The following is a 115,343-nucleotide window of genomic DNA, read 5'->3' as shown; positions in this document are numbered from 1 at the left end:
GCTAAAAAAAATGCAGTATTAAATGGAGTGTCCCAGATTGAATGGATTGAAGCGGATGCACGAGAGTATTTAACAAGAGCAGGGGACTATGATGTAGTTGTTCTTGATCCTCCTAAATTGGTTCCATCCAAGCAGCATGTTGAGCGCGCTAAAAACTATTATCGATTCTTACATCGTGAAGTTTTTAAGTACATGAAACCGGGTTCCTTATTAATGACCTGTAATTGTTCTTCAGCACTTTCATCTCAAGAGTTTAGCTCTTTGGTAAGTGTTCAAGCTGGAGCTGTAGGGAAACAAGCGCGGATTTTAGGGGTTTTTGGGCCAGCAAGTTGTCATCCTACATTAGCGTCATTCCCAGAAGGAAATTATCTAACTGCAGTTTTGTTGGCCGTTGTGTAAATGGCGTAAAAATCAATTCCCTATCCTATTAATGGGAGATGGGTTGAGGTGCGGATTGTTATAGTAAAGACTTTTATCCGCCCTTATGGGCACCTTCTCCCTTTTGGGGAGAAGGGAGCTTGTTTCGCTTAAAGCAGACTTATGGCACGTTCATACTAGACCTATTTCACTGGCTAACCATGATGTTACGTATGAACCGATCTATCTCTATCTCGTAGGCATTGCAATACATCATAAAAACTCAGTTCACATGCTTTTAATAGAACTAATAAGTGAAAAATTAGATCGGCACTCTCATTAACTAATTCTTCGCGGTCGTTATTTACAGCCGCAATCACTGTTTCTACCGCTTCTTCCCCTACCTTTTGTGCGCACCGAGAGATTCCAGAATCTAATAATTTTGCTGTATAGCTGTTTTCATTTTTTGAATCTGCCCGCTCATTAATCAGCTCAATTAACTCATGGATAAATCCAAGATTGGTTTCATGTGCAGGTTGAAAGCAACTTGTGTATCCTAAATGACATGCAGGGCCTTTAGGTAAAACCTGAATTAGAAGGCTGTCATTGTCGCAATCAACACTGATGTGTTGTACAGACATGCTATTACCCGAGGTTTCTCCCTTCCGCCACAAGCGTTTTCGGCTGCGACTGTACAGATTTAATTGGCCGGTAGTGAGTGTGGCGATTAAAGCCTCCTGGTTCATATAACCTAACATTAGGACATTACCATTTTCAGCATTTTGGATGATGGCTGGTAATAAACCATTCATTTTTTTCCAATCTAAAGAATTAATTTCCATATGAATCATAATCGTACCTCAATCTTTTGTTTTTTAAGTGCTAATTTTATTTCGTTTATCGTCAAAATTTTGTCATGAAAAATGCTGGCAGCTAAAGCTCCATCTACTTGCGCTTCAAGGAACACTTCAGTAAAGTCATTTAGTGCACCAGCACCCCCTGAAGCAATCAATGGTACCTGACATAGAGGTCGCATCAATTTTAACTGATGCAAGTCATAGCCTTTGCGTACCCCATCTGATTGCATGCAGTTTAATACAATTTCTCCTGCGCCTCGATCTTGTACTTCCTGGATCCATTCTTTTGTTTTGCGTCTGGAATTAAGTGTTTTTTGTTCGTCTCCAGTGTATTGATAGACATAATAATCATTATCTATCCATTGACTGTCGATTCCTATGACGACGCATTGGCTTCCATAGTTTCGACTTAATTCATTGATTAAGTCAGGGTTCTCTAACGCTGGGCTATTAATTGATATTTTGTCGGCCCCAGAGTTTAATACCGATTTTGCCTGATTAAGAGAACGAATTCCACCCGCTACGGTGAAAGGAATATTGATTGTTCCGGCCACTTGCTTAACCCAATCCGGGCAAACCAAGCGTTGCTCAGAACTTGCAGTAATATCATAGAATACAAGTTCATCCGCACCCGATGCAGAATACTCAGCTGCAAGTTCAAGAATAGTTCCAACAATGCGATGATCGCGAAATTTAACTCCTTTGACGACTTGATTATCGCGTACGTCAAGACATGGAATAATTCGTTTGGTTAACATATTGTACTCACATTCATAATGTAGCCTGGGCCCAGCGTCGCGGACCCTGAGGATACTATTTAACTAACAACCCGGGTTTGGAGATGCTGCACCCAGGCTATACAAACTCTTTACGATAACATTGCTTTCAGGTCCAAAGTGCCTCGGTAGAGACTTAATCCCAGAATCGCTGCGCTGACTCCTAATCCATCCAATCGATAAATATCATCTGCATTACGGATACCTCCTGAGGCTTGCCATTCAATTTGTGGGAAACGTTTTACAGCCTCTTTATATAACTCAAAATTTGGTCCTTGCATCATTCCGTCACAAGCAATATCAGTACAAAGTATTTGTTTTACGTTGAGTTGCAGATAATGAGAAACAACATCCCATAAATTACTATTTGATGTTGTTTGCCAACCATGAATAGCCGGTATAGGTATCTTATTCTGCATTCGAATATCTAAAGCCAGGATAATGTGTTGTGGTTTTATCTCTTTGATAATTTGTGCAGTCAGTCCAGGATTGGTAATGGCAATGCTGCCCAAGACCAGGTTAGATATTCCTGCTGAAAAACATAATGTTGCTTGTTCTAAAGAGCGAATCCCGCCACCGGCTTGCACCAAAATTCCTGTATTTTGCATGGCACAGATTAAAGACAGATGTTGCATCGTTCCTGTTTGTGCACCATCCAAATCAACGATATGCAATCGTTTTGCTCCTAATTGGGCGAAGTAGGTGGCACGGTCTATAGGTAGTGTATCGAATTGTGTTACTTGATCAAATTGTCCTTGCCGTAAACGCACACAACGACCTGCTTGGATATCAATTGCAGGGATAAGGATCATACAGCCTCCATATTTTAAGTTCAGTTAGTTATGGTGTTACCCACTAAGCTTTAGGTTCGCTCAACTTCGGTTATAAAATTATTCTACACTCCCTCGCTTCGTTCACGTGCGCCTTATCTAAACCTGGTGGGTGTAACGCTATAGGATCCGCTTGACGATTCAGTCTAAGCTAATCTGAATAGCTACAAAAATTGTTTAGTAACCTCATTCCGGTTTCTGCAGATTTTTCCGGATGAAATTGCATTCCCCAAATATTATTTTTTTGAATTATTGCGGTGAATGGCTCACTGTATTCACAATAAGCCAAAGCATACATACTCTCACCAAGGGCATAACTATGAACGAAATAAACATAATCTTGTTCCTTTAATCCTTTTTGTAAGAATGTCTCTTTGCACCATTGCAACTGATTCCAACCCATGTGAGGCACAGGGTAATTTTTCTGTCGAGGAAGACGTTGTATTGTTCCGGGAATCATGCCCAGACAACGAATATCATTCTCTTCGCTGTGTTCAAACAATAATTGCATACCGAGACAAATCCCCAACAGAGGTTGCTCAAGTGAGGTAATTACATCGATTAAGTCATACTGGCGCAAAGCATTCATTCCGTAAGCTGCAGTGCCTACCCCTGGTAGAATCACGCGGCTTGCTTTATTAATTACCTTCGCATCGTGCGTTAATTGATAATTAAATCCCAACCTTTTTAATGCATTAACTAAAGAGGTTAGATTTGTGCCACTCACATCAATAATGGCAATCATAATACCCCCTTGGTCGATGGTAGGGCATTGTTTGTCTTCATGCAGGCTTGCCCTAGCGCTCTACCTAATGATTTGAAACAGGCTTCAATCATATGGTGATGATTTTGACCTTTAACTTCGATGTGAATGGTTGCGCCAAGTGCGGTAGCTAATGAATTAAAGAAATGAGGTACCATTTCGGTTGCCATACCTCCAACAAACTCCCGGGTAAATTGACCTTTGAACTCGCAAAAACCTCTTCCACTGATATCGATAGCGACAGATGCTAAAGCCTCATCCATTGGTAAGGTGAAGCCATAACGGTTAATACCCCATTTGTCACCAAGTGCTTTTTTCAGGCCTTCTCCTAAAGCGATGGCGGTATCTTCAATCAAATGATGATCATCAACTTCCACATCACCATTGGCACATAATTCAAGATTAAATCCACCATGCTTGGCTACTTGCTCCAGCATGTGGTTAAAAAATGGCAAAGGTGTGCTTATTACACTGTTTTGATCCATATCCAAAATTAAAGTCAGGTTAATATCAGTCTCTTTTGTTTTCCTTTGAATCACTGCAGTCCTTTTTTGATTGAGTATTGTTTGGGTAACCTGAACCCATCCATGTTGTTGAGAAATTGGTAGAAATTTAATACCCAGACTATCGGCAAATTGTCGATCAGTTTCTCTGTCACCGATAACCCAGGAACATGAGTTATTAATTACTCGTTCTTTTAGAAATTGATCCACCAATCCTGTTTTGGGTTTTCGACACAAACAATTTTCTTCGGGCATGTGAGGACAAATGAAAATTTCCTCAAAAAATATTCCCTGTGAAGAGAACAGATCAAGAGTAAATTCATGACAAATCATAAAATCATCTTCAGGAAAAGAAGGGGTTCCTATTCCATTTTGGTTGCTCACCATAATAAAGCGGAATCCTTCTTTTTGTAATTGCAGTAATGAAGGTATCACATGGGGTGTGAGCTTGATTTTATCCAAAGAATCTACTTGAAAATCAAAGGGTTCTTCAATTAAAGTGCCATCACGATCAATAAATAAGATTTTTTGCATTTTAACATCCTAAAACATTGTTTTGAAAAGAAGATAAAGCGCGCAGCAAAAGCTGATTTTGCGACTCATCACCAACGGTGATCCGTAAATGCTTCTGTAGCAATGAATTAGTTAAAAAGCTTTTGATTGCTATGCCTTGATTGGCAAGCCAGGAAGTTAATTCAATGGCATAGTCGGTTTGAACAAGAATGAAGTTTGTTTCAGTCGGATAGACTTTTCCAATTGCAGGGCAAGCTTGCAACTCCTGCACTAACTTTGCTCGAGATTCTTTAATTGTGCGAATCGTCTGAATAAACCATTCAGGCTTTTCCAATGCGCGTAGCGCCAAATCAATCACTACGCTGGAAAGAGGGAAGGGAGGCATAATTTTATTAAAGGCCTGGATTACATTTGCTTGCGCTAAAATGATTCCTAAACGAAGATTAGCTAGCCCGTAAGCCTTAGAAAGAGTACGTAAAACAATTAAATTATCGAATTGGGGAATGAGAGAAGTAGCACTTTGAGCTTGAGCAAATTCGATATACGCCTCATCAACAACAATAATGGAACGGTTTTTATATTCATCACAAAGAGTCGCAATAAAATCCAGATTGATTAAGTTCGCGGTAGGATTATTAGGATTACACACAAAAATGAGCTTACAATTTTTTTGCCAACTATTTTTAACGTCTAATAATGACGGTTTGAAATGGTTTCGAGGATCTGTAGGGCATTCAATAAGTTGCGCGTGTTGTAAATACGCATAAAATGCATACATGGAAAAGGTAGGAGAGAATTGCATACATGCATCCTGACCAGCGCTTAAAAATAAACGAGTAATTAAATCAATACCATCATCTGATCCTCGAGTTAATACAATTTGATTTGTATCAACTTGATAACGAATTGCCATTTGTTCTTGTAACTGGTCTAGCTGGTTTTTTTCTGGGTAAAAATTTAAATCAATATCCATATTTAATGCAGACCAAGGAAGCTCATTTGCATGTAATCGGTATTTAGGAGCACCATTATGAACATAAGATTGGGTGTTTAACAATTCAGGGCGTATTAAATTAAGTACAGACATTTAATTCTCCAATGAGTTCAACCTAATGGCTACAGCCTGTGCATGCGCATCCAAACCTTCAATTTGTGCCAATGCTATTGCCGCAGGTCCTAATGTTTTAATTCCTTCTTCACTAATCGATTGCACATTAAAGCGAGTTAGGAAATCGAGTGTGCTTAAGCCATTATGATTTTTGGCATAACCGTTTGTTGGTAGCACATGATTCGATCCAGTTACATAATCGCCAAGAGTTTCAGCAGCCCAGGAACCAAGAAATACAGTGCCTACACTATAAATTTTATCGAGCAAATCTTCTGCATCCTCGCGATTTATAATTAAATGTTCAGGCGCATAGATGTTGACCATATTTAATTGTTCCGTTTGATCTGCACATGCAATAATCAAGCTGTTTGCCAGAGATTGTTTGATTATTGGCGCTCTTGATAAGCGACTAAATTGAGCTTTCAGGTATTGATTTACTTGTTCTGCAAACTGAATTGTGTCGCATATCAAAATCACTTGTGAGTCGACTCCATGTTCTGCTTGGGCGAGTAGATCCGCAGCAACAAATGCTGGATTTGCTTGATTGTCTGCAAGGATCATCACTTCGGAAGGTCCTGCAGGCATATCTATAGCTGCACCATATGGATCGGAGGCAACCTGAGTTTTTGCTTCTGTGACATAATTGTTTCCTGGTCCAAAAATCTTATCGACTTTAGTAACCGTTTCAGTTCCATATGCCATAGCAGCAATTGCTTGAGCTCCCCCGAGTGCATAAATGGTGTCTATCCCACATAATCGTGCGGCCACAAGTAAATGTTCATTAATGGAGCCTGATGCATCCGGAGGAGTACATAATATTTTTATGGGGCATCCTGCAACCTCTGCAGGTATGGCTTGCATTAACAATGAAGAAACCAAAGGAGTTTTGTTGCCACCAGGTACATATAAACCGACACGTTGTATGGGTCTATAGGTGCTATAAATATTTACTCCTTGTGCGGTGCATATATTTTTGTTTTCCGGTAAAAGTGCCTGATGGTAAGTGGTTATGGTTTTTATTGCCTCATTAATGGCAGTAAGTGATTGTTTACTGATGCATGCGTTTTCAATTTTGTTCTTTGGGATTTCCAGGCTTTTCAAACAAGCACCATCGAACTGTTCTGTCAATGCAAATAAGGCTTGATCTCCAAGTGTTCGAACTTGTTTGATAATATCGTGTACCCTGTTTTTTACTGATGAGGTTTGCACGGGTCGCGTTAAATAGAGATTTTTTTCAGCTTGAGACAGGGTTTGCCAACTTTTAATCGATAACATCATACTACTCCAACATTTTTTCTATGGGTAAAACCAATATAGAACTGGCACCTAGGCTTTGGATGGTTTCTAGGGTGTTCCAAAATACTCGCTCACTGGAAACAACGTGAACGGCTACTTTATCCATATTTCCTGGCAAAGGTAGAATTGTGGGCGATTCAGCTCCAGGCAGCTTATCAGCAATTGCTTCGAGGGCAGATTTTGGGGCATGAAAAACAATATATTTTCGTTCCTGAGCTTGTTGTACTGCCTGAATTCTTCGCGCAAGCATGTCAAATAAGTCTTGAAACATGTTGGAATACTTTAGATCGGTTTGAATCAATACGGCCTGGCTTAAAAGTACTGTATCGACTTCATTGAGTTTGTTGTCTTCTAAAGTTTGGCCACTTGAGACTAGATCACAAATTGCATCAGCCATGCCCATGCGTGGGGCAACCTCAATTGAGCCGGATAATACAAGACTTTCAGCACATATTTTTTTATCACGTAAATATTGATTCAGTAAATTGGGATAGCTGGTAGCAATTCTTTTTCCATCGAGACTTCCTGGTCCTTGATAATCCATAGATTCAGGAACAGCAATAGATAAGCGACAGGTGCACGTACCTAAGGTTGCGGCTATTTTGTATCTTTTGTGTGGATTGGAAAGAGAGGCCTCTAATAATACGTTTTCACCAACGATACCGCCATCACATAAACCATCAAATACTAAAACAGGGATGTCATCATCGCGTACAAAAAGTAAATCTATGGGAAAGTTATCTACATGCGTGAGCAGACTGTTTGGCTTTATACGAAACTTTAACCCGCAGCGTTGTAAAAGATTCAAAGACTCCTCTGATAACCGCCCCTTTTTTTGTAATGCTAAACGTAAACGATTTTTCACGATAACTCCGTTCTTTTTGCGATTAGTTCATAACCGCCAGTACCAAAACTCAAACAGCGCGCTACACGAGTTATTGTGGTCACACTAACGCCCGTTTGCTCATGAATAGTGCGGTAGGGTATCCCTTCTCTCAATAAAGGAACAACTTGCCACCGGTCTGCCATTGCTTCGAGCTCTGCTGGCGTGCATAAATCGGTAAAAAATTGCAATGCTTCATCTTTGTTCTCAATCATGCTGATAGCATGCATTAAATCAGGCAGTGCAGAATGTTTTACTGTAGTATGTGTTTTCATGTTAATGTATTAGCGTGTTAGAACATTGAAACAATATTAATGACTATTTTTAATCCTGTCAATGGGGAAATGCAGGTAAAGGATTTATATTAAAGTATAAATTTATAGCCTGACTCATAAGTTAAAAAAATCCCCTCTCCACACAATGGAAGAGGGGCGAGTCCTAATGATTAAGAAGTATCTGGGCTATGAGTTGAAAATGTTGCAGATGTGTCGATTAACAACCATATACAGATTGATAATCCTCAAGCTTTTTAACGTATTCGTTTTGATGTGTACTTTTTAAGTAATCGATTAAATCAAATAGGGTGATAATTGAATAGACATCAATTCCTTGTGCTTTGATTTCAGTTAATGCTGATTGCTTAGTTAATCCACGTTCACATCGATCCAGAGCGATAATAACCCCAGTTAATTGGCCGCCATGTTCCTTAATCAAAGCCTGTGATTCTCTAAAAGCAGTACCTGCAGTAATAACATCATCAACAACGATGGTTTTTCCGGACAAGGGGGCACCGATTAATTGACCACCTTCACCATGATCTTTTACTTCTTTACGGTTAAAAGTAACGGTCGTGTCTTTTCCTAATTCAGCCAAAGCTATAGCTGTTGCGGTAGCAAGAGGTAAACCTTTATAAGCAGGCCCAAATAGATGTTCGAATTGAACTTGATGCTCAAGTAGAGTCCTTGCATAAAATTGTCCTAATTTCCGTAATGCGTCTCCTTGATAAAATAATCCCGCATTAAAAAAATAAGGACTGACACGGCCGGACTTTAAAGTAAACTCACCAAATTTTAATACTTGGCAATCAAGTGCTAATTTTATAAAAGCTGATTTCATCTGATTCATTATGTATTTCCAATAGAAAAAAATAAGATAAAGATATTGTTTTTTTTAAAAAATTCTTAACAATCAATAAAAAACTGCTATGCTAATCTATATGTAAGGAAACATTTCTTACGTATAGTGAATGTTTATTATAACTCAGCGTTTTAATAGTAGATATTTTTGCGCTAAAAATAAACATCTGTAATGGTTGGATAGTAAAGCTTAAGACAAAGGGGATAGCTAATGTCGCAAAGAGAAACGGGCCATGTAAAATGGTTCAATGAGAAAAAAGGATTTGGATTTATCATTAATGAAAATGGTGACGATATTTTTGTTCATTATAAAGATATCCAAGGTGTAGGATTTAAAACCCTCCATGAAAATGATCCAGTATCCTTTGTGCTTGATAAAGGACCTAAAGGGTTGAAAGCACAAGACGTTACACTGATTAACGAACAGTAGAGTAACGCATAACATATTCTCAGCTATCGCTGCGTGTTAAGTTTAACCTGGGCTAAGGATTTGCCGTAACCTGGGTTTACTTCTCATGCAATGAACTTTTTGATTATGGCTACAAACTAGGAACTTTTGTTTTGGAAAAAGCATTTTACTGGGCTTGATCCTGCAAATTTAAGGATGTGGCAGTTAGTCAAAGATTTCTATTATCTAAATATCATAAAAAAACCAATCTAGATCTTGAATTCTTCTAAAACATCTTCATATATCCCTATCGTTTGTTTATTTTTTACTTTAAGGGATTTTTATGAAACGTTTGTCCATGTATCAAGTAGATGCATTTGCATCTGCTCTTTTTGAAGGCAATCCTGCAGCAGTTTGTCCGTTAGATGATTGGTTAACTGATAAGGAAATGCAAAATATTGCTTCAGAAAATAATTTATCAGAAACAGCTTTTTTTGTTCCTGAAGGAGATGGATATTACATAAGATGGTTCACGCCAAATGAAGAAGTTGCTTTATGTGGCCATGCAACCCTTGCCAGTGCTCATGTTATTTTTGAACAATTAAATTTTAAAGGATCAGAAATAAAATTTAATTGTAAAAGTGGAGTACTTATTGTTCGTAAAAATGAAAATGGGATGATGATGGACTTCCCAGCGTTGCCCTATCATTCAATTGAGCTGTCACCAGAGTTACAGCAGTTAAATTTAAAAAAACCGCACAAGGTCTTAAAAAGTCAGTTTGATTTAATGTTTGTTTATGAGAATGAAAATGACGTAAAAATGGCAGAACCCGATTTGGATGCCGTTGCTCGTTTGGACTACAGAGGACTTATTTTAACCGCACCAGGAAAAAACTCTGATGTATATTCGCGATGTTTTTATCCAGGATGTAATGTTCCAGAAGATCCTGTGACTGGTTCTGCTCATTGCGTTATTGCACCTTATTGGTGTGAACAATTGAATACATCGCATATTGATGCCATGCAAGGTGGTAACCGCCAGGGTAAATTGACGTGCGAAGTAAAAGAAGGACGAGTCTTTCTTTATGGAACAAGCCATCTTTATATGGAAGGGACAATTTATTTACCATGAATACTCTTGAGACACCAAGACTTTTATTAAGAGCATGGAGTGATGATGATATCGCTCCATTTTTTTCCATGAACCAAGATCCAAAGGTAATGGAGTACATTGCTAATTTTTGGACCATGGATATGGTTACTTCGTTTATTGCGCGAATGAATGCACAGCTTGCTGAGAAAAGTTATACCTTGTGGGCTGTAGAAGAAAAATCGACGCATCAATTTATGGGGTTTATTGGTTTAAACAGTCCGGTCTGGGAAGCACATTTTACACCATGTGTGGAAATCGGTTGGCGTTTGGCATCCTCATTTTGGGGTAAAGGTTATGCAACAGAGGGAGCTCAAGCTGTTTTGAACTATGCATTTAAGACACTAAAACTAAAAGAAGTGGTTGCTTTTACTGTACCGGATAATTTACGTTCTCAACGCGTTATGGAAAAACTCGGAATGATTCGAGATCGAAATGGAGATTTTCTTCATCCTAAAATTGATCCAGTCAATTATTTGGCGAAACATTATCTATTCAGGATAAGGAATAACCCAGATTAATGTTCATCACCTAATAGCATGATTTCATTATTTCCTTTATTTAATTTACTTAATGACATTATTTGCGCTTCTATTTATCATGAGTGGTTTATTTAGAATGTTCGTATCGGAAAAGGAGTATCTATGACAATCTATATGTTTCCTGGACAAGGATCTCAAGCAAAAGGTATGGGGATCGAATTATTTTCGCATTTCCCCGAGCAAATAAAACAGGCTGATGAAATTTTGGGGTATTCCATTAAGGAGTTATGCCTGGATGACCCAAATCAACAACTGGGTAAGACTGAATATACTCAACCTGCATTATATATAATTGAAGCACTTTCTTTTTTAGCAAGAACTGCTGAAGAGCCTGCACCACAATATCTCATAGGGCATAGTTTAGGCGAGTATGCTGCCTTATTTGCTGCTGGTGCATTTGACTTTGTTACAGGCTTAAAACTGGTGCAAAAACGTGGTGAATTGATGGCTCAAGCAAGTGGTGGGGGCATGTTGGCAGTAATTAATTTACCAGAAGATCGCATTAAATTTTTATTGAGAGTCAATGGACTGGATTCTATAGATTTTGCCAATTTTAATTCACCCAAACAAATCGTTCTTTCAGGACTTGCTGAGGACATTGCCAAGGCTAATGAATTGCTTGCCAATGAAGCATTGATGTGCGTTCCATTAAAAGTCAGTGGCGCATTCCATTCTCGTTATATGCAAGCCGCTGCTAATGAATTTGCAAAATTTATTGCACCGTTTGAATTCTCTCCACTTCAGACTCAAGTGATTGCTAATGTTACAGCAGAGCCCTATAGCGATAATATGATTAAAGACAATTTGGTGAAGCAAATTTCTCATCCTGTTCGGTGGACTGAAACGATCCGTTATCTGAAAAATCAAGGTGAAACGGTTTTTATTGAGGTGGGTCCTGGAAATGTATTGACCCGTTTGGTAACGCAAATTTAATTATTCCAAAAGAATGGATATTCCCATAAAAATGAACCATGTTTTATGGGGTATCTAATTAAAATTTAAAATTTTATACCTCGTTATATCCAGAAGAAAAATATCATCTACACTTAATGAGTGATCAATTTACAGAGGATGTGATATGACGATTCGACTAAAACATGAGCATGGAACATTAGAAGCGATAGAGCTTTTTCAGCTACAACATCATTTGGCGCTTCCACATCTTAAAAACTATTTGCAATCAAAAGGTTCAAGACAATGCAAATCAATAAAAAGAATTAGTATTGTGCATTCTACTTTGGATGATAAAGATTATAGTGCACTCCACGACATTCTGAGGCTATCGTCTAAAGTGAGTGAGGTTTCTTTCTATTCGAACCATATTGATACGGAACACCTCACTTATTTATTTGATTCCTTACCTAATAAAAAACTGAATACAATCAGATTTGTAGATAATTGGATAGGGGAAAAAGTTCCCGCTCACTTTTTCTCCTTTCTAAAAAATAAAAAAATAAGTGTTTTGGATTTATCATTAAACTGGTTACGTGATACTGGAGTTCAGTGTTTGTTAGAGGCACTAGAAACGAATACAGACTTAAACGAGTTGGTATTAAGCTGTAATGATTTTAGCTTGGTTGGAATGAATGCATTGCATCATTTTGTGTTGAGACATCCCTCATTAAAAATTTTGGATCTATCATACAATAACTTGAATGAAGAATGCGCCAAAGTGATTGCTTCCATGATTACCAAATCACAATCTTTGACGCATCTTAATATCAAGAGCAACAAAATTGGTGATGCAGGGGCTGAATATATTTCGCAAGCATTAAAATCAAATATTAATTTAAAATATGTAGATTTATCAGATAATAGAATTTCAACGACCGGTCTATCCCTGCTCATTCGCGAGGCAGAGACTCATGATAAGCTTGAAGAGTTGATATTAAAGCATAATCATCTGCTCCCTTCAGCGTTAAAACCAAGCCGATCAGACTTACAAGTTTTTTATTGATATTATATGCAGAATTATTTAACCGTTCAGTGTAGGATCACATTTTAGTGGTACATGAACGGTTATACATATTTATCAATGGAGTTTTGCCCATGGGCACTGGTGCTTTTTACCTTTTAAGAGAACGTAGATTTTTGCCTTTTTTTCTGACTCAATTTTTTGGTGCGTTCAACGATAATGCCTTCAAATTAGCAATGCTTACTTTGATTAGTTATCATTTAACACATGACCAAGCTCAGTCTGAGTTTTACCAGGCAATAGCAGGAGCTTTATTCATAACACCGTTTTTTCTTCTTTCAGCTACTTCCGGGCAATTGGCAGATAAATACGATAAAGCTTTAGTGACCCGAGTTATCAAGGTATTTGAAGTATTTTTAATGATTATCGGTAGCTTTGCTCTATATTGGGGCAATATTTTCCTGATGATGTTCACTTTGACTGGTTTAGGAGTACATTCAACATTTTTTGGACCAATAAAATATGCCATTCTACCGGATCATTTACCCAAAAAGGATTTATTAGGTGCGACAGGTTTAATTGATGCGAGTACTTTTATAGCTATTTTATTGGGAACTACTATGGGTTCTCTATCCATAGGAATGAATAACTCAAAACCGTACATGGCTGTTTTTTTGACGGTACTTGTTGCACTCGCTGGATTAACTTCAAGTCTATTTATACCCAGAGCCCCATCTTCATCTGAAAAGATAAAAATTGATGCTCAGATTTGGCGAGTCACCTATAAGATGTTGAAGCAGGCGACAGAGCATTTCGGTATTTTATTATCTATTTTGATTTTATCCTGGTTTTGGTTATTAGGGACAGTAATCCTAACCAAACTGCCTGATTATACGAATTATGTTTTAGGGGCAAATAATGCTGTTTTCGCATTATTTCTTGCAATATTCTCAGTAGGAATTGCATGTGGTTCAGTGACAGTTAACCTTATTTTTCAAGGTCGAATTAACTTGCCTATGGTCCCTTGGGCTATGTTCGCCTTTACCTGTTTTTCTATGGATTTGTATTGGGCTACTCCTGCAACTGAACAAGGATTACTTTTTTCTTTAAGTAATTTTTTTACTCGTTTAGCCCATTGGCGTATTGCTTTTGATTTATTCATGTTGGCTTTTAGTTCAGGCTTATTTTTAGTTCCTCTGTATACCTATTTACAGGTTGCGAGTCCGCCTAATGGCAGAGCTCGAGTTATTGCCACCAATAATATTTATAATTCTTTGTTTATGGTTGCAGGGACCTTTATGGTTATTGGTTTATTGCATTTTAGTTCTGAAATTCCCCAAATTTTTTTAATTTTGAGTTTATTAAATGCTGTTGTTGCATTGTTAGCCCGGATTTATTTAAAGAGAGTGGTTTTGCCAGTAAAACAATAGGTTAAAGTGTAGCCTGGGTGCGGCGAAGCCGAACCCCAGGTTATTTAGTATCTAGCTACAAACTAATTGTGATGCTAACCAATCACGTGGAGGCAGAAAATCAGTGTAAAGTTTTGCTTCTGCACTATTTGTATCTGGTTGCCAATTATATTCCCAAGTAACTTCGGGAGGTAAGGACATTAAAATTGATTCTGTTCTGCCATTCGATTGTAGGCCGAATAAAGTCCCGCGGTCATAGACTAGATTGAATTCAACATAGCGACCTCTTCGGTAATTTTGGAAGGCTTTTTCTCTTTCACCAAAAGGATGGGATTTGCGACGTGATACGATTGGAGCATAAGCCTCTATATAGTGATCACCTATGCTTTGCATCAGCGCAAAACTATGCTCGAAGCTTATGTCATTATAATCATCAAAAAATAAGCCGCCAATTCCACGCGCCTCATTTCGATGTTTAATGAAAAAATAGTCATCACACCATTGTTTGAATTTAGGGTAAATCGTTTGGCCAAAGGGCTTGCAGGCACGCAAGGCAGTTTGATGCCAATGTTTGCAATCTTCTTCGAATCCGTAATAGGGCGTTAAATCAAATCCACCACCAAACCACCAAACAGGCTCTGCGCCATCTTTTTCTGCAAGAAAAAAGCGGACATTTGCATGCGATGTAGGTACATAGGGATTATCTGGATGAATGACTAATGATACACCGAGCGCATTAAAATTTCTGCCTGCTAATTCGGGGCGATGTGCGGTGGCTGAAGCAGGAAGATGAGCTCCCGATACATGAGAAAAATTGACACCTGCTTTTGCAAAGACCGAACCTTTTGTCAAAACACGAGTAATTCCGCCACCACCTGAGGGGCGTTTCCAGGAGTCTTCAATAAATCGGGCTTGACCATCAAGATCTTCAAGTCGCAAGCAAATTGTATTTTGTAACTGTAATAGATAGTTTTTTACTTGTTCTATAGCGTTTTCAGGAAGAGTATGGTTTTTTGACATGGTTGAGCCTCCCCAGGTTATATCTCGCTTATTTTCTCACTTATTTGAAATTGGCACAATGTTTGCATTTCTGTTGTACTGACTTTAAAAGGAGGATATATGGCGTTAGATTTGGATTCATATTTTGGAATACATGCTAAAGCTTTAGTCGCTCGCGATCATAGAGCCTCGCAGTTGGCGAATAATCTGGCGAATGTAAATACACCCAATTATAAGGCTCAAGATGTCGATTTCAATGAGTTTTTGGCAGCCAGTATGGCTGGCGGTGCGCAAAAGATGGAAGTTACCTCTCCGAATCATATCGATACAAATGCAGATTTTGCAGCAAATTTAAAATATCGGGTTACTTCTCAAATGTCTTTAGATGGAAATACGGTGGATAAAGATTTGGAAACCACCGAATTTGCACGAAATTCGCTAAATTATCAAGCCAGTTTGAGCTTTCTTGATAATAAAATCAAATCCATGATGCTTGCGCTGAAAGGGGAATAGCAATGACATTAAGTGCAATTTTTAATATTGCAGGTTCGGCTTTGACAGCTGAAACAGCTCGTTTGACAACGAGTGCTGAAAATATGAGTAATGCTAACGTAGAAACAGGTAATGCTGACGAGGTGTATAAAGCCAAATATCCTATATTCAAAGCAGTACAGGAACACGCAAATCAATGGATGGGAGAACAAATATCTGGAGGAGTTCAACTTAAAGGGACTTATGAAAGTAATTTAGATCCTATAAAACATTATGCTCCTGATAATCCTCAGGCAGATAAAAATGGATTTGTTTATACACCGAATGTGAATTATGTTGAAGAAATGGCGAATGTGATTTCTGCATCAAGGTCATATCAAATGGATGTTGAATTGCTCAATACAACAAAACAACTTTTACAAAGGACCTTAAGGCTAGGTGAGTAAGGGAGGATAGGGAATGTCAACAAATTCAGTTAATGGAACTAATGCATCCAATGCATCATTTAATCAGATTGACGCTACAGCAAAGAAAAGTTTGGGACAACAGGATTTCTTGCGCTTAATGGTGGCTCAAATTCAAAATCAGGATCCCATGCAACCACAGGTGAATGGTGAGTTTCTCTCACAATTAGCTCAGTTTAGTACTAATGATGGAGTTGCTAAAATGCAAGAATCATTGCAACAAATGGCAACTTCTTTGCAATCAAATCAGGCTCTACAAGCTTCAGCTTTAGTTGGGCGTAAGGTTTTGGTAAATAGTAATGCGCTCCAACTGGGAGTCGAAGGAGATACAAAGGCCGCGGTGGATATACCGCCTGGTCTTAGCAATTTGAATGCGTCTATTTACTCAGAATCCGGTGAACTTATAAAAACGATTCCTTTAGGCCAACCTTCACCCGGATTTTTTCAGTTTAATTGGGATGGTACAGGAAACGACAGTAGTCGAGTTAAAGAAGGAAAATATAAAATTGAGGTACATGCTGTTTATGGAGGTCAGGAAGTATCATTAAAAACCATGACCTCTGCAAATGTTGATAGTGTAAGCCTTGGTCAAAATGGAGAAGGCTTAAAATTGAATGTGGCAGGAATTGGACCTATATCATTGGATCAAGTAAGACAAATTTCAGTTTAAAAAGCAGGAGGCTAAAATGATTTTTGACGCAGCATTAAGTGGACTTCAAGCAGCAACCAGTAACTTGGACGTTATAGGTAATAATATTGCAAACTCTTCAACTATAGGATTTAAAGGGTCTCGCGCTAATTTTGGTGATATTTATGCTTTTGGTGGTTATGGGAGCTTTGGTTCCGGCAGCACTGCCATCGGTGGTGGCGTAATGTTGACTCAAGTTCAGCAATCCTTTGCATCAGGAAATTTAACGAATAGCACAAACAGTTTGGATCTTGCCGTCAATGGTTCAGGATTTTTTATTTTAAACAATCCAGGCGGTGGGGCTGTATATACGCGTGCGGGGCAGTTTAGTTTAGATAACCAAAATTATATTACCAATGCTAATGGGCAATATCTTACTGGACTACTTGCTGATAGCCAAGGAAACATTACTGGCACGTCTGGAAATTTACAGATAAGTACCGAGAATATAAGTCCACAGGCAAGTACTATGGTGACAACTGGTGTTAATTTAAATTCACAAAGTACTCCTCCAGCAATTGATTGGGTTGGTGGTGCTTCACCACTTAGCAGCTCTTATAATAACCCCACTGCATTGACTATTTATGATAGTTTGGGGAATTCGCATGTGCTTAGTATGTTTTTTATCAAAGCAGATTCTGCAGCAGCTGCGGGGCAACCTAATGCTTCAACTCCAGCGGGTACAGAGAATCAATGGTATGTTGCTTTTCAAATTGACAACCAAAATGTTCCAGCGAATGCAGGAACAGATAATACAACAAACTTGTTCGAGGTGAACTTTAATTCGGATGGGTCTTTTGCTGGAGTTGCTAGCCCAGGAGGAGCGCCTATTGCTAACAATCTGATCCCATTATCACTAAACTTGAATAATGGTGCTAATCCTTTAAGTTTAAATGTTGATTTATCAGACAGCACACAGTTTGGCAGTCCATTCTCTGTTCAATCCAGTGCCCCCAATGGATATACAACAGGAAGCTTGGCTAGCCTAAGTATCGATGATTCAGGGCTTATTTTAGGAATTTATACCAATGGTCAGTCTATGGCTATGGGACAAATCCAATTGGCTAATTTTGCTGATCCTACTGGTTTGCAAAATATGGGAAATGTGTGCTGGGGTGAAACTTCAGCTTCAGGACAACCTTTAATTGGTGTTGCTACAACTGGAGGATTAGGCGCCATTAAATCAGCGATGTTGGAGCAATCTAATGTTGACTTAACCAGCGAACTTGTTGATTTGATTAGTGCTCAACGTGATTTCCAGGCTAATGCACAGTCTATTCGTGCTGGTGATACCATAACCCAAACAATTATTAATATGCGTTAGGAGATAACTTATGGATCCTATCTTATATAATGCTGCAGGTGGTGGACGAATCGGTTTTAAACGTCAGGAGATAATCGCCAATAATTTGGCGAATGTGAATACTCCTGGTTTTAAAGCCGATATGTATCAGGCACAAACTTTGTATGCAAATATGAATGGATCTAATAGTGGACCAGCCTTTGCAATACAAAATCCAAGTACAGTTGATTTAAGCCCTGGTGAGATTATGACAACAGGGCGTAATTTAGACATAGCGATTCAAGGCAATGGCTGGTTTGCAGTAGGCAATAGTCAAGGTAAAGAGGCATATACTAAAGCTGGAAACCTACGCTTGGATGTTAATGGTTTATTAACTACGGCGTCTGGGCATCCTGTTTTAGGTAATGGAGGTCCCATTTCTATACCTCCATCTCAATCAATTGATATAGGAGCGGATGGGACGATTACAGTTGTGCCCCTAGGCGGTGATCCTAAAAGTGCAGTCATTCTCGATAGGATTAAGTTAGTTACACTGGATAAAAATAACATTGTTAAAAACTCAGAAGGTTTATTCCAATTAAAGAATGGCGGCGCAGCGACAGCTGCTGATGGGAGTGTCAAAGTTAAAAGCGGGGCGATTGAGGGCTCTAATGTTAATGCCATTGACCAAATGGTAGAAATGATTACTTCTGGGCGTGAGTACGATTCTCATATGAAAGTGATATCTACAGTTGAAGATAATCTCCAGAAATTGGCACAAGTATTGCAGGTATGATTACCATTTTAGTCGATAAATAAGAATAATTGCGGAGGGATCTCCATGGAACCAGCATTATGGGTCAGTAAATCAGGCTTGGAAGCACAAGAAAAGAATATTGCTACGATTGCTAACAATTTAGCAAACGTCAACACCACTGGATTCAAGAAAGATAGGGCAATATTTCAAGATTTACTTTATCAAAACTCAAGTCAAGCTGGGGCCCAATCTTCAGAGAACTCTTTAATTCCAACAGGAATAAATGCAGGTTCCGGGGTTCATTTGGCAGCCACAGAAAAAATATTTGAGCAAGGAATCGTGCAAAATACGCGCAACCCTTATGATTTAATGATCCAAGGGCAAGGTTTCTTTACGATTCTAATGCCAGATGGTACGCAAGCTTATACTCGTGATGGTACTTTTACAGTGGATAGCACGGGGCAGCTTGTCGATATGAATGGATATCCGCTGCAACCAGCGATAAATATTCCTAACCAAACATTGGGAGTAACCATTAGTACTGACGGAGTGGTGAGTGCTACCGTGGTTGGAAGTAATACTCCAACAGTACTTGGAAGCATCCAATTAGCTAATTTTACCAACCCCACCGGACTTCAACCTATAGGACAAAACCTTTTTATAGAAACTGCTTCAAGTGGCGCAGCAACATTGAACAATCCGGGAACATCAGGTGTTGGTACCTTATTGCAAGGCTCTCTGGAAGCATCTAATGTGAATGTAGTTGAAGAGTTAGTCAATATGATTCAAGCCCAAAGAAGCTATGAGATTACTGCAAAGGGTATTCAGACAGTAGATAACATGCTGCAATACTTAAATCAAACTGTTTAAGAAGATTTCATCGATGAAATTATTTAATTTGTTTGTTGTAAGCTCACTTGCCATTCTTTTGAGCGGGTGCGAACTGTTAAATCCACCTCAACGTGGAAAAGACCCTGAGTATGCGCCTACATATCCTACAACTCCTGATCCAAAGGAGTTAAGGAAAGAATCGGGTGCTATATATAGTGCTGAAACAGCGTTACCTCTTTTTGAGACACCAAGGGCGAGACATCCTGGCGATATCATTACGGTATTCTTGGTTGAAAGTACTAATGCATCAAAAAATGCGACATTGCAACAAATGAAAACTGATACGAATGTAATTAAAAATAAACTCTTTTTAGGAAGGCCAATTTCCTTTGGTAATGGCTACAGCATGGACTTTGATCTAAACAATCAGCGACAGTTCAATGGTTCTGCCCAAGCTGTACAGAATAATAAGTTGGCGGGAAGTATTTCTGTTACCGTAGCAGAAGTGTTGGCAAATGGTAATATGGTAGTCCAAGGTGAGAAATGGGTTAAAATCGATCAAGGTGAAGAGTATGTGCGTGTATCCGGAATTATTCGACCTCAGGATGTCCGCGCTGACAATTCCATCACCTCAGATCGCCTGGCCAATGCACGTATTGCGTATGGCGGTACAGGACAAGTAAATAATACTAATGCCCAAGGATGGCTGGCACGAATTATGTGGGGACCATTGTTCCCAACCTAATCTGGTTGATCATCTGAATGATGAAGAAATTCAGAATGAATATATTCAGATGATTAACCTTGTTTTACCCGGTTAGAGTAAAAAAGAAGACAGGATTTGCATTTATAAGAGTGCATAATTTAAGGAATCGTAATGCGGCGATTGCTGATAGTTACATGGATGTTGATAATAAATCTGATATCAAATTACGTTTATGCAGAACGGATTAAAGATATTGCAACCCTTGCTGGTGTTCGCACAAACCAGTTGATTGGTTATGGTTTGATTGTTGGCTTAAATGGTACAGGAGATAAAACCGGGACTCGATATACCGAAGACACTTTTGCCAACATGCTGACCCAATTAGGAGTCAACATACAACCAGGAACCAAACTTAATTCAAAAAATATGGCAGCAGTTATGGTGACCGCTAGCTTGTCTTCTTTTATGAAAAAGGGACAAGCTATGGATGTCAATATTTCGTCGATTGGTGACTCAAAAAGTTTATTAGGGGGAACTTTGTTAATGACCCCATTAAAAGGGGCCGATGGACGAGTTTATGCAGTAGCGCAGGGGAATGTGATTGTATCCGGTGTTAGTGCCGCAGGTAGTGATGGTACAAGCGTTACTGTAAATGTTCCTAGCGGGGGACGAATTCCTAATGGTGCGACAATCGAGGCGGATATCCCTAATCCTTTTTATTTTACAAAAGAATTGACCTTTAATTTACATTCCCCTGATTTTACAACTGCAAAGCGTATGAGCGATGCCATTAATGAAATGATGGGACCAGGGACTGCCAGAGCTTTGGATGCTGCATCAGTCGTGGTTACCGCACCTAAAAAAATGTCGCAGCGAGTAGATTATGTTTCAGTGCTGGAAAATATAGAATTTAAACCTGCAGAGGCAATCGCTAAAATTATTATTAATGCACGTACAGGAACGGTAGTTATTTCGTCTAATGTCATTGTTAAATCTGCCGCAGTTTCACATGGTAATTTGGTGGTTAGTGTGACGGAAACTCCAGTGATAAGCCAACCTAATGCCTTTGCAAATGGACGAACCGTTTCTACCCAACAATCACAAGTATCGATTGAGCAGAAAAATAATCATGCTTTTGTCTTGCCACCAGGCGTGACATTAAAGGATATTGTTAGAGGTATTAATGCTGTAGGCGCAACACCAGCTGATGTGATTGCGATACTTGAAGCACTACAACAAGCCGGTGCGTTAAATGCTACTTTAATTGTGATATAAGAGTGGAACATGTCAGAACTTATGCAAGAGTTTGGTTTGTTCTTAAATCCTGAAGATCAAGAATTTGATCCATCAAGATAAAGGATACATATGACTGTAAAAGGAATTGCAACCAGTGATTTTAATGCATTAAATGAGCTCAAAGTTCAAGCACAAAATAATGCAAAAGAAGCGCTACCTGAGGCGGCAAAGCAATTTGAAGGAATATTTTTACAGTCTATGTTGAAAAGCATGCGTATGGGACAGCACTTTCTTGAAGAGTCCAGTCCATTTAGAGGTAAAGATCGAGAAACCTTTCAGGACATGTTGGATGCTCAATATGCGAGTACTATCGCAAATTCCAAGAGCATTGGTTTGGCAGACATGCTTGCACGACAAATGGAGCATAATATACCTACAACGGAACAACCAGCGAAAATGACACCTGCTAAATCGGAGCCTCCTCCTTCGCCACCTGCTACTCCAGCCAACCAAAAACAGCAAAATACATCAACAACTACAATTGATGACTTCGTCAAATCAATTTGGCCTCAAGCCAAGCAAGCCGCATCGCTTATTGGTTTAGATCCTAAAGTGTTAATGGCACAGGCGGCATTGGAAACAGGATGGGGAAAGTTTGTTACCAGGGATATTGATGGCAGCAGTAGTAACAATTTATTCAACATTAAATCGGGTACTAGTGAGCTTGATTCTGTTAATGTTAAAACCACAGAATATATTGCAGATACTCCTATTAAAGTAAATGCATCATTCAGGAAATATTCATCAACTGAACATAGTTTTAATGATTATATTTCTTTAATCAAAGACAACGAGCGATATCAAAATGCGTTGGCTAGTACCGCAAACCCGGAGCTTTATGTTCAAGAGTTACATAAAGCAGGGTATGCGACTGATCCTAAGTATGGTGAAAAGATTTTATCAATTTATCATGGTGAGGAATTAAATCAGGCGATCCAGCGCTGTGAGTTATCACAGCAAGTTTGAAAAAAACATTGTCGCTTACAAAGATGATGATTAAAGCGATAATCTTAAGAGTACTGTATTAAATAAGAGATGTGTAAGACTTTTGAATATTGGTCAGGGTGCGAGTTAAAGCCATGAAGTTAGTCATTCCCGCGAAGGAGGGAATCTATTCTTAAATTGGCAACGCGCCTTGCTGGAAATGGGTTCCCGCTCGGGAACAACTGTTTTTCCTTAACTTAATAGCAGTGAGGGAGTGAGTAACCATGTCAATACTAAGTATTGCCTATTCAGGAATGAATGCTTTTCAAAACGCATTAAGCGTTACTGGGAATAATATTGCAAATATCAAAACTCGAGGTTATTCAAGACAAAGTATTCAATTTACTCCAACCCCTTCACGGAGCTATGCGGGCTCATTTATAGGTACAGGGGTAGCTGTTAATAACGTTTATCGCAATGTCGATCAATTTGCCAATGCTCAAGTAAGAAGTACATTAAGCGTTAAATCCCAATACGATACATTTTATCAGCAAGCCCTACAAATAAATAAATTGCTTTCTCAGGATGGTAGTAGCCTTTCTTCATCGTTACAGACTTTTTTTGACTCATTAGGACAATTAAATAATGCGCCAGACAGTGTGGCATCACGAAATGTTGTCATGAGCCAAAGTCAATTGTTAGCAAGTCAATTTTTATTCCTGCAACAAAATCTTGATCAATATCAAGAAAATTCTACAGCACAGATCAAGGAAATAGCAGGTAAAATCAATCAACTAACTGCCAATCTTGCTGCAGTAAACGAGCAAATAATGAACTCGCCGAACTCGCCCGAATTGCTGGATCAACGAGATCAATTACTTAAAGATTTGTCTGAATTCTCCGATTTAACTGTAATAGAACAGGATAGCGGGATGGTGAATGTGGGGATTGGCAGTGGTCAAATGTTGGTGATCGGAACGACTCAAAGAGCTTTGTCTGTGAGTTATGACCAACTCACGGCACAAGGGACTCATATTTCGTTGGATTCAGGTGCAGGGCAAACAGATATTACAAATCAATTGGTCAGTGGGACATTAGGTGGCTTATTGAATTATGAACGAAATATTTTGTCTAAGTCCAGTCAAATAATCGGGCAAATGGCGATCGGATTGGCACAGACCTTCAATGCTCAAAATCGCTTGGGTATGGATTTGAATAATCAATTGGGACAGAATATTTTTACGGATTATAACAGCCAGGCTTTGCAATTAAATCGTTCGGTTCCTGCAGCAACAAATGCGGGATCCGGAGTATTGTCAGTGAATATTACTGATATCTCACAAACCAAAATAACTGATTATCAACTAGTTGTCACTGATGCAGCAACAAATCAGCTCGCACTCATTCGTGATTCTGATGGTTCCGCAGTAACTCTAAATTGGAGCAGTAACCCACCATCTCCTCCTGCAGGACAAATTGTTGTCGATGGCATGACCATTACCGTGGATAATATTGCTAATTTGGTAGATAACGATACGTTTACAATTATGCCAACACGTGGGGCTGCTGAGAATTTTTCGCTATTGATGAGTGATCCCCGTCAATTAGCGCTTGCTGCCCCGGTACAAACCAGTGCATCGATAAACAATACAGGACAAGGAAAAATTGATTTAGGCTCTGTTATAAATACTAACGAGGTTACAAAACAATATACCATAGATTTTATTTCCCCAACGCAATTCAATTTAATTAACGTTACAGACGGGATTACGACTGGCCCAATCGCCTTTGTTCCCAATACAGACAATGTGATTCAGATTCCGGATAGCGTCAATCCGTCTTATTCTATTAAATTATCAGGTGCTCCAAATACTGGCGATCAGTTTACTGCTCAGTACAATCAAGGGGGGTATGGTGATAATCGCAACGGTTTACTTTTAGCGGGAGTTCAGCAACAAAATATTTTTTCTAATGGCAACGAAACGATTTTTGATGTTTATTCTGATTTACTTTCTGACACAGGAAGCCAAACCAATGAGGCTAAAAATCGTGCTGATGCGTTTCAAGTTTTATATAAACAATCCGTGGATTATCAAGAAAGTATAAGTGGTGTTAATCTGGATGAAGAGGCGGAAAATTTACTGCAATTCAAACAAGCTTATGAAGCTGCGGGAAAGCTAATGGAAATTGCTAATCAAATGATGGAATTACTTTTTCAAATAATGAGGTGATAAATGCGTATTTCAACGAATCAAATTTATCAGAACAGTTTGAACAGTTTATTGCTTAAACAAGAGCGAGTAGCGAAGCTTCAAGAGCAACTTGAGGAAAATTTTATGAGGGTCCGTTATTCTTCTGATGACCCCATTGCTTTCGCACAGATTGAACTAATGAATCAACAAATAAGTACTACAGAACTTTTGCAAAAAAATCGTGAAAGTGCTGGTAGTGCGCTGAGCATGGAAGAATCCATCTTAAATGACTGTACCATCAGTTTACAAAGGTTGCGAGAAATTCAAGTTAAAGCGGGTAATGCGACATTATCTGAAAAGGATCGTAAGGCATTAGCAATTGAGTCGAATATCATTTTGAAAGAATTGCTTGATTATGCAAATACAAAAGATATTAATGGCGATTATATGTTCAGCGGCGGACAGACTTCTACAGTGCCTTTTTCAATCAATGCTTCGGGACAATATGTATACAATGGTGATAGTACTCAACGCTTTCAGCTTGTTGCAAGCAGCCTGCAAATTGCTATTAATGATCCCGGGGACGATCTTTTTATGCGTATACCCAATGGTAATGGTAGTTTTTCAATAAAACAAACAGGAACACCTAATACGGGAACTGCGTCATTAAATACTGGTTCAGTAACTACTCCTTCAGCTTATATACCTGATAATTACACAATGAGTTTTGCATTGAACTCACAGGGAAATCTGGTCGTCATGGTATCTGGAGCATCAAGCGGTAATGTAATTCCTCCTACAGGCTCACCTGATGATGCCCCTTTATACCAAGAAGGGATGACTGTTAGTTTTAATGGAATGGAAATGGCTATTTCGGGAGTGCCGAATGCTGGCGATGCTTTTTTAATTGCACCATCTCAAAATGAATCAGTTTTTGCTACCATACAAAACATGATTGATAATTTAAATCAACCTTATTCAACTGCCACAGAAAAGGCAGCGGCTATGACTGTGAATAATCAAATATTGGCACAAATAGATAGTGCTTTGGGTGCTATCTTAGATGCCCGAGCAAATCTGGGGGCACGTTTAAACCAGTTAGAACATGCTGAAATAGCAAATTCTGATTTAATTGAGCAAAGTAAAATTACTTTAAAGCGCTTGCAAGAAGTAGAACCTTTAGCTGCTGCAACGGAACTCAAACAGGAATTATATAATTTAGAAATTGCTCAGCAAAGTTTTGTGATGATTCAGGGATTATCTATTTTCAATTTCATTTAACGTATTACAAATTATATGAACTACAGAACATTTTAATGTGGCTTAGGTGCTTGTTCGAAGAGCTGAAACCCGGGTTTCGCTTTGCTTCATCAAGGCTACAAAAATATCTACAAGATGAGTTTGAGTTAGTTATTTACAGGGCAAGGCGTTAAGCCAAAATTGAGCGATATCAATTCGTCTTGCTATCCAAACATCCTGATATTGAGTTACATGATCTAAAAATTGTTTTAGCACAAGACAACGATCTGGTTTTCCACTCAAGCGTGGATGTAATCCTATCGTCATCATCGCCAGGCGTTGTTCCTGATAAAGATAATGAAATGTATTTATTAATCGAGCGTAAAATTGGCTAGCCTCTGAAAAACCGGGTGTTATAGTAAATCTGAAGTCATTGCAATCAAGGGAGTAGGGAATCACTAAATGCTGTTCAATATAATAAGGCAATTCATCGGCATAACTGTCCGAGTCATAGAGAAAACCTCCAAGTTCAAATAATAATTCTCGAGTATTTTCACTTCGCCGACCAGTGTACCATCCTTTAGGCTTGTGCCCAGTTAGTTTTTCTATAGTTTCAATAGTTAAAAGTATATGCTTTTTTTCAATTCTTCTTGGCACATTGGTGTAATTTATCCAGCGCCATCCATGTCCCGCTACTTCATGATTCTGGCTTGCCAGGTAATCGGCAAATAAAGGATTAAGTATCAATGCTTGTCCAGTAACAAAAAAAGTAAGTGGAATTCTATAATGATCAAATAAACGCAGTAGACGCCATATACCTACACGACTACCATATTCATAAAACGATTCCATACTCAGATTTCGTTGTCCTTTGGCTTTGGGCATAAAAGGAAAATCTGCACCACTAATTTCTGCCTGTACATCGCCATTGGCGGGACTTAATTCTGCTCCTTCTTCGTAATTAATTACAAAGTTAATGGCAATTTTTGCTTTATTGGGCCAAGAGAGACTTATTCCTTCAGGGCCATAACCTAATAAATCACGCATGTTTATCCTAGTTCGAACGTGGTAATACCATAAATACCTTCGATAGACAGTTTAGGTGTTCCTTTTAGATACATTCTTGCTGTTGCAAACACTTTGGACATCTTATATTTGTTAACTAAATTAACTGCGAAGGGATTATTCTCGGGAATATCCAAAAAGACAATTTCTCCTTGAGCATACTCGACCAATTGTTCATATAGTTTCTCAGCAATAGCCGGTGTATTTGCGAATAGAGGTCCTATTTTATAACCCTCAAAACATTTTCTGATTACTCCATAACCTTTTAATTGCTTTTCCTGGACAAAACCGAGTGCTAAAGCAGTATTTTGTTTGATCCATGCTGAAAGAAACTTTGGCCTTGGGGCCGGAAAAAAGTGATTGTCATATTGAATCAATTGTTCAAAAGGTACAGTTTTTAGATCAACCAAATTAGGATCATGTTGAGGGGTTAAGCGGGTGTGTTCCAGAGCATAGCGGGCGTTGCTGTGTGCAAACTGATAACCAATATGAGCATAGTTATTGACCATATCAAGCACCCCATCAATACCCGCATTGCGACCATCGACATATGCAAGACGGGCAGATGTTAATTCCATTCCATAGCCCTGAGTTCGGTATTTTTTATCTACGATATAAAGTCCACAAAAAGCAAAATGCTCGTCATAAACTACCGCAGATCCAACAGCAATAATCTGACCATTTAATTTGCCAGCAAAGAACCCTTGTGGGTCGGTTTGATAAAAACATTCTGCATCATTTAATCCTGGGTTCCATCCTTCTTTTCGAGCCCATTCTATAGCAATTGCAACTTCTTCACGTGTCATTCGTTCAATATGATATTGAGGCATGATGTTACCTCTATGAAAGGGGATATATTAAATTAAATATTAAAGTAGTCACTAAATCAAATAGATAGGATTCTATTTTTTTTGAATAAATTATGAATACTAATTCATCGTTTTAATTTTCTCTTTATCAATAAATTAAAGTGATACTAAATACTAAAAATTACTGTATTATAATCCTTTCCAGTCTTTTAGATATGTAAGGAAGCATTATGAATTTCAGTATCAGGAATACCTTAGGCCCCTTATTTCTCATTCTTTCATGTCCCGTTTTTGTAATGCTGATGTGGTTTACCAATACCCAGCTTCAAGGGTCCTTGTCTGCTTTGTGGGATTTAATGATTCAAAATGGTTTGTATCAAACTGTATCTACCGTATGGAAACCTTATTTTTGGGGTTCTTCTATTGCCTGGAAGATTATTTTAATTTTTACAGTATTTGAGCTGGTTTTGATGCGTATTTTGCCAGGAAAAAAATTTGAAGGACCTATTACTCCCAAAGGGAATATCCCTGTTTATAAAGAAAATGGTGTTTTGGCATTTATCGTAACAATGACAAGCTTTTGCATTGCATCGTTTGGTTTGAATTTATTCTCAGCTTCAATTCTTTATGACAATCTCGGAGCTTTGTTTGGCGCATTGAATTTGTTTAGCCTTATCTTATGTGTCTTTTTGTATCTTAAGGGGCGTTTTTTTCCCTCATCTACAGATTCAGGCACAACCAATAATATTCTGTTTGATTACTATTGGGGAACAGAGCTTTATCCTCAAGTCCTTGGATGGAGTATTAAAAAATTTATTACATGTCGTTTTGGTATGATGAGTTGGGGGCTATTCCTTATTTCTTATTGCGCCAAGCAAGCAGAATTAGGTGAATTATCGAATTCAATGTTAATTTCTGTGATATTACAATTCGTTTATTTGAGCAAATTTTATATGTGGGAAAAAGGCTATTTACGCTCTTTAGATATCATGCATGATCGAGCCGGTTTTTATATTTGCTGGGGTTGCATGGTATGGGTTCCTTGCGTTTATACTTCTCCAAGTATGTATCTTGTGCTCCATCCGATTAATTTATCTTTTGTATGGGCAAGCCTCATTTTAGGCTTAGGTTTAGCGAGTATTATTATTAATTATCTTGCCGACAAACAAAGGCTTATTGCGCGAGCTACACAAGGTGAATGTGTCATTTGGGGTAAAAAGCCTGTTACGGTGTTGGCACGTTATGAAACTACAGAAGGCGATAAAAAACAAACTATATTACTTGCTTCGGGATGGTGGGGCATAGCCAGACATTTCCATTATATCCCAGAGCTTGCTGGTACATTTTTTTGGTCTGTACCCGCTTTGTTTGATAATTTTGCACCGTACTTTTATCTTTGCTTTTTAACTATTCTGTTATTTGATAGAGCATTTCGTGATGATAAGCGATGCTCTTCTAAGTATGGCCATGATTGGAAAAAATACTGTGAATTGGTTCCTTATAAAATTGTTCCTCTAGTGATTTAACACGCAAATTAAAATTTCATTTTTTCCAAAACCTCCTGGGTAAAAGCAAAGCGGGTATCCAGGAGTTCCTGTAAAATAGAAAAGATTTAAAAATCTTATCAAATGAATACAATTTAGCTCTGGATGAGGAGTGTTATGCTTTTTTATGTTTTATTTATTATCGGCGTTGGTTTGGTGCTAAAAGTGTATCAACTACACCAAAATGCTACAGCTGCAAGAATTACCTATCCTTCAGCGACCAGTTATCTTTCATTAATAAAAGATCTTACTTTTTTAAGAGCGAATCCTTCTGCAAAAACACAATTACAAACACGTTTTATGACGTTTATAGCAGAACTGGGGGCTCGCTCACTAGATGAGCCAGGATCAGGGATCGCCTACTTTAAATTGCCTGATTTGACTCCCGTATTTATATTGTCAAATAAATCAGCAATTCAACAACTCTACTCGAAAGCGAATGAGACAAAATTTGGACAAAGACCTTTTTTTCAACGGTTGGCCGTGATACTCGGTTCAGGTAATCTCATGTCTTCGATTCTGGGTTCGGATACTCATTCTAGAATTCGCCAATCAATTCTTTCGCGTAATGAGTCAAATAGACCTCATGTGGCAAATATGGTTGCAGATTTTTTTAAAGAATATGAGTTGGAGCAAGGTCAGGATGGGAGAACCCTCAGTGAAGTTATGGATAGACTGTCGAGAAGAGTTTTACTCACAACCTATTTCGGAGCAGCAGTTATTAAACCGTTTGAAAAGTTTTATCATCCAAGTTTAACAAAAGAGTTAATCACTTGTCTTTTTAGTTTGGATCCTATTCAGGATGATGAGAAACAAAACCTTCTTTTTTTAAGAGATAAAACCTTTAAGCTAGGCTGTCAGGTTATTTTCTCATCAGATGAAATTACAAAACAATTAATGGAGCAGCAAAGTTGGCTTAATTATTTACTTAGAGTCCGAGTATTAATGAATTCGGATGTAAATAGTCAATTGGAAGAACTTGGGATAAATTCAGAAGAAGAATTAACGGCAGTACAATGTGAGCTATTAATAAAGTATTCAGTTGAACACGCGGACACTACACTGCTGTCTACCATGGTGAGAGACGTTGTTAATGAAAGTTTATTCATCCCATTATTAGGTTTTGATGCTACAGCTACTGCTTTGATTACCGCATTAAGAATTGCGCTTCAAGATAAGCGTGTCTACAGCATAATAAAACAGGAAATTCAGCAGAAAATTTCAGCAGGGGAGTCTTTTGAATTACATTCTCCTTGGGATGCCCAAATAGAGAAGGGGGTATCTTATGCAGAAGCTGTTCTGTTGGAAGCATTACGATTGGCGCCACCAGCACCCATTGTGCCAGAAATAGTCCACGAAACAATCGATCTTGATATGGAGGGTACCTCAATCACTTTACCTCCAGGAGCACTTGTATTCATTCCTATGCAGGGAGTACATACACACGCACAATATTTTCCAGATATTGTGCTTTCCAGTGAAGGACAACGAATTTTTGGCAAAAAAACAATAAGTGCCAACGATATTTTTCCCGAGCGATGGCATCCAAAAAACGGTAGAGGCGTCCTTTATAATGCCCATTATTTTGCTGAAACTCATTCATCTGATGTGCCAAGGATAATGGAAAAGGAAGGACAATTATTACCATTTAAAACAGGTGCACGACGTTGTCCTGGTCTTCGGATTGCAATGACAGAAATAATGGCATTATTTCGTATGCTTGCCACCTATAAATTTGAACTTACGGCAGAGGAGCATCTGGAATTACGGTTTAATTATGAGACGCCATTACAAAGAAATGGTGGGATGGGGGTGCTAAAAATTAGACCTCGTAAGCATTTAGAGCTACGTGAGGCACCATCACCTTATGCTGAACACAGTGTTCATGGGTTTAACTTTTTTCCTGAACCTCTTGTTGCCAAAGATAGGAAAATAGAACCTACTTCTTTTTCTATATCTAATAGCCGAGTGTAGTTGTGTGCTGGATGAAAAGCATAGCCTGGGATTTATATATCAATTTAAACCCAGGTTATGATTCGTTAGCCTAATTAAAAATTGGGAATTGATGCATAACATGCCAATAAAATACCCCATAGATGAATATAATCACCAATTAATATATTTTTGAGATACCATTTGGGTAAACGTCCATTTCTAATGTCACTCTGTAAGTATTTGATGATCGGAATAAATGCGACAAGAAAAAATATCATGAGCACGTGATAAATAAAAATCAGTTCTTGGGCATTACTGTATAAATAGGTTTTATATTTCATTTGCCAGGGAGTGATATAGATAATGACGAATGTAAACAAAAATACCTTAATGATACTGTTTAAATCAGTCATAAAAGGAAGTTTTTTACGACAGGATACAATTTCTTGTCCAGATGGGGAAAGTGCATTAAATGAAATCAATTCAATAACGGCGCTTACCAAAAAAAATAAGCAATAAATATAAATACTAATTGTCGTTAAGGTAGGCATGCTTAAATACGAATCGAGTCGTCTCAAATAATAAAAATATGTCTATAATTTTATCAGGATAATGGTTGGAAGTCGATCCTCCGTTTCTTAAGATATTTTAAATAGGTTGCAGTGATAGGAATAATTCCCTTAATAGGAGTTTTAATAAGAAGAAAAATAATTTGAGTCAAGACTGTTTTTTTGCTTTTTATTTGTTAACATACCAACGGCTAATTTCTTTTTTTTTCCTAGAAAATTCTTGTGGATATTTATTCAACGTAATATCAATTTAAATTCGAGCAGCTTAATATACTCTTTGGCGCATCAGTCTTCTTTTCATTTTTAAATGCATTTTATTGCGATGAGTTATACACATTTTCTGTGGATAAGTCTGTTTATAGTCTGTAGAGCTCTTTGTATACTTTAAGAAATTCAAAAAAAAGCACTTGCTCCCATAGGTTTTGCCTGCATAATCTTAATGTTCAGACAAGATTAAATCTTATTTGTTCTTGGAATGGATAACCTGCTTTGTGATGCTCGGTTTCTATCCAAGATCTATAAAATATCAATTTGTTGAAAAGAGGCAAGAAAATACAACAAAATTTAAATCACTTCCTGTACATGTAAATAAAACGCCCGTGGGTTCATTTGAGTTTTCCGATAATAATATTTTATGCATTAATTTCATTCCGCCAGCGGAATAACAATTATTTGATAAGCTGCTAAAAACATTACTTATGGTTTTAATTTGACCAGATCGTTCATAAGCTTCTTGGCATTGAGCTGATTGGCCGGTAGGAGGGGATAGTGCTTTTTCCGCGTAGGCATTTTGATAAATTAAGGATGAAACTAGAAATAATCCATGAAGAAATTTCATAAGGGTCGTCCATGTAAGATAATTTCTTTTATTATAGGTTTGAATTTAAAAAAGTGGAAAAATGCAGCTTCTTGAATAATTAATTTTTCTTTAAAGTGGTATCGCTATAGCGAATAGAGCGGCGGCTCGTTATTCGGAGATATTCAAAGCCTAGGAGTATCTAGGGCTTTGAATATCCAACAATTCATATTCTTTAGAGCATATTAGATTATCTGGCTACCCAGATAAATACTTGCAGCAGCTACTCCTGTTGTGACTACTATCTTAGTAAAGAAACCACACCATGATTCAGCGGTTTTCTCTTTCTTTTCTTCATGCTGTTCTACTTCTTTTGGCAGATGAGGATTTTTAACTGCTTGGTGTCTTAATCTGCCACTCAGGAAAGGACATGCTTCTATCGAGGTCTCATCTTTACTGGATTCTATAGGCATTAAAGGATTATTTGATGAATCTGAATGAATTTTGCTGGAAAGTTCGTTATATAGTGAAGGAGCAAGTTTTTGGATCACTACACTTAATCCGCCATTAATTCCTCTGGAGTTTGCTTTCCTCCCAGAAGTTTGTTCAAGTTGCTGTAAGATTTCACCAACATTGAATAATTCTTTAAGAGCGGCTACGGCATTCGGAGCAACATCGATAGGCTCACCGTTTTCTAATTGGTGAATGACCTCAATGAGATGTTTAGTGCCAAGTTTCTCTCTGAGTTGAGCAACGATTTCTTCGCAGTAAGAAAATTGTAACCCTAAAGTTGGCCCAGATTCATTTCCAGGTAAATGGGAGGCCTGCTCTCGAATCTTTAAAAATAGCTTATCATCCTTTAATATTGCTTTGAGCGCTTGCGCGTTGGGATGCTCTTCTCCGTAATGGACCGCATCTCGTAGCAGTTGCTCGATGATCATTTGCTCTGAAACAAGAATAGCAATTGATAATAATGAAGCTGCATTTTTGGGGTTATTCAAATCAGGATTCGTTAGCCGCCCATTAATCCGCACATCAATTAATCCCTCATCTATTGAAATTGGTATTTCCTGATTTAGGTGAAGAGCAGGGCTACCATTTTTTTTCTGTAAATCAAAAGCATAGATTACTGCTTTTAGCGTATTTTGATTTGCTGTATAGGAGTTGGTTAATTGTTTTAATAATCGATGTCTTGCACTTTGAGCTAAAGTCGTTTTTAGTGGTTGAATCATTTCAAAGGCAAGATTAATGGTTAACAGATCGTCAACAATATCTTTTTCTTTTGCATCTTTTTGCATCTGATCAAATACGCGTTTTGTGACGGTTGAGTCCATTAACTTTCCAGGATCAAAGCCATATTCTGTTTCCAGTATTTCAAGAAGAATATCCATTGCGTTGAATGATCGATTTTGGGTATGTAGGATATGTTCATTTCCTTTCATCAAACCTAGCATTAATAATTTTCCCTGATCTTCCGGTAATCGTCGAAAACCACTTTTTGAGATTCGTATCAGACGAATTACATCTTCAGCATATTCAGGTTGAACAAGCTTTTTATTGTCCTCTTTAATAATCCAACCCATTGGTGCTGCGTTATCATTTACATTAATTACAAAGCCATTTTCTTGATATGTTTGAGTGTGTTCAGGATCAAGGTCGATTTTAGTGTTTGATGGGATAGTCGCTGTTTCTATTACCATTCCAGAATGTGTTTTTATAATTTTTTTATCATGGTCTGCGATAATTTCAAATTCACCTTTATCTAATTCCTGAGTAATAAGGTAATATTGTTGCGCATCGACTCCTTTGGGATGACAAAGATATAAAAAACCTTGCTTCGATAAATGACTACTTAAATTGATTCCTGTTTGCCATACTGAGAAATGAATGGTATCCCAAATTGATTCACCACCACGAAGACCTTCTGTATTAGGATATTTGAGTGGCTGACTTCGCTCATTTAATATTTTTCCTTTCCCAACAATATAATGACTGGACTGTTCTAATAATTTAGTATCTTGTAACACTGTTGAGAGTTCTTCTGATAGGCCAAACAAATCAAGTTGATTTTTCCCTTCGGCAGTATGCTCAGTTGAGTTTTCTTTATAGTTTTCTTCACAAACTGGCTCAATTAAAGCAGCAAACTGAGCTAAACTTAATTGCAAACGAATCGCTAAGGCGCCCATTTCGGAAAAATTCTTTCTTAATGCTTCCATTCCATGAACGGAAGTATCATCATATTTAAATCGGGTACCTGTATATTTAAGGGTAAAACCTTGTATCGTAGAGTCATTTTTTTTAAACATTTCTTTCCTGCATTTTAAATCAACAAAAAGATTTAAAATTATACAGATTCATCCTTAGCAAATTATTAAGTATACAAATCTCATCATTTAAATATTTTGATTGTTGTTTTATTTGACAAACATGTACTGTTTCCCTTTCAAGTATTCAAGGGATTAGCCAATAAGTTGAGATAAGTGTCTGTTGGTAATTAAAAGGTCAGCAGGAACGTATTTACTGTCGGAGAATTTTGGCTCTTGCACTATTATTGAATCATTCATGAGTTCTTCATTTTGTGGAGTAGGCGTTGCGGCTGTTGCAGCTGATTCAAGGATAGGGCGTAATGCTGTTGAGTAACTGCCTTGGCAGATATCTGATAGTTCATGAGCATAATGATCTAATGCTTCCTCCAGGATTATTTCTTCATTTTCTTTTGTACGGTTCTCTAAGATTTGTTCGTCTACATTCTTTGCGTGCACTTCGACTCCCCACTTAATTAATCCAAATAGTGCAAGTCCAATACTAAATCCAAGCAAAATGGAGCCCCAAAGAGGCGGTATCGTAGCTGTACCTATAAGAATTATTAGACCAATTGTTGATAAAATAACACCTGTTCCACCTAGAACAAAATTTGTATAGGATTTTACTATGGTCTTATTAGCTAAAAGATTGCTTTCTTCTAGCTGGGACAATGGTTCTGTTATATTTGCAATATCTTTATCAATTTTAGCAATTTGGTGTTGAATATCGCTCACCTGTTCTATCAGTAATGTATTAGCCTCAAGCTCTTTTTGTTCATCAATTAATTTTGTGATTTGCGCCAGCTGCGCCAAGCGCTCTTTACGATCCTCATATAATAGTGTAAGTTTGAATACAAGGATGTTATCTAAAAACAAGTCAGTCGGTCCGATTTTACTGAGCATCTCACGAATAAACTGTACCTGTTTTGCTTGTTGTGTAGACAAATTGCTTAGGTGTTCTAGTTCCACAGCGTGGATTTCAAGTTGTTTTCTGTATTTGTCATTATTTAATGAACTATCAAATGTCTCCAGCAAATCCATAAACAGTTTTTTATCTCTATAGGCCTTACTTGTTTTGTATTTATTAATAAGTCCGCCTAAAAATGATATTCCCTCAATAAGAGTAGTTAGAGAGGCAAAAGCCAATCCAATTCCCGCAGCTACTATTCCTCCGAAAACGAAGGCAGCAATGCCTAAACCTGATGTAGCTAAAAGAACAATTATAGAAAAAGTTTTAATGGCAGCGGAGCTTTCTTTGTTAGTTAAAGTTGTAATCGCATTGGGAATAATAGAAAGCATCTGGAGGACGAATCCAAATATACGTAATTCTTTGACGGATGTTATGATGGAGCTTATTAAGCCAAATATTTTTTGTATACCCTCAAGTATGTATTTTGATAACTTGCCCTTTTTATGGATAATTTCAATAAATGACTTCTGGTTTTCCTTCGATAAGTTTATTCTTGTTTTTAATTTATCCATTTTTTCTGGTAGAACAACATGTTTTTTATGTGGATAAGTCATAGTTACTTTTCCAAAATGGTTTATGTTAAACACGATGAGCGCTTTATTATCCATACTGCGCATCTAAAATACAATCAAAATTGGTATAAAATCCTGTGAATTGCGAAAAAATTGATTTGCATAATATAAAATTTTATTGATACTCATTGATTAAATGGTTTTTTTAGAGCAGGGTGAGGGGGGGCTTGTGTCTGTAACTGCGCATATCGTTTTGTAGTGAGCCGTTGCATTTACTATTTATTGTCACCAACAAGGCTATGGATTGCCCTGATATCAGAAAATCATTTACTTTATTTTATTTTCAATGCGCTTATCTGGAATGAACCAAATTATTGCAACAAGTACATAAATCATTTGAGAAATCCACGTAGAAACATATGCTAGAGGGATTGCAAAAGCATATAATACGATGGACATATTTCCTTTAAAGTCATTTCCAATAGCCGTTGCTATCAGAGATTCTGCGCCTTCATGTGATATAAGCGCATGCACAAGTATCGAGTAGGAAATTGCAGCCAGTAAAAGTACTATTCCATAAACAGAAGTTGGTGTGGCTGTAAAATGATTTTCTCCCATCCAGCCTGTTGCAAAAGGAAAGAGTGAAATCCAAAACAAAAGATTCAGATTGGCCCAAAGGACTTTGCCTGAAATACTCTTGGCGGCGGTGAATAAATGGTGATGGTTATTCCAATAAATACCAATATAAATAAAACTAAGCATATAGCTTAAGAAAACTGGGCCAAGAGGTGTAAGACTGGTGAGGGTATCACCATGTGGAATTTTAATTTCCAACACCATAATGGTAATAATGATAGCAAGCACTCCATCGCTAAACGCCTCTAATCGTGTCGTTTTCATCCATTTTTCCCATATAACGTAACAATAACTTCATATTTATTATGGATATAAATCAATTGTAGAACAGTTTTTAATTTATCTTGTGAAGTATTCTGCAATATAAAAGACTGATTATTTAAGTAAGTTATTTTATGTTTATCTGGTAGTTAAACTGATTAAATAAATACATGATATTAAAGAATTTGTTTCAAGAAGGATCACTTACGTCCCTGTTTTTTGTTTTCGATTTGCACTTAAGAGACAATAAACATCCACCTCTTGTTTTATATAATAAAATTGAATATAAACAATAATTTATTTATTTATTAGAGAGATATATTTCTCATTTTTTTTGAAAAATTGGGGTTATCTATGTCTTTTTAACCACATTTTATATTGGAGCTATTGACGCTGACTGAAAAATATGCAAAATTGATATTTTGTTCTCACTTATTATAAAATGTGTATCTTTCTAAGGTAATTTATTATGGGTTCAAGTTGTAAGCATGCCAAAATTTCTTTATTTAGTGCAACTGCATTGTCTGCTACCGCGATGGTTGGTTCAGGATGGCTCTTTAGCGCGCAATTAAATGCTAAAATTGCCGGAAATTACTCTTTTCTTGCATGGGTTCTGGCTGCTTTGTTGGTAATGGCCGTGGGATTATGCCTTGCACAAGTCGCATCAATTTACCCCGTTCGTGGGGCAACTGCTCGCTCAAGTGCATTATCACATAATGGTATTTTTGGTATGCCATTTGCCTTTGCCAACTGGTTTGGATTAATGGTAACGATTGGTACCGAAGCTCAAGCAACGACACAATATTTAGCTGCTGCAATTAAAAGTGATTTTTTAATCGCAGATAATGTCCTGACCTTTTATGGTAAATTATTTGCATTGAGTATCTTAGTCATATATTTGTTTATTAATTATTTTGGTATTAAGTTATTAGCTAAAATTAATAATACAGTCACTGTAATAAAAATTCTTAGTCCGATTTTTACGATTGTTATTTTCTTGATTATGCGTTTTGATACCAGCAATTTCAGCTTGCCTACAAATACCCAATATGGAGTTGGATCAGCAATTACAGCAATCATTTCAGCTGGATTAATCTATTCTTACAATGGTTTTCAATTGGCAGTGGCTTTTGCCAGTGAAATAGAGAATCCAAAACGGAATATCCCTCTATCAATCGTTCTTTCAATTGTAATTGTGATGTTTGTTTATATGTTATTGCAATTATCCTTTATGGGCGCTGTACCTCATGACATGCTGGCAAGTGGTTGGAGTAGCCTCAATTTCCATTCGCCTTTAATTAATTTAGCAATGTTGCTTGGAGTGAATTTTTTAGCAATGATCTTGATTGCTGACAGTGTTGTGAGCCCATCAGGCACAGGATACTCTTATTTGGGTGGGGCTTCCCGGATGTTCTATGCTATGGCTAAAGAAGGTCAAATGCCAAGGAAAACGATTGGCAAATTACATCCTGAATATAATTTGTGTCGTCGTTCTTTACTCATTAATTTTACTCTAACTGCAATATTCCTTTGGAATTCAGATAGTTGGGCCTCATTAATGGTGATTGTGACTGGATATCATTTAATTGGATATATGGCCGCTCCAATTAGTATGGGGGCGATTAAACCAAATACCAGACTTTTTGGGTTAATCATCTTTTGTATCCTTGGGGTAATGATGAGCACTTTACCTGCTAGTGACTTTTTAAAGATGAATTTGTCGATTTCAATTTTGATGATAATCTATGGATCAATACAAATTGCCAGACGCATGAAAGTAACAACATTATTAGTATTATCAACACCTTTTCTGACTTATCTGTGGTTAATTTATTTTTATCAAAATATTTATTACATCATATTCCTGTCCGCTCTTTTTTATGCATTGATTACTCATAAAGAATACGTCAAATTATGTAAAGATACTCAATTAATTAGTGACGATGCTGCTGATATTACAGCAAACGCTGAAGCGCAACGAGCATAATATATGTCGCCTGTATCAGTGGAGCATGATACAGGCGACATTTGCTAGCATTTTTCGGCTACAACAAAGTAGGCAACGTCCCTAACTTTTTTTTATAGGATTTTCCAAACTGAATCTGAGCACGGAGTTTTCAGGTTCGTTCGATTTGCCCCCTCTCCCGCGCTAGGAATTTGAGTAGTATGATGATGCCTTTTCGCGGGACGAGGGTTGGGAGAGGGAATGGAACAATCTGTGTTAAGACAACGAGCTCGTGATTTAAGGAAAAACAGTACTGATGCTGAGAGGCATCTATGGTATTACCCTCGAGCGAATAGACTTGGATTTAAATTCAAGAGGCAAGTACCAATAGGTGAATTCATCGATGATTTTGTCTGTCTTGAAAAACGACTGATTATCGAGCTTGATGGCGGTCAACATGCGGACAATCAAATGTACGATGTAAAGCGTACAGATTGGCTAATGACACGCCAAAAAAAAACACAATGTTCATGAGCCCAAACATCATAAACCAGCGATCATCCTTACCATGACGTCCTTTTGGCTTTGGAAGCAACTTTTCTAAACGAAACCACCCCTCATCGTCAATAACCATCCGTGACATTCCCTCTCCCCAACCCTCGTCCCGCGAAAAGGCATCATCATACTACTCAAATTCCTAGCGCGGGAGAGGGGGCAAATCGAACGAACCTGAAAACTCTGTGCTCAGATTCAGTTTGGAAAATCCTATAAAAAAACTTTAGGGACGTTGCCTAATAACCTGGATAATGTCTCGAGTTGTAAAAAAATTCGTTATCTTAAGTCTGTTGGCCGCTTCATTATTCTTCGAGCCTCTTGTTTTAGATTACCTGGGTTTTGGGTGTGTTGTATTGCATTGAACAACTCTTCAAAGAATAGGGTCTAATTGTCCCTAGCAAAGATTATGTAGTTTTGTAATATGTTTATATAGTGTCGCAAGACCGCTATTGAGGCAAGCTTGGATTACGTTTTTTTGATTTAAATAAACGGGGTCTAAACTTTGTGAGACCCCATTGATCTATCCATTAAGTGATTTTAAACTGGATTTATCGCCTCAGAGCAGACTTTTTCCAGTTATTGGTTGAGTGTATACGCCGCTTTTATATTCTTGCCAATTATCGGCAGGTTTGATGGCACATTTTTTTGAAACCATATGCCATCCTGGTTGGTGTTGGTGGCATGCCGCATGAATTGGTCCGGCTGCAAGCATAGTAGTGGCGAGTATGAATCCTGCTGCTTTGATCTTCATATAGATCTCCTTGTACATGGTTACATAGATCGAACAAAAAAACATCAATATGATTATATATTACGCTTGCTCGATGTGCAAATTTGTACCTAAATAAAAAGCACTGCTTTAAAAATATGGTAGGTATTTTCTTCATTTCTCAAACAGTTATCAAGCAGTAGACTTTTCAATAACTTCCAAAATTTCGCCCATATACAACTCATCTTAATAAAACCTTAATATTAATAGAATAAAATATGTGCTTACTATTCTATTATTGAACATCATTTCAGTTAACGAAACTAAGGATACAACGTGAATAAAATTATGACTTTATCTCTTTTTATCATCTTTGGATTATTCTGTTCACAATCAAACGCCCAAAAAACGATTAAACTTAGCCCTAATGAAACAAAATTACTGGCAAATAATACACTTTGGACGCTCAATGCAAGATGTGTTGTTCAGTGTACCCATCAAAATAACGGTAAAATTAAAATTAATGTAATAAAAAATAGCGGTGTGATCAATGGAAGAAAACTGTCTACTGGTCAAGGAACTTTAATCCGGGTCAAAAACAACAGCAGTGTATCTGTGAGTGCAGAATCGGGTACTCAAATCAATCTTATCAATTTAGGATCAGATGAATTACAAGCAGTGTGTTCTATTTAAGATTGAAGTAGCAAAGTTTAAAAAACAGATTCTGAGATTATGAAAAATTTTCATCGGCTCCGGGGCAGATCAGCGGAGGCAGAAGATTTTTATCAAAAACTTGCAGCTCTTGATCCCAAAGATACAAATAAAATTGAAAAATTTAAGGATACTATGGGAGAAATTCTTCCTCCTAAGACTGAGGAAACCAGAGGCTATGGATGTTGGTAGTTCATTTACTCGTAGAAACTCAATAATGGATTTTCGCCTTCGCGTAAATGACAAAACAGGTAGGATAATGAAAAACAGAAATGGATATGACAAATCAGTGAACATATATCTAAGTATTGTTTAATTCAATTAATATGACGTTGCGCTGTGGTAGTGATTGATTTCTTGATGAGCTTTATGCTACGGTTATCAAATGTACAAATATCGTTCGCTAATCCTCTTTTTACTTATGAGTGCCATTTTTCTTGCGCCACTTAAAGTACCAACATGTCCAAAACAAAGCGTAAATATACCCGCTGCAGTTTCTTTTGCAGTAACCCCTTGTTCGGTGCAGCAAGTGATGAATAGTAGTTGTTTTTCAGCTTCTTATTGGCTCCAAAATGAGTTTCTAAGCTCCTCATGGATAGTGCGAAACCTCATAGGTTTATTAGGTTTTTTACTGATTTTCTCAAAATATAATTCTCCATTGGATACAATTTATCGTCCTCCTATTTGATTTCTTGTTTATTTTTAAATTCAAAAATAATTATTAAGGAATCAAAATGAAAAAACTAATTTTGTCATTATCGATGGCATTTATCCCATTTTCTGTTTTTGCAACAGGGATTAGCAGTGCGAATCCTGCCGATGCGATGCTGTTTATCCAAAGTCATGGCCCCGCCTTTTATTTGACTGCGTTCTTTTTTCTTGGTGTTTTATTGGCCTTTACACCTTGCGTTCTCCCTATGGTGCCCATTTTATCCAGCATCATTACAGGACAAGGAGCCAATACTGGACGCCAGGCTTTTAAGTTATCTTTGGGCTATGTTTTGGGAATGGCAATAACTTATGCCATCGCTGGGATGTTGGCAGCCTGGTTCGGGTCGACTGTACAAACACTAATGCAACAACCTCTGATTATTGGAAGTTTCAGTCTTATATTTACATTCATGGCATTATGGTTGTTGGGTGTATTTGAATTACGAATACCGGTTTTTGCCCGATTCACTCCAAAGCGTAAACGGCAGCATGGTATTTTGTCAGCAACCTTGATGGGCTCTTTATCAACTTTAGTTGTATCACCTTGTGTTACAGCGCCTTTAATTGGCATTTTAACCTATATTGCTCAGAGCCACCGGGTAGCTGAAGGGGGCTTATTGCTTTTTGTTTTGGCATTGGGAATGGGACTTCCTTTATTAATTGTTGGTGCAGGATATGGACGTTTCTTACCAAGTTCTGGCCCCTGGATGGTTCGGTTAAAACATCTATTTGCCCTCATGATGTTTGCCATGGCCGTCTGGTTATTAAGTCGTGTTGTTCCTCAATTCTGGATTGATTTGGCGTGGGTTAGTGTTTTACTCATTAGTGCATGGGTTTTTGGAGCTTTTCGTCAGGAGCATCGCTGGGGCGGACGGTTACTGCAAGGATTGGCTTTGTTATCTATGATGGGAGCGGGGGCTTTGGCGTATCAAGCATTTATACCCACTCCTATTACCCAGTCAGGAACTCAAGCTCCATTTATTAGGGTGCATACTCTTAAAGAAGTAAATGTCAAATTAGCTGAAGCAAAGGCAAATCATAAACGTGTTTTTATCGAATTTTTTGCCGGGTGGTGTAGTGACTGTCAGGCTATGGATAAACATGTCTTTAATCAAGAAGCTGTTATAGAGGCCATGCAAGGTTCAGTAAATCTTCGTGTGGATATCAGTGAAAAAACAAATGAGGTAGTTAAAATCCGACAGGCGTTTCATATTTATGGAATTCCAACGATGCTTTTTTATGATAAGCAGGGGCAACTACTGACTGATTTAGGTTCTGTAGGACAGTTATCTAAAGAAAAAACCCTACAGTTATTAGCAGAATTTGGGAAGTAGGGTCCTGTAAATCTGCGACCCACAAGTTTATTTTTATGATTGATGAATATAAGTTATTTGTTTATCAAGTCAGCTTGTGGGTTGTCTCCATCATCTTTTTTTCAAAAACATAAACACACAACTGCTTAAATAATAATCTAACTGTCTTAAATGTAATGCGCTTATTATCGTTATCGCGTATAATATTCAACCATGATTTGCTTAAAAAAAACAAAATTATCTGTTCGTGAATTGACAAAATCACGCATATTTTTTACGGGAATATAGATGAATGGCTACTAGAACGATAAATGAACTAACTACAGAAATTATTGCTTTGAAAAAAAAGGGGGGAATTGGTCTTGATATGTCAGGATGTAATCTTGGCCAAAAAACTGACTTAGAGTTGTTGCCCTTATTTGACGTTTTGAAAGGCTCCGGAGTAAAAATTCTTGGTTTGGGGAATAATTTTCTTTGGGAAAAAACAGCTACTGAGCTGACGGCAATGTTAAGTCTTATAAAAGATGCAGGAGTTATAGATCTTGATTTGTATGGGAATGATCTTTGGCAAAAATCAGCAATTGAGCTTGTAACTATGTTAGGTGCTTTAAAACAGTCAGGGGTGAGGAAGTTTTGTTTGGGTGGAAATAATCTTTGGAAAAAATCAGGGGATGAATTAGCAATCATTCTGGGTGCCTTACAGGGTTCTGGAATTGATCAGCTTAATTTATCTGACAACCATCTTGGAGAAAAAACTGGTGTTGAGCTCGCAACGATGATGAATGCTCTAAAACATTCTGAAGTATGCCACCTTAATTTGAGTAACAATAAACTAGGTCAGAAAACAGATACAGAGCTGGCTCTTATGTTTACTGCCTTAGAAGGTTCTGGGGTAGAGCATCTGGTTTTAAGAGGTAATAATTTGGCTCAAAGAACGGGTGCTGAGTTGGCTAATATTTTAAAAGCTTTGAAAAACTCTGGCGTTAAGTATCTTGATTTAAGCTGGAATTATCTTGGACAAAAAACAGGTTCCGAGCTAGCGACTATGTTAGACGCATTAAAAGATTCTGGAATAACTCATCTTGATTTACGTGAGAACCGCTTGGGACAAAAATCGGGTGCTGAGTTGGCTTTAATGTTAGGTGCTTTAAAAGACTCTGGAATAACTCATCTTGATTTACGTGAGAACCGCTTAGGACAAAAAACAGGTGTTGAGTTAGCTTCGATGTTAGGTGCTTTAAAAGGTTCGGGGGTTAAGTATCTTGATTTGAGTTGGAATGATCTCGGGCAAAAAACAGGGATTGAACTAGCGATGATGTTAGAGGCTTTAAGAGAATCAGGGATAACACATCTTAGTTTGGCTTGGAATGAACTAGTTGAAAAAACTGGAGCTGAGTTAATTGCTCTGCTCAGTGCTCTAAACAAATCAGGGGTGACGCATCTTGATTTGTCAGCGAATCAATTGGGTTGCAAAAAAGCCTCTGAGCTTGCTGCAATGTTACGTGTTTTAAAAGGCTCCGGAGTAACACATCTTGATTTGTCGGGTAATAATCTGGATGAAAAATCGGGAGCTGAACTTGCTCTTATTTTTGCTGAGCTTGAGGGTTCAGGAATAACTCATATTAATTTGAGTTGGAATGATTGGAATAATAAATCAATCATTGAGCTTGAAACATTAATTGCTGCTATTCCTAAGAGTGTTGTATCGATTAGCTTAATGTGTTCGGAACTTAACAAAATGGATGAAGCAAGAGTCAAGGTGATTAAAAATCGGTTTCCAAATCCTGAAAATCTTATCCTGATTGATAAAGAGAATAGACAATTAGATACATCTCTAAGAAAGGCTGATGCAAATGCTTATAGGAAGCTAGGCTATCAGACTACTATCCCGTCGCTTTTAAACCATTACGCCTTGTTTATAGCCCAAAATAAACAACTATTTAAAAAGCGATATCAAGAACTCCCTACAGACTTAATTGATTATGTTAATGAACTCAAAGTCTAGATAAAATTTAAATCAATCTAAAATTATTGGCCTAATTCATAAAATAGATTGTAAATTCTGTAGCCTCAGATTTTGATAAAGATTAGTTTATCGCGCCGAATCTGAGGCTGTAAAAATCATTTTCAAATGTACTTATTTTAATGTCGTGATAATGAATGATAATGATTTAGTATGGGGTTGTTCTTTGAAATCAAATTCCAAAAAGATTCATTGTCGATTTCCACAATATTAGAAGCCATGAAATCTAAATTGATAAATAGAGTATTAATCATTTCTATAGCCTCTTCGTCACGAGCAAGAAGATGTTCGAGTATTTCTTTCAAACCGATTTGATTTTCTTGAAACCCCCAATATTCGGGATTACTCACTACAAAGGCATCCAGAGCGAATCCAGATTTTAGATTCAGGGTTACTGAAACAAACGCATCAGTAATCATAACTGATTCGCGAGAGAGATCTTCAGGAAGCTTGTCGAGGTCAATTTTGGTTGAGATCAATGCAGTTAAACCGGTGTAATTTCCATCGGCATCTTTGGTTGTTGAAGTAACTACGCCCTTGATAAAAATCGCATCACCGTATTCTTCGGTATAGCTTTTTACAAGTTCTTGCAAAAATTCAATGGCACTGGGAATTATTTGATTGCTCTCTTGGGGGGTTAAAAACTTGGTGAGATCCAGGCCGACAGATCCTTTGAGAACAGTGGTTGGAGATGTACCATTACCATAGTCATAACTTAGATTGTCAACTTTTACTTCGAAGTTGTTTTTTGAGCCGACTTTATTGTAGAGGCTATTTAAAGCGACTTTGGATGCCCGTTCTTTATCAATTTCTACAGCGTCAAATTTAAGTTTTGCAACAGTAGCTTGATTTTGGAAGGGTGAAAGAATATTTGCAATTTCCAAGTTTAATAGGTCAAGTGTATTATCAACAGCAAATGCTCCGGAAATAAGACCAAAGCTTAACCCGAGCGAACAAAGCAGTTTTTTCATGGTAACATCCTGTTTTATCTGATTTATTTTTTATTTATCAGGTTTATATTTTTATTACAAAATGAAGTCAGAAAACCTCAACATGTCGTATAAGCACTGATGGCGTGTATTATGACATTCTTTAGCTGCAAGTCTATTATTTGGTGATTTAAATTGTGAGAAAGAGTTTTGGTATATGCTAAATAGTATCTTATTTCATTATTTCAAAGATTATAGATACAGTTCAAAAAAAGAGACGTCAGGACATCTGCAAAAGTTAGTACATTTGCCATACAGCTTATTTTAAATTTCGACCCTGTTACCAAGCCTTCTTTATTAAATCTGGAAAAAATACGTTTAACTATTGCAAATGAGAATTATTATCGTTTATATTGCAAATGATAATTATTCTCATTTTGTTGTTCTGATCGATGTGGATATCAGCAATTAGAATGTTGTTTTCAAGAATAAGAACTGCAACCGAAAGACAATAAAGAGGGTGGGTACATATGATTTTATCGAATTCTCATGTAAATGAACTAAATTATCAATTACGTTCATTATTAACGAATAATGATTTTCCTATTTCATCCAAACAAATGGGGCATTGTATCGTTGCATCTTATCAGCAGTGTTTTAATCGTTTACGAAGGTCTGCAATTTCAGAAGGATTAATAGATAAAAAAGTATCGAGTCAATCCATTACTGCTTATCTTGATCTGCTGAAGGTTTATTCTCAAAAGCAAAAAACTCACTTTAAATATTGGCATTCATTACATGAAGAATTAAATGAAAGTATTGTAAATCAAGCCTTAGCCCTTGCTTATCAATATCAGTGGCATAAAAAGATTAGGCAGCAGGCAAAAGGATATGCGAGTTTATGGTCTTGGTTAATCGAACATTGCGGCCAACAGCAAATACTTAATTTCTTAGAGCAATGGGGCTGTATGGGGCATCCATCGCACCCCAATTTTCGTGCCAAAATCGGTTTTAACCGGAACGAAGTTGTGCAATATTCCCCTGAATTTAATTCTGAAGTAACGATCGGTTGGGCTGCAATTCACCATTCACTCGCATTTATTTCTACTTCCAAGTCCGCATTCAATTGGCTATTTAGTAATCATTTTCCCAAGGAATACAGTTTGTGGAGTGATGCCTTACAATTAAAGAAATTGAGGCCTGAAGATTATTACCCATTTCCTATTCATCCTTGGCAATGGACTAATAAATTACAAACATTAGCAAAATCTTTATTCAAAGAACATCAGTTTATAGTCAATCCAGTACATCAACGAACCAAACCATCGATGTCCTTTCGAACCATGATGCCTCTTGAAAAGCATGGGCCTCATCTTAAATTGGCGGTTGGTGTCCATACTACCTCATCCTTACGTACGGTTTCTCCAGCTTCGGTAAGTAATTCCTCTGAGCTTTCCCAGTGGATAAATGAGCTACTTACCCGAACTCAATATTATAAGGGACAATTATTTTTAGCTCGTGATTTAGCTGGTATCAACGTATTAAACTCATCTGTCCCCAATGACGAAATGAAGCATTTTGGCCTTATTGTGCGGGAAAATCCGTTACAATGGATCCGGGTAAATCAAAAACTTGTTCCGCTTGCGTCACTCTTTAAACGTTCACCTCTGAGTCAAAGATCATTATTAAGCGAACTCATTGAGCTTAGCGAAAGTTGTCCCGTAGCTTATTTTATGGAGTACTGCCGTTGTGTTTTGGCAGGTCAGCTGCATTTCTTATTATCTTATGGGATTGCTTTAGAAGCACACCAACAAAATACTTTGGTTATTTTTCAGGCCAATCGTCCTTCAGGCCTTGTGCTGCGTGATTTGGGCGGCATAAAAATTTGTACTCATGCCTTTTATGATAAGGTTGCCAAACCATCACTACATCCTGATTCAACAATAACCTGCGCTGGTTTAAGTGAACTGATTAATAAATTCATACACGGTAATTTACTGAGTAATTTAGCCTATGGGATTGATTGCTTAAGTATGGATTATAAGATTTCTAAGTCGATGCTCTGGCGCAAGGTACGACAAATTTTAGATCATCTGTTAGAGGAGTTACGGACTGAAATTGAGCCCCGAATACATCAGTGGTATCGACGCCAATTGCTTGTTGAACCTTGGCAACAAAAAAGTTTGATTGCCATGCGGCTTCATGAAAATCAAAACCAGGATCTTTTTTCTATAATTCGTAATCCTTTGAGCAGAAATTATGGCTAAATCAATACAGTCGCTTCTTTTAATAAGTCAATTTTTTATGATTTTGGCTTTAGAAATGACGAACCCTTTTTTATCCTTGTTGATAGCATCCCAAAGCGATATATCCACACAGGATGCTATATTTTATAGCATGCTCAGTTTTGTATTTCCTATGTTTGCCAATATCATTATGACCCCAATCTGGGGGCTTGCTGCAGATCGCTATGGATCTAAGCCCATGCTGATGCGTGCCGCTTGGGCTTTAGTATTCACTCAATTAACTATGATTTTTGTGAACTCTCTAAATTGGATTTTAATTATTCGTATTTTTCAGGGCGCTTTTGCCGGGTTTATTGTATCAATGCAAACTTATTCGTTAAGTGTTTGTGAATGGCATAATAAAAGCCGACAGTTGTCACGCTTACAATCAGCCAAGGCGATTGCTACAACTTTAGCTGGTTTTACCGGAGGGCTAATCTTAACCACTACCAGTTACAAGGGATTATATGTAATAGCAACGGTAATTTGTCTCACGATTACACTTGTTATGCAATATTACTTGCCAACCTCCCCCAAAAAAGCAGGTAAAGCTCTAGATCAAAAATCCGATAAGCTGATCTTTGACTCACAACCTGTTTACGCGTTATGTTTTTTAATCACCTTAACCCAAATCATTAAATTTTTACCTGACCCAGGATTATCTTTATTTATTAATGATTTGTTTTCTCAAAATTTCATTCTTATTGGTCTAATATATTCACTTCCTGCAGCTGGCATGTTGTTGAGTTCCGAATGGTGTGGGCGTCAGTTTGATCGATGCAGGTCTGATCCGTTTTTAGTCCGAAGTTATTTAATTCGTTACAGTGTGTTAGGTTTTATTCTTATGCTATGTCAAGCAAGCATGAGCAACCTCATTTTTTTTGCATGTATCCGAATGTTATGGGGAGTCGTGTTAGCTGCTTTACTACCCGCATTATTTGCGCTTTTAAGTGATCGTTATCCTTTACCGGGATATGCACTTGGTCTAGCTAATTCTTTTGCCAAACTAGGGAATCTCATTGGTTTGTTACTAGGAGGTGTACTAATTAATTGGCTGTCCTATTCAACACTTTTTGTGATTATTGCAGGCCTTTATAGTTTATTTGCTTTGTTTGTGCCGTGGCTACCCGGATTTTTGATCAATCCACTGCCTCATATTTCCAATAATTATTCTGATAAAACATTATGACCAATAAAGTACTACTAGTTATATTATTTACCTGGTTTTTTGGAAATCTGGATATACATTTTCTGACCCCAGCTTTACCTGAGTTAGCTGCGTTTTTCTTAGTAAAACCCCAAATCGCTCAATTAACGATTAGTCTTTTTCTATTGGGTAAGGCATTGAGTATGATTTTATGGGGAATTCTTTCCGAGTGTTATGGTAGAAAGCCTATATTTATTGGCGGTTTATTATTGTATACACTCTCTAATTTTCTTGCAGCGTGGAGTCCTTCTATTGGTGCTTTATTGTTTTGCCGATTTATTCAAGGATTGGCTGTTGGAGCGACTTTGCTTATGGGAAGAGCAATGATTAACGATACCTATGATGAACAGCATGCGACTCAATACTTTGCCTGGCTTTTCACTTTGGGAGGTTTTTTTATATGTTTTTTACCTACTTTGGGAGGTTTAATTAATAGCCATTGGAGTTGGCAAACAGCATCCATAATCATTGCGTTGTACGCTTTTCTTCTCGTTCCTTTGAGTATCGGGATGCGGGAAACCAAATCTAATTATTCAATTAGTTTGAATTTTCAAGAAACAATAACTACCGTTTTCCGGCATCCTATTTTTGTGGGATATTTATTTATTTCGGGGTTAATGATGGCTGGAGAATCTGCTTTTAATACGTCGGCATCGTTTATTTTAATTAAAGGATCTCAATGGACATCTACCCAATATGGTCTTGCGAAAACAGCTATGGCAATAATGCATTTATTAGGAACAGCGTGTTGCGGTTTTTTGGTAAAATATTATACCAGTAGACAACTTACGGCATTTGGAGTTTATTTGTTCTCATCTTCAGCTGTTTTAATGTGGGTATTTAGTATATTTTCAGACATCATTTATCTTACCTTTGTTATACCGATGATGATCTATTATTTTGGTACGGGTTTTATTGTTGCGAGTGCGACTTCTGCAGTCGTGCGTCCTTTTCCGAAACAAATGGCATTGGCTTTGGCTTTAACTCTATTCTGTCAATTTAATTGCTCTGCTTTATTCAGTTTTATCGCGAGTATTGTCGGTATAACAGATTCTTACTCTTTTATGTTTTTGCTGTGCTTGATTGCCTTGTTGAGTTTAATTACTTTAAATCGACTTAAATTGTCCGAAAAAAAATTATCGAAACAAAGTCTAATTGCCCAATAAACAGTTTGTAATTTGGACAGTTGAAGAGATCATATATCGAGATGGCCTCTTCACTTTTTTAACTAACTTATATATCTATCTTCAATTCATCATGGCGAACCAAAGATGGCTCTTGATTTATTAAAAGCGCTTTTAGTTGCTCAATCTGTTTTATCTTCATTTGTAAGCGGTCGGCAGAATTTGAAAATAAAAAATGGAGAGACGTTTTATCTAAAGAAATTTTATCCAACTCAGTATCGAGCTTTTTACGTGCTATTTCGAGCACCTCATAAAGATGACCGCACATTTCTTTTTTATCAAGAAAAGAGGCATAGTTAATGGATGGGGTGATCTCAAAAAAACCATTCTCCCTGACCCAGGTACAGCGCTCACAGACTGTTTTTAGAAGTTCTGTCTTTTCTTCTAAAGGCATTTCAATTTTGGTTAATTTTAATAAATATTTTGCGTCGGTTAGTAATGCTTGAACAACGGCTTGATTTTGTTGCCAACTTTCTCTTTTATATTGTGATGTTGAAACTTCATAGCTTCTGCAAATTTTTCTTAGATCACCTAAAATACGTTCATCATTAAATGGTTTCTTTTTATTTAAACCGCCAATGGACCAAAATAAAAGAAAATAATAGGCGTCAGTTCCTTCCAGGGCATCTGCATGAGATAACTTCTGATGTAATCGAGGTTTTCTCAAATTCAGCAGTGTTTGGCTATAAAACTCATCATGCATTCCTACTTGCTCAGCAGTGAACAGATAGAGATGTCGCATACACGTTGAGAATTCAATTGGATTTATTGTATTGCGAAACAATTCGAGAGGGCATTGTTCTCCTTTAGGTTTTTGATAGTCATAAACATGTAAGATTCTTAACAAGCTAAAGTCAATATGCATATATTTATTCTCTATTTTTAATTCACGCAAAAAATAAAATGCAGAAAATATCAAAAATTGATAATCATGAATTTAAATATTACAGATAGCCGCTCATGAAAGCAACTATTTGAATTATGAGAATAAATGGAGCCATGTTGCCTCATATGTTTATGCATTCCTTTGCGCTTAGTTTAATAGCGATAATCTATTACTCTTAAATTAGCTTGCCCTTCCAGTTTGTTTTCTTTCTAATAACCAGTCCCGAAGCATATAAAACAACACCGGTAAGAATCAGAGATAATGTACGAATAATTGTAGGCGCTGATGATGCATCATAAAGTAATGCTTTACCTGCTGCAAAAAATAATACAATCAGTACGGATTTTGCTATAAGCACATCATTTCTCAGCGTTGAAATGCGCAATATGATAAGTACGTATGCAAGCCAGGAAGCAGATACAGCTAATGTACTGTATTCGATGGTCAGCTGGTAAAGACTCATAATTGCAAGGAGATGTGAGGCAGCCAGTAGAACATAGCAATATTCTTCTTTTTGAGCTAACTCCTTGTAATTTTGGATTAATAAAAACCAAATACTCGCAAAAGACACTCCAGCTACTAAAGGCCAGGATAGCTCATTGCTACTAATTAAGTGACTTAATATACTAAGGTATTCAATCCCTAAGATAGCTGAAAGCGCCACAAATGGAATTAAAAAGGGAATACTCCATTGAATCAGTTTAATTTTTTCATGTAAAAGAGCATACCCAAAAACGATTACAGCAAAAAGCCATGGCTTTAAACTTAAGGGCAAAAGGCCAAGATAAATCGAATGAAAACAAACAAGTGTTACAAAGGTTAGCAATACATTCCGACTATTAAAACGACGCTCAGGGAACCAACGTTTAGCGGAGCAATAAAGCCCGACTAAAAGAGCTGCTGAAGCTAATGAAACGCATGAAGCCAAAGTAGGGTCAATACGAATGAGATAATAATATTCCATTGCATAGAAAATTAATAATACAGGGAATAGACTCCAGGATTCTCTCTCTGTGAGATGCTTTTTAGTCAACTGCGTATGAAATAGGGTGCCTATTGAATAGATAAGAAAATTAATAACCAGTACTGTAGCAATTAACACATCTTGATGGAGTTTTAGTCCCACTACTGCGGTAATTGATATTGCTAAATAAGCTGAAATCATGGTTAAGGTGCGCGACTCCACCCAAATAGCAAGTGTGGCAAAATTCAACGAACAAATTGTGAAATAATACAAAGAAAATATAGCGTTATTTTCAACTCCAGCAACAAGAGGGGCGATGTATGCGCCTAAGGCAGCAACGATCGCATAAATATCATGTTTAAATCGTAAATAAAACCAGATTGAGACTCCGGAGATAATCGTTGATATGGCGATGACCGTTTGAAATGAAATGAGTAAATAATATTGATATGCAGCAAAACAAGTTAAATAAAGTACAGTTGCTCCTGCTGCTGGTAAAAAGCAGGCATATATTCTATCTGCACTAGAAATAATAATCCCACCCGTAAATAGGGCCATTCCAAGTAATGTAGCTACTCCAAGTTGCTTTTCATGGGTCAGCCATCCAGATTCAATTGATAATTTAACAATAAAGCAAGCTGCTAGAATAAAACAAACAGAAGCTACAAGCCCCAACCAATTACCTGACATGGGCTTCGGTGTTGATTTGTTTGTACTTCTTTTGCTTTTAATCGATTTAGATTGTTTTGACGTGGTCGAAGTAATGCCATTAATTTTTTCAACTATTGACACACGCGCTTCTAATGCGTGTAAGCATTTTTCAATATCAATTGGTTCCAAAGAAGTATATCCTATATATTAAAACTTGCTCAATTTTACATCATTGTGCCCATTTGTTTCGAGTATTATTTTAAAATTAATGTAAAATTTTTTTATTTAATAGATTTAGACAATTCAAAATAGTATCTGGAGATCGAGTAAAACGCAGGGTAATCTGGTAAATCGATACACAAACTGGGCTCCGCTGTGTTTCACCCAGGCTAATGTAGCGATTATTCCTACGCCAGCGTCGAATGATTGTTTAATCAGCCATATGATACACTATTACCTATAGACCCTCTAAAATCGTGCTGAGGAATAACTGTGAGATTACAAATTAAAGAAATTATTTATCTTTTATCCGCTATGAAAGATGTTGCTACGGCTCATGGGAAACAGACATTAACACCACTGCAACAATCTTCCCTTAGAGCAGTATATTCTCAGGTATTTGGACATAAAGATGAACTGCAATTAACACATCTAATTGACACGCCGCTTTCTAGTTTTAGCCAAGTTATTCCGGATGCGATAAAGGCAGAATATGTATTGCGTTTTTTAGTAATCACAGCCTTGATGGATAAAACAATTGATCGTGAAAAAATTTTAACTGTATTAGATTATGCAAAAGCCGCCAATATATATCCCCATTATCTAAACCAATTAAATAAAACTTTAGAAGGCGATATTCAGTGGCTTATTAAAGATATTATGCGTAAAAATCTTGAAAGTTTTGATATTTTTCCAAATATTCAGGATGAAAAAGATATTGAAAATTGGCTTTTTCCTTATCGCGGTGACAAAAAAAATCCACAACTTTCAGAACGATATGAGAGTCTTCGTTACTTACCCGAAGAAAGCTTTGGACATCATATTTGGATGCAATTTAAAACGAATAATTACAAATTTCCTGGCGAGGAAGAGGGAGCTAATTACGAATTTATCATGCCCCATGACTCAATTCATGTTTTAAGCGAATATGATACAAGTCCCTATGGTGAACTCTTGGTTTCTGTTTTTACCTCAACAATGCTGGAAAAAAATTCGATTGATGGTCATGTTATTCCTGTTATGTATTCTTTTTACTTGGGTATCAAGCTTAATGAACTTGCAGGTTCTGCTCAGGTAGAGATTGATCCTTTTGAGTTTTGGGATGCATGGTATCGTGGTTCGCAAATGCAAATTAACTTATATTCAAAAGGATGGAATATTTGGGATGTCGCTGAAATACCGCTTACTGATCTAAGAGCGCTTTATCATGTTTTACCTAAATCCCTAGGAAACAAGAAAAATTAGCTGAATTGAAAAAATCGATTTTTGCACGTAAGGCTTGCATTTAGTTTGGTGCTAAAGGGGCGAAACACCCCTTTGGAGACTTTACTTTTTTATTCCTGCAATGATTACTTCCTCATCATCATTATCGTCATGTGCTTTTGCAATTTTTTTGGCAAGTTTCTGGTAAAACATACTGCACGGCATTTCTTCGACGCCTCCCTTTTTATTGACATCAAAACGAGAACATTGAGTATCATCAATTTTTTCCACATAAATTTGGTGTCTGTCCCTTTCTCCATCTTTACGGACTGTAGGATAAGTGATTAATACTTGATCGTAATCTTTGAGTAAATCTTTTACTTTTTCCCCACTTTCACTTTCACTAGCTTTAACCTGTTTGGTTTTATATGGAATATTATGATCTACAAATACCGCATGCAAACCGTCTTTTCCCTGATGTATAAGATCAACCTGGTGTAGTTTTTCTTTTATAGCCTCTTCGTAAATATGTTCAGCACTTCCTCTCATAAAACTGTCATCTCGAAGGCCTAATTTTTTCTCAAAATATAAGTTGACTACTGGAGAGCAAATGCCATTCTCATCAGCGGATACACCTACTTCATCTAGGATTTCATCTTGGGTTGTAAATGTTTTTTCAGAGGAGGACGTTTCGGGGCTTGCAAGAGATGCCATGATTATTTTTGATGAACTCGAGTCATTTGATTCGTGACTGTCCTCTGCGAGAGAATGATTTATATCCAAACGATTTGAAACGGCATTTTTCAAAGCTGTGAATTGAGTTGCAGCAAAATTGACAACGAAATTTATTGGTGAAAACAATGAATTTGAACTTGTTCGAGGCTCTACTTTATTCATTTCATTACGGCTTATATTTGATGAGCGCTCATCATCGCCGTTGTTTGTTTCATAAATACTGGGCAAACCTTCATACGCCTCATGGAGCTCTTTCTCTAGGTCATTATCTGTATCTAAATAATCACTCACAGGAATTCCTGATTGATTATCAGACTCTAATGGCAAAGGGGGGGTAGCAACTGAGAGAGAGTTGTGAGCATCACTTACCAAATTTGGATCGCCAAATGCGTCTTCCATAGTCAATTCCTCCTATACTATTTACATCCATAGCATGTCACTATGTTAACACAGTGAAAAATTTATTACCACAAAGTCGCTTTATTCCAATTCGTTGATGGCGTGCATTCTAATAAGTTATTTACTCTAATAAAGATGCAATTTCTCGCTGTAGTTTTATGTTTAGAGAAATCTAATGAAGGCTTAAGATACCTTCATTAGATAATTATGATGCTAAACTTTCTTTACAGATGAAAGATCGCTCGAACTTTCATCAATATTTTCACTAGTAGTTGTGCTAGCAGTTGTATTAACATCCTTTTTAATTGCCTTATCAGAGCGTTCCTTGATTTTGCTTATTAAATAGGCGGTACTAGGAGATTCAATCACAAAACCAGGTTGTGAGGTGACACCACCATTAATTGGTTCTAAATCAAGAGCAAGTATTTCAGCAACACCTTTTCCTGTATGAATTATTTTGCCTGCCTGGTCATAAACATCATCGCCTTTTCCAAATTCATGAGCAACATCAAATTCTTTTCTCGCATGAGAAACTGCTTCGCTAGGTGGATGTATTTCCGAATTATACTCTTTAGAAGATTGTTGCTTCGCATTTGCATGTTCCTTCAATGATTTGCGAGCTCCAGGCAATAATGGTTTCCCATTTTTATCGAGAAAGACATTGACACCCACCATTTCAGTATTCTCTGCACCACCTGTTTTCTTATGAAGCTTTTCTCTGTCTTTATATCGAAATTGGTGGTTTTCGCATTCTTTGATATCTGTTGTTGCGGCGCCATGAATCGTATCAACGACTGCTACTAAAATTTTATTTGTTGAACCTACATTTTTTTGATGTTCCTGATAGTCTGCAGAATCAAAATTATTCTCAATTGGTGGTTCAGGAGTAATCTCATCTGGTGAAGATTGCTGCTCAGTACTAGAGGCTGTATTATTCCTTCCAGTGAAGGGAGATGCAATAATATTGGCAATATACGCGATAGGAGTTAATAGAAGTTTAGCTCCTGACCAAGATTCACCGCTTTTCTCGGGAAGACTGCTTGTATTTGATGATGGACTATTGTCACTTTCATAAGAACTGGATGATTCATATTGACTTTGCGAATCTTGCTCTTTTTTATCATAATCTGCATCGAATTTATTATAATCTGTATCGAAATACTCTTCTATGGGTATTCCGCTGACTTCTGGGCTCACTGAGGTGGTAGTTGTGGTGGTGTTGTTGTTTTCTACCGGAGGCTCACTAATAACCGGGCCAGACTCTTCTTTATTAACTTCTTGGATATCGTCGGAGTCAATTGAAAAATCAAACCCCATATCACCTTCATATCTTGATTGCATAATTCTACCTCTTAACTGGATTTTTACGGATGTAATTGATATTTTAACTGACCATCATTAAGGCATTATTAATATTTATTGCGCATCAATGGATTGTGGTAAATTTCACCATCATGCCCATGCTAAGGATGACGAGGGGAGGTTACATGGTGTTAATGTTTAGATGACGCTTTTATTCATGAGAGGTGTATTTCTAGATACATTAAACAATATTTTGAAAAGTAGAAATTCTGACAGGATTAGGACTCTGCTCTAAGAACAATACATATACGCATTTGATTTAGAATGGAAACAAAAATTACAAAAGATATAGTGATAATTTTTGTACTTAAATAGTAATCTAAATGAAATAATATAGCGTGTAATCTTATATTTTTTTACTAAAACTTCTAAAGAATAGTCCAGGTAATGATGCCACTTGTGTAGTAAGAAATATCACTTTGATTACCATACCAATACTGGGAAATAGGTAAAGAAATGCCAACCTGTACAATTAGTTTTGGTGTGGAAAACCAGAGCGAAGGGGTCGCATAAATAATATTTCCTCCTGTATCAGGAACAACATTCGATGCGAATTTGGTTTTATCGCTATACTCACCGTTAAATTCAAGTAATCCTGAAAGTATGTATTTCCTTTCTACACTTTTGATATTACGTCCTATTCCCAAATTATAATAATATTGAGTTCCTTCTTGAATTGAATCCTGCTTACTGAAAAATAAAGCTCCTGGAGCAATAAAGCTATACCAATCAATTAGAGTACGAGAATAAGTGGCTCCAATGAAATATGTCATTGCATTGAAACTGCTTGGAGAATTTTTTTTCGAAAATCCTGACACGCGCTTATCTGGATTCAGGCTTTTAGAAAATGCATTTAAATTGTTGATAGGAAACGTAGGAGAGAAAATAATAGTGGCTTGGTCAGAATATTTTGAGCTATTGTGATTATAAAAAGCATATTCTAAATCCAGCGAAAAATCGCTTATACCAGATAGATTTTGATTGTCATTTTTATAACTTAAAGCAACAGGTAACGTGAGTAACAAAGAAGCTGAGTCTGTTATTCCATAAAGCAGGGAGGGTGTAACATCTAGAATCTGCTGAGTTTGACTGTATAAGTAATTGGGATTAAATGAAACAATCAATTGATTTTTATCAATTATATTTTGACCAAAAGAAAAAAATGGGCCTGGCTGTTGTGACGTTGCCAAAGAAAAATTACCTACTGTTGGAGGCTGATTCGCTAAACTAGGGTAAATAGCTACTGATTCAGTTGTATAACTTAAGAATAATAAAAATAGCAATCTTCTGCACGAGCTTTGAAGATTGGTTCGTTCCTGCATCCCGCGCTCCCTAATTAAATTCCACTCGGCTTCTCTTTTGTTATATTTCTCCTAGCATAATCCTATGCTAGGTATAGAGCAAATAGTAGCCTATAGATACTAATACAGGCCTGTTAATGGGAAATAACTATCTATCTAGCATGCCTAATTTTATGAGATAGCAAATCACTGCCTCTCACTGTTGATATTTTACTCTGGTGGTTATAAAATGAACATATCGTTGAGCAAGATATGTACATTGACACTATATGAAAATTTATTTAGTGGGGGGCGCAGTACGTGACAAATTACTTGGTTTGATCCCCAAAGATAACGATTGGGTTGTCGTAGGTGCAACTCCAAATGATATGCTGACATTAGGTTATAAGCAAGTACCTAATGGCCAACTAACAAGCGGTTTTCCTGTATTTTTACATCCCGAGACTAAAGATGAGTATGCTCTTGCTCGTTGCGAAAAGCGAATAGGTCATGGGCATGGAGGTTTTGAGTTTGATATCTCACCTAATATCACTTTAATAGAAGATTTAAAGCGTCGAGACTTGACCATAAACGCCATGGCCATGTCATTTGAGCAAGGAAAACTGGGGGAATTGATTGATCCTTATAGTGGTCAATCCGATTTAGAGAAAAAAATATTACGGCATGTATCACCCGCATTTGTTGACGATCCTCTTCGATTATTAAGGACTGCGCGCCTTGCCGCTTGCTTAGGTTTTCAAGTAGCAAAAGAAACGATGATGCTTATGGAACAGATGGTTGCCGAAGGCAAAATCAGCGAATTAAGCACTGACCGAATCTGGAGTGAGCTAGAGCGAGCTCTTATGGGAGAGCATCCGGAAAATTTCTTTGAGGTGATTAAGAAATGTGGTGCAGATGGTATTTTATTTCCTTTTATGAATATATCAGATGCTAGCATTAAAGCCCTGCAACGAGCAGCAGAGCATAAAGATTCTGCTCATATACGTTTTGCTGTATTGATGCATAATCTGACCCAAAAAGAGATAATCAAGTTTTGCAAACAATTCAACGTACCGGGTCAATATCGTGATCTAGCCTTATTAACAAACCTTCATTTGGCACGGTTCCGACAGATTCATGAGCTGGATGCTAAAGAGCTATTTGACTTATTAACAAACATTGGTGCGTTCCAAAATAAAGAACGTTTTAGCGATTGCTTACATGTGTTTGAGCGATGCACGCAAAACTCGACCTATGTAGAACAAGCACGGTATGCTTTTCAAGCTGCCCAAACAATTGATACTAAAGCGCTCGCTGCAAAATATTTGGGAAGTGAAATTTCTAGAAAAATAAAGATAAGTCGTATTGAAGCAATCCAACAATGTCTCAATAATTCAGAATTAAACCTGCGTCCTTAAATAAAAAAATATCTTTTCCAACAAACTGCTCTATGAGTTGTTCTATAATATTTTGTAACCGCATAAGGATGCTAAAGACTGATACAACCCATGCTCTAAGTTTTGGAACTATTCTTATTCGCGCCCTTTATGAATCTTTTTTTACCTGGTTTGGTGGATGTTGAGGTTGCTTTCTTTTTGCTTACAAGAACATGTTTTTTGGGTTTTGGACAACTATTGGTTTGGGGAACAGTGTGATTGGGTTCAAAATCCTCGATTTCAATACGGTTTAATTTGCGTTGAATTAGTTTTTCTATAGCGTGTAATTGATTGACTTCATCAGCACTGACTAAAGAGACTGCTAATCCTGAGGCTCCGGCGCGACCAGTTCGACCGATACGGTGGACGTAGTCTTCAGCAACTTGAGGCAAATCAAAATTAACTACACAGGGTAATTGATCAATATCAATACCTCGAGCCGCAATATCTGTAGCAACCAAAATATGTAAATCACCAGATTTAAATTCTGCTAAAGCTTTAGTGCGCTGGGATTGTGATTTATTGCCATGGATGGCGGCAGCATGAATTTGTGCCTCAGCCAATTGCTTTACTAATTTATTTGCACCATGCTTGGTCTTGGAGAATACCAAAGTTTGACCCCATTTGTTTTTATGGATCAAATGGCTCAGTAAAGCGGCTTTTCGGCTTTTATCAACCGGGTGTACTGTCTGTTTAATTTTAACTACCGTTGTATTTCGTGGCGTAACATCAATTTCTACAGGATGGTTTAGAATAGTTTTGACAAGATTACGAATTTCATCGGTAAACGTTGCCGAGAACATAAGATTTTGTCGGTTTCTTGGTAAGTGTTGAATAATTCGTTTCATATCGTGAATAAATCCCATATCCAGCATTCTATCGGCTTCATCCAGAACTAAAGTATCCACCTCATCAAATTGTATGGCCCGTTGTTGATGTAAGTCCAGCAACCGTCCGGGGGTGGCGACTAAAAGCTCAACGCCAGAGCGTAACTTCATCATTTGAGGATTAATTTTTACGCCACCAAAGACGACTGCTGAGCGAAGTGATAGATGCCGTCCATATTGAAGGATGCTTTCATGGACTTGACTGGCTAGTTCACGAGTTGGAGTGAGAATGAGAACTCGGGTTCTATTGCTTTTTGCTCTAGGTTTTGAACTGAGCTTTTGTAAGATTGGCAATACGAAACTTGCAGTTTTACCCGTTCCTGTTTGTGCTGAAGCAAGAACATCTTTACCTGATAATACGCTGGGAATGGCTTGAGTTTGAATAGGGGATGGTTCCTTGTAGTTTAATTCGTTAAGGGCTTGAAGTAATGGTTCAATTAAACCTAACGATTTAAAACTCATGCTGTTTTCCTTTGTTTATTTGGTATCAGTAAGGGAGAGATAATATTGCTTACATTGTTCAAAATGTTTATTTGGAGGGCAATTATATCACAAATTTCAGAGAGTACGTTAGAATGTGCTTTAAATCAATAACAAATTGCAGCAATAAGGCTGTATCTAAGCTGGGTGTTATCAATATTCGGTCCCTTTTCTAAAATCAAAAGAAACTAAATTACTATCTGGGTTTGACTTCATAGGTTATTGATTTGACTTGAGATAAATCCTCTTTATCTGATTTCTCTTTTTCTTCAGTTTGATCAACCACGCGACTAACCATCTTCTCAATCTCTTTTTCCATCTCATCGTTATCAATGCTGCTCTTCGAATTATCGAAAAACAAAGGTACATTTTTGTTCTTATATTCGCTTGCATAAGCAGATACTTTAATGCCAGCAATAAATCGGCGATCTATAGTGTCAACATGTAATACATAGTTATAACCTTTCACAAAGACAGACCTATCTAATTTTGCGGCCTTTACCATATCAATTATACTTTTTAGCAAGCTCTCTTTAAGTTTAGGATACTCTGATTCATCTATCTTGATGTTATTAAAAAAACAGTAGAATTGCTTATTCGTTTTATATTCAGGATTTTTCTTACTGTATTTTTGACTCGCAAAAAAAATCTTATGAAATGCTCCAAACTCATTTTTATCCATTAACCTGGCTCCCTTGCCATCTCTTCTTAAATATCTATCAGAAGTATTCTCTTTAGGATTAGGGAACGGTATTTTTTTCCCATTTGGATAGAGTGTCTTATGAAGTTTGCCGACTTGATCATCTGATAATTTCAGCTGGAATCGATTTGTGATGCCATTTTCATTTTTGAGATATATAAGTGAATGTTCCTCAGCCTCCTTGACCCAAATAAAGGCATGATCACAATTCATCTCTTTTAATAAGGCGTTACATTTTACATCATCGGGCGTAGAGGACATTAATACCAATCCACAGGAGGGTAGTGATACCTTTGAGGTTCTATCAACCAACCTTTGGTTTATTATTTTTTCAGCTTCGAGTACTGAAGATTTTGCTGAGTTGCATGTTAAAAGGGTTATCCGATTTATGTTAGGGTAAGATTTTAAAAGTTCAACAATCTCTTTTTGATAAAGCCCTCCTATTTTCCTTTCGCCATCAAAATATGGATCATGTGCCAACAAAACCAAATTAATGGAGGGATTTTTCTTCATTCTGTCCAAGCAAGATCGAATACTATTGGAATCAACATGTATCGTTTTATTTAAACGTTTCTCGGAATTTGCGTATACAAGATAAGAATCTCGTATTTCCCCATCTGTCGCGAATGCTTCTGGTTTAGTTACTACTACGTGCTCACAACTGTCCAAGATTTGGTCGATAATACTGTGGTAAGCATTCGTTTCTGGAAAAAATGCAGCCGCTCTAAAATCTGCAGATAGAATTTTTTCTGGTGTGACTGCCTCAATGACTTTTTCCTTGAGCTTACCAGGAATATTTGCAAGAGCCATACTATCGTTGCGAACCCACTCAATGCAGACTTCCAGGAGAAATTGGTTAGGCACTTGCCTTATAAGAGCAGGGTTTTTCTTTACTGCGGCGAGACAAATTTGAGGGGTACACATCTCCCTAGGGAGTTTCATGAATAGACTCCCATCTAATCCTATCCCTAATAGCCATAATTCCTGACTATCAAATTGCTTCGGAAAAGATTTTAACCCCAATGCATGCCATTTATCTTTTAAAATTGCGAGTATATCTTCATCATGCTGTTGCGCTTCTGGTAGGTAAAAAAATGCACGCCAATCCTTTTGAACCCCCTCAAGGTAAACCGCTTTATAGCTTGGAGCGTTAGGAACCATGTCAATATTTTGCCATCTTTTTTTTACGGCGCTTAGGCAAACTTCCGGTGTTCGTAAATAGCGAGGAATATATTCTAATTCATCAACTTTATCCTTAACGGCCATCATTATTTTAGGGGTCATTTTTTCTGGACTTACCTCATTGACATAATCAAACGATTTATCCAGGCATGCAATTATAATGTCGTCATTCAATAGCTCATCGGGGACTTTGTAAATCGTTGACCAATTAATTTGCACTGCTATCAGGCATAACTGCTGTTTCTGTTCCTGACTAAAGCGATCTTGATCTATAAATACATCTAATTCATTGGGATTTTTTCTTATCAACGCCTCTACGGCCTCATAACTCATATTTAAATATTCTTGGGGTGCTCTCATATTCGCCTCGAGAAAATGTTGTTGAGATTTGTCATTCTGACAGCAATAAGAACGCAATGATCAAATATTAATTCTCATTAGGTAAGTATAGACAGAAGAGAGATATCGTGAAAAAAATGAGAGTCGTCTGATGAAAAATATGAAGATTGAATATTAGGGCGTGTTGACATTTGGTGTCACGGCCAAAAACCAAGCTAATTTGCGCAAACTTCAGCATGCATTCGTTAAATAGAGCTGGCTATTCGCCTCACTCAATTTAAAATTTGCACTAAATCATCCCGATTTTTGACTCGCACCCCCAAATGTCAACACGCCCTAAGATAGGCTCATTTGGCTATAGAGCACGAAATTAATGCGGTGAAGAAAATTGATTGTTTGCTTCAAAAAAGTTAAAAAATAAATATAATGGCCTGATTAGCTATGGGTTAAACAGGATGAACAGTGATGAGGGGGCTTGATGACTAGTGATAATTATTTTGAAAATCCATTTAAAGGTGTTCCTCTGGATCAACAAGTCACCAATCCTAACATTATTGTAGGTCGCTATAGTTATTATTCTGGCTATTACCACGGTCATTCATTTGATGATTGTGCGCGATATTTATCGCCAGATCTGAATGACGTGGACCAACTTATTATCGGCAGTTTTTGTTCGATTGGTACAGGCGTATCTTTTGTGATGGCGGGTAATCAAGGGCATCGTATGGATTGGATTAGTACCTTTCCCTTTTATTATACAGGTGCGCCAGAGTTTGCTGATGCTCTTGATGGTTATCAGCCTGCCGGTGATACGGTTATTGGGCATGATGTTTGGATTGGCGCAGAGGTCATGATTATGCCTGGTGTTACAATTGGTTCGGGTTCTGTTATTGGCTCTCGTTCGGTGGTGACTAAAGACATTGAGCCGTACTCCATTGTCACAGGCGTTCCTGCTAAGATAATTCGTAAACGTTTTAGTGAAGATGAGATTGCTCTACTGGAAGAAATGGCTTGGTGGGATTGGTCAGTTGAGCGCTTATCTCAAGCACAAAGAATACTATGCTCCAATGATATTCAAAAACTATATGATTATTGGTTAAGTTGGAAGTCGTGTTAATGGAGCAACATACTGGTATTATTGATTGGAAAACTCTCTATCTGAGTTCTAAGGGGGATTCGTAACTTTTGGCGTCCCGGAGAGGATTTGAACCTCCGACCTGCCCCTTAGGAGGCGCGTGCATATTTATCTTAATGAATCCACTATTATCCAGAAAACAATTGAATACAATAAGTTATTATTATTGATTTGTCCATTTGAATCCAATAGAATTCACCTAAAACCAGCAAATTGGTTATCCCCATGGTTAACCCTTTAATAAGAGTTTAGCTTGAAGAACAAATTAACAAAATACGAAGTTGACAATGCTCAGCCCAAGAACAAAGAGTACAATCTTTCTGATGGAGATGGTCTTTTTTTACGAGTTAGACCAAGCGGTGCAAAAAGTTGGGTATACTTTTTTCGTTTAGGAGATGATCGACGATTACATCGAATAACGTTGGGTTCATTAGATGATCTTTCAATGAAAGATGCACGCGAAGAATTAAAGTCTATTCGTAAATTGGTGAGTAAGGGTATTGATCCAAGAACGGCACGTGCCGCAGCCAAAGCAGAAAATTCACAAGCTATCACTATGCAAACACTATTTGATGCTTGGATTATTTATGTTAAAGCAACAGACCAAATGAGTGAACTTTGGGCGAAGCGCCACGAAGATCGCTGGGCTCTTCACCTTAAAAAGGCTCTTGGTAATCTTTTAGTAAAAGACGTTAATAGATATCACTTATCAGCTGTCTTGGAAAAAATGACACTTAGTGGGATTAAAGAAGAAACGCGTAAAGCTCTTACGACCCTTAATTTAATGCTTGATTATGGTTTGAAACACCGACATCTAACTGAAAATCCTGCTCGTTTGTTAAAACCCAAAGATTTTAATGTGACTGCTAATATTCCTCGTGACAGAGCTCTTTCTCTGGATGAACTAAGTAAGCTATGGATTGCATTAGACAAGGCAACTACGTCTTATAATTCCACTTCCATAATTACAGTGAGTGCTATTAAATTGTTAATCTTAACTGGTGCTCGGAGAGGGGAAGTGGCGAAAATGTCATGGAAAGAACTAGATTTGCAAAATGGTATTTGGTCTCTTCCGAAAGAGCGTACAAAAAATAGCCGAGCTCATATTATTTACCTTTCTGATCTTGCAATCAGCATTATTAGAAATCTTCAGCCAATTACTGGACAATCACCTTATGTTTTTGATACGTCTCGTAATGCAAAAGAAAGTCATATCCGAGAAGATACCTTAACACGCTATATAGCTAGATTAAGACAAACTCCCAAAAGTAATCGTCAAACACCGTCTCATGAAGATTTTTCTTTGGTTAATATGGAACCATTTACTGTGCACGATCTTAGAAGGTCTGCTGCCACGGCATGGGCCGAACATTTAAAAATTCCCCCTCACATTGTTGAAAAAATGCTAAATCACCAGCCACTTAATAAATTAGTGATTACTTACCAACGCGCAACGTACAGTGAGCAGCAAAAAAAAGCATGGCTAGCTTGGGATATTATGGTAAGGGATAAGATGGCGAGCTATGCCACAAATACATCAAAAGATTAATTACTTGATCGAGATATATGGATTTAAAAATGAAAATACCCCCAAGCCAAAGGCAAGAAAAAATTGCAGTAATAGATGATATCTCTAAAAAATGTACTTTAGATCAATTAAAGAGAATGTATGGAAACAACTGGAAATTTCCCTCATCAGGAGAGCGTATAAAAAGATTAAACATACTAACTGATCATGAGTTGGACTGTATTCTTGCAAGAACTGGGGAGTATAGAGATTACTATCAACAAGAAACTGAAAAAAGACGATTTTTTAATCAGCCGGATTGTAATGCTGATTTTGCATACTGGAGTAAACAAATTGTTTGGAGTATTGATGAGGGAGTTGCTTTAATATTAGGCAAAGATCCAAGAAAAGTTTATTGGGAAAATATTAAAGAATTTGTAGCCTATTCTCCTTTTGTGAAAAATTTTGAAGAAATTAGAACAACTGCAAAAGGATATGTAAAGTTCCAACAGTTATTCGATCCTGTAACTCCATCAGCTTTTCTAACATGGGTTCAGCGAATGAATTTCACTGATGTTACTATTCCTTCCGAACTTATCGAATCTGTTGAGGCTTTAGGAATTCAACTTACTGATTGGCATGATCTTTATACAAAAATGGAAAGTAGCCGCGATAAATTAAAAGAACAATACAGTGAAGCTATAAGCCTTATTGATCGTCAAAGTAAGCTCATCCAGATATTAAAAAAAGAAATAAATGAATTGGCTATTTCTCCTAAATCTGAAAGAACTCATCTAAATATAATTGGTGCATTAGTGATAACTATGTTTATGGAGACACAAGGAGGAAACCATATTTCCATCTTTGAAAGTCAGAGTGCTTTAATTAATTTTTTAATACAAAATTTTCCTGATGTATCGGGTATAGCAAAATCTACGCTTGAAGAGAAATTTTCCAAGGCTAAAAAGTTACTGGAAAAAAATAAATAACCCCAGCTGGGGTTTTGAAAAATTAGCTGCTACCCCAGACGGGGTGTGGGCGCATTGAGGCAGATAATTGCCTATTCTATCATGGCTCCTGAATTTATTTGGACAGGAGCAAATTCTAATGTACGAACTACCTCAAACTGGTTTTCTAAGAATCGATCAAATTCTTGGCAGCCCTAAACACCGTCTCTCTCCATTAATTCCAGTGGGAAAATCCACTTGGTGGGAAGGAGTTAAAACGGGACGCTTTCCAAAGCCTGTAAAGCTAGGCCCAAAGATCACTGCCTGGCGAGTTGAAGATATTAAACAACTTATAGAACAGGATTTTCCAGAATATAAACCTAGAAGGGGGCGATTATGCAAGACAAAAGACTTGAATTAATTCTTTCCTTGTTTTTGATAAGGATTTCAGGAACTAGTCAAAAGTATGGGATGGGGCAGGCTTATATCCAAGGTCAACTAGAAGAAGCATGCCACCAATTAACGCTATATTGCAAAAGGAACAATAAGGATTTGCATCATGGATTTTAATCAAATTATTAATCAATTCCAAGCAGAGTTCTTAGCAAACGGGATTACTCCTCCAGACGAGATCATTGCTGATGGGAAGCTGCATCGCTTCCACATTGAAGGAGATAAATTTAGATCTAAAAATGGATGGTATGTACTTTATCTTAATGGTGTGCCGTGTGGAGTATTTGGGAGTTGGAAAAAAGGAGTTTATTTTAAATGGAGTGCTAAAAATCAAGGCTGCATGACAAAAGCTGAACTCCGTAATCAAATGGAACGCATAAAAGAAGCCAGTAAAATGCGTAATGCTATGAAAGACAAGGAACAACAGGGCGCGGCTTGTCTAGCTGAGAACCTCTGGGAAGGTTATCCAAAAGCAAATCCACATCATCTATACCTGAAAAAGAAACACATATCGCCATACTATGCTCGTCAATTTTACCAAGAAATAGTTTTACCTGTGATTGATTTTGATGGAAAAGTATGGAGTCTGCAGTATATCAACGAACTTGGTGAAAAAAGGTTTTTGTTAAACGGGGCAATTAAAGAACATTTTATGCCTGTTCAGCATCAACCACATCATAATCAAAAGATACTAATTTGTGAGGGTTTTGCTACAGGAGCAACATTGGCTGAAAATTATCCTACATATTGTGTGATTGCAGCTTGCAATGCAGGAAATTTAAAACCAGTTGCTCTCCATATTCGTAAAAATATGCCTTGTGCAGAAATTACCATCTGCGCAGATGATGATAGGATGAGATCCGATAACCCTGGGGTAATAAAAGGACGTGAGGCAGCAATCGCATCTGGGGCATTATTTTGCAAACCCAAATGGCCCGAAGGTTCACCAGAGTCATTGAAAGATTTTAATGACTTGTATTGTTGGCTAGCTGACGCAGAGGTGTAGCATGCCTAACATAGATTTAGAAATTTATGAAGAGACAAAGGGAGCAGAGGGAACCGAGAGAACCATTAGTGATTACGTGCTATTTAATGGTTCCCCTAAAGATTTAGTTGAGGGAACCATAGATACTGATGATGTAGAAAATCTCCTAGATTTAAAGTTGGAGATAATCTCACCTAATCATGTTCCGCCAGAAAACCTCAATGAACCTGAAATCAAACGACCTGGATACATGGTTTATGACGATTGGTTTTCAATTGGTGGCCAATCTAAGCCACCAGGGTTGTATTGGCATGGGTTTACAAATGGTCAAGATCCTAAACCAATCGATACATGGGTGTCTTCACCTATTCATGCAAACGCAATTACAGCGGATGAGCGTAATGAGTCGTTTGGCCTATTATTGCGATTTATTCAACCCTTTGGGGGATGGCGTGAATGGTCAATGCCTATGCATCTTCTAAAAGGAAATGGCGACGAAATGCGTGGTGAATTACTAAATCTAGGGGTCAGAATAAATCTTGATGCTAAAAAGCATTTAAATACCTGGTTAATGCTTCAAAAGCCGCAATCCAGAACAATAGCCGCAACACGTACAGGATGGCATTCTAATGGGATGGCTTTTGTAATGCCTAATAAAACAATTGGTGACGATAATGTTCGCTTTCAATCAGAATATGCAGCACATGATGATTTTATTCAGCAAGGCGATATTCAAAAATGGCGTGAACACATTGCTACACGTTGTAGTGGGAACCCAATTTTATTGTTATCAGTGTCTGCAGCCTTTGCCGCACCGCTGTTATTAAAAGCAAAACAACAATCTGCAGGTGGTGGGGGTATTCATTTAATCGGCAAGTCTAGTAATGGTAAAACCACGGCATTACAAGTAGCTGCAAGTGTGTGGGGCGGTCCAGGTTATGTGCGTGCTTGGCGTGCTACTGCCAATGGTTTAGAGGCTACAGCAGCGGCATTAAATGATAGTTTATTAGTTTTAGATGAAATCAGTGAGTGTGATCCCCGTGAAATTGGTTCCATAATTTATGCATTAGCAAATGGACAAGGAAAACAGCGGGCAAAGCGTAATGGTGGAGCACGCGATTCATTCAGATGGCGGACGATAGTCCTATCTAGCGGAGAGCGTACTTTATCGGCTCATATGCAAGAGGCTGGGCAGAACATTAAGGCAGGTCAAGAAGCAAGACTGCTGAATATCCCTGCGACTGATCGAGCGTATGGTGCGTTTGATACTCTTCATGGATTAACCGATGGACGCGCTTTTGCTGATTCTATGAAGCAATCTACAAGTTTAAATTTTGGGGTTGCTGGTCCAGAATTTGTAAAAAAACTTTTGGAAGATAAGGACAATCTATCAGAGCTATATGCCAGATTTTGTAAATTAAGCGGTTTTTGTTCTTCAGATGGTATAGAAAGTCGCGCGTCCTGTTTATTTGCATTAATTGCTCTCGCTGGTGAAAAAGCAACTGAATATGGTTTAACTGGATGGCAAGATGGTGAAGCATTAGAAGCTGCTATTGAATTATTCAATAAATGGCGTGATTTTCGAGGTCAGGGACAAACAGAAATGCGCCAGATACTTCAAGGGATACGCCATTTCATTGATAGACATGGAGATAGTCGCTTTTCCAGAATTGATCAAAAAGCGATCGTATACGAAGGAGATAACATTGATCAAAGACCTGTAGTTCGAGACCGAGCTGGTTATTGGAAAGATACTAATGGAGGACGTGTTTTCTTGTTTAATTCGTCAGCATTGCAAGAAGCAGCAACAGGATTTGATTTAAAAATTATTTTACAGACATTGAATGATGCTCAGTGGATTATCGAAAAAGATCATGGGAAAAATTCTAAAAAAGTAAAAGTTGAAGGACGGACTCTTTCATTGTACTGGATTTTAGTCAAAGAGGAGGCTTAACTATGAGCGTGCTTAACTTATTAGCCAGTATGGAGTTAATATCAAGCTCTCCAGTTCCCCCTAAAGCAACGCCCGAGGTAACCCTGGAAATGCAGGTGGAACAAGAAAGTTCCCCTGATTCCCTGAGTTCCATCGATAATAATCAAGAAGAATATAGTTTTGTTGCTGGGGATACTCAATCAACGATAGTTTGCAAATGCGGTTATCGACAACCATTTTGTTCATGTGGTTTTTATAAATTTTCAGGCTAACTCAAGGAGAAGGATAATGGCTAGAAAGACCAAAGCTCAAATAATGTTAGAGCAAGATGAAAAGAAAAAAGCCGACGAAAAAAAGAACGCAGCAACTACAGAGTTGTACTTACATTGCCGTGGCCATGCAACTATGGCACTTAGTAAATTACATGGCAATGGATTTGATGGGGAAGCCGCACTTGAGCGATTGTCCAGGAGTGTGGATCGTATTCACAACAATGATACTAATGAAATTGAAGCCATGCTTATGACACAAGCTAAAAGTCTTGAATATCTATTCTATGATGCACTAGGTAAGTTACCTAGTTCAAATATGGAACACGCGGAGGTTTTTGCGAGTATTGCCCTAAAGGCTCAATCTGGCTGCAGAAAAACGCTAATGGCATTGGCAGAGCTAAAATACCCTCGGACAACGACTATAATAAAACAACAAAATAATGTTATTACTCAGCAAGTAAACAATAATGTAAAATCTGAAGCATATGAAATTGAAAATAATAAAAAAATTGCAAACGAACTGAATGCTAAGGTCGCTTATGAAGCAAAGAATATGGACATCGGAACAACGATTACAACAGGCACAGCGAATACGCCAGCAGAAGCCGTGGAAGTATTCAACGGGTCCTAGGACCATAGAAGGGAAAGCCATCGCTCAAAAAAATAGCTTTAAGCATGGTGCAAGATCTAAAGAGATCAGGGATATGCAGCATGAATTTGCTGAATGGAAACGAGAGCTAAAAGAGCTAATCAGTTATGTTTAAATGCTTTAATTATTTCTGCCAATTCATCTTCTTCAGCGTAAAAAAAAGCTGTTGGTAAAAGTAATACTTCAGCAAGTTTTTTTAAGGTTAGAAAGTCAGGAGTATGTTTTCAAGTTTCATATTGGTTTATTCTTGGACTGGCGGAAAAGCGATCAATTCCCGCGGCAATACCCAACTTTTTTTGCGAAAGTTTTGCTGCAACTCTTGCTTCTTTTAGCTTCTTGGGTCATGTGGAAATAAACATGTCTACTCAGTTTGCTCGAATATTTAAGCGCCAAAGTAAGATAATCTTAATTTTTTATTGACAGGATACTAAGCATTCCTTAGTATTCGCACCTCTGGTGCTTAATACATAATCACAAACATTAAAATTAATGCAAATACTTTATTGTTGGCAATTTGTTGTTTGTTTGTATTTCTAGTGTCTATAAGCTACGCATACCGTAGCTCACCTTACACATACAAATCCCAAAGTTATAATCTAGGCTATGGAAGAACACACTTTGTCAGACCCTACTTTTAAAAAAAGGGGTAGGTGAAATTGATTCAAATAACGGCGAGCAGGATGTAAGTGGTGAACTTACTGATGATGTGAGACTGCAGAGTTTGAAGATATTTGGGTGGGTAAAGGATTAATCACTTGTGAGATGGATGGAGATTTTACAATTGACTTAGAGGTAGATGAATAAATGAAAAAAGTAATAGCAGTTTCAATGTTAGCAATGGCCATGAATTGTCATGCCTTTAACTTAATTTCAGACGCAGATGCAAATAGATTTAAAAATATGTCTAGTAGTGAAATTAAGCCAGAGCTATACAATAAATTATTAGCATTTTGCGATAAAACTGCCCCAAATATTGATTCATGCCTGGAAAAACTAAAGGCTCAATCATCGGACAAGAAAGCAATTCAATCTAATATGAACTATAGCAATTGTTGCTGGAATGTATCTAATCAATATGGTGATTATCTCTATTATCAGGGCAAATCTTATTGTATTCCTGATTGCCACTAATATAAATATGAACAGGGCGGCCAATAAAGTCGCCTTTATATTGAGAGAGCAAAAATTATAAATAAAATAGCAACAATAGCATTATTAGCAATAAAATTTAATCAAGACTTACAAACAACTCTTAATAAATAAAACAACAGCGAAGTATTAGTGTTCTTTTTGATCAGGAAAAACTAAATGATTTGAATGCTCGGAAATATTAGAGGCATTGAGTTTCAGGTCTGATTGCAACATTTATGTTGCTCCAGCACATAGCTTTGTATCATTTCGTATATTTAGGATTTGAAAAAAGCATTATATCTCAGTTGCAGTGGCTTTATCTTACTTTATTTGGTGGAACCATAGCAGAAACTATATTTTATAGCGAGGTTGATTGTAAAATGTTTGTTTGCAGAGACTCCATATAAATCACATTCTGACTGAGAAAATAATGTCCTCTCTTTAGTTTGGTACAAAGAATAGTAATTTTTATTAAAAAAATATGTAGCAAAAGTTTTGGTTAACCCCTTGGTTATCCCTGAAAAACATATCATTCAAAAAAATAAAATTGTAAGCGCGTAACCCATTGATTTTAATGGCGTCCCGGAGAGGATTTGAACCTCCGACCTGCCCCTTAGGAGGGGGCTGCGCTATCCAGCTGTGCCACCGGGACTTTAACTAACGTCGTAAGTCTACCGTTATCATTAAAAAATCTCAACTTCCGTTGTGGCAAAAGAATTCTTCATTTTGAATTTAATCATTAAGAATGAGTTAATTATGAGCATTTTGTAGGCTCAATGTGGTATAATCATCAACCTTTTATTTTGAGCATGCATGATGGACACTTCAGATTTAAAATATCCATTTCATTCAGCCTGGAATTTTTTGTGGCAGGTCATTAAGCCTTATCGTTGGTGGTATGTGTTAATGTTTCAGGCGCCTGTGCTCACTGCGGTTTATATTTTTGCTAATAACTATTCGTTTAAGCTTCTGGTGGACGCGTTTTCCAGCGAGACGATTGCTTCATATCATCAACTGGTGTTTCCTATCACACTATTTATCACTGCACAAATTGTACTGGATGTTGTTTGGCGAATTAGTGATTATGCGGAGTGGAAAGCTGAGCCTTTTGCACGGCAAAGGTTATTGTCATCCGCTTATGATTATGTTCAACATCATTCCTATAATTATTTTCAAAATACGCCTAGTGGCACGGTAATTAGTAAGCTAAAAGGTCTTTTAGATGGATACGATAGTGTTTTTGCAAATCTCCATCATATCGTTGGAAAACATTTTTGTGTGGTTGCCGTTTCTGTTTTTGTTTTATTGGCAGTCAATTTTAGTGTATTTTGTTTTATGCTGACCTGGTGTGTATTAGTTATGGCAATTATGCTGCCTATGGCGCTTAAACTGAACCAGCTTTCTAATAATATGGCTGAGAGCAAACATCAGGTTATAGGTGCTTTCTCAGATAATATTACTAATATTTTCTCTTTGTTTTATTTCGCGAAACGACGAGCTGAGCATCGACGTGTTAATGAGTTGATGTCGGCTGATTTTGTGCCACGGCAAATTGAACTTTATCAGTATGATTTTAAATTCAACATAGTCGGATCCGTATTGTATTGGTTCATGCTGATTGCTGTTTTTATATTTATGATTTATCTGCGTATTCATGGCGAGATTTCTACTGGAGATTTTCTATTTGTTATGCTCACTGCCATTACCATTTCTTTCGATTTATGGTCGCTCATGAGTAGTCTTTGTACCTTTTTAAAAGAAATAGGAGATTTAAAATCGTCGTTTGGTATTTTGGCTATGCCCCATGATGAAGTAGATGCTCCTCATGCACAGCCATATCAGATAAATCAAGGAAAAATTGAGTTTAGACAACTTTCCTTTGCATATCGCGAGGGGGCTTCTTGTGTATTTAAAAATCTTAATTTACTCATCAAACCCGGCGAGAAGATTGGTTTGGTCGGACACTCTGGTGCAGGTAAATCGACATTAATTTCGTTATTGTTAAAAAACTTCAGTCCTACTGCAGGACAAATTTTAATTGATGATAAGCCGATTTCAGATATAACTTCAGATTCTTTGCGCCAACAAGTTGCTCTTATACCCCAAGATATAATGCTTTTTCACCGTTCTATTGGTGAAAATATTGGTTATGCAAAAGAGAATGCAACACACGCAGAGATTAAACGAGCAGCTGAAATGGCTAATATTGATGATTTTATTGAATCACTACCTGAGAAATATAATACTTTGGTTGGTGAACGAGGGGTAAAACTTTCAGGAGGCCAGCGGCAACGCATTGCGATTGCACGAGCATTTCTAAAAAATGCATCCATTGTTGTACTTGATGAGGCGACCTCAAGTCTGGATACGCTCTCAGAACAAGAAATTCAACAATCGATTGATGCCATGCTGGAGCAAAATAATGCTACGGTCATAGCGATCGCTCATCGTCTTTCTACTATTCGTCACATGGATCGAATCGTAGTGATGGAAGGGGGAATTATTATTGAGGAAGGTACATTTATCGAATTGATAAATAATGAAAAGAGTTACTTCAAAATGCTTTGGGATAGTCAAGTTAATGGGATGGTTTTATAAAATGAAAAAATGTATTGTTTTTTTTATTGCTTTTCTTGCGGTTAATTCAATGGCTTTTTCTAATAATAACTGTTTTATAGCAAAAGAGAACAACGTCACGCTAAAGCAAGAAGGGCGGTGTACTGAGCGACATTCGCCTTGCTCCACTTTTAAAATTGCGATTAGTTTAATGGGGTTTGATAAGGGGATATTAATCGATAAAACTCATCCTGAATGGCCTTTCCAGCAAGGATACAATGATTGGCTGGATGTTTGGAAACAACCACATAATCCAACCACTTGGATACAACACAGTTGCGTTTGGTACAGTCAGCTTATTACGCAAAAATTAGGAATGGAGCAATTTAAGCATTACATGCAAGTTCTTAATTATGGAAATCAGGATGTTTCTGGCGATAAGGGTATGAATAATGGCTTGGTTCGCGCTTGGCTTTCAAGTTCATTGCAAATTTCACCTCAGGAACAAGTTGAATTTTTAGAGGCCTTAACTCAAAACAAGCTGCCTGTGACTCGATTTTCGATGCAAATGACTCGTGATCTTCTATTTATTGAGAATTTGCCAGGCGGCTGGAAGCTGTATGGTAAAACGGGATCAGGGAATCCGTTCAAGAAAGATGGCTCACGTAATGTGGACAGGCAGCTTGGATGGTTTGTTGGTTGGATAGAGAAGGATTCACGTACTATTTTGTTTGCTCAATATATTGAAGGTGATGCTACGCCTGATTATTCAACGGGAAAACGTGCAAAAGAAATGGCGAAACAAAAACTATTATCATTGACTAAAGCAAATTGAGATTCTGAGTAACTTATAGCCTGTGTGCAGCGAAGCGGAACTCTGGGAAATTCGCGGGACCATTTCATTGAGCCCAGGCTACGATATGAGTAAGCGTGATTTTGCGTTTACTCTGCATCACAATATCTATCACTTCCACTTGGAATCCCAGCAGGTAAAATAATTGCATTGATGCTAACAACCTCTATTTTTTCTTTTAAGCATCGATATCCAGGATAAGTATAATAAAATGCTGTTTGTATTATTTCATTTTGCATCTCTACTTACTTATTGATCCATCTAAGATACATTTTTATGCATAAATATATCTAATTAATTACGTTTCAAATTGAGTGTAAAACTTGTGATTGAGGTTTCATATAAAATAAATAAAAAAATTGATTGGGTTAATTTTTTTAATCTTCCCCCAAAAATGAGGGAAAGACTGATTAAAAATGTTTATGTACGTGACTATCACCATGTCCGTGGACATGACTGCCACTATGTCCGTGCATATGGCTGTCACTATGCCCATGAACTGTTCCGCTAGTGGTATGCCCATGTGAGTGATTGCTACTTGCATATACCGTGCTGGTACCGTTATCAGAATAAGAAAAGCCGTTATAAACAGAAGAAGGAGGGTAAAAACTATAAATTCCATTGTATCCAGGAGTAGTCGTTCTTACTGTAGTATAAGTATTATTGTTACAACCAAATAAAAAAGGAACCACGAGCATAAGTCCAATTGCAAAAAGAGCAATGGGTAATACTGGTGCAAAAATAAAAGCTGATGCGAGTAATGTTTTCGCTGCGATTGCAGTTGTTGCTACTGCTGCTGATTTTAATGATACTGCAGCAATAATTCCTGCTGTGGCTATTGCAGCTGCAGAGAGCGCCGCCATGCATTTGAGTAAAAAGCTATAATTGGTATCATCTTCCTGTTGGTTATTCTTTTTAGTCATTTATTCACCTCATGTGTTGTACCAAATTAAAATAAATTTGAATTGAAATGTATTTTTTGAGTAATTGTCGAAATTGAATTTCCGACTGATTTAAGATTCTACTCTAGAGAAGAAAAATGTCATCTTTATTTTTTTTATTGAAAAGAATAAGTGATTTGTTCAGTTATTAATTGAGGAAGAAATTTAAAAGGAAAAGTTAGCTAGATGGAATTCATATGGTTTATCGCCTGGTAAGGGTTTTACCCCTTACACAGATTTATGAGATTACTAAACTAAATGGAGCTTGATTTTGAATTGAGAATTAACTCTATTCATCATCCCAGCTTAGTGTGCCGCCCGCTTGATATTCAATAACACGAGTTTCGAAGAAATTCTTCTCTTTTTTCAAGTCCATCATTTCACTCATCCAAGGGAATGGATTTGTAGCTCCAGGATATTGCTCTGGCAAGCCAATTTGGTTTAGACGACGGTTCGCAATGAAGTGTAAGTACTCTTCAAACATTTCGGCGTTCATTCCCAAGATGCCTTGAGGCATAGTGTCCTTAGCATATTGATATTCCAATGCGACACCTTGGCGGATTAGTTGAATCATTTCTTCTTTAAATTCAGGTGTCCACAAATGTGGGTTTTCAATCTTAATTTGGTTGATGACATCAATACCAAAATTCATGTGCATGGACTCATCACGTAGAATGTATTGGAATTGCTCTGAAGTTCCAACCATTTTATTACGACGACCCATGGATAGAATTTGTGTAAAACCAACATAGAAAAAGATTCCTTCAAAGATTACATAGAAGGCAATTAAGTCGCGTAACAAACGTTGATCGTTTTCTACAGTACCAGTGTGGAATGTTTCATCACCCAAGCTTTGAGTAAAGGGTAGTGCCCAAGCTGCTTTAGTCGCTACAGATGGAATTTCGCGGTACATATTAAACACTTCCGCTTCATCAAGGCCTAAGCTTTCAATAACGTATTGATACGCATGAGTGTGCAGTGCTTCTTCGAAGGCCTGGCGTAACAAGTATTGCCTGCATTCAGGATTCGTAATATGTCTGTAAACAGCGAGCACCAGATTATTGGCAACTAACGAGTCTGCTGTTGAGAAAAAACCTAAGTTACGCTTGATTATCAAACGTTCTGCTTCTGTAAGGCCGTTAGGATCTTTCCAGAGCGCTACGTCAGCGCTCATATTGATTTCATTAGGCATCCAATGGTTAGCACAAGCAGTTAAATACTTGTCCCAGGCCCATTTATATTTAAACGGAACGAGCTGATTTAAGTCCGCACGGCAGTTAATGATGCGTTTATCATCAACATGAATGCGCGCGGCCCCCATTTCGAGTGGTTCGTATCCAGTTGCACCAGTATGAATTGTATCTTGGTGTTGTATTATGTTTTCTGACATTTAAATTCTCCTGATTATTGGCACGCTTCACAGTCTGGATCGAGTATGGAACATACTTTAGGTTCCTCAGTTATTATTTTAACCGCATTGAGTGCACCATCAGTTACAGTAGATTTTTCAGCATTGGATGCGCCTAAACTGCGTAAGTAATATGTGGTTTTTAATCCACGTGTCCATGCATGCATATAGAGCTGATCCAATTTTTTACCCGATGGCTGAGCCATGTAGATATTCAGTGATTGTGCTTGATCGATCCATTTTTGCCGACGAGAAGCCGCATCAACTAACCAAATCGGGTCAATTTCAAAGGAAGTCGCATAACGCTTTTTCAATTCAGCAGGAATACGGCTGATTGGTTGGACGCTACCATTAAAATATTTCAAATCATTGACCATCACTTCATCCCAAAGATTCAATGCTTTCAAATCAGCAATCAAATAAGGATTAACTACAGTGAACTCACCTGACAAATTGGATTTTACATATAAGTTCTGGTATGTAGGCTCGATGGATTGTGATACACCACAAATATTTGAAATAGTTGCTGTAGGTGCGATCGCCATCACATTGGAGTTGCGCATTCCTTGAGTACGAACTTTAATGCGTAAGTTTTCCCAGTCCAGACGTTGTGAACGATCTTGCTCCAAGTATTTATTGCGAGCTTGTTGCAATAGATTAATTGAATCAATTGGCAATATACCTTTACTCCATAAAGAACCTTCGTAGCTCGAATAACTACCTCGTTCTTTAGCCAAATCACAAGATGCTTCAATTGCATAGTAGCTGATTAACTCCATAGATGAATCAGCAAACTCCACCGCTTCTTGAGATGCATAATCAATTTTCAATTCATATAGTGCATCTTGGAAGCCCATTAGGCCTAAACCAATAGGTCTGTGCTTCAAGTTCGAGTTACGTGCTTGAGGTACGGAATAATAGTTAATATCAATCACGTTATCCAGCATACGGATTGCAGTTGTAATGGTACGTTTTAATTTTTCTGCATCCAGTTTGCCATTGTTGATGTGTGCGGGAAGATTAATACTACCCAGATTACATACGGCAATTTCTTCTTCTGAAGTGTTGAGTGTAATTTCAGTACACAGGTTAGAACTATGCACTACACCAGCATGTTGCTGTGGCGAGCGTAAGTTACAAGGATCTTTAAAGGTCATCCATGGGTGGCCGGTTTCAAACAGCATGGACAACATCTTACGCCACAGTTTGACTGCGGATAGTGTTTTTGTGTTTTTGATGAGACCTTGGCGCGCTTTTTCTTCATAATCGCAATAGAGTGTTTCAAAAGCTTTACCATACTGATCATGCAAATTAGGTACTTCATCAGGTGAGAATAAAGTCCAATCCCCATTTTCACGTACACGCATCATAAATAAATCGGGTATCCATAATGCAGTATTCATATCGTGTGTACGACGTCGATCGTCTCCAGTATTTTTTCTTAATTCGAGGAATTCTTCTACGTCTTTATGCCAACATTCCAGATAAGCACAAACAGCCCCTTTGCGTTTACCGCCCTGGTTTACTGCGACTGCGGTAGCATCAGCAACATTTAAGAAGGGTACTACACCTTGAGATTTTCCATTGGTGCCTTTGATATGTGAACCCATCGCTCGTACTGGGGTCCAGTCATTACCCAAACCTCCAGCATATTTTGAAAGCAAGGCATTATCTTTGATTGCACTGTAAATTCCATCCAAATGATCGGGAACAGTGGTCAAATAGCAACTGGATAATTGAGGTCTCATGGTACCTGAATTAAACAGGGTAGGTGTAGATGACATGTAATCAAATGAAGACAGTAATTGATAAAACTCAATGGCTTTTTCATTTTTATCTTGTTCACGTAACGCCAGCCCCATCGCAACACGCATGAAGAATGCTTGAGGAAGTTCATAACGTATCCCGTGATCATGAATGAAATAACGATCGTATAGGGTCTGCAAGCTTAAATAACTAAACTTCATATCACGCTCAGGTAATAGCGCCTTGCCGAGTTTTTCCAAGTCAAAGTCGGCCATTTTTACATCTAAAATTCCTTGGTTGATGCCATGAGCGATATATTCTTTGAAGTAAGCAGGATAAAGTTTGCTCATTTCATCAAAAGTAGCGTCTGATTGAATTTCCAATTTACCCAAGGCTTCCATACGCAAACTGTCTAATAACAAGCGAGCGCTAACATAAGTGTAGTTTGGCTCCTTTTCGACCAATGTGCGTGCCGCCATGATCAGCGCTTTGTGTACGTCTTCAAATTTTGCTTGATTGTACAGATTGCGCATCGCATCTTTAATAACAGGTTCTGCTTGAACATGTTCTAAATCACGGCATGCTTCGGCAACAATTGTATTCATTCGTTCTGTGTCTAATGGTTTTAATTCACCATCGGGCATAGTAATTAATAATACTTTGCTATCAATAGCCTGTTGTTTTAATTCATTTTCACGCGCTTTGCGATGTTCTTCTCGATACAATACGTAAGCGCGAGCAACTTTGTAGTGGCCACTGCGCATCAGCGCTAATTCGACTTGGTCTTGAATATCTTCAATATGAACTGCACCGCCACTGGGTAACCGGCGTTTGAATACTTGGGTTATTTGGCGGGTAAGTTCTTCAATCTGTTGATGAATACGATCTGAGGTGGAGGCTGTGCCGCCTTCATCAGCAATGAATGCTTTAGTAATTGCGACTTTAATTTTAGTATCATCATAATTTACTACTTTACCATTGCGCTTAATGGTTTTTAATAAACCAGGGGCATTAACGGTCAATTCCAGTTGACTGGTTTGCGGTACATCATTTACCGGATCAAGAATTGCGGACATTTTTCCTCCACGCAGTTTTTATTGTTATGAACAGTCGAGTTAAATTTATTCACTATTGATTAGATTATAGCAGAAAACCCAACATATAGGGTCTTGTGTGGCTACTAATAACAAGATAATGTGTTTTTGGATGATGGTCAAGAGAATAATATGGGAGTATTTTGTGGATAACTTGTGTGTTTGTTCACAAATGGCTATTAGCTTGGGGGCAGAGCTCTGAATTTCTATTTTTTATGAAGCCGATAATCCTGGGTCCGCTACACAGTGTTCAGATTATTATTTTACATGGTATCCGTTTTATCTTTTTTTCACGATAACAGCATCACTGACATTGGAAAATCCATGGACATTTAATAGAAACGAACCAATATGTGCATACAATTGACTCGAGCTTCCTCCATCCAAATTGATTGCATCGATGCAGGACAAAGGTGGTGATCTGAGTAATTGCGCAAGCTTGCTGGTAGTCATTGCTGCATTGGTTGAAACAAGGATAATGACTTTCCCATCACCCGTAATTCCCAGAGCAGAACGCTCAGCAATACCAGGTTTCAGAGAAGGAATTTTTCGTTTAATTAATAATCGAGGACCACTTTGAATAGCAAAATCAATATCACTATCAAGGTTAAAATTTTTCAGACTTGAAATATAGGCTTTATTATTTTTTATGTAAAAAATTCCCCACCAACTAATTCGCTTTAAGGGGTTGATCAATTTTTTGTTATTAATTCTCAGTCCGAGTGAATTAAATTCATGATCAAAAAAGCCTCCATTAATACTTAAAAGTGCTTTGCTGTGTTCGGCAAATTGATCCGCAGAGGCATTTTTTAGAGATAATTTTTTTGCATGAACTAACGCCAGTTTATTTTTATTGAGATCGATACGAAATGCATAAATATGTGCCCAGGGCGAAAGTATTCCCCCAGCAAGATCCTGATATTCAATACCGGCGCTTAATTTACGCCAATACCCCTCAGCATAGGAATGAATTGGGGCGAATATGAAGCAAAGAACAAATAATAAATGGGACAAATATGATTTGTTTGCAGGATAAACATTGGTTTGTGAAGACATGTTATTGTATCCTTATGTACATCATTCAACACCACGGAATCTCTTATGCAAATTAGAACGCAACATAACAATAGTGAAGTACATAAGTCAACAACAGATTTAACTCGTTTGATGAATGATGTGCTTGAACTTGCAAAAAAAGAAGGTGCAACCGATGCGATGGTTGCAGTGAATAATGATAAAGGATTCTCAGTTGATGTGCGCATGGGAGAGGTTGAAACCGTAGCATTTAGTGAGGATAAAGGCGTTGGCTTGACTGTTTATATCGGTCAACGTAAAGGTGGAGCAAGTAGTACAGATACGTCACCAGCTGCTTTGGAGGCGATGGTTAAAGCGGCCTGTGATATAGCAAGAGTAAGTGCAGAAGATCGATGCTTCGGATTGGCAGATAAGGAGTTGATGACTAAAAATCATCCCGAGCTTGATTTATTTCATCCTTGGGATATAAGTCCGCAACAAGCCATTGATATGGCTTTAAAGTGTGAGAATTATGCTTTATCACTGGATAAGCGAATAGCCAATTCTGATGGAGTGAATGTATCCTCTTATGAATCGCACCATGGTTTTGCTAATACATACGGTGGGTCTGGATTTATTCACAGTACACGTCATAGTTTAAGTTGCTCTTTAATTGCGAAGGATGGGGAGGAAATGCAACGTGATTACGACTATACAACGGTCCGTAATCCTCACGATTTGATTGATTTTCATGTCATTGCTAAAAATGCTGTTGACCGTGCTGTGAATCGTTTAGGGGCGCAACAGATTGAAACCCAAGCAACGCCGGTTATTTTTTCATCACGAATTTCCAGTGGCTTATTTTCAAGTTTTATTAATGCAATTAGCGGTTCAAATCTGTACAGAAAAAATACCTTTTTGTTGGATTCGCTAGGACAACAAATTTTTCCTGAGTTTATTCGTATTTATGAGCAGCCACATTTGCCAGGTGCTTTAGGAAGTTCAGCATTTGACAGCGAAGGGGTTCCAACGCGTCCTAATCTAATTGTTGAAAAAGGTCGTGTGATGCAATATGTATTGGGAAGTTATTCCGCACGTAGGATGGGATTAAAAACAACAGCCAATTCAGATGGAGTTCATAATTTAACAATTGATCCGACAGCAGGTGATCTTGCCAACTTGTTGAAAATAATGGGTAAAGGATTATTGGTCACTGAATTGATGGGACAAGGAATAAATCTTGTAACAGGTGATTATTCACGGGGTGCAGGAGGATTTTGGGTTGAGAATGGTGAAATCCAATATCCTGTTGATGAAATTACGATTGCAGGAAATTTAAAGGATATGTTTAAATCGATTCTTGCTGTAGGTAATGATATTAATCCAAATATTGCGACACGTTGTGGCTCAGTACTTCTTGAAAAAATGATGGTTGCCGGGAAATAAAAAATGAATCCCTGCCTCGCGCAGGGATCTAATTTTTTAAGATTAAATCTCATCGTCTAAAATACCTGCTGACTCCATACGGAAATAGAGTCAGCATCCTATTATCTCCGATATGGTATAAGCCAAAATATGGAACAATTTAACTGCATATGGTGTATTTTTCGATTTTTTAGATAATATTCAGAGAACATACTGTTTTTAATTTATTCATCGCACTTGCTTTGTTGATTCTTTATTCTACTCTTTAGATAAGAGGATTGAATTGGAGTCGGCATGCGCAGGGTGATTTTAGCAGCATTGCTGGTAATGAATACTGCTTTCGCAGACGAAATTGTTGGTTTCGCTGCATATGAAAATGGAGATTATACTACTGCTTACCCTTATTTAATGCAATCTGCCCGGGATGGGAATGTTGAGGCAATGTATTTGCTTGGTCGTATGTTCCAATACGGAGAAGGTGTTGCTAAAGATTACACTCAAGCAATAAGCTGGTACCAAAAATCAGCAGATAAAAATAATCCTTTAGCACAACTAAGCTTGGGTTTTATGTATGATTTGGGGCAAGGGGTAAAGCAAAATTTTCCTGAAGCCTTTAAGTGGTATATGAAATCCGCAAAACAAGGTAATGCGATTGCTCAAAGAAATGTCGGTTTAATGTATGTGTCTGGTGATGGTGTTCAAGCTAATAAAAAAACTGCATTTGAATGGTTTGAAAAATCTGCAAAACAAGGATACAGCAAGGCACAAGTGAATCTCGCCTTTGATTACATTATGGGAGAAGGAACAAAGAAAGATGTTAATAAGGCGTTTTATTGGTATCAACAGGCAGCAGATCAGGGTGATGTGAGGGCTGAATATAGTTTAGGTCTTTTATATACCGGACAACAACAAGGTATTGCTCAAGATGATAAATTAGCGTTTTATTGGTTTTCGCAAGCTGCGAATCAAGGTCATGTTAAAGCACAAACCTATTTGGCATATTACTACCTTAAAGGATATGGCGTTGAGGCAAATCCAGAAAAGGCAGCTTATTGGTATCAAGCTGCTGCACAAAGCGGCCAGCCTGAGGCGCAAGCTGAAATCGGACAGTTACTTCTTACAGGAACCGGTATACCGCGAGATTATGAACAAGCGGTATATTGGTTTACTAAATCTGCAGTTCAAGGAAACCCTGTTGGACAAGCCAAATTGGGTTATATGTATCTTGCCGGATTGGGTGTGGATAAAGATTGGATTAAGGCATATGCCATGTTTAAGATTGCTGCGAAAAATAAAAATGAAGAAGCGATTAGAGAACTTAAACTACTAAAGAATAAGCTATCTGAGTCGGATATTAAAGCAGGTAACGAGTTAGCGGACGAAATACTCCATCAAAACACCATTCAACCAACGAAAAAAGAAGAGTAACTCAGCGATGTTTGAGATTAGAAAACATTGATGCTTTCTCTAAGGACATTGACAGAAATTTTTCCATTTTTATCACGGTTTCGTTTAAATAAGGTATATACAGTTAAATTGAGTTTATCACTCGTTGCCGAAGCGACACTGAGAAAATAATTACTCTCCAGGGATATTTGATCGTTCGCTATATTAAGTTTTTTGAGTATTTCAGAGATTTTGTTTAAGTCACTAATTCCATGTTCTTTTCTCGCTTTAATTAATTCATTAAATTGTGTTTCGCTGGTTGTACTGCTTAGCGATTTGAGTACTTGTATCGGTGCTGTGTTAATATTAATTGGAGTGGATTCAGGTAAAGCCGTAATTAATGGTTCTAGAACCAAATAAAGAGATGCGCTTACATCCTTGACTAGACGTAGTTCTGATTTACTGCTCATGAGTTGATGGCTAGGATAATAGGGTGGTTTTTGGCTCATATAATAAGATAGGTAATTATCTTTACCGCGCGCCAAATCATAAGAGGAAAGCCAATCAGTAATTGCAAGAGTCAACTTTACTTTTTCAGCTTCTGCATTTTGTGGTACAGCTGTACTCATGAGGTTAACGAATCCTAACATTGATTTTCTGTTTTCCAAATTATTAATATTATATCGAGCTTGCAAATCATAAAGTGCACCCTTTAAGGTAACTGTGCTGTCAATATGTTCCATATTAGGCGGGAAAAAACTTACCACTCCTTGCGCATTAGCTTTAGTGAATTTATTTTTTTTATTACTTAATTCCCCTAGGGCCCAGAAAGCAACTGCTTGTGAGGCGAGATAGATTTTATCGTGAGTGATTATAAGTCGTGTACGATAAATATCTAATTGAACTTTGGTGCTCATGGCTGTGGCTACAATCGCGACCAGCGTCATAATAAAAAGCGCGGTCAGTAAGGCACTTCCCTTCAGGGTTTTAACTTGAAACATAAAGTGCACCCGGTAGAATAAAAAGTAAATTTATTTCGCCCAGATCCTGAAGAGTCATATTAATTTGCACTGCTTTAGGAAAAGGCTCCTTACGTTGATTTAAGCTTACTGCTTGCTCCCTCCATTCAGGAAGTATTTGTAAGTTTTGATTTAAATAACCAAAATGACAGTTAGCAAGCTGATTTAGCAAGGGTTTATCTTCATAGTTTTTGTGATCAATTACGTCGAGACTATTCCAGGTTCTACGGATCAGCGTTCCATGTTGACAGAGATAAGCAACTCGCTTTAGGGTACTGCGTTTTTCAATGCTGCCAGGATTTACATTACCATCGCGAGTGAATTCAAGATAATTTGTTTGTCCTATAAATGCAGGTAATAATCGCATCTCGTTACTGCGAATAGGGCGCTCTACAGTTTGACTGGCATCTTGTTGAATGAGACTTATTGCAAGCTGTAACGCATTTAGACGTTCACTTTGTTCATTAACACGCGCGCGTGTGGTAAATGCGTTGTATAATACGGAAGAGGTGATCGATGCTAAAATGGCAAATACTGCAAGTGCAATTAAAATTTCAATCAGAGTGAAACCATTTATTTTTTTTGAAGTTATCATTTTTTTCATGGCACGAACCTGAATGCTTGCAGTTCCTCTCTAAATGGTCCTGTTTTTGCAGTGCTGACTGAAATAACAATTTTTTGAATGCTTTTTTGTGATGTCGAGCTTACTTTTGCTCTCCAGTACCAATGCTCATTCAACATCATTGTATCTTGGGTTGTTTCCTGATTTTGATTAATCTGTAATAAATTAAGCTGAATCATGGTCACACCTTGCATAGCAACCCAATGACTTACTGATTTCTCTTTTACACGGCGTGTTGTTTCGACATTTTGTGATATTGCCTTAAGCAACGCAGTTAAAGCAATAGCTATTATGGAAAGTGCTAATAATACCTCAATTAGAGTGAATCCTGTTTTATTATAATTAGGACTCATTTAGTGTGCACCACATTAAATTTTAAGTCTCCATTGCGTTTGCCAACAAGCAACGCTAAATTATGGTCCTGTTTGCTGCCAAAATTTAATGTAAAAGGCGTTAGCTCTCCAGAGGAAGAAATAATAATGGCAGGAGCTCCCACTGAAGTTGGATTAATTGTTTTTAAGGTAATACGTGTGTCTTGGGGAAAGTAAGTCATTTTGAACACTCCTTTATCGGAAATGGGCTTCCATTGAGCGTTGTTATTCAGTTGAACTACTTGATAGCCTAATTTGTCAATACGCAACCCAAGCGTGCTGGTTTCTAAAATAGCTTGCTGCTGGGCCAAACGAAGCGTATTCACGAGTTGTTCTGCTGAAAACAAGATACGCCGGCTCTCACCAAAGTCACCAAAAGCAATTAAGGCAAAACCAAAGGTAATGCCTATAATCACCAAAACAATCAAGATCTCAATTAGAGTAAAACCTTGGTTAGACCTCTTGGAAGCTTCTACTGCAGAGGGGAAATGTTTCATTAATCCAGTTCCATATCCTTGCCTGTATACCTTAGTTCTGTGCTCAGTCTCTCTTTGCACTTCACATTCTGTAGCGAATTTCCAAAGAAGTTTATTATTTGGGCTCATCCCAGTTACCAATTTCGGCATTAATACCTGTACCTCCAGGTTGTCCTTCAGCACCGTAGGTAAATACATCTATATCGCCATGTTGTCCAGGATTTAAATAAAGGTAATCTCTACCCCATGGATCTTTAGGGAGTGACTTGAGGTATTGTTTCCAATTATTTGGTAGTGGATTTGATGTGGGTTTTTCAACAAGGGCCATCAAACCTTGATCTGTAGTTGGATAATTACCATTATCCAATTTATATAAATCCAGCGCATTTTGTATGGCAAGCACGTCTTGTTTGGCTTTCACTCTACGTGCCTCATCAGGGCGCCCCATAATTTTAGGTACTACTATGGAAGCGAGAATGCCTAAGATAACAACAACTACCATAATTTCAATTAATGAGAATCCTTTTTGTCTATTCATTTTTACTCCGACTTAAACGTAGATTAGATGAGTGAAGTGTACAAGTTCAGCTTCACCAGACTACTGGTTTTAAAATTTAAGTAATTAACTGCTCCATTGAAAAAATAGGTAATAAGGTGGCTAAAACAATAAATAAAACGATCGCACCCATCAAAAGAATCACCATTGGCTCCAATAACGTTAATGATGTATCTATTAACCGTTTGACTTCATTATCAAGATGAACTGCTGCGCGCTCCATCATATTTGACAATTGGCCACTTTTTTCACCGCTAGCAATTAAATGGATTGCCATGGGACTAATATAACTCGTTTCTTTTAACGCTTCGTTAATACCACATCCTTCTCTAACTTTTACAGTAGCAGTGTCAAAGGCCTGTCGCATAACGACATTGGTTACTAGACTTGATGCAACACGCATTGTTTCCAGGACACTCACTCCTGCTGCGAAAAGTATACCAAAAGTATGTATATAACGCGAAACATTAACTGTTTTTACCAAATACGACACTATTGGCAGCTTCAACAATAGTCGATGCCAGGATGTTTTGATTTTTTCATTAGCGAGACTTTTTTTAAAGACAATGAATAAAAGAATAAGAGCAATTAAAGTGTAAAGACCATAATCTCTAATGAAGTGACTTATGTTAATTAATAATAGGGTCATTTCAGGCAGGGTTTGTCCACCGCTGGTGAATACTTCAATGATTTTTGGTACTACAAAACTAAGCAAAAAACAAATAATTGCAATGGAAACGATGATCATAATCAACGGATAAATCAGTGCTTGCTGAACTTTTTGTTTTGTTAGTTGTTGATTTTCAGTGTAGTCCGCTAATTTTTCTAAAACTACATCAAGGTGGCCCGTTTGCTCGCCTGAACCCACTGTAGCGCGATATAACTCAGGAAAGGCATGAGGGAACTGGGCCATCGCCTGTGCTAGTCCATAACCTTCAAGCACTTTTGCACGCACACCTATAATCAGTTCCCTGACTTTATCTTTTTCTGTTTGCTCACTCACTCCACGTAATGATTCTTCAACTGGGATACCGGCAGCAAGCAATGTAGCCAACTGACGTGTAAACAGGGCGAGATCCGCTGCTGAAATTTTGCTTTTAGTTTGATTTCCTGAGCGTTGCTGAGTCAACACACGAATTTGAGTTGGAATTAATCCTTGATCACGCAACAGCTGACGTGCATGACGTTCAGAGTCCGCTTCTAGGACGCCTTTTGCTGTGTTGCCATTTTTTTGAAGCGCCTGATATTGGTAAGCACCCATAGTTTTTTATGGTTTATGTTAAAACATAGAGTTTAATCTATTGGGTTTAATAAGTCACTTAAGGTACACTATACAACCAGACTATCCTGGAGAGCAATAATGAGCAAAAATACAGTACTAGAGGCGATAAAGGAACATGATGCCAAATTAATAGACCTGCGATTTACGGACATTCGTGGTAAAGAGCAGCATATAACAATGCCAGTTTCGGCAGTTGATAATGATTTTGTTGAAAATGGAAAAATGATTGATGGGTCTTCCTTTAAAGGTTGGCAAAAAATCCACCAATCCGATTTGGCTTTGATGCCTGATCTGCAAACAATCAAGCCGGATCCTTTCTTCCAAGACAACACTTTATTTATTCGTTGCAATGTAGTTGATCCCAAAACAATGATGGGATATGAACGTTGCCCCAGATCATTGGCTTTACGTGCTGAAGCTTATTTGCAATCTACTGGTATTGCAGACACAGCTCTTTTTGGACCTGAGCCCGAATTTTTCGTCTTTGACAGCGTACAATGGGAAACAACCATTGGTGGCTCTTTTTATAAAATCGACTCGGAAGAAGCACAATGGTTTTCAGGAAAAGAGTTAGAAGGGGGGAATACAGGCCATCGTCCATCGATAAAAGGGGGATATTTCCCGGTTCCACCAGTGGACTCCTCCCACGATATGCGTTCTGCAATGAGTCTAACTCTTGAATCATTAGGAATAGTTGTTGAAGCACATCATCATGAAGTGGCTACAGCGAACCAATGTGAAATTGCTACTCGATTTAATACATTAACTAAGAAAGCAGATGAATTACAGATTTTAAAATATGTAGTCCACAACATAGCTCATAATTATGGAAAAACAGCTACTTTCATGCCTAAACCATTGGTTGGGGATAACGGAAGTGGTATGCATTGCCATCAATCATTAGTCAAAGATGGCGTGAACCTGTTTTCTGGCGATCAATATGGTGGTCTTTCAGAAACAGCGCTTTACTATATAGGTGGAATAATCAAGCATGCACGTGCTTTGAATGCCTTTACTAACCCATCAACAAACAGTTACAAACGATTGGTTCCAGGTTTTGAGGCTCCAGTTCTATTGGCTTATTCAGCAAGAAACCGCTCTGCTGCGATTCGTATTCCTCATGTAAATAATCCTAAAGCACGTCGTATCGAAGTACGTTTCCCTGATCCTACAGCAAATCCATATTTGGCATTTGCCGCAATGATGATGGCTGGGTTGGATGGTATCCAAAGAAAAATTCATCCAGGTCAGGCTATGGATAAAGATCTCTATGATTTACCACCAGAAGAACTTGTTGATGTTCCTACAGTTTGCGCTTCATTGGAACAATCCATGGAACATCTACAAATGGATCATGATTTCTTATTACAAGGTGATGTATTTAGTCAGGATTTCATTAATAACTACATCAGTATGAAGGAAGAAGAAATAAGTAAGATAAGAAGCCTGACCCATCCTTATGAGTTTGAGTTATATTACAGCCTCTAGGAATGAATGGTGATGAATAAATTTTTCGTTTCTCTGTCATTGATGATGGTAATTTGCGCATCTTACGCTGCGCAAATTTACAGATGGACTGACAGCCAGGGTAATGTTCATTTCAGTGATACTCCTCATGAGGGAGCTGAAATTGTGACTATTCCTGATTCTCAAAGTTTTTCATCACCAGCCCCATCAAACTCTCAAACATCAACGCAAGAACCGGAGCAGACTGATCATAATGATACTGTGAAGTTAAAGCATTCTTACACCACTATAGCAATTGCTGAACCTGCAAATGGGGCAACAGTTCGTAATAATCAAGGCTTTGTCATGGTTACTGCTCAAATAGAGCCTGATTTGCATCCTGGAGATAAGTTACAACTACTTTATGATGATGTTGCTCTTGGTGAACCGCAAACAAATATAACCTTTGAAATAAACGGGATGTACAGGGGCTCTCATTCTTTGGCAGTACAAGTATTGGATGCAGAGGGGAATGTGATTGACAAGAGCGAAGCTATAACGATTTATGTTTTTAGACCACGGGTAGGTATGGTTCCTGGTACTGCACCACGTTAAGTTTCTATGGACTGATTATGCTAATTTTATTATCACCAGCTAAAAAATTATTAAATAGTTCGAAGCCATATTTTGGAACGACATCCAATCCTATGTTTGTTGATAAAACCAATACTCTAGTTAAACTGATGAAATCTAAATCAGTGGCTGACATAGCTGCTTTGATGGATTTGTCCAATGATTTGGCAGAATTAAATTATAAACGTTACCAAGACTTTTGTTTGGACGATAAAGAATCGTCACATGCATATCCTGCATTACTTCTATTTCAGGGAGATGTTTACCAAGGTTTAAAAGCTGCAAGTTGGGAACAATCGACAATTGACTATTCGCAAAATCATTTGCGCATCTTGTCTGGGCTTTATGGTGTGTTAAAACCTCTTGATAATATCCAACCTTACCGGCTTGAAATGGGGGTTCATTTACAGAATCCCGCAGGGAAGAATTTGTACGATTTTTGGCAAAAAACAATAACGGATGCACTGAATCAAGAGTTAGCCGCTCAAAAAAATTCAGTATTGATTAATTTAGCGTCTAATGAATACTTCAAGGCTGTAGATGCAAAAGGATTAAATTATCCGATTATTACGATCAATTTTTATGAAAAAAAGAATGATCAGCTAAAAATGATTGGTATCTATGCTAAAAAAGCACGGGGAACAATGGCTAAGTTTCTCATGCAAAATCAATTTGATGATCTGGAGCGGCTTAAACAATTTAATGAGTTGGGTTATACATTTCATGAGTCAACTTCAACTGATAATCATCTTGATTTTGTAAGAGATACTCATTGATGTGACAAAATGATTTATAGCCTGGGTGGAGCGCAGCAAAACCTGGGAAAGTAAGTTTTTATATATAAACCTGGGTTCTGCTGCGCTCTACCCAGGTTGCAAAATTTATTAATCTATGTGGAATTTATCCAGTCGAGTACATTGTTTAAATCAATTTCCTGATGAAAAGGTGAGTTGTTATGTTAAAAGAGATGATGAATTAGGCTGTGGAATTAGTGGTTCAAAATTACGTAAATATGCCAGCCTTTTTCCTTTTTTAATGGCGCAGGGGATTAAGCACTTAATTATTATTGCCGGACATCAATCCAATAATTTACTTGCCGCTTTGCAGTTAGCCCGAGAATTCAAGCTGAAAGTGACTGCGTTTTTGATTAAGCCGTGGAAGTTGGAACTGCAAGGAAATTATAAATTAAGCCGGTTATTTCTTGAGGAACAGGAAATTGTCTGGATTGCTCGTAACGATTGGCCTAAAGTTAATGAACTGGCCTCTGATTATTTACAGACACTAAATGAACCTGGATTTGTTTTGCAAGAAGGAGCGAGTGTTCCGCAAGCAATGAATGGCGCATCAACTCTTGCTGATGATATTAGGATAAATGAGCATATTTTAGGGTTAGCGTTTCAACATGTTTTTATTGATGCCGGAACAGGTTTTTCTGCCGCGGCCCTCATTCAAGGGATGGCTCGATTAAATCACTCAGCACAGATTTATGTATTGCTATTAGCCGATGATGAGGCAACATTTCGGAATAAATTAAAACAATGGCTTGAATTAATTCCCCAAAATTTTCTTTGCTTTTATCCTACTACAGCTAAAGCTTTTGGCTCCGTGAATCAAACCATTAAAAATGAAGTAAAACGTTTAGCGCGAGAAGAGGGTATTTTGGCTGATCCCATCTATGCGGCCAAATTATTTTACGAGTCTAGAAACTACATTAAAAACGAGCAATTGGAAGGTAATGTATTAATTATTCACTCCGGAGGGACCTTAACGATGCCCGGATTTGATTATAAATAATTTGTGGCATTAATTTCATTCAACTACCCCCTTGAAATTTACCGACTGAAACCCTATATGACAATAAATCATAAGAAATGTGTTAGTCATAGGAGAGTAGGTAAATGTCGAGTAAGCAACAAACCATGGGCTTTCAAACCGAAGTAAAGCAAATGTTGCATTTGGTAGTGCATTCGCTTTATAGCAACAAGGAGATCTTTTTACGCGAGTTAATTTCTAATGCTTCGGATGCATTAGATAAGTTAAGATTTTTGGCTTTATCAAATGGTTCACTTTATGAAAGCGATTCTGATTTAAAAATAACTATTGATGTTAATGAAAAGTTAAAAACTATAACTATCAAAGATAATGGTATTGGTTTAAGTTGGGATGAGGCTGTTGAAAATTTAGGTACAATAGCGAAATCAGGTACTAAAGAATTTATGAGTCATTTAACTGGCGAAAGTGCGAAAGACTCTCAGTTAATTGGGCAGTTTGGTGTGGGATTTTATTCAGCATTTATTGTTGCAGATAAAGTAACTGTCAAAAGTCGACGTGCGGGTTTGAAACCTGAAGAAGGAATTATTTGGGAATCTGCTGGAGAAGGGGAGTTTACCATTGATTCTGAGAATAAAGTAACTCGAGGTACTGAAATCACGTTACATATTAAAGATGATAATGATGAGTTCCTGAGTAATTGGCGTATACGCAGCGTTATCAGCAAATACTCAGATCATATTTGCTGGCCCATCGTTATGAAAAAAATATCTGAGGATGATAAAGAGTCGAAAGAATATGAAACGGTAAATAAGGCAACTGCTTTATGGACCATGCAAAAATCAGATATTACTGATGAAGAGTACAAGCAACTCTATAAACACATTTCACATGACTTCCAAGATCCATTGACTTGGTCACATAACCACGTTGAAGGAAAGAATGATTATGTTTCTTTGCTTTATATTCCAGCTCATGCACCATTTGATTTATGGCAACAGGAAACGAAACATGGCTTAAAGCTATATGTTAAACGTGTTTTCATTATGGATGATGCGACCCAATTTTTACCACGCTACTTACGCTTTGTAAAAGGTATTGTTGATGCAAGTGATTTACCACTCAATGTGTCGCGAGAAATTTTACAAGATAACAAACAAGTAGAGAGCATCCGTTCTGCATGTACAAAGCGTGTTTTATCCATGCTTGAAAAAATGAGTACCCAGGATAAAGAAACCTATCAAAAATTTTGGAATGAATTTGGGTTGGTCTTAAAAGAGGGGCCGATTGAAGATTTTAACAATAAAGAGACAATTGCTAAATTGTTGCGTTTTGCAACCACTGCAACTGCCTCTGAGAAGCAAGAAGCAACATTGGATGAGTACATCAGTCGCATGAAAGAAGGATAGGATAAGATTTATTATATCACTGCGTCCACTTATAACGCGGCCAAAAATAGTCCTCATTTGGAAATTTTTAGGAAAAAAGGAATTGAAGTATTACTCCTTAGCGACAAAGTCGATGAATGGTTAGTTGGCTATCTCAGTGAATATGCAGGAAAGAAACTCCAATCTATTTCCAAGGGTAAAGTGGAGTTAGGGGATGAGTCACCTGAACAAATTAAAGAACAGGAAAAAGCACTGGAACCTTTGTTAAACCACATTAAGAAGGTTTTAGATACACGAGTTAAGGATGTTCTGGTGACGAATAGGCTTACAGATTCTCCTGCTTGCGTTGTTGCTGATGAGCAAGATATGGGATTAGAAATGCAGCGTATTTTGCAGGCTGCCGGTCAACAGGTGCCAATGAGTAAACCCGTATTTGAAATCAACCCTGATCATCAAATCATTAAACGGCTACATGATGTCCAAGATGATGATTTATTTGAATTATGGGTCACTATGTTGTTTGAACAAGCTGTTTTAGCTGAGGGTGGTCAATTAGATAATCCAGCAGATTTTGTAAATCGAGTAAACAGATTATTGGTTTCATCTGCGGTTTAGAGATTAGTTTTATTTCTCGTCGTGTCCTGCCTATATCCTGCGTCTTATTCGTGGGATATAGGCTAAATTAAGTGCCATTCACTTGATCAAATTAATCCAAGGCTTCACTTGCGTATTATTAGTTATAGGTAAAAGCTTGCCCAGTTGGATCATCCATTTCTGGAGCTGTTGGTTGTATCAAAAATTGATATGCACCGTTGTTTGTCAATTGCGGAGTCAGTTCATTAGTGAATAGCTGAGTGCTTGGATAGGTAACCGTTACTTTTCTTGCCTGCTCCCATTGTAATTGTGCTTTTTGCTGTAAACTCAAATACTCCCTAGTTACTTTACTTATTTCTTGCTCCGCAATATTGAGTTTACTTTTTAAATCCGGAATTACCGTTTGTTCTAATGAAATCATTTCACTTGTTTGTTGAGTAATCTGTTCATGATTCGCTTCAATAGTTACTTTGTTCTTATTTAATTGATTGCTATCGATACTTGTTTTGATTGCATAGATCAATGCTGCAATGAAAATGCTAAGGGTAATAGCAGCAAGTACTGCAGCAGGGGCAAGAACTAAAGAAGTGATAGCGACTACCCCTCCTTCGATAGCGAGTCCAGTTGCTGCTGCCCCTCCTGTAAAGAGAAGAAAAAGGAGTCCTACTTTAGCAAGTTTATTTCTATAGTTTCGAGAATTCTCGGTCGAGGTTTCTAATTGTTTATTTGTCGCTGCTAAATTTAAATTTGTAGATGCCAACTGCGGATTTGAGGATTTAAATTGTTCGACCTTTTTTTCACTATCGCGAATTTGTTGTACTAATCGACTTTTATAACGCTGCTCTTCTTCTTGGACGGCTTTTCTATTGTTTTCCTCCGCTTTTGTTGCAACATATGCTTTCATGCATTGAATGATTTGTTTTAGCGCTTGATATTCCGGGTAATTCAGCTTGACTACGGAGGATAATAGAACCTCAAGCTTTTTGAGGTAAATTTGATAGCTTATCTCATTGGCTTCCTGCAGTAATTGTGCTTTTTTTTGAGTTAGCTTTTCATGTGCTAACTTAATGGCTTCTGTCACTGAAGTACGGTTTATTTGCGAAAGTTGTAGTAAGTTAGGATCATCCTTCGAACGAGCATCTTGTCTTACCTCTCGTGCACGAGCACGCTCTTGTCTTTGTTCCTTTTTTTTGGAAAGTTCGGCAAGCTCTTCGATTATTCTTTTGTACTGCTCAACCTGTTTTTTTAATTTTAATTGTTGGAGTCTTAGCAGGTTAATTTCGAGTGACTTTATTTGTTGAATAAGTTCATTTTTTTGAAGCTGAAGATCTTCTTGTATTGAATTTGGATGGCTATGAGTTGTTTCCAAATGAGGAACATTTTTTGGGTGAGTATGAGTAGTTGTTACGTGTTGTTGTGATGCTTCAGGATGTGAGTGCTCGTGTTTATCATGCTGTGTTTCTGGGTGAGTATGGTTATGAGGAGATGTTTCTGTTGCTGGATGGGCGTGATGCCGAGTTGTTTCTTCATTCTTTTGATTATTTATATTAATTTGTTCTTCAATCCGTTTTAAATGGAGTTGAAGACTTTGAATATGCTTTTGATCTTTGTTTATCTCACGTTCTTCTTCTCTTAGTTCCTCTTCAATGCGTTGCAAATTACTTTTTAATTGAGTTGATAGACGCCAATCATCTCGTTCTTGCTGCTCGTCAGCCTTTTCCTCCATTAAATCGTGTTGTTGTTGATTTTTACATGCATCTGAAATTAGTTGAGATGTTGATTCTTGTTTAGCAGTCGAAAGTATTTCAGAGAGTTCTATATTAACTTCATCAATTACAGCCGAAACAGGCGATGGGAGAATACATGGATTGCGTAGGTCAGAGTAGTCTCTATTATGACGATGAATGTAGTCCGACGTCTTTTCTTCAACTAACAGTTCAATATTTAATTTTGATAGCGACATACTCAATTATCCTTGTAAGTTTTTTTACACATTTTATAGAAGTACATTAAAGAGTCAACAAGTGTTATTTTTAATTGAGTAATCCTGAAAATAATATTTATAATTTCCAGGATTATTAAGAGCGAATATGTGGCGTTTTAAGCGTATGGAAGTACTAATACAGTTGTTCCTACATCAATAAAATTCTCGTTTAACCATTTAGCCGCACCAGGAAGGACACGGATACAGCCATGACTGCTATTGGATTTAGGTACTTCATAAGCAGCATGAATCGCATAGCCATCATGGAAATGCATACAATAAGGCATTTTAGCACCACCAACTACATGACCATCGCGGGCAATAGGGTATTCATTGGATTTGCAGTCAGCCCCCTTTTTATTGAACACATGATAGGTTCCTGTAACTGTGCGACACGTTTCATGAATATCATCACAATAATCCATTCCACCAGAAGCGCTACCTGTCATGACTCTGTTTCCCTGGGCATCATATGCAGCCCATGCATAGGCTTTAGGGTCAAAAACAAAGAGTTTCTTACCATGCACGTCTTTCTTAATGGGAAAAACATCGCGACCTCTTGTATCATCTTGATAGGGAGTTGTGTAATGTAATTGACCTGCATCATCTGCAATCACATCAGGCTTGTCAGTCACACAGGAGGCAATTAGAAGGCTAAGTAAAGGTGGGAGATACATTATTTTTTTCATTACATATAATCCTTAAAAACAATGAAATACTTACTGCAAAAAAAAGGCTCGAATATCGAGCCCTTTTTGAGAGACATAAGAAAACTCTAATTTAAAATTGATTATTCGTCAGTTAAACGAAAATATTTCGTTCCAAAATATCTTTGAAGTTTCTTTCTGATTGTGCCGCGGCTTATGCCTAGCATCTTAGCAGCTTGCAGTTGATTGCCACGACGTTTTTCCATTACTGCTTGCAGTAGTGGAGGCTCAACTTCAGATAATATCATATCGTAAAGATCGTCAATGTTTTTGCTTTTGTTTTCAGTGAGAAAACGAGAGACTAAATTGTAGACTAGATCTTGGAGACCTTGGTCTTGTTTAGTTATGCTTAAAGTAGCTTCAGGTGTTTCAATGACAGTCATCTTAACTTCCTTATTATTAATTAAATCACACATTCCAATTGCTAACATTTAAAATGAAAGCAAAATTAATTGTACATGAAGCATAATTGATATTCTATATTTTTAAGAGAAAACTATGCATTTTTTTCGAGCAATTCATCCACCACAAGATTAAATAATGTGCGATCGGATTTTTCTGAAGACAATGATTCTTTTACCTTATTTAAATTGGAAATCATTTTTGTCGGTTGGTTTGGATCTCTATAAAATTGATCAACATAGCGGGTTAATTCATGAGCATTACAATCATATTGCAAAAACTCGGGGACGATCATTTTGTTTGCTAAAAGGTTGCACAAACCAAAGAATTTAACTTTAATAAATCTCATAGCTAATACATAGGAAAGGAACGAAGACCTATAAATAATACACATAGGTTTTTCTAGTAAAGCACACTCAAGAGATGCAGTACCTGAAGCAACAATAATGAAATCTGCAGCAGCCATGCAGTTTAGTGCTTTCCCTTGTACAAAGCTAATAGGTAAATTCACATTGGAAAAATACTGTTTGATTTTTTCTGGGTTAATTGTGTCTGCAATAGGAATTACAAAATGTAAATTTGGATAACGCTGCTGCAAAATTTGGGCTGTATCACGTAGAACTGGCATATGGTACTTAATTTCGTTAGCTCGACTACCTGGAAGAAGAGCAAAAATGTTTGCCTCTTGAGGAAGACCTAATGCAGTACGTTGAGATTGACTTTCATCAACAGATGCTATTTTTTCTACTAGAGGATGGCCTACAAAATTGACTGGAACCTGAGCCTTTTCATATAAAATTTTTTCAAAAGGCAAAATAACCGCCATTCGGTCAATGCATTTCTTTATAAGGTGAATGCGATTGGCTTTCCACGCCCAAATTTGGGGACTGATATAATACAGGATCTTAATACCTAATTTTAGCTTTGCATATTTTGCCAGTCTCAAATTAAAACCTGGATAATCAACTAGAATCAGTAGATCTGGTTTTTGTTGAATTAAATGCTTTTTAATTGCCAGAAATGCCTTGCGAATCACATGAAGATTACGTATAACTGCTGTAAGTCCTGTCACACCAAGATGAGCCAAATCTGAAATCAAATGTGCTCCAGCTTCTTGCATGTGTCGACCGCCAATTCCACTAATTTCGAGATTGGGGTAGGCGGCTTTTAATTGGCGGATTAAAACTGATGCGTGAACATCTCCGGACTCTTCACCAGCAACAATAACAATGCGTTTAAATTTTTGCATGACGTTCAATTAAGTTATTGTGTATAAGCGAGGTAATTGTTTCTGCAACCTCCAGTGCCTGTAGTCCATCTTCACCAGTCACAAGTGGCGTGCTATCTTCTTGTATGCATTTAATGAATGATTTTATTTCTTCAAATAACGCATCTCCTTGTTCGTACTCTGTTTCTTCGCGAACAATATCAGGGATTCCAGGAAACATTTCGCCTGTTCCTTTTTTGAATACAGCCAGTTTTTTGTTTTGATAATCAATTGAGAGATAGGAGTTTTTTTGGAATATTCTTGTCTTACGTTCCGATTTAAAACTTACACGACTGGCTGTAAGATTAGCCACGCACTGATTGGCAAATGTAATGCGGGCATTTGCTATGTCAATTGCTTTGGTCAGTATGGGTGTACCTTGAGCCAGGATTGATACTATAGGACTTTTAACTATATTTTGAATTAAATCAATGTCATGAATCATCACATCAAGAATCACATTAACATCTGCCCCACGGGGTTTAAACGGAGCTAACCGTTCCGATTCAATAAATAAAGGTGTTTCTAAATATTCATCTAAAGCCAATCGCGCGGAGTTAAAACGCTCAAGATGCCCAACTTGAAGTTTTACTTGGTGCTTTTTAGCAAGTTGAATTAATTCATCCGCTTGGACAACAGTTTCAGTAATAGGTTTTTCAATTAAAACATGTATGCCATGCTCCAAAAAAGCTTTCGCGATTTCAAAATGCTTGTTCGTCGTTGCAGCAATACTTACCGCATCAACTTTGTCAAATAAGTCGTTATAATTATTATAACCAGCAACATTCAGTTCTTGTGATACAGTTTCTACCGCTTTTGGGTTTAGATCACAAACCCCAATTAGTTCTGCATTTGGAAGAAGTTGATATTTTTGTGCATGAAACCTACCTAGATAACCTACACCAATCACAGCACAACGAGTCTTATTCATTTATAATTCAGATATGTTAATTATTTGTGCGAATGATCGCATTTCCTGGATGATAAATCAATTTTAAAAGAGTATTATTGGTCAACATTAATGACTATGAATACACTGATTTTGGATACAGGAAATAAAAATATTATGCTTATAGCTGGAGTTGATGAAGTAGGGCGTGGTCCTTTGGCCGGTGCAGTTGTAACAGCAGCAGTTATTTTAAAAGAACCGATAGAGGGTCTTGCAGACTCAAAAAAATTAAGCGCAAAAAAGCGCGAATTATTAGCTTTGAAAATAAAGGAACAGGCCCTTGCTTATGCTTATGGCAGGGCAGAAGTAGATGAAATCGATACATTGAATATTCACCATGCAACTTTGCTGGCTATGCAGCGAGCAGTTGAAGCGTTACCAATTAAACCGGATGAAGTATTGGTTGACGGCATACATATACCCAAGTTAAGTATTCCTTGTAAGGCAATTGTTCAAGGAGATGATTTGATCCCAGAAATCAGTGCCGCTTCAATTCTTGCCAAGGTGCTCCGAGATGCGGAAATGGTAGCGCTTGATGCAATTTATCCTGGATACGGATTTTCAGAACATAAAGGATATGGGACAGTTGCTCATCGGGAAGCATTAAATCGACTCGGTCCTTGCATGATTCATCGTCGAAGCTACGCACAAGTAGCCGCATTGCTTTAATGTAATCGTCCACGCTCTATAATAACACTTCAGAAGCCTCATATACTGATGTATGTTTAGGTTTTCTATGTGTCATTATTTGAGTAACACGCGCTCAAATCCAACCGTTCCCTCTGATTCAAGCGTGCTTCTAGGCTACCTACTCATTTACAATCAATTTAAACTATTAAATAAAATTTTATGTGAGCTGATCGACATTAATATGCCAAAGCTTGCTAAAAAGGTAACCATTGCCGTTCCTCCATAGCTGACTAGAGGCAAGGGAATGCCTACAACAGGAATAATCCCCATAACCATTCCAATATTAACAAATCCAGACATAAAGAAAGACATTGCAAGACTCGCGGCTAAGAGACGTGTATATGTCGTTTGTGCATTCGATGCGATATTCAGGCTTCTCAGTGAAATTAATACAATGAGTGCAATAATAGCGAATCCTCCTGCAAAGCCAAATTCTTCACTTGTCACTGCAAAGATGAAATCGGTAGCATGTTCAGGCAAGAAATTAAGATGGGACTGGCTGCCTTGTAACCAACCTTTACCAGCAAGTCCACCTGAGCCGATGGCAATTTTGGACTGGATAATGTGATAGCCTGCTCCAAGTGGATCTTGTTCTGGATCGAGAAGGGTATAAACTCGTTGTTTTTGATAATCATGCATTACATGCCAGGCTACTGGAATAGCAGAACCTACGAGGATTATTAGTAACAAAATAACTTTAAACCGAATTCCGGCTAAAAACACAACACAAAGCCCTGCTGCTGCAACCATAATTGCAGTACCTAAATCAGGTTGTTTTGCAATAAGTAGTGCTGGGACACAGATAATCAGTCCTGCGATAGCAAGAGATTTAAAGCTACTGGGCCGAGCCTGTCGATCAAAGTACCATGCAGCCATCATAGGGACAGCGAGTTTCATGATTTCGGAAGGTTGAAAGCGAAATAAACCTAATTCAAGCCAACGCTGAGCTCCTTTTCCAATTTTCCCCATAAGCATCACAGCAATTAATAAGGTTAATCCGATACTATATATCCATGGAGTCCATATCTTATATTTATGCGGGGGGATAAAGCCGAGCACAACCATAATGAGTGATGCAAAAATAAGTCTCATGGATTGTCGTAAAATCATTCCTGAATTGGCATTGGATGCACTATACAAAATTAAAAGACCGAAGCTGATTAATAGAAGCAATAGTCCCAATAAAGGAAAATCCAAATGGAGTGATTTTGCTGTGAAGCGATAAACGGGTTTACTGTGTCGTCTGTTCATGAGTTTTCATCGGATAAAGGTGATAGTAAGCATCGAGTACTTTGCGTGCAACCATTGAGGCAGCAACATCATTCTCTACAACCACTGCAAGTGCAATTTCAGGATTTTCAACCGGAGTAAATGCAATAAACAAAGAATTATCGCGTAATGCTTCCGGAATATCCTCATATTTTGCTTTTTCATATTGTCTGCCGCTAAAGACCTGGGCTGTCCCGGTTTTTCCAGCAACCGGATAAGGTGGGTTGCGTCCAAATCGATAACCTGTACCTTCATTGCTGATTAAAACGTTGTGCATAGCATCGGCAACGATATCCCAATTTGCTTCATCTTTAAGGTAAATTGGATATTCTTCGACAGGTTTATATCGCTCTGTCTCGCCACTGTCACTATTTACAGTTTTTGTTAATAAATGAGGTCTGAATCGTTGTCCGTGTTGGCTCAACGAAGCGGTTGCATTAGCCATTTGTAGTGGTGTAGCGAGCATAAAGCCTTGGCCAATTGAAGTAATTAAGGTATCTCCGGGATACCAAGGGACTCCTTTGGTTTGTTTTTTCCATCGTAGGCTTGGAACGATACCTGAGGCTTCTTCATAAAGATCAATATGACTTAAATGTCCCAGGCCAAATTTTACAAGCATATCTTCAATATTAGAAATGCCCATTTTATTGCCTAGTTGATAAAAATATGTGTCGCAGGAAACGGTGATCGCTCTTTTAAAATTAATCATTCCATGTCCTGTTTTTTTCCAGTCCCTATAAATATGACTTGCCGTAGGGAGTTTATATTTACCTGGATCATAAATTGTTGTCGCCGTAGTAATAAATCCTTTATCCAAGCCTGCCAAACCGACAAATGGTTTAATGGTTGAAGCGGGTGGATATACTCCCCGTACAGCTCTATTAAATAAAGGTCTTTGCAACGTATTTGACAGTTTTTTGTATTCTTTAGAACTTACGCCTCCAACAAAAATATTAGGATCAAAGCTTGGTGAGCTCACCATGGCTAGAACTTCGCCATTTTTAGAATTTATCATGACCACAGCACCTCTCTTATCTTTGAGTGCCTCGTAAGCCGCTTGTTGAAGTCTGACATCAATACTTAAGTAGAGTTTTGAGCCTGAATGAGGATTAATTTTGTTAACAACTCTTAATGTGCGCCCACTTACGTCAGTCTCAACCATTTGGTATCCTACCTTACCATGGAGTACATCTTCGTAATATTTCTCAACACCTGCTTTACCAATAAAGTTTGTAGCACGATAATTAGTTGGATCAACGGATCTTAATTCTTCAACATTGATTCTACCAACATAACCCAAAACATGGGCCGTAACTTCGCCTAAGGGGTAGTGGCGCATCAGACGGGCTTTAATACTTACGCCTGGAAAATGATATTGATTGATAGCAAAAATTGCTACTTCTTCTTGAGTTAATTTTAATTTAACAGGTATTGGGACAAAAGAACGGTTTTGCTTTCGGATTCGTTTGAAATTTTGTATGTCTTCTTCTGTGATTGAAGGAATCAATTTTTGTAATTCAGCTAATGTTTGTTCCATGTTTTTAACATGTTCGGGAATTATCTCCAGAACATAAACAGGAATGTTTTCAGCAAGCAAGACTCCATTTCTATCAAGTATTACTCCTCTTGGTGGTGCAATGGGAATAATACTCATTTGATTTTTCAGAGACAAGGTTTGATATTTTTTGAATTCAGAAATTTGTAAAAACGCCAGCCTTAGAACAAGGATTAAAGATAAAATAATAAGAAAAGCAACCAGCAAATTAATTCTAAAAAGTTGATGCTGGGATTCCATCCTATAATTTTTAAAAGATTGATTTCGACTCATTGACGCACAGTCAGTTAAGCTGGACTTAAAGACGTGCATAGTAACTTAAAATTGAATTGTTTACTATAGCTTTCTGATGCGTGTAGCCTGAATGAAATGCGGTGAAATCAGGGCTTCTGGTCTTCGGACTAATACTTTGGTCACAGTGACTACAATGTGATAAATGCTATTTATGATAAGGATGATTATTAATTATAGACCAAGCTCTATATAAGGCTTCCAGCAAAATAATACGCACTAAGGGATGGGGAAGTGTGAGTTTTGATAAAGACCAGCGTTCATCGCATAATTTAAGTATTTCTTGAGAGAGACCCTCGGGACCACCGATTATAAAGCAAAGATGGCTACTTATTTGTTGCAATTGAGATATCTTACATGCCAACTCTTCACTGCTAAATGACTTGCCTTCAATTTCTAGGGCAATGATTCGTGCATTATTGGGTAGGGCTTCTTTAATCAGCACAGATTCTTTTTCTAATACTCGTGATAGGTCTGATGATTTACTGCGGCGTATTAAAGGTATTTCAGTTATTTTAAGTTGAACACCATCATTTAATCGTTTGGCATACTCATTTGAACCTTGGGTAACCCAGTCTGGCATTTTATTGCCTAAAGTAATGATGGTGATTTTTAACATAACGATTTAATATATTAATTAATTTTCGGGAAGTTCTTCCCATAGACCTTCTAAATTATAGTATTGCCTGTATTCAGGTTGCATGACATGAATGATAAAGTCATTAAAGTCAATAAGTACCCAATCACCGGTTTCTAAACCAGTGCAATTCATCGCTGGCGAACCTGAAGCTTTCATATCTTCCATGATTTTTTGTGCAATTGCTTTAACATGTCGAGAGGATCGTCCTGAGGCAATAATCATATAATCTGTAATGGATGTTTGTTTTTTAACATCAATTACTTTAACGTCGATGGCCTGATTATCATCAAGCAGCTGTAAGAGTTTCGTTAATATTGGGTTTTTATCTGACATAAATAAGCTAACAATTATAAAAGGCGCTGAATCATAACAGTATTTTGCCTATATAAAAAGAGCTATAGTGAATACACTCAATTCATTTAAAGGCAAAATCCTGATTTAATTAAAAATATAAAATAAAATTAATAACTTATATTTTCATCGGTTTGCTGTATAGGGAGCATGGGATCCAAGACTGAGTCTGAATAATCATTTAAAGGAACATGAGTTAATAAAAATTTAATCACTGCAAATAAAACCAGACAGCAAAAAGCTGCAATAAATAGTATTCCTAATTGTTGAATAAATGCCGCAGCATAAAGTGTTTTTAATACAGCTATATTGGTTTCTCCTGAAGGAATCGCTGTTAATGAAGCCAATTTGCCTGATAAAAATCCGCCGATTCCAAGAGAAACAAAAAAGATCCCCATTAAGGTGCTTACTTTGTTTTTATCTGCAAGAAGCGTAATTGCAGATAATCCAACTGGAGATAAAAGCAGCTCAGCTAATGAAAACATTAAATAAGCTGGAATGATTAAAAGGGGCGAGAGCAGGGTACTTTTATCAGTGAAATTACTGACAAACGCAATAACAGCATAAGCTGCAGTGGTAATAAATATTGCGAGTAGAAATTTTTTCCCAATACTTAATCCGCGCTCAACTATGTTAAGTTTTGGATTTTTCTTTGCCAGAAAGTAACCGATAAGTAGCATGCCTACGCTTTGAATAGTTACATAATAAGGTGCTGGAAATTGAATACCGCAAAATGTTGGTTCAACAACGCGTGAAATAAACAGGGTTAGTGACATAAACATTTGAAAGTAAAAAGACCAAAATACTACTGAAATGATACACAACAAGCCAATTACCAGAGTTTTTCGCGATTGATTGGCATTTTCTCCGTTGACAGAGTATAAAATGTATCCAGCTGAAAACAATACAACAAGTCCAAATATCAGATTAGCTAATTGAGGGGAATTTAAAATATAGAACGATAAGGACCATAAAAATATCATTAGGAAAACAGCGGCAAAAATCTTTTTGTATTGAAAAACAAAAGGATTATAGTCTTTAATATTGTATTTTTTGATGCCATATAAAAAGACGAAAAAGGCGACGATCATGCCAATTGCAGCACTTGTGAATGAGGCAATCCAACCCAGGTGCTCATTCAAAATACTAGGTAGGGTGGTTCCTAAAATAATACCTGTAGTAATTCCCATATAAAAAATTGTAAAGCCACTTTCACGACGTGCGGACCCCATAAGATATTCATTTCCTAAAAGAGATGAGATATTTGGCTTTAATAGTCCTGTTCCTACGGCAATTGCCGCAAGAGCAGCCGTAAGAGCGGTTGTGTTATCTACTAGTGATAGAACACAGTAGCTTGCAAAGAGCACAACTGCACCGAGTAAAACAGCTCGCTTTTGACCTATTAATTTATCTGCAATCCATCCTCCCACTACAGGAGATAGATAAGTTAATGCAGTGAATGACCCAACCAAAGCATAAACTTGTTTGTCTGGCCATTTGAAATGTAATGCTAAATAAAGTGCTAAAAGTGATTGAACTACATAAAAACCATATCGTTCCCACATTTCAGTTGCGAAAAAAATACGGAGTGACTTTGGGTGTTTTTCAGAGTTAGTATGCACTTTATTTAAATCGATAAGTAAACATGGTGCAATTATAACATAGTAATATAATCCAGCATAGACAAAGTGTATGCTTTTAGCTCATGTTGAGCTGATATTGGTTTATTTGAGAGCAAGCCGCGCGATTATTATAAAATATTCATCCTTGAGTGAATAGGATATAGTGTAAAATTCAGTTATTAAAATTGGTATCTATGCTCTGAAATAGCTCTGGTGTATGATGCTTTTATTTTAGTTCGCTATGGAGTACTCTTAATGGAAGAATTTAAGACAAAGCGTATAATTAGAGCAAGTAAAGGCAGCGAGAAACAAGCTAAAAGTTGGCTTACTGAAGCAGCACTTCGTATGTTGTGTAATAATCTTGATCCCGATGTGGCAGAAGATCCAGATTCCCTGATTGTTTATGGTGGTTTGGGAAAGGCTGCCCGCAATTGGGAATGCTTTAATAAAATTGTAGAAGTACTAAAAACATTAAATGATCAACAGACACTCTTAATTCAATCAGGGAAACCGGTAGGGGTTTTTACCACTCATGAGGATGCTCCTCGTGTCCTTATTGCCAATTCGAATCTCGTTCCGCGATGGGCTACTTGGGAGCATTTTAATGAATTAGATAAAAAAGGCTTGATGATGTATGGGCAGATGACTGCCGGAAGCTGGATTTATATTGGTTCGCAAGGCATTGTGCAAGGGACTTATGAAACTTTTGTTGCTGCAGCTCAGAAACATTATGCTGGAAGTTTGGAAGGGCGTTGGATATTAACTGGTGGCTTAGGAGGAATGGGAGGAGCGCAAACTTTAGCGGGTACGATGGCAGGAGCTAGTGTTTTAGCCGTTGAATGTGATATGTCACGAATAGAAAAACGCATTAAAACAAAATACTTGGATCGTTATACAACAGATTTAGATGAAGCTTTAGCCTGGATAAATGAATCTTGTCTAAAGAAAAGTCCTCTGTCAGTCGCTGTTTTAGGAAATGCTGCTGAAATTTTTCCACAGCTGATTCAACGAGGAGCCTCCCCAGCTTTAGTCACCGACCAAACCAGTGCCCATGATCCTTTAAACGGATATCTTCCTGCTGGGTGGACGTTAGAACAAGCAGTAAACATGCGTAAAACTGCGCCTGAAGAGGTTGTTGCTGCAGCGAAAAACTCCATGGCACTACAGGTTCATGCAATGCTTGAATTTCAAAAAAAAGGAATACCTGTTTTTGATTATGGGAATAATATAAGGCAAATGGCTTTTGAAGCAGGAGAAAAAGACGCTTTTAAATTTGAAGGGTTTGTTCCTGCATACATTCGCCCCTTATTTTGTGAAGGAATCGGACCGTTTAGGTGGGTTGCTTTATCAGGAGACCCTGAAGATATTTATGCCACTGATGAAATGGTAAAAAAATTAATCCCAGACAATAAGCATCTGCATAATTGGCTGGATATGGCGAAGAAGAAAATTGCGTTTCAAGGTTTACCTGCTCGGATATGTTGGGTTGGACTAAAAGACCGAGCCCGTTTAGCATTAGCTTTCAATGAAATGGTTCGCAATGGTGACGTCAAAGCTCCAATTGTAATCGGTCGTGATCATTTAGACTCAGGTTCAGTAGCAAGCCCTAATCGTGAAACCGAAGGGATGATGGATGGTAGTGATGCTGTTTCTGACTGGCCATTACTTAATGCGTTATTAAATTGTGCAAGCGGTGCTACTTGGGTTAGCATCCACCATGGCGGTGGAGTAGGTATGGGATTTTCACAACATGCAGGTGTTGTGATTGTCGCTGATGGTTCAGAAAAAGCCGCACAACGTCTGGCAAGAGTACTCCATAACGATCCTGCAACCGGAGTAATGCGGCATGCAGATGCCGGGTATGAGCTTGCAAAAAAATGCGCTAAGGAAAACTCACTTTGGTTACCTATGGAATCCTAGAATAGATTCGTAGTTGGGTTTTTGTCCCAATAAAAGTTCTTAGTTTGAGTTGTGTACTCAGGATGGGGCAAAGGCCCAACCTATTTTTAAGGAGGTAAATTAATGCAAGAGTCTTTTATTCTTCATCCAGGTGAATTGAACTTGCATTCAATCAAAGAAATTTTAGCAAAACAATTAGATTGTGTTCTTGCTAGAGAAGCATTTGAGCGGATTCATGCATCACATCAAACAGTTAAAAAAGTAATTCTCGACAAAAAAACGGTTTATGGCATCAATACTGGTTTTGGGTCTTTAGCAAATCAGACAATTTCAGAAGAAAATCTGAAACAATTACAACGAAATATCGTACTTTCTCATGCCTGTGGTACAGGCGAACTATTATCTGATGAAATTGTTGCTTTAATTTTATTGCTTAAAATAAATAATTTAGCCCAAGGATATTCCGGAGTTCGTTTAGAGTTAATCGAAGCATTAATCTCCTTATTCAATCATAAAGTATATCCTTGCATTCCAGCGAAAGGATCAGTAGGGGCTTCTGGCGATTTGGCTCCTTTAGCCCATTTATCTTTGCCTTTACTGGGTGTGGGAGATGTGCGACATCAGGGAAAAGTGATCAGCGCACGTGAGGGATTAAAGATTGCGGGGTTAAAACCAATTGAATTAGAGGCTAAAGAGGGGCTTGCTTTGCTCAATGGCCTGCAAGCCTCTACTGCAATTGCTTTAAATGCTTTATTTACCACGGAAAAGTTATTTGAAACAGCACTTATTGCTGGAGCTTTATCCGTTGATGCAGCTAATGGTAGTGATGTGCCATTTGACGATCGAATCCAAAAAGTACGAGGACATAATGCACAGAGAAATGTAGCATCCTATTATAGGGAGTTATTAGCTGGAAGCGAGATTCGTGAAGCCCATCGCCATTGTTCTCGTGTTCAGGATCCTTATTCGTTAAGATGCCAACCCCAAATTATGGGAGCAATACTGCATCAAATACGATTTGTCAGAGAGACGTTACAGGTTGAAGTCAATGCGATTTCTGATAATCCACTTGTGTTTAGTGAGCAAGAGCAAATAATTTCAGGAGGTAATTTCCATGGGGAAATAATTGCCATGGCGGCTGATAATCTTGCTTTGGCTATAGCTGAGATTGGAGCGAGTGCCGAACGACGCATTGCATTACTAATTGATAAAAATTTCAGCAAGTTACCTGCATTTTTAATTAAAGAAAGTGGTTTGAACTCCGGATTTATGATTGCGCATGTTACAGCAGCTGCCTGTGCAAGTGAGAATAAGGCGTTAGCTCACCCACACTCAGTAGATAGTCTTCCAACTTCTGCGAATCAAGAAGATCATGTATCTATGGCAACCAGTGCTGCACGTCGTTTACATGAAATGAATGATAATACTGCAACTATATTAGCTATTGAACTATTAGCAGCGGGACAGGGACTTGAATTTCATAAACCATTAAAATCATCGGTGTTATTAGATGAGATTTATCAGCAGATTCGCTCCCATGTACCAGCTTATGATACCGATCGGTATTTTGCACCAGACATTGAGATAATCAAGCAGCAAATCTTGAATGATAAATTTATTACTCCATTTTTCCATTTATGGGATAAAGATTAGGAATAAAAGTGACTATTGAAATTTATACCGATGGAGCGTGTAAAGGAAACCCAGGTCCTGGTGGCTGGGGTGTTTTGCTTCGTTATAAAGGACAAGAAAAAACCTTGTATGGTGCGGAAGCGCATACTACGAATAATCGCATGGAGCTCATGGCCGCAATTAAAGGCTTAGAAGCCTTAAAGCGTCCTTGTTCAGTTGATCTGTATACCGATTCTCAGTATCTAAGACAAGGAATGACCGAGTGGCTAGCTAACTGGAAAATAAAAGGTTGGCGTAACTCCAAAAAGGAGCCGGTCAAGAATGCAGATCTTTGGAAAATATTAGATGAATTAGCTTCTCGTCATCAAATAAACTGGCATTGGGTAAAAGGGCATTCTGGTCATGTAGAAAATGACTTGGTAGATGCTTTGGCAAATCAGGCGATTGAAGAATTAAGCGAGTAAAATGATGCGTCAGATTATTTTAGATACAGAAACTACGGGTATAGGGCCGGAAAACGGACATCGTGTCATCGAAATTGGCTGTGTGGAATTAGTAGAAAGAAAATTAACCGGGAAACATTTCCATGTATATCTCAATCCTCAGCGTCAAGTTGATGAAGGTGCTTTTCGTGTTCATGGAATAAGTGATGAGTTTTTGCAAGACAAACCACTATTTGAAGAAAAAGCTGAAGAATTTTGGCAGTTTATTGTTGGAGCTGAATTAATTATTCATAATGCCCCTTTCGATGTTGGATTTTTAAATTCAGAGCTCAAGTTGATTCAATGGAACAAAAAACTTGAGGACTATTGTAATATTGTTGATACATTAGTTTTGGCACGTGAAAAATATCCTGGGCAGCGAAATAGCTTAGATGCGTTATGCAAACGATTCGGCATAGATCACTTTAACCGTGAACTTCATGGTGCTTTGCTGGATGCTGAGATCCTGGCATATGTTTATCTGGCAATGACTGGCGGTCAAACCAGTTTATTTTCAGAAGTTGAAGAAACTTCTATTCATGCCAAAGTCAAAACTCAAGAAATTGTTCAACTTCAATTAGAAAATCCTATTGTTTTGCCTGCAGAACGTCAGGAACTTGAATTACATCAAGCTTTTGTCGAGTTTCTCAGTAAGAAATCGGGAGTTAATCATTGGGATGAAAACTGAAGTTTTGGAGCAAACTAATAATTTTTTCTGATTTCTATAATATACAGCTGACAGATACTAGATCCAATTAGGACCTGGTATCCATCATGATTCACTAATTTTAATTTCTATTGACTTTTGGGAATTAGGTATTTCATCGCAAAATCTTTACCAATACATTCTCCAAGCGCCTTTCCCCAAATACCTGCGTTCTCACTATTGATTTTATCAGGAATATTGGCATAAAGTTCTTGCTGACATTTACTGACACTGTCTGGAATCTTGGTAGCACATTGTTCATAAGTCATTTTAATTTCATCAAGTCGCTTTTTTAACTGGGGATCATTTTCAAATCCTTTGCAGATGAGATCAGGCAATAATGGGGTAACTGATTTTAGCCAACTGTCTTTCGATATATCAACTGGGTTATTAGAAGTAGCATTAGAAGAAGCATTATTATTTGAAGAAACACCGCTCGAACTGATACCTCCGGATGTATCTTCAGCATTTATTGTGAAAGAAATAAATGTACTACCTAACAAAATGTACAATCCTGTAAGCAAATGTTTAGTCATGATTGAATACCTTTTAATATCCTTCCATTAAATAGTAGGACAAATATTTTCATTTTGCTTAAAAACAACTGATGATGATCAAAAAATGAACTAGAATTAAGGTGAAGATGGATAAATCACTAGGAAATATTATGGAAAAACAAAGTTCTATTTCATTATCATTAGTTTATATTTTATTTATTCCTCTATTGGTTTTTCTTTTTTGTTCTTCCACTGCTTTAGCTAACACCTTTGTTTTCAATCCCAATACCTTGACTTGGAAGGCTATAGATTCTAATGGCAAAGTTGTGCGAACAGGAAGAGGATCTGGTGGTAGAAAATATTGCCCAGACATCCATAGGGGATGTAAAACACCAATTGGTGTTTTTACTATATGGAGTAAGGGTGGACCTGGATGTGTTTCCAGTCGTTATCCTGTAGGGCGTGGCGGTTCACCGATGCCATATTGCATGTTCTTTACCAAATATTATGCAGTTCATGGTTCTTACGAAGTCCCAAATTATAATGCGAGCCATGGTTGTATTAGAGTGCATCCAGGTGATGCTAAATGGCTAAGTAAAAATTTTATTAAAATAGGCACTAAGGTTGTTGTTAAACCCTATTGATCCTGCATGGTCAAGTAACGAGGCAAAACATATTTTGCTTCGTTACTCTAAAATTATACTGAGCATTATTATCAATAATCATCTTCATCATCAATACTAAATGACGAACCGCATCCGCAAGTAGTTTTCGCGTTTGGATTACGAATTACAAACTGTTCACCTTGTATGCCTTGGACATAATCAATTTCAGCATCGTGTAAATACTGATAACTCATTGAGTCAACTAGAAGTTTTACTGAAGAGACACCATCTGAACATTGCTGAATAACTACAGTATCATCTTCGTTGATTTCTTCATCAAAACTAAATCCATACTGGAACCCAGAACAGCCTCCACCTGTAATTGAGACACGTAGATTCAAGTTTAAATTATCTTCTTCTTTTATTAGCTCTGCCACTTTATCTGCTGCACTGACAGAAAAGTGGATGTCGCTGGCAGTAGGGGATATATCAATAGCAGCCATTTTAACTCCCGTTGTATTATATAAATTATAATGCAATTATCGAATAATTTGTTCAATTGTAGCACCACCCAGACATTGGTTTTTATCATAAAAAACTATATATTGTCCTGGGGTAACTGCTCTTTGTGGATTTGAAAACATCACATAATGCTGATTCTCATTCAGAGGTGAAATGATGCAGCCTTGTTCTGCTTGTCTGTATCGTGTTTTGGCATAACAGGTAAGTGGCAAATTATCCTTACAATCGGCTAACCAATGAATTGGGCTACAAATCAGTCCTTGTGCATAGAGCCTGGGATGTTGACTACCTTGAGCCACGTATAAAGTATTAGTAGATACTTCTTTATCGACAACATACCAAGGATCGTCGGTTGAATTTTGTAATCCACCGATGCCTAGTCCCTGGCGTTGACCTAAAGTGTAAAACATTAATCCATCATGATTACCCAGAACTTTGCCATCGGTGCTTTTGATTTCACCGGGTCTAGCTAAAATGAACTCTTTTAGAAAAGATTTAAAACGTTTTTCACCAATAAAACAAATACCAGTCGAATCCTTTTTTGCTTGAGTGACTAAACCCAATTTTTTAGCGAACTCTCTAATTTCTGGTTTAGTATAATCGCCAATTGGAAACAGAGTTTTTGCTAGCGCTTTAGGATCTACTGCATGAAGGAAATAGGTTTGGTCTTTATCCCGATCTTTCGCTTTGTATAAAAATCCAACTTCTCCTACAATTTTATTTTTAGCATAATGGCCTGTTGCAATATAGTCAGCTCCAAGTGTTAATGCATGATTTAAAAAAGCATTAAACTTGATTTCTTTATTGCACAATACGTCAGGATTAGGTGTTCTTCCTTTTTCATATTCACTTAAAAAATGGGTGAACACTCTTTGCCAATATTCTTCAGAAAAATTAACGGTATGGAGCGGAATATTTAATTGATTACATACGGCCTGAGCATCAGCCAGGTCTTGTGCTGCAGGGCAGAATCCGTCTCTATCGTCTTGTTCCCAGTTCTTCATGAACAAGCCTTCAACTTGATAACCTGCTTCTTGTAATAGCCATGCTGCAACAGATGAGTCAACGCCGCCAGACATTCCAACAATAACTTTAGCTTTCATAAAATTAAGATACCGCTTAATATTCTAAGTTTCAAAATCGTAACCTGGATTTCGCTGTGCTGCACCTGGGCTTCGATTGTGATGACAATATTCAAAAATATAACTCTTTAGGATACGACAAAAATGCTGCACTTACAAGAAATGGTTAAACAAGGCCAACAAACTAAAATGGTGACACTGAGTGAGCGCTTACCTAATTTTATTACCTCTTCCTGTCAATTGGATGTTACTTATCAAGTTGAAGCTAAAGAAGATTTTTATTTAATTCATCTACATGTTAAGGGGCAGTTACCCATACAATGTCAGCGTTGTCTGGACGAATTCAATTTTCCATATGATAATATAACTGTAATTGCTGTATGTCGAAATGATGAAAGGGCAGAACAGATATTAGAACATTACGAATGTATTGTTTCTGAAAATTTGCAGGTGAGTTTGGAAGATATACTAATTGATGAGTTACATCTCTACGCGCCACAATTTCATCCAAAAATTGATGATTGCAGCAATGAAGTAGATCAATTTTTAGTGGGAAAAAATGAATTTTATTGAAATTTTATCTAATTAACACTAATATTCCCGCTTTA

105 protein-coding genes, 1 tRNA gene and 1 pseudogene (1 of these 107 only partly in view) are annotated in these 115,343 nt (G+C 37.5%); 55 read left to right on the top strand and 52 right to left on the bottom strand.

Translation table 11 applies throughout. The annotated features are described in order from the left end of the window. On the top strand, positions 1 to 399 hold the end of the coding sequence (locus tag BW930_RS03505; protein WP_058469175.1) for a class I SAM-dependent rRNA methyltransferase. 774 nt of this gene lie to the left of the window's left edge; only the last 399 of its 1,173 coding nucleotides appear in the window; its start codon lies off the left edge, out of view; it ends in the stop codon at positions 397 to 399. Positions 400 to 584: 185 nt separating this feature from the next. Here BW930_RS03505 and hisIE read toward each other — a convergent pair whose 3' ends face one another. The 10 genes from hisIE to pyrE form a co-directional block, all read right to left on the bottom strand. Next, positions 585 to 1,208: a bifunctional phosphoribosyl-AMP cyclohydrolase/phosphoribosyl-ATP diphosphatase HisIE gene (gene hisIE / locus BW930_RS03500; protein WP_058469174.1), complete on the bottom strand. Its 624-nt coding sequence runs from the start codon at positions 1,206 to 1,208 to the stop codon at positions 585 to 587. After that, the gene (gene hisF, locus BW930_RS03495; protein WP_058469173.1) at positions 1,205 to 1,972 is read right to left on the bottom strand and encodes an imidazole glycerol phosphate synthase subunit HisF; all 768 of its coding nucleotides are present in this window, start codon (positions 1,970 to 1,972) and stop codon (positions 1,205 to 1,207) included. Before hisF ends, hisIE begins: the two co-directional genes overlap by 4 nt. Positions 1,973 to 2,082: 110 nt before the next feature. After that, entirely contained in the window at positions 2,083 to 2,802 is a 720-nt protein-coding gene (locus tag BW930_RS03490; RefSeq protein ID WP_058469172.1) for a 1-(5-phosphoribosyl)-5-[(5-phosphoribosylamino)methylideneamino] imidazole-4-carboxamide isomerase, read from the bottom strand. A 169-nt stretch (positions 2,803 to 2,971) separates the two neighbouring features. After that, positions 2,972 to 3,565 carry an imidazole glycerol phosphate synthase subunit HisH gene (hisH, locus tag BW930_RS03485; protein WP_058469171.1) on the bottom strand — a complete coding sequence of 198 codons (594 nt, stop codon included), beginning with the start codon at positions 3,563 to 3,565 and terminating at the stop codon, positions 2,972 to 2,974. Further along, complete coding sequence (gene hisB, locus BW930_RS03480) at positions 3,562 to 4,620, bottom strand: bifunctional histidinol-phosphatase/imidazoleglycerol-phosphate dehydratase HisB (protein ID WP_058469170.1); 1,059 nt, start codon at positions 4,618 to 4,620, stop codon at positions 3,562 to 3,564. The genes hisH and hisB overlap by 4 nt, the downstream gene beginning before the upstream one ends. Position 4,621: 1 nt before the next feature. Beyond that, positions 4,622 to 5,686 carry a histidinol-phosphate transaminase gene (hisC, locus tag BW930_RS03475; protein WP_058469169.1) on the bottom strand — a complete coding sequence of 355 codons (1,065 nt, stop codon included), beginning with the start codon at positions 5,684 to 5,686 and terminating at the stop codon, positions 4,622 to 4,624. Beyond that, positions 5,687 to 6,982 carry a histidinol dehydrogenase gene (gene hisD / locus BW930_RS03470; RefSeq protein ID WP_058469206.1) on the bottom strand — a complete coding sequence of 432 codons (1,296 nt, stop codon included), beginning with the start codon at positions 6,980 to 6,982 and terminating at the stop codon, positions 5,687 to 5,689. It lies immediately after the preceding gene. 4 nt (positions 6,983 to 6,986) lie between these two features. Further along, positions 6,987 to 7,868 (bottom strand): ATP phosphoribosyltransferase, encoded by an 882-nt coding sequence (gene hisG / locus BW930_RS03465; RefSeq protein ID WP_058469168.1) that lies wholly within the window; start codon positions 7,866 to 7,868, stop codon positions 6,987 to 6,989. Further along, positions 7,865 to 8,161: a YerC/YecD family TrpR-related protein gene (locus BW930_RS03460; protein ID WP_058469167.1), complete on the bottom strand. Its 297-nt coding sequence runs from the start codon at positions 8,159 to 8,161 to the stop codon at positions 7,865 to 7,867. The genes hisG and BW930_RS03460 overlap by 4 nt, the downstream gene beginning before the upstream one ends. A gap of 217 nt (positions 8,162 to 8,378) precedes the next feature. After that, a complete protein-coding gene (gene pyrE, locus BW930_RS03455) occupies positions 8,379 to 9,011 on the bottom strand; it encodes an orotate phosphoribosyltransferase (RefSeq protein WP_058469166.1) in 633 nt (210 codons plus the stop codon). A gap of 222 nt (positions 9,012 to 9,233) precedes the next feature. On the opposite strand from pyrE, the gene BW930_RS03450 reads away from it, so the two are divergent. From BW930_RS03450 to BW930_RS03425, 6 genes are all read left to right on the top strand, one after another. Then, positions 9,234 to 9,452, top strand: a complete 219-nt coding sequence (locus tag BW930_RS03450; protein ID WP_058469165.1) for a cold-shock protein — start codon at positions 9,234 to 9,236, stop codon at positions 9,450 to 9,452. A 301-nt stretch (positions 9,453 to 9,753) separates the two neighbouring features. Beyond that, positions 9,754 to 10,542: a PhzF family phenazine biosynthesis protein gene (locus BW930_RS03445; protein WP_058469164.1), complete on the top strand. Its 789-nt coding sequence runs from the start codon at positions 9,754 to 9,756 to the stop codon at positions 10,540 to 10,542. Further along, positions 10,539 to 11,081, top strand: a complete 543-nt coding sequence (locus BW930_RS03440; protein ID WP_076547473.1) for a GNAT family N-acetyltransferase — start codon at positions 10,539 to 10,541, stop codon at positions 11,079 to 11,081. The genes BW930_RS03445 and BW930_RS03440 overlap by 4 nt, the downstream gene beginning before the upstream one ends. A gap of 123 nt (positions 11,082 to 11,204) precedes the next feature. Beyond that, complete coding sequence (gene fabD, locus BW930_RS03435) at positions 11,205 to 12,035, top strand: ACP S-malonyltransferase (RefSeq protein WP_058469163.1); 831 nt, start codon at positions 11,205 to 11,207, stop codon at positions 12,033 to 12,035. A gap of 145 nt (positions 12,036 to 12,180) precedes the next feature. Continuing rightward, positions 12,181 to 13,059, top strand: a complete 879-nt coding sequence (locus tag BW930_RS03430) for a leucine-rich repeat domain-containing protein (RefSeq protein ID WP_058469162.1) — start codon at positions 12,181 to 12,183, stop codon at positions 13,057 to 13,059. Positions 13,060 to 13,151: 92 nt separating this feature from the next. After that, complete coding sequence (locus BW930_RS03425; protein ID WP_058469161.1) at positions 13,152 to 14,447, top strand: MFS transporter; 1,296 nt, start codon at positions 13,152 to 13,154, stop codon at positions 14,445 to 14,447. Positions 14,448 to 14,498: 51 nt separating this feature from the next. On the opposite strand, the gene hemF is transcribed toward BW930_RS03425, so the two are convergent. Then, positions 14,499 to 15,446 (bottom strand): oxygen-dependent coproporphyrinogen oxidase, encoded by a 948-nt coding sequence (gene hemF / locus BW930_RS03420; RefSeq protein WP_058469160.1) that lies wholly within the window; start codon positions 15,444 to 15,446, stop codon positions 14,499 to 14,501. 99 nt (positions 15,447 to 15,545) lie between these two features. On the opposite strand from hemF, the gene flgB reads away from it, so the two are divergent. The 11 genes from flgB (at position 15,546) to flgL (ending at position 26,338) form a co-directional block, all read left to right on the top strand. Next, positions 15,546 to 15,938, top strand: a complete 393-nt coding sequence (gene flgB / locus BW930_RS03415; RefSeq protein WP_058469159.1) for a flagellar basal body rod protein FlgB — start codon at positions 15,546 to 15,548, stop codon at positions 15,936 to 15,938. Positions 15,939 to 15,940: 2 nt separating this feature from the next. Then, on the top strand, positions 15,941 to 16,363 hold the full coding sequence (gene flgC / locus BW930_RS03410) for a flagellar basal body rod protein FlgC (RefSeq protein ID WP_058469158.1): 423 nt from the start codon (positions 15,941 to 15,943) through the stop codon (positions 16,361 to 16,363). 13 nt (positions 16,364 to 16,376) lie between these two features. After that, on the top strand, positions 16,377 to 17,051 hold the full coding sequence (locus BW930_RS03405) for a flagellar hook assembly protein FlgD (RefSeq protein ID WP_058469157.1): 675 nt from the start codon (positions 16,377 to 16,379) through the stop codon (positions 17,049 to 17,051). A gap of 16 nt (positions 17,052 to 17,067) precedes the next feature. Next, a complete protein-coding gene (gene flgE / locus BW930_RS03400; protein WP_058469156.1) occupies positions 17,068 to 18,393 on the top strand; it encodes a flagellar hook protein FlgE in 1,326 nt (441 codons plus the stop codon). Positions 18,394 to 18,403: 10 nt separating this feature from the next. Continuing rightward, on the top strand, positions 18,404 to 19,147 hold the full coding sequence (gene flgF, locus BW930_RS03395) for a flagellar basal-body rod protein FlgF (protein WP_058469155.1): 744 nt from the start codon (positions 18,404 to 18,406) through the stop codon (positions 19,145 to 19,147). Positions 19,148 to 19,192: 45 nt separating this feature from the next. Next, positions 19,193 to 19,978, top strand: coding sequence for a flagellar basal-body rod protein FlgG (gene flgG, locus BW930_RS03390; protein ID WP_058469154.1), 786 nt, complete (start codon positions 19,193 to 19,195; stop codon positions 19,976 to 19,978). A 13-nt stretch (positions 19,979 to 19,991) separates the two neighbouring features. Continuing rightward, the gene (locus BW930_RS03385) at positions 19,992 to 20,684 is read left to right on the top strand and encodes a flagellar basal body L-ring protein FlgH (protein WP_058469153.1); all 693 of its coding nucleotides are present in this window, start codon (positions 19,992 to 19,994) and stop codon (positions 20,682 to 20,684) included. A gap of 132 nt (positions 20,685 to 20,816) precedes the next feature. Further along, positions 20,817 to 21,920, top strand: a complete 1,104-nt coding sequence (locus tag BW930_RS03380; RefSeq protein WP_058469152.1) for a flagellar basal body P-ring protein FlgI — start codon at positions 20,817 to 20,819, stop codon at positions 21,918 to 21,920. A gap of 90 nt (positions 21,921 to 22,010) precedes the next feature. After that, positions 22,011 to 22,907 carry a flagellar assembly peptidoglycan hydrolase FlgJ gene (gene flgJ / locus BW930_RS03375; RefSeq protein WP_058469151.1) on the top strand — a complete coding sequence of 299 codons (897 nt, stop codon included), beginning with the start codon at positions 22,011 to 22,013 and terminating at the stop codon, positions 22,905 to 22,907. A 242-nt stretch (positions 22,908 to 23,149) separates the two neighbouring features. Then, complete coding sequence (gene flgK, locus BW930_RS03370) at positions 23,150 to 25,096, top strand: flagellar hook-associated protein FlgK (RefSeq protein ID WP_058469150.1); 1,947 nt, start codon at positions 23,150 to 23,152, stop codon at positions 25,094 to 25,096. A 3-nt stretch (positions 25,097 to 25,099) separates the two neighbouring features. Further along, positions 25,100 to 26,338 carry a flagellar hook-associated protein FlgL gene (gene flgL / locus BW930_RS03365; RefSeq protein WP_058469149.1) on the top strand — a complete coding sequence of 413 codons (1,239 nt, stop codon included), beginning with the start codon at positions 25,100 to 25,102 and terminating at the stop codon, positions 26,336 to 26,338. Positions 26,339 to 26,467: 129 nt separating this feature from the next. Here flgL and BW930_RS03360 read toward each other — a convergent pair whose 3' ends face one another. Continuing rightward, positions 26,468 to 27,343, bottom strand: coding sequence for a polysaccharide deacetylase family protein (locus tag BW930_RS03360; protein WP_058469148.1), 876 nt, complete (start codon positions 27,341 to 27,343; stop codon positions 26,468 to 26,470). A 2-nt stretch (positions 27,344 to 27,345) separates the two neighbouring features. Continuing rightward, on the bottom strand, positions 27,346 to 28,191 hold the full coding sequence (locus tag BW930_RS03355) for a GNAT family N-acetyltransferase (RefSeq protein ID WP_058469147.1): 846 nt from the start codon (positions 28,189 to 28,191) through the stop codon (positions 27,346 to 27,348). A 209-nt stretch (positions 28,192 to 28,400) separates the two neighbouring features. Between BW930_RS03355 and BW930_RS03350 the strand changes: the two genes are divergently transcribed. Both BW930_RS03350 and BW930_RS03345 read left to right on the top strand, forming a co-directional pair. Then, positions 28,401 to 29,696 carry a phosphatidylethanolamine N-methyltransferase family domain-containing protein gene (locus BW930_RS03350; RefSeq protein ID WP_058469146.1) on the top strand — a complete coding sequence of 432 codons (1,296 nt, stop codon included), beginning with the start codon at positions 28,401 to 28,403 and terminating at the stop codon, positions 29,694 to 29,696. Positions 29,697 to 29,831: 135 nt separating this feature from the next. After that, positions 29,832 to 31,688: a cytochrome P450 gene (locus BW930_RS03345; protein WP_058469145.1), complete on the top strand. Its 1,857-nt coding sequence runs from the start codon at positions 29,832 to 29,834 to the stop codon at positions 31,686 to 31,688. Positions 31,689 to 31,762: 74 nt separating this feature from the next. Here BW930_RS03345 and BW930_RS03340 read toward each other — a convergent pair whose 3' ends face one another. The 5 genes from BW930_RS03340 to BW930_RS03320 all read right to left on the bottom strand — a co-directional run bounded on the left by BW930_RS03340 (position 31,763) and on the right by BW930_RS03320 (position 37,699). Further along, entirely contained in the window at positions 31,763 to 32,200 is a 438-nt protein-coding gene (locus BW930_RS03340; protein ID WP_058469144.1) for a hypothetical protein, read from the bottom strand. 544 nt (positions 32,201 to 32,744) lie between these two features. Next, complete coding sequence (locus BW930_RS03335) at positions 32,745 to 33,056, bottom strand: hypothetical protein (protein WP_058469143.1); 312 nt, start codon at positions 33,054 to 33,056, stop codon at positions 32,745 to 32,747. A gap of 203 nt (positions 33,057 to 33,259) precedes the next feature. Continuing rightward, positions 33,260 to 35,320 (bottom strand): Dot/Icm T4SS effector Ceg17, encoded by a 2,061-nt coding sequence (ceg17, locus tag BW930_RS03330; protein WP_058469142.1) that lies wholly within the window; start codon positions 35,318 to 35,320, stop codon positions 33,260 to 33,262. Positions 35,321 to 35,473: 153 nt separating this feature from the next. After that, positions 35,474 to 36,895, bottom strand: coding sequence for a T4SS effector SidA family protein (locus tag BW930_RS03325; RefSeq protein WP_131756801.1), 1,422 nt, complete (start codon positions 36,893 to 36,895; stop codon positions 35,474 to 35,476). 231 nt (positions 36,896 to 37,126) lie between these two features. Next, on the bottom strand, positions 37,127 to 37,699 hold the full coding sequence (locus BW930_RS03320; protein ID WP_058469140.1) for a TMEM175 family protein: 573 nt from the start codon (positions 37,697 to 37,699) through the stop codon (positions 37,127 to 37,129). Positions 37,700 to 38,165: 466 nt separating this feature from the next. On the opposite strand from BW930_RS03320, the gene BW930_RS03315 reads away from it, so the two are divergent. Continuing rightward, entirely contained in the window at positions 38,166 to 39,683 is a 1,518-nt protein-coding gene (locus BW930_RS03315) for an APC family permease (protein WP_058469139.1), read from the top strand. 219 nt (positions 39,684 to 39,902) lie between these two features. Next, positions 39,903 to 40,175 (top strand): endonuclease domain-containing protein, encoded by a 273-nt coding sequence (locus BW930_RS03310; protein WP_083687412.1) that lies wholly within the window; start codon positions 39,903 to 39,905, stop codon positions 40,173 to 40,175. Between the two features lie 577 nt (positions 40,176 to 40,752). On the opposite strand, the gene BW930_RS03305 is transcribed toward BW930_RS03310, so the two are convergent. Further along, a complete protein-coding gene (locus BW930_RS03305; protein WP_058469113.1) occupies positions 40,753 to 40,947 on the bottom strand; it encodes a hypothetical protein in 195 nt (64 codons plus the stop codon). A gap of 294 nt (positions 40,948 to 41,241) precedes the next feature. Here BW930_RS03305 and BW930_RS03300 point away from each other — a divergent pair, with 294 nt between their 5' ends. From BW930_RS03300 to BW930_RS03285, 3 genes are all read left to right on the top strand, one after another. After that, positions 41,242 to 41,598: a hypothetical protein gene (locus BW930_RS03300; RefSeq protein ID WP_058469112.1), complete on the top strand. Its 357-nt coding sequence runs from the start codon at positions 41,242 to 41,244 to the stop codon at positions 41,596 to 41,598. Positions 41,599 to 42,350: 752 nt separating this feature from the next. Next, positions 42,351 to 43,661: a protein-disulfide reductase DsbD family protein gene (locus tag BW930_RS03290; protein WP_058469110.1), complete on the top strand. Its 1,311-nt coding sequence runs from the start codon at positions 42,351 to 42,353 to the stop codon at positions 43,659 to 43,661. 271 nt (positions 43,662 to 43,932) lie between these two features. Then, positions 43,933 to 45,645 carry a leucine-rich repeat domain-containing protein gene (locus BW930_RS03285; protein ID WP_058469109.1) on the top strand — a complete coding sequence of 571 codons (1,713 nt, stop codon included), beginning with the start codon at positions 43,933 to 43,935 and terminating at the stop codon, positions 45,643 to 45,645. A 137-nt stretch (positions 45,646 to 45,782) separates the two neighbouring features. On the opposite strand, the gene BW930_RS03280 is transcribed toward BW930_RS03285, so the two are convergent. Further along, positions 45,783 to 46,634, bottom strand: coding sequence for a hypothetical protein (locus BW930_RS03280; protein WP_058469108.1), 852 nt, complete (start codon positions 46,632 to 46,634; stop codon positions 45,783 to 45,785). 488 nt (positions 46,635 to 47,122) lie between these two features. Between BW930_RS03280 and BW930_RS03275 the strand changes: the two genes are divergently transcribed. From BW930_RS03275 to BW930_RS03265, 3 genes are read left to right on the top strand one after another with little or no spacing between them, the layout of a single operon-like run. Beyond that, the gene (locus BW930_RS03275; RefSeq protein ID WP_058469107.1) at positions 47,123 to 48,859 is read left to right on the top strand and encodes an IucA/IucC family protein; all 1,737 of its coding nucleotides are present in this window, start codon (positions 47,123 to 47,125) and stop codon (positions 48,857 to 48,859) included. Beyond that, entirely contained in the window at positions 48,852 to 50,066 is a 1,215-nt protein-coding gene (locus BW930_RS03270) for an MFS transporter (protein ID WP_064276552.1), read from the top strand. Before BW930_RS03275 ends, BW930_RS03270 begins: the two co-directional genes overlap by 8 nt. Further along, positions 50,063 to 51,250: an MFS transporter gene (locus BW930_RS03265; protein ID WP_058469106.1), complete on the top strand. Its 1,188-nt coding sequence runs from the start codon at positions 50,063 to 50,065 to the stop codon at positions 51,248 to 51,250. Before BW930_RS03270 ends, BW930_RS03265 begins: the two co-directional genes overlap by 4 nt. A 67-nt stretch (positions 51,251 to 51,317) precedes the next feature. On the opposite strand, the gene BW930_RS03260 is transcribed toward BW930_RS03265, so the two are convergent. Further along, positions 51,318 to 52,133 (bottom strand): hypothetical protein, encoded by an 816-nt coding sequence (locus BW930_RS03260; RefSeq protein WP_064276554.1) that lies wholly within the window; start codon positions 52,131 to 52,133, stop codon positions 51,318 to 51,320. 196 nt (positions 52,134 to 52,329) lie between these two features. Next, positions 52,330 to 53,958 (bottom strand): DUF2339 domain-containing protein, encoded by a 1,629-nt coding sequence (locus BW930_RS03255; protein WP_058469104.1) that lies wholly within the window; start codon positions 53,956 to 53,958, stop codon positions 52,330 to 52,332. 303 nt (positions 53,959 to 54,261) lie between these two features. Here BW930_RS03255 and BW930_RS03250 point away from each other — a divergent pair, with 303 nt between their 5' ends. Further along, entirely contained in the window at positions 54,262 to 55,233 is a 972-nt protein-coding gene (locus BW930_RS03250; RefSeq protein ID WP_058469103.1) for a hypothetical protein, read from the top strand. A gap of 81 nt (positions 55,234 to 55,314) precedes the next feature. Here BW930_RS03250 and BW930_RS03245 read toward each other — a convergent pair whose 3' ends face one another. The 3 genes from BW930_RS03245 to BW930_RS03235 form a co-directional block, all read right to left on the bottom strand. Next, positions 55,315 to 56,325, bottom strand: a complete 1,011-nt coding sequence (locus BW930_RS03245; RefSeq protein WP_058469102.1) for a hypothetical protein — start codon at positions 56,323 to 56,325, stop codon at positions 55,315 to 55,317. A gap of 213 nt (positions 56,326 to 56,538) precedes the next feature. After that, on the bottom strand, positions 56,539 to 57,666 hold the full coding sequence (locus tag BW930_RS03240; protein WP_058469101.1) for a hypothetical protein: 1,128 nt from the start codon (positions 57,664 to 57,666) through the stop codon (positions 56,539 to 56,541). Positions 57,667 to 58,055: 389 nt separating this feature from the next. Then, the gene (locus tag BW930_RS03235) at positions 58,056 to 59,009 is read right to left on the bottom strand and encodes a hypothetical protein (RefSeq protein WP_058469100.1); all 954 of its coding nucleotides are present in this window, start codon (positions 59,007 to 59,009) and stop codon (positions 58,056 to 58,058) included. A gap of 248 nt (positions 59,010 to 59,257) precedes the next feature. Here BW930_RS03235 and BW930_RS03230 point away from each other — a divergent pair, with 248 nt between their 5' ends. Further along, positions 59,258 to 60,385, top strand: coding sequence for a tRNA nucleotidyltransferase/poly(A) polymerase-related protein (locus BW930_RS03230; RefSeq protein ID WP_058469099.1), 1,128 nt, complete (start codon positions 59,258 to 59,260; stop codon positions 60,383 to 60,385). 95 nt (positions 60,386 to 60,480) lie between these two features. Here the strand turns inward: BW930_RS03230 and BW930_RS03225 are convergent, their stop codons facing one another. Beyond that, positions 60,481 to 61,752 carry a DEAD/DEAH box helicase gene (locus BW930_RS03225; RefSeq protein ID WP_058469098.1) on the bottom strand — a complete coding sequence of 424 codons (1,272 nt, stop codon included), beginning with the start codon at positions 61,750 to 61,752 and terminating at the stop codon, positions 60,481 to 60,483. Positions 61,753 to 61,966: 214 nt separating this feature from the next. Beyond that, the gene (locus BW930_RS03220) at positions 61,967 to 64,012 is read right to left on the bottom strand and encodes a hypothetical protein (protein WP_058469097.1); all 2,046 of its coding nucleotides are present in this window, start codon (positions 64,010 to 64,012) and stop codon (positions 61,967 to 61,969) included. A 457-nt stretch (positions 64,013 to 64,469) separates the two neighbouring features. On the opposite strand from BW930_RS03220, the gene catB reads away from it, so the two are divergent. From catB to BW930_RS03165, 9 genes are all read left to right on the top strand, one after another. After that, positions 64,470 to 65,108, top strand: a complete 639-nt coding sequence (gene catB, locus BW930_RS03215) for a type B chloramphenicol O-acetyltransferase (RefSeq protein ID WP_058469096.1) — start codon at positions 64,470 to 64,472, stop codon at positions 65,106 to 65,108. 271 nt (positions 65,109 to 65,379) lie between these two features. Further along, on the top strand, positions 65,380 to 66,675 hold the full coding sequence (locus BW930_RS03210; protein WP_058469095.1) for a tyrosine-type recombinase/integrase: 1,296 nt from the start codon (positions 65,380 to 65,382) through the stop codon (positions 66,673 to 66,675). 29 nt (positions 66,676 to 66,704) lie between these two features. Continuing rightward, positions 66,705 to 67,622 carry a hypothetical protein gene (locus BW930_RS03205; protein WP_058469094.1) on the top strand — a complete coding sequence of 306 codons (918 nt, stop codon included), beginning with the start codon at positions 66,705 to 66,707 and terminating at the stop codon, positions 67,620 to 67,622. 118 nt (positions 67,623 to 67,740) lie between these two features. Then, entirely contained in the window at positions 67,741 to 68,001 is a 261-nt protein-coding gene (locus BW930_RS03200; protein WP_058469093.1) for a helix-turn-helix transcriptional regulator, read from the top strand. A 138-nt stretch (positions 68,002 to 68,139) separates the two neighbouring features. Next, on the top strand, positions 68,140 to 69,039 hold the full coding sequence (locus tag BW930_RS03195) for a toprim domain-containing protein (RefSeq protein ID WP_058469092.1): 900 nt from the start codon (positions 68,140 to 68,142) through the stop codon (positions 69,037 to 69,039). A 1-nt stretch (position 69,040) separates the two neighbouring features. Then, positions 69,041 to 70,972, top strand: a complete 1,932-nt coding sequence (locus tag BW930_RS03190; protein WP_058469091.1) for a DUF927 domain-containing protein — start codon at positions 69,041 to 69,043, stop codon at positions 70,970 to 70,972. 2 nt (positions 70,973 to 70,974) lie between these two features. Continuing rightward, positions 70,975 to 71,223 (top strand): hypothetical protein, encoded by a 249-nt coding sequence (locus BW930_RS03185; RefSeq protein WP_058469090.1) that lies wholly within the window; start codon positions 70,975 to 70,977, stop codon positions 71,221 to 71,223. Positions 71,224 to 71,239: 16 nt separating this feature from the next. Beyond that, entirely contained in the window at positions 71,240 to 71,854 is a 615-nt protein-coding gene (locus BW930_RS03180; protein ID WP_058469089.1) for a hypothetical protein, read from the top strand. Positions 71,855 to 72,676: 822 nt separating this feature from the next. Further along, entirely contained in the window at positions 72,677 to 73,003 is a 327-nt protein-coding gene (locus tag BW930_RS03165; RefSeq protein ID WP_058469088.1) for a hypothetical protein, read from the top strand. A gap of 575 nt (positions 73,004 to 73,578) precedes the next feature. Here BW930_RS03165 and BW930_RS03160 read toward each other — a convergent pair. Then, positions 73,579 to 73,655, bottom strand: a tRNA-Arg gene (locus BW930_RS03160). A 161-nt stretch (positions 73,656 to 73,816) separates the two neighbouring features. Here BW930_RS03160 and BW930_RS03155 point away from each other — a divergent pair. Both BW930_RS03155 and blaOXA read left to right on the top strand, forming a co-directional pair. Continuing rightward, on the top strand, positions 73,817 to 75,601 hold the full coding sequence (locus BW930_RS03155; RefSeq protein ID WP_238587905.1) for an ABC transporter ATP-binding protein: 1,785 nt from the start codon (positions 73,817 to 73,819) through the stop codon (positions 75,599 to 75,601). 1 nt (position 75,602) lies between these two features. Continuing rightward, positions 75,603 to 76,394: a class D beta-lactamase gene (blaOXA, locus tag BW930_RS03150; protein WP_058469202.1), complete on the top strand. Its 792-nt coding sequence runs from the start codon at positions 75,603 to 75,605 to the stop codon at positions 76,392 to 76,394. A gap of 107 nt (positions 76,395 to 76,501) precedes the next feature. On the opposite strand, the gene BW930_RS17090 is transcribed toward blaOXA, so the two are convergent. The 5 genes from BW930_RS17090 to BW930_RS03130 all read right to left on the bottom strand — a co-directional run bounded on the left by BW930_RS17090 (position 76,502) and on the right by BW930_RS03130 (position 82,657). After that, entirely contained in the window at positions 76,502 to 76,651 is a 150-nt protein-coding gene (locus BW930_RS17090) for a hypothetical protein (RefSeq protein WP_154668510.1), read from the bottom strand. 171 nt (positions 76,652 to 76,822) lie between these two features. Then, the gene (locus BW930_RS03145) at positions 76,823 to 77,335 is read right to left on the bottom strand and encodes a hypothetical protein (protein WP_058469087.1); all 513 of its coding nucleotides are present in this window, start codon (positions 77,333 to 77,335) and stop codon (positions 76,823 to 76,825) included. 307 nt (positions 77,336 to 77,642) lie between these two features. Continuing rightward, positions 77,643 to 78,743: a ribonucleotide-diphosphate reductase subunit beta gene (locus tag BW930_RS03140; protein ID WP_058469086.1), complete on the bottom strand. Its 1,101-nt coding sequence runs from the start codon at positions 78,741 to 78,743 to the stop codon at positions 77,643 to 77,645. 14 nt (positions 78,744 to 78,757) lie between these two features. Further along, complete coding sequence (locus BW930_RS03135) at positions 78,758 to 81,583, bottom strand: ribonucleoside-diphosphate reductase subunit alpha (protein WP_058469085.1); 2,826 nt, start codon at positions 81,581 to 81,583, stop codon at positions 78,758 to 78,760. Between the two features lie 297 nt (positions 81,584 to 81,880). Further along, positions 81,881 to 82,657, bottom strand: coding sequence for a phosphodiester glycosidase family protein (locus tag BW930_RS03130; RefSeq protein WP_058469084.1), 777 nt, complete (start codon positions 82,655 to 82,657; stop codon positions 81,881 to 81,883). A gap of 45 nt (positions 82,658 to 82,702) precedes the next feature. On the opposite strand from BW930_RS03130, the gene pmbA reads away from it, so the two are divergent. Next, complete coding sequence (gene pmbA, locus BW930_RS03125; protein WP_058469083.1) at positions 82,703 to 84,061, top strand: metalloprotease PmbA; 1,359 nt, start codon at positions 82,703 to 82,705, stop codon at positions 84,059 to 84,061. Positions 84,062 to 84,334: 273 nt separating this feature from the next. Next, positions 84,335 to 85,468, top strand: a complete 1,134-nt coding sequence (locus tag BW930_RS03120) for a tetratricopeptide repeat protein (RefSeq protein WP_058469082.1) — start codon at positions 84,335 to 84,337, stop codon at positions 85,466 to 85,468. A 17-nt stretch (positions 85,469 to 85,485) separates the two neighbouring features. Here BW930_RS03120 and gspK read toward each other — a convergent pair whose 3' ends face one another. The 6 genes from gspK to lspF form a co-directional block, all read right to left on the bottom strand. Then, a complete protein-coding gene (gene gspK / locus BW930_RS03115) occupies positions 85,486 to 86,427 on the bottom strand; it encodes a type II secretion system minor pseudopilin GspK (protein WP_058469081.1) in 942 nt (313 codons plus the stop codon). After that, positions 86,414 to 87,049: a GspJ family T2SS minor pseudopilin variant LspJ gene (gene lspJ, locus BW930_RS03110; protein WP_058469080.1), complete on the bottom strand. Its 636-nt coding sequence runs from the start codon at positions 87,047 to 87,049 to the stop codon at positions 86,414 to 86,416. The genes gspK and lspJ overlap by 14 nt, the downstream gene beginning before the upstream one ends. After that, positions 87,046 to 87,420, bottom strand: coding sequence for a GspI family T2SS minor pseudopilin variant LspI (gene lspI / locus BW930_RS03105; RefSeq protein WP_058469079.1), 375 nt, complete (start codon positions 87,418 to 87,420; stop codon positions 87,046 to 87,048). Before lspI ends, lspJ begins: the two co-directional genes overlap by 4 nt. Beyond that, positions 87,417 to 88,043 (bottom strand): type II secretion system minor pseudopilin GspH, encoded by a 627-nt coding sequence (gspH, locus tag BW930_RS03100; protein WP_274519390.1) that lies wholly within the window; start codon positions 88,041 to 88,043, stop codon positions 87,417 to 87,419. The genes lspI and gspH overlap by 4 nt, the downstream gene beginning before the upstream one ends. Continuing rightward, positions 88,030 to 88,452, bottom strand: coding sequence for a GspG family T2SS major pseudopilin variant LspG (gene lspG, locus BW930_RS03095; protein ID WP_058469078.1), 423 nt, complete (start codon positions 88,450 to 88,452; stop codon positions 88,030 to 88,032). The genes gspH and lspG overlap by 14 nt, the downstream gene beginning before the upstream one ends. Positions 88,453 to 88,528: 76 nt before the next feature. After that, the gene (lspF, locus tag BW930_RS03090) at positions 88,529 to 89,731 is read right to left on the bottom strand and encodes a GspF family T2SS innner membrane protein variant LspF (protein ID WP_058469077.1); all 1,203 of its coding nucleotides are present in this window, start codon (positions 89,729 to 89,731) and stop codon (positions 88,529 to 88,531) included. Positions 89,732 to 89,830: 99 nt separating this feature from the next. On the opposite strand from lspF, the gene glnA reads away from it, so the two are divergent. From glnA to htpG, 5 genes and pseudogenes are all read left to right on the top strand, one after another. After that, a complete protein-coding gene (glnA, locus tag BW930_RS03085) occupies positions 89,831 to 91,240 on the top strand; it encodes a type I glutamate--ammonia ligase (RefSeq protein ID WP_058469076.1) in 1,410 nt (469 codons plus the stop codon). Between the two features lie 12 nt (positions 91,241 to 91,252). Next, entirely contained in the window at positions 91,253 to 91,813 is a 561-nt protein-coding gene (locus tag BW930_RS03080) for a DUF4124 domain-containing protein (protein ID WP_058469075.1), read from the top strand. Between the two features lie 17 nt (positions 91,814 to 91,830). Then, a complete protein-coding gene (yaaA, locus tag BW930_RS03075) occupies positions 91,831 to 92,607 on the top strand; it encodes a peroxide stress protein YaaA (RefSeq protein ID WP_058469074.1) in 777 nt (258 codons plus the stop codon). Positions 92,608 to 92,722: 115 nt separating this feature from the next. Continuing rightward, positions 92,723 to 93,625, top strand: coding sequence for a pyridoxal-phosphate dependent enzyme (locus BW930_RS03070; RefSeq protein ID WP_058469073.1), 903 nt, complete (start codon positions 92,723 to 92,725; stop codon positions 93,623 to 93,625). Between the two features lie 104 nt (positions 93,626 to 93,729). Beyond that, positions 93,730 to 95,604, top strand: a pseudogene (htpG, locus tag BW930_RS03065) (molecular chaperone HtpG). Positions 95,605 to 95,722: 118 nt separating this feature from the next. Here the strand turns inward: htpG and BW930_RS03060 are convergent. From BW930_RS03060 to BW930_RS03040, 5 genes are all read right to left on the bottom strand, one after another. Next, positions 95,723 to 97,546, bottom strand: coding sequence for a hypothetical protein (locus BW930_RS03060; protein WP_058469071.1), 1,824 nt, complete (start codon positions 97,544 to 97,546; stop codon positions 95,723 to 95,725). Between the two features lie 137 nt (positions 97,547 to 97,683). Beyond that, positions 97,684 to 98,256 carry a L,D-transpeptidase gene (locus BW930_RS03055; protein WP_058469070.1) on the bottom strand — a complete coding sequence of 191 codons (573 nt, stop codon included), beginning with the start codon at positions 98,254 to 98,256 and terminating at the stop codon, positions 97,684 to 97,686. 101 nt (positions 98,257 to 98,357) lie between these two features. Then, a complete protein-coding gene (locus BW930_RS03050) occupies positions 98,358 to 98,657 on the bottom strand; it encodes a helix-turn-helix domain-containing protein (RefSeq protein WP_058469069.1) in 300 nt (99 codons plus the stop codon). 113 nt (positions 98,658 to 98,770) lie between these two features. Further along, a complete protein-coding gene (gene lpxB, locus BW930_RS03045; protein WP_058469068.1) occupies positions 98,771 to 99,925 on the bottom strand; it encodes a lipid-A-disaccharide synthase in 1,155 nt (384 codons plus the stop codon). Continuing rightward, positions 99,912 to 100,874, bottom strand: a complete 963-nt coding sequence (locus tag BW930_RS03040) for a Gfo/Idh/MocA family protein (protein WP_058469067.1) — start codon at positions 100,872 to 100,874, stop codon at positions 99,912 to 99,914. Before BW930_RS03040 ends, lpxB begins: the two co-directional genes overlap by 14 nt. Positions 100,875 to 101,009: 135 nt before the next feature. Between BW930_RS03040 and rnhB the strand changes: the two genes are divergently transcribed. Then, entirely contained in the window at positions 101,010 to 101,561 is a 552-nt protein-coding gene (gene rnhB, locus BW930_RS03035) for a ribonuclease HII (protein ID WP_058469200.1), read from the top strand. A 153-nt stretch (positions 101,562 to 101,714) separates the two neighbouring features. On the opposite strand, the gene rodA is transcribed toward rnhB, so the two are convergent. From rodA to BW930_RS03010, 5 genes are all read right to left on the bottom strand, one after another. Then, on the bottom strand, positions 101,715 to 102,833 hold the full coding sequence (gene rodA, locus BW930_RS03030; RefSeq protein ID WP_058469066.1) for a rod shape-determining protein RodA: 1,119 nt from the start codon (positions 102,831 to 102,833) through the stop codon (positions 101,715 to 101,717). Continuing rightward, positions 102,814 to 104,679 carry a penicillin-binding protein 2 gene (gene mrdA / locus BW930_RS03025; RefSeq protein ID WP_058469065.1) on the bottom strand — a complete coding sequence of 622 codons (1,866 nt, stop codon included), beginning with the start codon at positions 104,677 to 104,679 and terminating at the stop codon, positions 102,814 to 102,816. The genes rodA and mrdA overlap by 20 nt, the downstream gene beginning before the upstream one ends. Positions 104,680 to 104,845: 166 nt before the next feature. Continuing rightward, complete coding sequence (gene rlmH, locus BW930_RS03020) at positions 104,846 to 105,316, bottom strand: 23S rRNA (pseudouridine(1915)-N(3))-methyltransferase RlmH (protein ID WP_058469064.1); 471 nt, start codon at positions 105,314 to 105,316, stop codon at positions 104,846 to 104,848. Between the two features lie 18 nt (positions 105,317 to 105,334). Beyond that, the gene (rsfS, locus tag BW930_RS03015; protein WP_058469063.1) at positions 105,335 to 105,670 is read right to left on the bottom strand and encodes a ribosome silencing factor; all 336 of its coding nucleotides are present in this window, start codon (positions 105,668 to 105,670) and stop codon (positions 105,335 to 105,337) included. 128 nt (positions 105,671 to 105,798) lie between these two features. Next, positions 105,799 to 107,310 carry a peptide MFS transporter gene (locus tag BW930_RS03010; RefSeq protein WP_274519389.1) on the bottom strand — a complete coding sequence of 504 codons (1,512 nt, stop codon included), beginning with the start codon at positions 107,308 to 107,310 and terminating at the stop codon, positions 105,799 to 105,801. A gap of 255 nt (positions 107,311 to 107,565) precedes the next feature. Between BW930_RS03010 and hutU the strand changes: the two genes are divergently transcribed. From hutU to dnaQ, 4 genes are all read left to right on the top strand, one after another. Then, the gene (gene hutU / locus BW930_RS03005) at positions 107,566 to 109,230 is read left to right on the top strand and encodes a urocanate hydratase (RefSeq protein ID WP_058469062.1); all 1,665 of its coding nucleotides are present in this window, start codon (positions 107,566 to 107,568) and stop codon (positions 109,228 to 109,230) included. 102 nt (positions 109,231 to 109,332) lie between these two features. Continuing rightward, positions 109,333 to 110,862: a histidine ammonia-lyase gene (hutH, locus tag BW930_RS03000; RefSeq protein WP_058469061.1), complete on the top strand. Its 1,530-nt coding sequence runs from the start codon at positions 109,333 to 109,335 to the stop codon at positions 110,860 to 110,862. A gap of 8 nt (positions 110,863 to 110,870) precedes the next feature. Beyond that, positions 110,871 to 111,305 carry a ribonuclease HI gene (gene rnhA, locus BW930_RS02995; RefSeq protein WP_058469060.1) on the top strand — a complete coding sequence of 145 codons (435 nt, stop codon included), beginning with the start codon at positions 110,871 to 110,873 and terminating at the stop codon, positions 111,303 to 111,305. Positions 111,306 to 111,309: 4 nt separating this feature from the next. Continuing rightward, positions 111,310 to 112,011 (top strand): DNA polymerase III subunit epsilon, encoded by a 702-nt coding sequence (dnaQ, locus tag BW930_RS02990; protein WP_058469199.1) that lies wholly within the window; start codon positions 111,310 to 111,312, stop codon positions 112,009 to 112,011. Between the two features lie 107 nt (positions 112,012 to 112,118). On the opposite strand, the gene BW930_RS02985 is transcribed toward dnaQ, so the two are convergent. Beyond that, positions 112,119 to 112,565 carry a hypothetical protein gene (locus BW930_RS02985; protein ID WP_058469059.1) on the bottom strand — a complete coding sequence of 149 codons (447 nt, stop codon included), beginning with the start codon at positions 112,563 to 112,565 and terminating at the stop codon, positions 112,119 to 112,121. A 131-nt stretch (positions 112,566 to 112,696) separates the two neighbouring features. Between BW930_RS02985 and BW930_RS02980 the strand changes: the two genes are divergently transcribed. After that, positions 112,697 to 113,170 (top strand): L,D-transpeptidase, encoded by a 474-nt coding sequence (locus tag BW930_RS02980; RefSeq protein ID WP_058469058.1) that lies wholly within the window; start codon positions 112,697 to 112,699, stop codon positions 113,168 to 113,170. A 71-nt stretch (positions 113,171 to 113,241) separates the two neighbouring features. Here BW930_RS02980 and erpA read toward each other — a convergent pair whose 3' ends face one another. Continuing rightward, on the bottom strand, positions 113,242 to 113,634 hold the full coding sequence (erpA, locus tag BW930_RS02975) for an iron-sulfur cluster insertion protein ErpA (protein WP_058469057.1): 393 nt from the start codon (positions 113,632 to 113,634) through the stop codon (positions 113,242 to 113,244). A gap of 36 nt (positions 113,635 to 113,670) precedes the next feature. Continuing rightward, positions 113,671 to 114,756: a tRNA 2-thiouridine(34) synthase MnmA gene (mnmA, locus tag BW930_RS02970; RefSeq protein WP_058469056.1), complete on the bottom strand. Its 1,086-nt coding sequence runs from the start codon at positions 114,754 to 114,756 to the stop codon at positions 113,671 to 113,673. 123 nt (positions 114,757 to 114,879) lie between these two features. Between mnmA and BW930_RS02965 the strand changes: the two genes are divergently transcribed. Continuing rightward, positions 114,880 to 115,308 carry a YceD family protein gene (locus tag BW930_RS02965; protein ID WP_058469055.1) on the top strand — a complete coding sequence of 143 codons (429 nt, stop codon included), beginning with the start codon at positions 114,880 to 114,882 and terminating at the stop codon, positions 115,306 to 115,308. The last annotated feature ends 35 nt before the right edge of the window (positions 115,309 to 115,343 follow it).

This window comes from Fluoribacter gormanii, from assembly GCF_900156395.1.
Lineage (GTDB): Bacteria > Pseudomonadota > Gammaproteobacteria > Legionellales > Legionellaceae > Legionella > Legionella gormanii.
This window is presented reverse-complemented; position numbering and strand designations above follow the sequence as displayed.

Excerpts from the sequence above, each read along its gene's own strand:
- BW930_RS03055 (WP_058469070.1), bottom strand. The coding sequence starts at position 98,256 with ATGAAAAAAATAATGTATCTCCCACCTTTACTTAGCCTTCTAATTGCC.
- BW930_RS03230 (WP_058469099.1), top strand. The coding sequence starts at position 59,258 with ATGAAAATTTATTTAGTGGGGGGCGCAGTACGTGACAAATTACTTGGT.
- BW930_RS03270 (WP_064276552.1), top strand. The coding sequence starts at position 48,852 with ATGGCTAAATCAATACAGTCGCTTCTTTTAATAAGTCAATTTTTTATG.
- BW930_RS03310 (WP_083687412.1), top strand. The coding sequence starts at position 39,903 with ATGGAACAATCTGTGTTAAGACAACGAGCTCGTGATTTAAGGAAAAAC.
- mrdA (WP_058469065.1), bottom strand. The coding sequence starts at position 104,679 with ATGAGTCGAAATCAATCTTTTAAAAATTATAGGATGGAATCCCAGCAT.
- BW930_RS03200 (WP_058469093.1), top strand. The coding sequence starts at position 67,741 with ATGTACGAACTACCTCAAACTGGTTTTCTAAGAATCGATCAAATTCTT.
- hutU (WP_058469062.1), top strand. The coding sequence starts at position 107,566 with ATGGAAGAATTTAAGACAAAGCGTATAATTAGAGCAAGTAAAGGCAGC.
- BW930_RS03440 (WP_076547473.1), top strand. The coding sequence starts at position 10,539 with ATGAATACTCTTGAGACACCAAGACTTTTATTAAGAGCATGGAGTGAT.
- BW930_RS03040 (WP_058469067.1), bottom strand. The coding sequence starts at position 100,874 with ATGAATAAGACTCGTTGTGCTGTGATTGGTGTAGGTTATCTAGGTAGG.
- lspG (WP_058469078.1), bottom strand. The coding sequence starts at position 88,452 with ATGAATAGACAAAAAGGATTCTCATTAATTGAAATTATGGTAGTTGTT.
- BW930_RS03205 (WP_058469094.1), top strand. The coding sequence starts at position 66,705 with ATGAAAATACCCCCAAGCCAAAGGCAAGAAAAAATTGCAGTAATAGAT.
- catB (WP_058469096.1), top strand. The coding sequence starts at position 64,470 with ATGACTAGTGATAATTATTTTGAAAATCCATTTAAAGGTGTTCCTCTG.
- BW930_RS03285 (WP_058469109.1), top strand. The coding sequence starts at position 43,933 with ATGGCTACTAGAACGATAAATGAACTAACTACAGAAATTATTGCTTTG.
- BW930_RS03070 (WP_058469073.1), top strand. The coding sequence starts at position 92,723 with ATGTGGAATTTATCCAGTCGAGTACATTGTTTAAATCAATTTCCTGAT.
- BW930_RS03290 (WP_058469110.1), top strand. The coding sequence starts at position 42,351 with ATGAAAAAACTAATTTTGTCATTATCGATGGCATTTATCCCATTTTCT.
- hisB (WP_058469170.1), bottom strand. The coding sequence starts at position 4,620 with ATGCAAAAAATCTTATTTATTGATCGTGATGGCACTTTAATTGAAGAA.
- flgB (WP_058469159.1), top strand. The coding sequence starts at position 15,546 with ATGGCGTTAGATTTGGATTCATATTTTGGAATACATGCTAAAGCTTTA.
- BW930_RS03345 (WP_058469145.1), top strand. The coding sequence starts at position 29,832 with ATGCTTTTTTATGTTTTATTTATTATCGGCGTTGGTTTGGTGCTAAAA.
- BW930_RS03050 (WP_058469069.1), bottom strand. The coding sequence starts at position 98,657 with ATGACTGTCATTGAAACACCTGAAGCTACTTTAAGCATAACTAAACAA.
- hisD (WP_058469206.1), bottom strand. The coding sequence starts at position 6,982 with ATGTTATCGATTAAAAGTTGGCAAACCCTGTCTCAAGCTGAAAAAAAT.
- mnmA (WP_058469056.1), bottom strand. The coding sequence starts at position 114,756 with ATGAAAGCTAAAGTTATTGTTGGAATGTCTGGCGGCGTTGACTCATCT.
- fabD (WP_058469163.1), top strand. The coding sequence starts at position 11,205 with ATGACAATCTATATGTTTCCTGGACAAGGATCTCAAGCAAAAGGTATG.
- BW930_RS03325 (WP_131756801.1), bottom strand. The coding sequence starts at position 36,895 with ATGGATAATAAAGCGCTCATCGTGTTTAACATAAACCATTTTGGAAAA.
- BW930_RS03280 (WP_058469108.1), bottom strand. The coding sequence starts at position 46,634 with ATGAAAAAACTGCTTTGTTCGCTCGGGTTAAGCTTTGGTCTTATTTCC.
- BW930_RS03165 (WP_058469088.1), top strand. The coding sequence starts at position 72,677 with ATGAAAAAAGTAATAGCAGTTTCAATGTTAGCAATGGCCATGAATTGT.
- pmbA (WP_058469083.1), top strand. The coding sequence starts at position 82,703 with ATGCAAATTAGAACGCAACATAACAATAGTGAAGTACATAAGTCAACA.
- BW930_RS03195 (WP_058469092.1), top strand. The coding sequence starts at position 68,140 with ATGGATTTTAATCAAATTATTAATCAATTCCAAGCAGAGTTCTTAGCA.
- BW930_RS03220 (WP_058469097.1), bottom strand. The coding sequence starts at position 64,012 with ATGAGAGCACCCCAAGAATATTTAAATATGAGTTATGAGGCCGTAGAG.
- BW930_RS03185 (WP_058469090.1), top strand. The coding sequence starts at position 70,975 with ATGAGCGTGCTTAACTTATTAGCCAGTATGGAGTTAATATCAAGCTCT.
- BW930_RS03135 (WP_058469085.1), bottom strand. The coding sequence starts at position 81,583 with ATGTCCGCAATTCTTGATCCGGTAAATGATGTACCGCAAACCAGTCAA.
- BW930_RS03355 (WP_058469147.1), bottom strand. The coding sequence starts at position 28,191 with ATGCCTCAATATCATATTGAACGAATGACACGTGAAGAAGTTGCAATT.
- lpxB (WP_058469068.1), bottom strand. The coding sequence starts at position 99,925 with ATGCAAAAATTTAAACGCATTGTTATTGTTGCTGGTGAAGAGTCCGGA.
- BW930_RS03315 (WP_058469139.1), top strand. The coding sequence starts at position 38,166 with ATGGGTTCAAGTTGTAAGCATGCCAAAATTTCTTTATTTAGTGCAACT.
- flgK (WP_058469150.1), top strand. The coding sequence starts at position 23,150 with ATGTCAATACTAAGTATTGCCTATTCAGGAATGAATGCTTTTCAAAAC.
- BW930_RS17090 (WP_154668510.1), bottom strand. The coding sequence starts at position 76,651 with ATGCAAAATGAAATAATACAAACAGCATTTTATTATACTTATCCTGGA.
- BW930_RS03190 (WP_058469091.1), top strand. The coding sequence starts at position 69,041 with ATGCCTAACATAGATTTAGAAATTTATGAAGAGACAAAGGGAGCAGAG.
- rnhB (WP_058469200.1), top strand. The coding sequence starts at position 101,010 with ATGCTTATAGCTGGAGTTGATGAAGTAGGGCGTGGTCCTTTGGCCGGT.
- hemF (WP_058469160.1), bottom strand. The coding sequence starts at position 15,446 with ATGTCAAAAAACCATACTCTTCCTGAAAACGCTATAGAACAAGTAAAA.
- pyrE (WP_058469166.1), bottom strand. The coding sequence starts at position 9,011 with ATGAATCAGATGAAATCAGCTTTTATAAAATTAGCACTTGATTGCCAA.
- BW930_RS03460 (WP_058469167.1), bottom strand. The coding sequence starts at position 8,161 with ATGAAAACACATACTACAGTAAAACATTCTGCACTGCCTGATTTAATG.
- BW930_RS03380 (WP_058469152.1), top strand. The coding sequence starts at position 20,817 with ATGCGGCGATTGCTGATAGTTACATGGATGTTGATAATAAATCTGATA.
- hisC (WP_058469169.1), bottom strand. The coding sequence starts at position 5,686 with ATGTCTGTACTTAATTTAATACGCCCTGAATTGTTAAACACCCAATCT.
- hisIE (WP_058469174.1), bottom strand. The coding sequence starts at position 1,208 with ATGATTCATATGGAAATTAATTCTTTAGATTGGAAAAAAATGAATGGT.
- BW930_RS03260 (WP_064276554.1), bottom strand. The coding sequence starts at position 52,133 with ATGCATATTGACTTTAGCTTGTTAAGAATCTTACATGTTTATGACTAT.
- lspF (WP_058469077.1), bottom strand. The coding sequence starts at position 89,731 with ATGGGTGCTTACCAATATCAGGCGCTTCAAAAAAATGGCAACACAGCA.
- BW930_RS03490 (WP_058469172.1), bottom strand. The coding sequence starts at position 2,802 with ATGATCCTTATCCCTGCAATTGATATCCAAGCAGGTCGTTGTGTGCGT.
- hisF (WP_058469173.1), bottom strand. The coding sequence starts at position 1,972 with ATGTTAACCAAACGAATTATTCCATGTCTTGACGTACGCGATAATCAA.
- BW930_RS03450 (WP_058469165.1), top strand. The coding sequence starts at position 9,234 with ATGTCGCAAAGAGAAACGGGCCATGTAAAATGGTTCAATGAGAAAAAA.
- rlmH (WP_058469064.1), bottom strand. The coding sequence starts at position 105,316 with ATGTTAAAAATCACCATCATTACTTTAGGCAATAAAATGCCAGACTGG.
- BW930_RS03060 (WP_058469071.1), bottom strand. The coding sequence starts at position 97,546 with ATGTCGCTATCAAAATTAAATATTGAACTGTTAGTTGAAGAAAAGACG.
- BW930_RS03445 (WP_058469164.1), top strand. The coding sequence starts at position 9,754 with ATGAAACGTTTGTCCATGTATCAAGTAGATGCATTTGCATCTGCTCTT.
- BW930_RS03080 (WP_058469075.1), top strand. The coding sequence starts at position 91,253 with ATGAATAAATTTTTCGTTTCTCTGTCATTGATGATGGTAATTTGCGCA.
- glnA (WP_058469076.1), top strand. The coding sequence starts at position 89,831 with ATGAGCAAAAATACAGTACTAGAGGCGATAAAGGAACATGATGCCAAA.
- BW930_RS03405 (WP_058469157.1), top strand. The coding sequence starts at position 16,377 with ATGTCAACAAATTCAGTTAATGGAACTAATGCATCCAATGCATCATTT.
- BW930_RS02985 (WP_058469059.1), bottom strand. The coding sequence starts at position 112,565 with ATGACTAAACATTTGCTTACAGGATTGTACATTTTGTTAGGTAGTACA.
- BW930_RS03235 (WP_058469100.1), bottom strand. The coding sequence starts at position 59,009 with ATGCAGGAACGAACCAATCTTCAAAGCTCGTGCAGAAGATTGCTATTT.
- BW930_RS03360 (WP_058469148.1), bottom strand. The coding sequence starts at position 27,343 with ATGCGTGATTTATTAGGTTATGGCCCTGAAGGAATAAGTCTCTCTTGG.
- BW930_RS03130 (WP_058469084.1), bottom strand. The coding sequence starts at position 82,657 with ATGTCTTCACAAACCAATGTTTATCCTGCAAACAAATCATATTTGTCC.
- BW930_RS03240 (WP_058469101.1), bottom strand. The coding sequence starts at position 57,666 with ATGCAATCAAGATATGAAGGTGATATGGGGTTTGATTTTTCAATTGAC.
- flgC (WP_058469158.1), top strand. The coding sequence starts at position 15,941 with ATGACATTAAGTGCAATTTTTAATATTGCAGGTTCGGCTTTGACAGCT.
- BW930_RS03140 (WP_058469086.1), bottom strand. The coding sequence starts at position 78,743 with ATGTCAGAAAACATAATACAACACCAAGATACAATTCATACTGGTGCA.
- BW930_RS03120 (WP_058469082.1), top strand. The coding sequence starts at position 84,335 with ATGCGCAGGGTGATTTTAGCAGCATTGCTGGTAATGAATACTGCTTTC.
- blaOXA (WP_058469202.1), top strand. The coding sequence starts at position 75,603 with ATGAAAAAATGTATTGTTTTTTTTATTGCTTTTCTTGCGGTTAATTCA.
- BW930_RS03155 (WP_238587905.1), top strand. The coding sequence starts at position 73,817 with ATGATGGACACTTCAGATTTAAAATATCCATTTCATTCAGCCTGGAAT.
- BW930_RS03305 (WP_058469113.1), bottom strand. The coding sequence starts at position 40,947 with ATGAAGATCAAAGCAGCAGGATTCATACTCGCCACTACTATGCTTGCA.
- flgG (WP_058469154.1), top strand. The coding sequence starts at position 19,193 with ATGGAACCAGCATTATGGGTCAGTAAATCAGGCTTGGAAGCACAAGAA.
- gspK (WP_058469081.1), bottom strand. The coding sequence starts at position 86,427 with ATGTTTCAAGTTAAAACCCTGAAGGGAAGTGCCTTACTGACCGCGCTT.
- hutH (WP_058469061.1), top strand. The coding sequence starts at position 109,333 with ATGCAAGAGTCTTTTATTCTTCATCCAGGTGAATTGAACTTGCATTCA.
- BW930_RS03425 (WP_058469161.1), top strand. The coding sequence starts at position 13,152 with ATGGGCACTGGTGCTTTTTACCTTTTAAGAGAACGTAGATTTTTGCCT.
- flgE (WP_058469156.1), top strand. The coding sequence starts at position 17,068 with ATGATTTTTGACGCAGCATTAAGTGGACTTCAAGCAGCAACCAGTAAC.
- BW930_RS03340 (WP_058469144.1), bottom strand. The coding sequence starts at position 32,200 with ATGCCTACCTTAACGACAATTAGTATTTATATTTATTGCTTATTTTTT.
- BW930_RS03145 (WP_058469087.1), bottom strand. The coding sequence starts at position 77,335 with ATGACTAAAAAGAATAACCAACAGGAAGATGATACCAATTATAGCTTT.
- flgJ (WP_058469151.1), top strand. The coding sequence starts at position 22,011 with ATGACTGTAAAAGGAATTGCAACCAGTGATTTTAATGCATTAAATGAG.
- BW930_RS03245 (WP_058469102.1), bottom strand. The coding sequence starts at position 56,325 with ATGGAAGACGCATTTGGCGATCCAAATTTGGTAAGTGATGCTCACAAC.
- rsfS (WP_058469063.1), bottom strand. The coding sequence starts at position 105,670 with ATGTCAGATAAAAACCCAATATTAACGAAACTCTTACAGCTGCTTGAT.
- erpA (WP_058469057.1), bottom strand. The coding sequence starts at position 113,634 with ATGGCTGCTATTGATATATCCCCTACTGCCAGCGACATCCACTTTTCT.
- BW930_RS02965 (WP_058469055.1), top strand. The coding sequence starts at position 114,880 with ATGCTGCACTTACAAGAAATGGTTAAACAAGGCCAACAAACTAAAATG.
- lspJ (WP_058469080.1), bottom strand. The coding sequence starts at position 87,049 with ATGAAAAAAATGATAACTTCAAAAAAAATAAATGGTTTCACTCTGATT.
- BW930_RS03225 (WP_058469098.1), bottom strand. The coding sequence starts at position 61,752 with ATGAGTTTTAAATCGTTAGGTTTAATTGAACCATTACTTCAAGCCCTT.
- BW930_RS03385 (WP_058469153.1), top strand. The coding sequence starts at position 19,992 with ATGAAATTATTTAATTTGTTTGTTGTAAGCTCACTTGCCATTCTTTTG.
- flgL (WP_058469149.1), top strand. The coding sequence starts at position 25,100 with ATGCGTATTTCAACGAATCAAATTTATCAGAACAGTTTGAACAGTTTA.
- BW930_RS03430 (WP_058469162.1), top strand. The coding sequence starts at position 12,181 with ATGACGATTCGACTAAAACATGAGCATGGAACATTAGAAGCGATAGAG.
- ceg17 (WP_058469142.1), bottom strand. The coding sequence starts at position 35,320 with ATGTTTAAAAAAAATGACTCTACGATACAAGGTTTTACCCTTAAATAT.
- hisH (WP_058469171.1), bottom strand. The coding sequence starts at position 3,565 with ATGATTGCCATTATTGATGTGAGTGGCACAAATCTAACCTCTTTAGTT.
- yaaA (WP_058469074.1), top strand. The coding sequence starts at position 91,831 with ATGCTAATTTTATTATCACCAGCTAAAAAATTATTAAATAGTTCGAAG.
- BW930_RS03275 (WP_058469107.1), top strand. The coding sequence starts at position 47,123 with ATGATTTTATCGAATTCTCATGTAAATGAACTAAATTATCAATTACGT.
- BW930_RS02980 (WP_058469058.1), top strand. The coding sequence starts at position 112,697 with ATGGAAAAACAAAGTTCTATTTCATTATCATTAGTTTATATTTTATTT.
- flgF (WP_058469155.1), top strand. The coding sequence starts at position 18,404 with ATGGATCCTATCTTATATAATGCTGCAGGTGGTGGACGAATCGGTTTT.
- BW930_RS03265 (WP_058469106.1), top strand. The coding sequence starts at position 50,063 with ATGACCAATAAAGTACTACTAGTTATATTATTTACCTGGTTTTTTGGA.
- gspH (WP_274519390.1), bottom strand. The coding sequence starts at position 88,043 with ATGAGCCCAAATAATAAACTTCTTTGGAAATTCGCTACAGAATGTGAA.
- BW930_RS03335 (WP_058469143.1), bottom strand. The coding sequence starts at position 33,056 with ATGAAATTTCTTCATGGATTATTTCTAGTTTCATCCTTAATTTATCAA.
- dnaQ (WP_058469199.1), top strand. The coding sequence starts at position 111,310 with ATGCGTCAGATTATTTTAGATACAGAAACTACGGGTATAGGGCCGGAA.
- lspI (WP_058469079.1), bottom strand. The coding sequence starts at position 87,420 with ATGAGTCCTAATTATAATAAAACAGGATTCACTCTAATTGAGGTATTA.
- BW930_RS03320 (WP_058469140.1), bottom strand. The coding sequence starts at position 37,699 with ATGAAAACGACACGATTAGAGGCGTTTAGCGATGGAGTGCTTGCTATC.
- rodA (WP_058469066.1), bottom strand. The coding sequence starts at position 102,833 with ATGAACAGACGACACAGTAAACCCGTTTATCGCTTCACAGCAAAATCA.
- BW930_RS03350 (WP_058469146.1), top strand. The coding sequence starts at position 28,401 with ATGAATTTCAGTATCAGGAATACCTTAGGCCCCTTATTTCTCATTCTT.
- BW930_RS03180 (WP_058469089.1), top strand. The coding sequence starts at position 71,240 with ATGGCTAGAAAGACCAAAGCTCAAATAATGTTAGAGCAAGATGAAAAG.